Origin of the sequence: Pseudomonas mosselii (assembly GCF_003205295.1) — a bacterium.
Lineage (GTDB): Bacteria > Pseudomonadota > Gammaproteobacteria > Pseudomonadales > Pseudomonadaceae > Aquipseudomonas > Aquipseudomonas mosselii_B.
Window position 1 is genome coordinate 1 of sequence record NZ_QJRP01000018.1, and the last position, 96,875, is coordinate 96,875.

87 protein-coding genes and 6 tRNA genes are annotated in these 96,875 nt (G+C 63.1%); 21 read left to right on the plus strand and 72 right to left on the minus strand.

The features are described from left to right. Positions 1 to 872 precede the first annotated feature (872 nt). The 39 genes from flhB to flgB all read right to left on the minus strand — a co-directional run bounded on the left by flhB (position 873) and on the right by flgB (position 37,968). Positions 873 to 2,015: a flagellar biosynthesis protein FlhB gene (gene flhB / locus DMX06_RS17215; protein WP_110738567.1), complete on the minus strand. Its 1,143-nt coding sequence runs from the start codon at positions 2,013 to 2,015 to the stop codon at positions 873 to 875. A 2-nt stretch (positions 2,016 to 2,017) separates the two neighbouring features. Then, positions 2,018 to 2,794: a flagellar biosynthetic protein FliR gene (gene fliR / locus DMX06_RS17220; RefSeq protein ID WP_028692804.1), complete on the minus strand. Its 777-nt coding sequence runs from the start codon at positions 2,792 to 2,794 to the stop codon at positions 2,018 to 2,020. A gap of 7 nt (positions 2,795 to 2,801) precedes the next feature. Beyond that, positions 2,802 to 3,071 carry a flagellar biosynthesis protein FliQ gene (gene fliQ, locus DMX06_RS17225; protein ID WP_023630488.1) on the minus strand — a complete coding sequence of 90 codons (270 nt, stop codon included), beginning with the start codon at positions 3,069 to 3,071 and terminating at the stop codon, positions 2,802 to 2,804. Between the two features lie 21 nt (positions 3,072 to 3,092). Beyond that, positions 3,093 to 3,848 carry a flagellar type III secretion system pore protein FliP gene (gene fliP / locus DMX06_RS17230; RefSeq protein WP_028692803.1) on the minus strand — a complete coding sequence of 252 codons (756 nt, stop codon included), beginning with the start codon at positions 3,846 to 3,848 and terminating at the stop codon, positions 3,093 to 3,095. Next, on the minus strand, positions 3,848 to 4,285 hold the full coding sequence (fliO, locus tag DMX06_RS17235) for a flagellar biosynthetic protein FliO (RefSeq protein ID WP_110738626.1): 438 nt from the start codon (positions 4,283 to 4,285) through the stop codon (positions 3,848 to 3,850). Before fliO ends, fliP begins: the two co-directional genes overlap by 1 nt. A 12-nt stretch (positions 4,286 to 4,297) precedes the next feature. After that, entirely contained in the window at positions 4,298 to 4,762 is a 465-nt protein-coding gene (gene fliN / locus DMX06_RS17240) for a flagellar motor switch protein FliN (protein ID WP_110738627.1), read from the minus strand. A gap of 46 nt (positions 4,763 to 4,808) precedes the next feature. Then, the gene (gene fliM / locus DMX06_RS17245) at positions 4,809 to 5,777 is read right to left on the minus strand and encodes a flagellar motor switch protein FliM (RefSeq protein ID WP_110738568.1); all 969 of its coding nucleotides are present in this window, start codon (positions 5,775 to 5,777) and stop codon (positions 4,809 to 4,811) included. A gap of 10 nt (positions 5,778 to 5,787) precedes the next feature. Beyond that, a complete protein-coding gene (fliL, locus tag DMX06_RS17250; RefSeq protein WP_110738569.1) occupies positions 5,788 to 6,285 on the minus strand; it encodes a flagellar basal body-associated protein FliL in 498 nt (165 codons plus the stop codon). 145 nt (positions 6,286 to 6,430) lie between these two features. Then, entirely contained in the window at positions 6,431 to 7,774 is a 1,344-nt protein-coding gene (locus DMX06_RS17255; protein WP_110738570.1) for a flagellar hook-length control protein FliK, read from the minus strand. A 68-nt stretch (positions 7,775 to 7,842) separates the two neighbouring features. After that, on the minus strand, positions 7,843 to 8,190 hold the full coding sequence (locus DMX06_RS17260) for an Hpt domain-containing protein (protein ID WP_110738571.1): 348 nt from the start codon (positions 8,188 to 8,190) through the stop codon (positions 7,843 to 7,845). 51 nt (positions 8,191 to 8,241) lie between these two features. Further along, positions 8,242 to 9,933, minus strand: a complete 1,692-nt coding sequence (locus DMX06_RS17265; RefSeq protein WP_110738572.1) for a fused response regulator/phosphatase — start codon at positions 9,931 to 9,933, stop codon at positions 8,242 to 8,244. An 8-nt stretch (positions 9,934 to 9,941) separates the two neighbouring features. Then, positions 9,942 to 10,247, minus strand: a complete 306-nt coding sequence (locus DMX06_RS17270) for an STAS domain-containing protein (protein WP_050706670.1) — start codon at positions 10,245 to 10,247, stop codon at positions 9,942 to 9,944. A gap of 79 nt (positions 10,248 to 10,326) precedes the next feature. Continuing rightward, positions 10,327 to 10,779: a flagellar export protein FliJ gene (gene fliJ, locus DMX06_RS17275; protein ID WP_110605508.1), complete on the minus strand. Its 453-nt coding sequence runs from the start codon at positions 10,777 to 10,779 to the stop codon at positions 10,327 to 10,329. Between the two features lie 6 nt (positions 10,780 to 10,785). Beyond that, on the minus strand, positions 10,786 to 12,141 hold the full coding sequence (gene fliI, locus DMX06_RS17280; protein WP_110738573.1) for a flagellar protein export ATPase FliI: 1,356 nt from the start codon (positions 12,139 to 12,141) through the stop codon (positions 10,786 to 10,788). Then, on the minus strand, positions 12,131 to 12,904 hold the full coding sequence (gene fliH, locus DMX06_RS17285; RefSeq protein WP_110738574.1) for a flagellar assembly protein FliH: 774 nt from the start codon (positions 12,902 to 12,904) through the stop codon (positions 12,131 to 12,133). The genes fliI and fliH overlap by 11 nt, the downstream gene beginning before the upstream one ends. A 104-nt stretch (positions 12,905 to 13,008) precedes the next feature. After that, entirely contained in the window at positions 13,009 to 14,028 is a 1,020-nt protein-coding gene (gene fliG, locus DMX06_RS17290) for a flagellar motor switch protein FliG (RefSeq protein ID WP_028692791.1), read from the minus strand. Continuing rightward, a complete protein-coding gene (fliF, locus tag DMX06_RS17295) occupies positions 14,021 to 15,799 on the minus strand; it encodes a flagellar basal-body MS-ring/collar protein FliF (RefSeq protein WP_110738575.1) in 1,779 nt (592 codons plus the stop codon). The genes fliG and fliF overlap by 8 nt, the downstream gene beginning before the upstream one ends. Positions 15,800 to 15,814: 15 nt before the next feature. Next, positions 15,815 to 16,147, minus strand: coding sequence for a flagellar hook-basal body complex protein FliE (fliE, locus tag DMX06_RS17300; protein WP_028692789.1), 333 nt, complete (start codon positions 16,145 to 16,147; stop codon positions 15,815 to 15,817). A 107-nt stretch (positions 16,148 to 16,254) separates the two neighbouring features. Further along, on the minus strand, positions 16,255 to 17,631 hold the full coding sequence (locus tag DMX06_RS17305; protein WP_110738576.1) for a sigma-54-dependent transcriptional regulator: 1,377 nt from the start codon (positions 17,629 to 17,631) through the stop codon (positions 16,255 to 16,257). Beyond that, positions 17,628 to 18,845 carry a sensor histidine kinase gene (locus tag DMX06_RS17310; RefSeq protein ID WP_110738577.1) on the minus strand — a complete coding sequence of 406 codons (1,218 nt, stop codon included), beginning with the start codon at positions 18,843 to 18,845 and terminating at the stop codon, positions 17,628 to 17,630. Before DMX06_RS17310 ends, DMX06_RS17305 begins: the two co-directional genes overlap by 4 nt. 160 nt (positions 18,846 to 19,005) lie before the next feature. After that, a complete protein-coding gene (fleQ, locus tag DMX06_RS17315; RefSeq protein WP_110738578.1) occupies positions 19,006 to 20,481 on the minus strand; it encodes a transcriptional regulator FleQ in 1,476 nt (491 codons plus the stop codon). A gap of 166 nt (positions 20,482 to 20,647) precedes the next feature. Then, on the minus strand, positions 20,648 to 20,944 hold the full coding sequence (fliT, locus tag DMX06_RS17320) for a flagellar protein FliT (RefSeq protein WP_110738579.1): 297 nt from the start codon (positions 20,942 to 20,944) through the stop codon (positions 20,648 to 20,650). 19 nt (positions 20,945 to 20,963) lie between these two features. Further along, positions 20,964 to 21,365, minus strand: coding sequence for a flagellar export chaperone FliS (gene fliS / locus DMX06_RS17325; protein WP_028692784.1), 402 nt, complete (start codon positions 21,363 to 21,365; stop codon positions 20,964 to 20,966). Between the two features lie 128 nt (positions 21,366 to 21,493). Next, positions 21,494 to 22,882, minus strand: coding sequence for a flagellar filament capping protein FliD (gene fliD / locus DMX06_RS17330; RefSeq protein WP_110738580.1), 1,389 nt, complete (start codon positions 22,880 to 22,882; stop codon positions 21,494 to 21,496). Positions 22,883 to 22,965: 83 nt separating this feature from the next. Beyond that, the gene (locus tag DMX06_RS17335; protein ID WP_110738581.1) at positions 22,966 to 23,316 is read right to left on the minus strand and encodes a flagellar protein FlaG; all 351 of its coding nucleotides are present in this window, start codon (positions 23,314 to 23,316) and stop codon (positions 22,966 to 22,968) included. A gap of 75 nt (positions 23,317 to 23,391) precedes the next feature. Further along, positions 23,392 to 24,804: a flagellin N-terminal helical domain-containing protein gene (locus DMX06_RS17340; protein WP_110738582.1), complete on the minus strand. Its 1,413-nt coding sequence runs from the start codon at positions 24,802 to 24,804 to the stop codon at positions 23,392 to 23,394. A gap of 302 nt (positions 24,805 to 25,106) precedes the next feature. Next, a complete protein-coding gene (locus DMX06_RS17345) occupies positions 25,107 to 26,036 on the minus strand; it encodes a ketoacyl-ACP synthase III (RefSeq protein WP_110738583.1) in 930 nt (309 codons plus the stop codon). Positions 26,037 to 26,321: 285 nt separating this feature from the next. Then, a complete protein-coding gene (locus DMX06_RS17350) occupies positions 26,322 to 27,884 on the minus strand; it encodes a flagellar hook-associated protein 3 (RefSeq protein WP_110738584.1) in 1,563 nt (520 codons plus the stop codon). 12 nt (positions 27,885 to 27,896) lie between these two features. Then, positions 27,897 to 29,933, minus strand: a complete 2,037-nt coding sequence (flgK, locus tag DMX06_RS17355) for a flagellar hook-associated protein FlgK (RefSeq protein ID WP_110738585.1) — start codon at positions 29,931 to 29,933, stop codon at positions 27,897 to 27,899. Between the two features lie 10 nt (positions 29,934 to 29,943). Then, the gene (gene flgJ, locus DMX06_RS17360) at positions 29,944 to 31,140 is read right to left on the minus strand and encodes a flagellar assembly peptidoglycan hydrolase FlgJ (RefSeq protein ID WP_110738586.1); all 1,197 of its coding nucleotides are present in this window, start codon (positions 31,138 to 31,140) and stop codon (positions 29,944 to 29,946) included. A gap of 11 nt (positions 31,141 to 31,151) precedes the next feature. After that, complete coding sequence (locus DMX06_RS17365; protein WP_110738628.1) at positions 31,152 to 32,261, minus strand: flagellar basal body P-ring protein FlgI; 1,110 nt, start codon at positions 32,259 to 32,261, stop codon at positions 31,152 to 31,154. Between the two features lie 12 nt (positions 32,262 to 32,273). After that, the gene (gene flgH, locus DMX06_RS17370) at positions 32,274 to 32,969 is read right to left on the minus strand and encodes a flagellar basal body L-ring protein FlgH (protein ID WP_110738587.1); all 696 of its coding nucleotides are present in this window, start codon (positions 32,967 to 32,969) and stop codon (positions 32,274 to 32,276) included. A 79-nt stretch (positions 32,970 to 33,048) separates the two neighbouring features. Further along, positions 33,049 to 33,834 (minus strand): flagellar basal-body rod protein FlgG, encoded by a 786-nt coding sequence (gene flgG, locus DMX06_RS17375; RefSeq protein WP_110738588.1) that lies wholly within the window; start codon positions 33,832 to 33,834, stop codon positions 33,049 to 33,051. A 48-nt stretch (positions 33,835 to 33,882) separates the two neighbouring features. Then, positions 33,883 to 34,623: a flagellar basal-body rod protein FlgF gene (gene flgF / locus DMX06_RS17380; protein WP_110738589.1), complete on the minus strand. Its 741-nt coding sequence runs from the start codon at positions 34,621 to 34,623 to the stop codon at positions 33,883 to 33,885. Positions 34,624 to 34,785: 162 nt separating this feature from the next. Next, positions 34,786 to 34,980 (minus strand): hypothetical protein, encoded by a 195-nt coding sequence (locus DMX06_RS17385; RefSeq protein WP_110738590.1) that lies wholly within the window; start codon positions 34,978 to 34,980, stop codon positions 34,786 to 34,788. 69 nt (positions 34,981 to 35,049) lie between these two features. Next, the gene (gene flgE, locus DMX06_RS17390; protein WP_110738591.1) at positions 35,050 to 36,372 is read right to left on the minus strand and encodes a flagellar hook protein FlgE; all 1,323 of its coding nucleotides are present in this window, start codon (positions 36,370 to 36,372) and stop codon (positions 35,050 to 35,052) included. A 30-nt stretch (positions 36,373 to 36,402) separates the two neighbouring features. Continuing rightward, positions 36,403 to 37,101, minus strand: a complete 699-nt coding sequence (gene flgD / locus DMX06_RS17395; protein ID WP_110738592.1) for a flagellar hook assembly protein FlgD — start codon at positions 37,099 to 37,101, stop codon at positions 36,403 to 36,405. A gap of 13 nt (positions 37,102 to 37,114) precedes the next feature. Then, on the minus strand, positions 37,115 to 37,558 hold the full coding sequence (flgC, locus tag DMX06_RS17400) for a flagellar basal body rod protein FlgC (protein WP_023629792.1): 444 nt from the start codon (positions 37,556 to 37,558) through the stop codon (positions 37,115 to 37,117). Positions 37,559 to 37,560: 2 nt separating this feature from the next. Then, on the minus strand, positions 37,561 to 37,968 hold the full coding sequence (flgB, locus tag DMX06_RS17405; RefSeq protein ID WP_110738593.1) for a flagellar basal body rod protein FlgB: 408 nt from the start codon (positions 37,966 to 37,968) through the stop codon (positions 37,561 to 37,563). Between the two features lie 111 nt (positions 37,969 to 38,079). Between flgB and DMX06_RS26590 the strand changes: the two genes are divergently transcribed. Then, entirely contained in the window at positions 38,080 to 38,214 is a 135-nt protein-coding gene (locus DMX06_RS26590; RefSeq protein WP_258378877.1) for a hypothetical protein, read from the plus strand. A gap of 67 nt (positions 38,215 to 38,281) precedes the next feature. Here DMX06_RS26590 and cheR read toward each other — a convergent pair whose 3' ends face one another. Together cheR and DMX06_RS17415 are read right to left on the minus strand one after the other, a co-directional pair. Next, positions 38,282 to 39,109, minus strand: a complete 828-nt coding sequence (cheR, locus tag DMX06_RS17410) for a protein-glutamate O-methyltransferase CheR (protein ID WP_050706713.1) — start codon at positions 39,107 to 39,109, stop codon at positions 38,282 to 38,284. Positions 39,110 to 39,160: 51 nt separating this feature from the next. Continuing rightward, on the minus strand, positions 39,161 to 40,090 hold the full coding sequence (locus tag DMX06_RS17415) for a chemotaxis protein CheV (protein ID WP_050706714.1): 930 nt from the start codon (positions 40,088 to 40,090) through the stop codon (positions 39,161 to 39,163). 63 nt (positions 40,091 to 40,153) lie between these two features. On the opposite strand from DMX06_RS17415, the gene flgA reads away from it, so the two are divergent. The 4 genes from flgA to DMX06_RS17435 all read left to right on the plus strand — a co-directional run bounded on the left by flgA (position 40,154) and on the right by DMX06_RS17435 (position 42,753). Beyond that, entirely contained in the window at positions 40,154 to 40,903 is a 750-nt protein-coding gene (gene flgA / locus DMX06_RS17420; protein WP_110738629.1) for a flagellar basal body P-ring formation chaperone FlgA, read from the plus strand. A gap of 177 nt (positions 40,904 to 41,080) precedes the next feature. Then, positions 41,081 to 41,404, plus strand: a complete 324-nt coding sequence (gene flgM / locus DMX06_RS17425) for a flagellar biosynthesis anti-sigma factor FlgM (protein ID WP_110738594.1) — start codon at positions 41,081 to 41,083, stop codon at positions 41,402 to 41,404. 47 nt (positions 41,405 to 41,451) lie between these two features. Beyond that, entirely contained in the window at positions 41,452 to 41,919 is a 468-nt protein-coding gene (locus DMX06_RS17430) for a flagella synthesis protein FlgN (RefSeq protein WP_110738595.1), read from the plus strand. A gap of 90 nt (positions 41,920 to 42,009) precedes the next feature. Further along, on the plus strand, positions 42,010 to 42,753 hold the full coding sequence (locus DMX06_RS17435; RefSeq protein ID WP_110738596.1) for a flagellar brake protein: 744 nt from the start codon (positions 42,010 to 42,012) through the stop codon (positions 42,751 to 42,753). Positions 42,754 to 42,821: 68 nt separating this feature from the next. Here DMX06_RS17435 and DMX06_RS17440 read toward each other — a convergent pair whose 3' ends face one another. The 3 genes from DMX06_RS17440 to bkdR form a co-directional block, all read right to left on the minus strand. Further along, complete coding sequence (locus DMX06_RS17440; RefSeq protein ID WP_110738597.1) at positions 42,822 to 44,144, minus strand: MFS transporter; 1,323 nt, start codon at positions 44,142 to 44,144, stop codon at positions 42,822 to 42,824. Positions 44,145 to 44,275: 131 nt separating this feature from the next. Continuing rightward, the gene (locus DMX06_RS17445; protein ID WP_181427857.1) at positions 44,276 to 45,517 is read right to left on the minus strand and encodes a glutamine synthetase family protein; all 1,242 of its coding nucleotides are present in this window, start codon (positions 45,515 to 45,517) and stop codon (positions 44,276 to 44,278) included. A 204-nt stretch (positions 45,518 to 45,721) separates the two neighbouring features. Further along, positions 45,722 to 46,210, minus strand: coding sequence for a Bkd operon transcriptional regulator BkdR (gene bkdR / locus DMX06_RS17450; RefSeq protein ID WP_028691050.1), 489 nt, complete (start codon positions 46,208 to 46,210; stop codon positions 45,722 to 45,724). A 198-nt stretch (positions 46,211 to 46,408) separates the two neighbouring features. On the opposite strand from bkdR, the gene DMX06_RS17455 reads away from it, so the two are divergent. The 5 genes from DMX06_RS17455 to DMX06_RS17475 all read left to right on the plus strand — a co-directional run bounded on the left by DMX06_RS17455 (position 46,409) and on the right by DMX06_RS17475 (position 52,165). Continuing rightward, the gene (locus tag DMX06_RS17455) at positions 46,409 to 47,641 is read left to right on the plus strand and encodes a 3-methyl-2-oxobutanoate dehydrogenase (2-methylpropanoyl-transferring) subunit alpha (protein ID WP_110738599.1); all 1,233 of its coding nucleotides are present in this window, start codon (positions 46,409 to 46,411) and stop codon (positions 47,639 to 47,641) included. A gap of 1 nt (position 47,642) precedes the next feature. Continuing rightward, positions 47,643 to 48,701 carry an alpha-ketoacid dehydrogenase subunit beta gene (locus tag DMX06_RS17460; RefSeq protein ID WP_110738600.1) on the plus strand — a complete coding sequence of 353 codons (1,059 nt, stop codon included), beginning with the start codon at positions 47,643 to 47,645 and terminating at the stop codon, positions 48,699 to 48,701. After that, positions 48,702 to 49,970, plus strand: a complete 1,269-nt coding sequence (locus DMX06_RS17465) for a dihydrolipoamide acetyltransferase family protein (protein WP_110738601.1) — start codon at positions 48,702 to 48,704, stop codon at positions 49,968 to 49,970. Between the two features lie 2 nt (positions 49,971 to 49,972). After that, positions 49,973 to 51,352 carry a dihydrolipoyl dehydrogenase gene (gene lpdA / locus DMX06_RS17470; protein WP_110738602.1) on the plus strand — a complete coding sequence of 460 codons (1,380 nt, stop codon included), beginning with the start codon at positions 49,973 to 49,975 and terminating at the stop codon, positions 51,350 to 51,352. Between the two features lie 252 nt (positions 51,353 to 51,604). Further along, positions 51,605 to 52,165, plus strand: a complete 561-nt coding sequence (locus tag DMX06_RS17475; protein ID WP_110738603.1) for a hypothetical protein — start codon at positions 51,605 to 51,607, stop codon at positions 52,163 to 52,165. Positions 52,166 to 52,168: 3 nt separating this feature from the next. On the opposite strand, the gene DMX06_RS17480 is transcribed toward DMX06_RS17475, so the two are convergent. Continuing rightward, complete coding sequence (locus DMX06_RS17480; protein WP_110738604.1) at positions 52,169 to 53,560, minus strand: aminotransferase-like domain-containing protein; 1,392 nt, start codon at positions 53,558 to 53,560, stop codon at positions 52,169 to 52,171. 187 nt (positions 53,561 to 53,747) lie between these two features. On the opposite strand from DMX06_RS17480, the gene DMX06_RS17485 reads away from it, so the two are divergent. Continuing rightward, complete coding sequence (locus tag DMX06_RS17485; RefSeq protein WP_110738605.1) at positions 53,748 to 54,950, plus strand: benzoate/H(+) symporter BenE family transporter; 1,203 nt, start codon at positions 53,748 to 53,750, stop codon at positions 54,948 to 54,950. Positions 54,951 to 54,981: 31 nt separating this feature from the next. On the opposite strand, the gene DMX06_RS17490 is transcribed toward DMX06_RS17485, so the two are convergent. Together DMX06_RS17490 and phnN are read right to left on the minus strand one after the other, a co-directional pair. Further along, positions 54,982 to 55,058, minus strand: a tRNA-Arg gene (locus DMX06_RS17490). 74 nt (positions 55,059 to 55,132) lie between these two features. Further along, on the minus strand, positions 55,133 to 55,756 hold the full coding sequence (gene phnN, locus DMX06_RS17495; protein WP_110738606.1) for a phosphonate metabolism protein/1,5-bisphosphokinase (PRPP-forming) PhnN: 624 nt from the start codon (positions 55,754 to 55,756) through the stop codon (positions 55,133 to 55,135). A gap of 109 nt (positions 55,757 to 55,865) precedes the next feature. Between phnN and DMX06_RS26355 the strand changes: the two genes are divergently transcribed. After that, positions 55,866 to 56,015 carry a hypothetical protein gene (locus DMX06_RS26355; RefSeq protein ID WP_155952690.1) on the plus strand — a complete coding sequence of 50 codons (150 nt, stop codon included), beginning with the start codon at positions 55,866 to 55,868 and terminating at the stop codon, positions 56,013 to 56,015. An 87-nt stretch (positions 56,016 to 56,102) separates the two neighbouring features. Next, a complete protein-coding gene (locus DMX06_RS17505) occupies positions 56,103 to 56,429 on the plus strand; it encodes an Arc family DNA-binding protein (protein WP_003254499.1) in 327 nt (108 codons plus the stop codon). Positions 56,430 to 56,662: 233 nt separating this feature from the next. On the opposite strand, the gene mgtE is transcribed toward DMX06_RS17505, so the two are convergent. The 22 genes from mgtE to acs form a co-directional block, all read right to left on the minus strand. Further along, positions 56,663 to 58,105, minus strand: a complete 1,443-nt coding sequence (gene mgtE, locus DMX06_RS17510) for a magnesium transporter (protein WP_110738608.1) — start codon at positions 58,103 to 58,105, stop codon at positions 56,663 to 56,665. A gap of 399 nt (positions 58,106 to 58,504) precedes the next feature. After that, positions 58,505 to 58,581, minus strand: a tRNA-Arg gene (locus tag DMX06_RS17515). A 71-nt stretch (positions 58,582 to 58,652) separates the two neighbouring features. Next, a tRNA-Arg gene (locus DMX06_RS17520) sits at positions 58,653 to 58,729 on the minus strand. Between the two features lie 72 nt (positions 58,730 to 58,801). Then, a tRNA-Arg gene (locus DMX06_RS17525) sits at positions 58,802 to 58,878 on the minus strand. 70 nt (positions 58,879 to 58,948) lie between these two features. Beyond that, positions 58,949 to 59,025, minus strand: a tRNA-Arg gene (locus tag DMX06_RS17530). A gap of 48 nt (positions 59,026 to 59,073) precedes the next feature. After that, positions 59,074 to 59,164 (minus strand) — tRNA-Ser (locus DMX06_RS17535). A 72-nt stretch (positions 59,165 to 59,236) separates the two neighbouring features. Continuing rightward, positions 59,237 to 59,425: a carbon storage regulator CsrA gene (csrA, locus tag DMX06_RS17540; RefSeq protein ID WP_003254503.1), complete on the minus strand. Its 189-nt coding sequence runs from the start codon at positions 59,423 to 59,425 to the stop codon at positions 59,237 to 59,239. Between the two features lie 167 nt (positions 59,426 to 59,592). Beyond that, positions 59,593 to 60,828, minus strand: coding sequence for an aspartate kinase (locus tag DMX06_RS17545; RefSeq protein WP_028691060.1), 1,236 nt, complete (start codon positions 60,826 to 60,828; stop codon positions 59,593 to 59,595). An 83-nt stretch (positions 60,829 to 60,911) separates the two neighbouring features. Further along, entirely contained in the window at positions 60,912 to 63,536 is a 2,625-nt protein-coding gene (gene alaS / locus DMX06_RS17550; protein WP_146232214.1) for an alanine--tRNA ligase, read from the minus strand. A 421-nt stretch (positions 63,537 to 63,957) separates the two neighbouring features. Next, positions 63,958 to 64,965: a succinylglutamate desuccinylase gene (astE, locus tag DMX06_RS17555; RefSeq protein ID WP_110738610.1), complete on the minus strand. Its 1,008-nt coding sequence runs from the start codon at positions 64,963 to 64,965 to the stop codon at positions 63,958 to 63,960. A gap of 10 nt (positions 64,966 to 64,975) precedes the next feature. Further along, on the minus strand, positions 64,976 to 65,266 hold the full coding sequence (locus DMX06_RS17560) for a hypothetical protein (protein WP_011534960.1): 291 nt from the start codon (positions 65,264 to 65,266) through the stop codon (positions 64,976 to 64,978). Between the two features lie 15 nt (positions 65,267 to 65,281). Further along, the gene (gene astB, locus DMX06_RS17565; RefSeq protein ID WP_110738611.1) at positions 65,282 to 66,631 is read right to left on the minus strand and encodes an N-succinylarginine dihydrolase; all 1,350 of its coding nucleotides are present in this window, start codon (positions 66,629 to 66,631) and stop codon (positions 65,282 to 65,284) included. 23 nt (positions 66,632 to 66,654) lie between these two features. After that, positions 66,655 to 68,118, minus strand: coding sequence for a succinylglutamate-semialdehyde dehydrogenase (gene astD, locus DMX06_RS17570; RefSeq protein WP_110738612.1), 1,464 nt, complete (start codon positions 68,116 to 68,118; stop codon positions 66,655 to 66,657). Further along, the gene (gene astA, locus DMX06_RS17575) at positions 68,119 to 69,147 is read right to left on the minus strand and encodes an arginine N-succinyltransferase (RefSeq protein ID WP_110738613.1); all 1,029 of its coding nucleotides are present in this window, start codon (positions 69,145 to 69,147) and stop codon (positions 68,119 to 68,121) included. It lies immediately after the preceding gene. A 55-nt stretch (positions 69,148 to 69,202) separates the two neighbouring features. Then, positions 69,203 to 70,222, minus strand: a complete 1,020-nt coding sequence (gene aruF / locus DMX06_RS17580) for an arginine/ornithine succinyltransferase subunit alpha (protein ID WP_110738614.1) — start codon at positions 70,220 to 70,222, stop codon at positions 69,203 to 69,205. A 136-nt stretch (positions 70,223 to 70,358) separates the two neighbouring features. Next, positions 70,359 to 71,579, minus strand: a complete 1,221-nt coding sequence (locus DMX06_RS17585; protein WP_110738615.1) for an aspartate aminotransferase family protein — start codon at positions 71,577 to 71,579, stop codon at positions 70,359 to 70,361. A 340-nt stretch (positions 71,580 to 71,919) separates the two neighbouring features. Next, positions 71,920 to 72,900 (minus strand): transcriptional regulator ArgR, encoded by a 981-nt coding sequence (gene argR, locus DMX06_RS17595; RefSeq protein ID WP_110738616.1) that lies wholly within the window; start codon positions 72,898 to 72,900, stop codon positions 71,920 to 71,922. A 103-nt stretch (positions 72,901 to 73,003) separates the two neighbouring features. After that, positions 73,004 to 73,768 carry an ABC transporter ATP-binding protein gene (locus DMX06_RS17600; protein WP_023630946.1) on the minus strand — a complete coding sequence of 255 codons (765 nt, stop codon included), beginning with the start codon at positions 73,766 to 73,768 and terminating at the stop codon, positions 73,004 to 73,006. Between the two features lie 22 nt (positions 73,769 to 73,790). Beyond that, positions 73,791 to 74,489, minus strand: coding sequence for an ABC transporter permease (locus DMX06_RS17605; RefSeq protein ID WP_110738617.1), 699 nt, complete (start codon positions 74,487 to 74,489; stop codon positions 73,791 to 73,793). Continuing rightward, a complete protein-coding gene (locus DMX06_RS17610) occupies positions 74,486 to 75,175 on the minus strand; it encodes an ABC transporter permease (RefSeq protein WP_028691070.1) in 690 nt (229 codons plus the stop codon). Before DMX06_RS17610 ends, DMX06_RS17605 begins: the two co-directional genes overlap by 4 nt. A gap of 91 nt (positions 75,176 to 75,266) precedes the next feature. Then, positions 75,267 to 76,052 carry an ABC transporter substrate-binding protein gene (locus DMX06_RS17615; protein ID WP_050706738.1) on the minus strand — a complete coding sequence of 262 codons (786 nt, stop codon included), beginning with the start codon at positions 76,050 to 76,052 and terminating at the stop codon, positions 75,267 to 75,269. A 549-nt stretch (positions 76,053 to 76,601) separates the two neighbouring features. After that, positions 76,602 to 78,563, minus strand: a complete 1,962-nt coding sequence (gene acs / locus DMX06_RS17620; RefSeq protein WP_110738618.1) for an acetate--CoA ligase — start codon at positions 78,561 to 78,563, stop codon at positions 76,602 to 76,604. A 406-nt stretch (positions 78,564 to 78,969) separates the two neighbouring features. Here acs and DMX06_RS17625 point away from each other — a divergent pair, with 406 nt between their 5' ends. Continuing rightward, positions 78,970 to 79,224 carry a DUF2790 domain-containing protein gene (locus DMX06_RS17625; RefSeq protein WP_023630669.1) on the plus strand — a complete coding sequence of 85 codons (255 nt, stop codon included), beginning with the start codon at positions 78,970 to 78,972 and terminating at the stop codon, positions 79,222 to 79,224. A 72-nt stretch (positions 79,225 to 79,296) separates the two neighbouring features. Here the strand turns inward: DMX06_RS17625 and DMX06_RS17630 are convergent, their stop codons facing one another. Further along, a complete protein-coding gene (locus tag DMX06_RS17630) occupies positions 79,297 to 80,856 on the minus strand; it encodes a sigma-54-dependent transcriptional regulator (RefSeq protein ID WP_110738619.1) in 1,560 nt (519 codons plus the stop codon). 256 nt (positions 80,857 to 81,112) lie between these two features. On the opposite strand from DMX06_RS17630, the gene phhA reads away from it, so the two are divergent. The 6 genes from phhA to DMX06_RS17655 all read left to right on the plus strand — a co-directional run bounded on the left by phhA (position 81,113) and on the right by DMX06_RS17655 (position 90,873). Continuing rightward, positions 81,113 to 81,901, plus strand: coding sequence for a phenylalanine 4-monooxygenase (phhA, locus tag DMX06_RS17635; protein ID WP_110738620.1), 789 nt, complete (start codon positions 81,113 to 81,115; stop codon positions 81,899 to 81,901). A 38-nt stretch (positions 81,902 to 81,939) separates the two neighbouring features. Next, the gene (locus tag DMX06_RS17640) at positions 81,940 to 82,296 is read left to right on the plus strand and encodes a 4a-hydroxytetrahydrobiopterin dehydratase (protein WP_110738621.1); all 357 of its coding nucleotides are present in this window, start codon (positions 81,940 to 81,942) and stop codon (positions 82,294 to 82,296) included. Further along, positions 82,293 to 83,489 (plus strand): amino acid aminotransferase, encoded by a 1,197-nt coding sequence (locus DMX06_RS17645; protein WP_181427856.1) that lies wholly within the window; start codon positions 82,293 to 82,295, stop codon positions 83,487 to 83,489. Before DMX06_RS17640 ends, DMX06_RS17645 begins: the two co-directional genes overlap by 4 nt. Positions 83,490 to 83,855: 366 nt before the next feature. Beyond that, complete coding sequence (locus DMX06_RS26595) at positions 83,856 to 83,984, plus strand: hypothetical protein (RefSeq protein ID WP_258378878.1); 129 nt, start codon at positions 83,856 to 83,858, stop codon at positions 83,982 to 83,984. 156 nt (positions 83,985 to 84,140) lie between these two features. Then, positions 84,141 to 89,561: a deaminase domain-containing protein gene (locus DMX06_RS17650; RefSeq protein WP_110738623.1), complete on the plus strand. Its 5,421-nt coding sequence runs from the start codon at positions 84,141 to 84,143 to the stop codon at positions 89,559 to 89,561. Positions 89,562 to 89,682: 121 nt separating this feature from the next. Then, positions 89,683 to 90,873 carry an MFS transporter gene (locus tag DMX06_RS17655; protein ID WP_110738631.1) on the plus strand — a complete coding sequence of 397 codons (1,191 nt, stop codon included), beginning with the start codon at positions 89,683 to 89,685 and terminating at the stop codon, positions 90,871 to 90,873. Positions 90,874 to 90,921: 48 nt separating this feature from the next. Here the strand turns inward: DMX06_RS17655 and ydiJ are convergent, their stop codons facing one another. Next, positions 90,922 to 93,939 (minus strand): D-2-hydroxyglutarate dehydrogenase YdiJ, encoded by a 3,018-nt coding sequence (ydiJ, locus tag DMX06_RS17660; protein WP_110738624.1) that lies wholly within the window; start codon positions 93,937 to 93,939, stop codon positions 90,922 to 90,924. A gap of 161 nt (positions 93,940 to 94,100) precedes the next feature. Between ydiJ and DMX06_RS17665 the strand changes: the two genes are divergently transcribed. Beyond that, the gene (locus DMX06_RS17665; protein WP_110738625.1) at positions 94,101 to 94,982 is read left to right on the plus strand and encodes a LysR substrate-binding domain-containing protein; all 882 of its coding nucleotides are present in this window, start codon (positions 94,101 to 94,103) and stop codon (positions 94,980 to 94,982) included. A 72-nt stretch (positions 94,983 to 95,054) separates the two neighbouring features. Here DMX06_RS17665 and DMX06_RS17670 read toward each other — a convergent pair whose 3' ends face one another. Continuing rightward, the gene (locus tag DMX06_RS17670; RefSeq protein ID WP_062574784.1) at positions 95,055 to 96,473 is read right to left on the minus strand and encodes an amino acid permease; all 1,419 of its coding nucleotides are present in this window, start codon (positions 96,471 to 96,473) and stop codon (positions 95,055 to 95,057) included. Positions 96,474 to 96,875 lie beyond the last annotated feature (402 nt).

Here is a 96,875-nt window from a genome sequence, read left to right on the forward strand (position 1 = left end):
GGTTCGGGTTCGGGTTCGGGTTCGGGTTCGGGTTCGGGGATGATTGTTTTGGGTTTTTTATGCGCATTCATTGGCGATGGTGACGCATAGTCACCTTTCCGCCCTTACGGCGAGTCCCTTTTTGAAGGATCAAAAAGGAACCAAAAAATCCTCGCTCCATTCATCCGGCCCCTACGCTTCGCTCCGGGGTTCCCTCGCTCCGTTCTTGCTCCCGTGGGTACCGCGCTGTACGGCCCATCCTGGGCCGCAGCGCTCGACGGCCATCCATGGCCGTCGCCCCACTACGCAAGAACTCCGCTCGGCCTCCTGAAGTCGCAATTGGTGGCGCCTGGACTATCGCGCGCTTAGAAGCAAGAGCAAGAGCAAGAAATGCGAATTAAGTTGTTTGACAGTTAATTATGTATTGGCTGTTCCGGCCCTTTCGCGGGGCAAGCCCACTCCTACAGGGTTATATATAATGGCGACTATTGCGTGGGAGCGGGCTTGCCCCGCGATGCGATCGAAAGATTAATTAAGCTGCAACTAGCGACAGCTGCGCCAGCCCAGGCGCCGCCCGTAACTTCGCGACTTCAGGAGGCCGAACGGAGGTCTTGCGGAGGGAGGTGACGGGCATGGATGCCCGTCAAGCGCTGGGGCCCAGGATGGGCCCTACAGCGCGGTCCTCCCGGGAGCAAGGCCGGAGTGAGGGAACCCGGAGCGAAGCGGAGGGCCGGATGAATGGAGCGAGGATTTTTTGGTGACTTTTTGATCCTTCAAAAAGTTACCCGCCGTAAGGGCGGAAAGGTGAATAAGCGTCGACATCGCAAATGAATGCGCACACAACTTTCAAAACAAACAAACAAACAAACAAACAAACAAACAAACAAACAAACTTAACTATCCCGACGCAGATCCTCAGGAATAGGCAAATCCTTCTTCAACGGCTCCGGCGCCTTCCCCCTCCCAGCCCGATACTGCCGAATCTGGAACACATAGGCCAACACCTGCGCCACCGCCAGGTACAACCCCGCCGGAATCTCCTGCTCCATCTCGGTGGAGTAGTAGATCGCCCGCGCCAGGGCCGGCGACTCGAGTATCTGCACGTTATGCTCGACCCCGATCTCACGAATCTTCAAGGCAATGAAATCGGTGCCCTTGGCCACCAGCAACGGCGCCGTCCCACCCTTGTCCGGGTTGTACTGCAGAGCCACCGCGTAGTGGGTCGGGTTGGTGATGATCACATCCGCCTCCGGCACCGCCGCCATCATCCGCCGCTGCGACATCTCCCGCTGCAACTGCCGGATCCGCTGCTTGACCTCGGGCTTGCCTTCACTGTCCTTGTACTCGTCCTTGACCTCCTGCTTGGTCATCTTCATCTTCTTGTTCGTCTGGAACAGCTGGTACGGCACATCCAGCCCGGCAATCAGCAGCAACCCCGCCGCCATCCACAAGGTGCTCCAGCCCACCACCTGCACCGCATGGATGATCGCCTGCTCCAGCGGCTCGTTGGCAATGGCCAGCAGCGCCTCGCGGTCGCTGGCCAGCACCAGCAGCGCCACCAGCAAGATCATGATGAACTTCGCCATGGCCTTGAGCAGCTCGGTCAGCGCGTTCATCGAGAACATGCGCTTGATCCCCGACAATGGGTTCATCCGGCTGAACTTCGGCTGCAGCAAGCTCCCGGAGAACAGGAAGCCGCCCAGGGCAATAGGCGCAACGAAGGAAATCACGAACAACAGAATCAGGATCGGCTGCACCGACCAGATCGCCATCTTTCCCGAGGCCAGCAGGAACGCGCCCATGCTGCGCTCGTCGACGATCACTTCGCGCGTCAGGCTGAAGTTCATGCGCATCAGGGTCATCAGCGTTTCCGCCAGATAACCGCCGAACGCCAGCAAGCCACCAGCGCCCGCCAGGGTGACCGCGACCGTGTTCAGCTCCTTGGAACGGGCGACCTCACCTTTCTCCCGCGAGTCGCGTTTGCGCTTCTCGGTGGGTTCCTCTGTCTTGTCCTGACCGCTTTCGCTTTCTGCCATGCTCAGCGCGCCCGTGCCAGTTCACGCAGCCACTGCAGCGCTTCGCTGGCCAGTGCCTGGTAGTGTGGAAGGATGTCGGCCAAGCCGACCCAGAAGATCCCCATGCCCAGCACCAGGGTCAGCGGGAAACCGATGGAGAAGATGTTCAACTGCGGCGCGGCGCGGGTCATCACGCCGAAGGCGATGTTGACCACCAGCAGCGCAGCGATCGCCGGCAGGATCAACAGCAGCGCAGCACCCAGCACCCAGCTCAGGCGCCCGGCGATCTCCCAGAAATGGTTGACCACCAGGGCACTGCCCACCGGCAGCGTGGTGAAACTCTCGGTCAGCACCTCGAACACCACCAGATGCCCGTTCATCAGCAGGAACAACACACTCACCAGCATGGTCATGAACTGGCTGATCACCGCGACGTTGACGCCGTTGGCCGGATCGACCATGGAGGCGAAGGCCATGCCCATCTGCACGGCGACGATCTGCCCGGCGATGACGAAGGCCTGGAACAGCAACTGCAGGGAAAAGCCGAACAACGCGCCAACAATGACCTGTTCGGCGCACAGCAGCACACCGCGCACACTCAACGGATCGATCTCGGGCAGTGGCGGCAACCCCGGCACGATAACCACGGTGATTGCCACCGCGGCATACAGGCGCACCCGCGCTGGCAGCATCTTGGTGCCGAAGATCGGCATGGTCATCAGCACCGCCATCACCCTGAACAACGGCAGGATGAAGGTGGCGACCCAGGTGCCGATCTGCGTGTCGGTCAGCTCCAGCATGGCGGCCTCAACCGATCAGCTGCGGGATGCTGGTGTACAGGCCGATGAAGTACTCCATGAACTTCTGCACCAGCCAGGGCCCGGCGACAATCAGCGTGATCAGCATCACCAACAGACGCGGCAGGAAGCTCAGGGTCTGTTCGTTGATCTGCGTGGCGGCCTGGAACATCGCCACCACCAGGCCGATCAGCAGGCTCGGAACAACCAGCACGGCGACCATCAGGGTGGTCAGCCACAACGCATCACGGAACAGGTCGACAGCGACTTCAGGTGTCATGCAAGGCTCTCCTTGGCGGCGTCAGACGCCACCGAAACTGCCGGCCAGGGTGCCCATGATCAGCGCCCAGCCATCGACCAGCACGAACAGCATGATCTTGAACGGCAACGAAATGATCAGCGGCGACAGCATCATCATACCCATGGCCATCAGCACGCTGGCGACCACCATGTCGATGATCAGGAACGGGATGAAGATCATGAAGCCGATCTGGAACGCGGTCTTGAGCTCGGAGGTGACGAACGCAGGCACCAGGATCGTCAGCGGCACCTGGTCGGGCCCGGCGATGTCGGTGCGCTTGGACAGGCGCATGAACAGGTCGAGGTCGCTCTGCCGGGTCTGCGCCAGCATGAAGTCCTTCAACGGCCCCTGAGCTTTGTCGATGGCCTGCTGGGCGGTCATCTGCTCGGCCAGGTAGGGCTGCAGGGCGTCTTTGTTCACCCGGTCGAACACCGGCGCCATGATGAACATGGTCAGGAACAGCGCCATGCCGGTGAGCACCTGGTTCGACGGCGTCTGCTGCAGACCCAGGGCCTGGCGCAGGATCGAGAAGACGATGATGATGCGGGTGAAGCTGGTCATCAGGATGACGAACGCCGGAATGAAACTCAGCGCCGTCATGATCAGCAGGATCTGCAGGCTGACCGAGTATTCCTGCTGCCCGTCCGCCCCACTGGACAAGGTGATGGCGGGGATCGACAGCGGGTCTGCGGCCAGGGCCAACGGCGCGGCCAGCAGCAGCGCCAGGGTCAACAAAAAGCGCAGCGCGCCGCTCATCACGTCTTGTCCTTATGATCCTTGCCCATCAGCTCGAGCAGCCGCTGGGCGAATTCCGGCGTGGCCTGGCGTGCCGCGGCGGGCACCTCCATGGGCTCGGCCAGCACATGCAAGGCTTCGATGCTGCCAGGGCTGTGGCCGATCAGGATCTGCTCCTTGCCCACCTGCACCAGCAGCAACCGGTCGCGCGGTCCAATCGCCCGGCTGCCGACGATTTCGATCACCTGGGCACCGCGCTGGGCGTTGCCCTGCATGCGCCGCAACAGCCAGGCCAGGACGAAGATCAGCCCCACCACTACCAGCAGGCCGAAGACCATCTGTGCCAGCTGCGCGCCCAACCCGCCAGGCAACGGCGCGGCAGACGAGGCGTTGGGTTCGGCCGCGGCGATCACCACTTCACTGACCAGCAATGCACCGAGGGCGGTGAAGCCCCGCATCATGCGCTTCACTCAGCGCAGCTTCTTGATACGTTCGCTGGGGCTGATCACGTCGGTCAGGCGGATGCCGAACTTCTCGTTGACCACGACCACTTCGCCATGGGCGATCAGCGTGCCGTTGACCAGCACGTCCAGCGGCTCGCCCGCCAGGCGGTCCAGTTCGATCACCGAACCCTGGTTGAGCTGCAGCAGGTTGCGGATGCTGATCTCGGTGCTACCCACTTCCATGGAGATGCTCACCGGGATGTCCAGGATCACATCCAGGTTCGGGCCTTCGAGGCTGACATGTTCGTTGGGCTTTGGCGAGCTGGCGAATTCCTCCATCGGCAGGCGATCGCCACCGATGTGACCGGCGTCGCCACCGAGCAGGGCATCGATGTCAGCCTGCCCGGCATCACCGGTCTCTTCCAGGGCGGCAGCCCACTCATCGGCCAGGGCCTGTTCCTCGGGAGAGTTGATCTCGTTTTCGTTAGCCATGATTTCCTCGACAGGCATTCAATACGTTGGAGCGACCGGCACGCCGTCAGCGGCGTTCGATCGGGTCGATGATCTGCAGCGACAGGGTGCCCTTGTGCGAACCCAGCCGCGCCTTGAACGACGGCACGCCGTTGGCGCGCAGCACCAGGTGCTCGGGCAGTTCCACCGGAATCACGTCGCCCGGCTGCATGTGCAGGATGTCGCGCAGCTTCAGCTGGCGGCGGGCGACCGTGGCCGACACCGGCACATTGACGTCCAGCACGTCTTCGCGCAGGGCCTTGACCCAGCGCTCGTCCTGGTCGTCCAGGTCGGACTGGAAACCGGCATCGAGCATTTCACGCACCGGCTCGATCATCGAGTACGGCATGGTCACGTGCAGGTCGCCGCCACCGCCGTCGAGCTCGATGTGGAAGGTCGAGACCACCACCGCCTCGCTGGGGCCGACGATGTTGGCCATGGCCGGGTTGACCTCGGAGTTGATGTACTCGAAGTTGACCGGCATGATCGCTTGCCAGGCTTCCTTGAGGTCGACGAAGCACTGGTCCAGGACCATGCGCACCACGCGCAGCTCGGTCGGGGTGAACTCACGACCCTCGATCTTGGCGTGACGGCCGTCGCCACCGAAGAAGTTGTCCACCAGCTTGAACACCAGCTTGGCGTCGAGGATGAACAGCGCGGTGCCACGCAACGGCTTGATCTTGACCAGGTTGAGGCTGGTGGGCACGTACAGCGAGTGCACGTACTCGCCGAACTTCATCACCTGCACGCCGCCCACCGCCACGTCGGCGGAGCGACGCAGCAGGTTGAACATGCTGATGCGGGTATAACGGGCGAAACGCTCGTTGATCATTTCCAGGGTCGGCATGCGACCCCGCACGATACGGTCCTGACTGGTCAGGTCGTAGCTCTTGATGCTGCCGGGCTCACCAGAGCTCTCGGTTTGTACCAGCCCATCGTCCACCCCATGCAACAGGGCGTCGATCTCATCCTGGGACAGCAGGTCCTGCACGGCCATCTATGTGCTCCTACTGCAATACGAAATTGGTGAACAGCAGCTGGTCGACGACCGGCCTGCCGACTTCCTTCTGTGCCACTTCCTGCACCACCGCGGTGGCCTTCTGGCGCAGCATCTCCTGCCCGACCGGGCTGCTGGCGAGGGTGTCGAAGCCCTGGCCGGAGAACATCATCACCAGGTTGTTGCGGATCACCGGCATGTGCACCTTCAGCGCCTCAAGGTCGGCCTGGCTGCGCCCCTGCATGGTAATGCTCACCTGCATGTAGCGCTGGCGGCCGTTCTGGTTGAAGTTGACCACGAAAGCCGGTGCCAGGGGTTCGTAAATCGCCGCCGGCTTGACGTTGCTCTGCGCCGCATCGGGCGCCGGCGCCGACTCGCTCTTGTGCATGAAGAACCAGGTGGCACCCACCGACAGACCGACCGCCAGGAGCAGGGCCAGCACCAGCAGCAGGATCAACTTGAGTTTGCCTTTAGCGGCGGGGTCTTTCACTGCGTCACTCTTAGCCATGCCAATAATCCGTCGTCCATCGGGGTTTCAAAGAAGGATGACGTGGCTTGAGCAAGTGTTATGCCAGATTCGACCGAGTAGGAAGGTACCGACCCTGTCGCCGGACAAGCGCCACCTGGAGGTGGCCGGACAGGGCCGGCAAAAATCAGGCGTAGTAGTCGACCATGCTGTCGCCTACCACCACCTGATGTTCGGTGGCACGTGTGCCAGCGGCAGGCTCTACGCCCTCTGCGCCCGCCTCGGCGCGGCGCGCCGCCACGCCGGACAGGCTCGAGCCGCCCTGCTGCGCCTGCTGCTGTTGCTGGCCGCGGGACTGGTCGGCCACGCTGACGTCCGGCTGCGCCAGCCCCTGCTGGGCGAACAGCTCGCGCAGTCGGTAAACCTGGCTATCCAGCGCATCACGCACACCGGCATGGCCACTGACGAAGTGAATCTGGGCTGGCTGGTCCGCCGCGACATTGACGCGGATGTCCAGGCGCCCCAATTCAGCGGGTTCAAGCTGGATGTCAGCCGACTTGAGGTTCTGGCTCGACAGGTACATGACCCGGTTCACCAGACCTTCGGTCCAGGCGCCCTGGTTCATCGCCAACGGCTGCTGCAGCGGGTTCGGCGTCACCGGCACGGCATTGGCGGTCTTGGGCGTCGCCGCCTGCGTCAGGCTGGCCAAGCGGTCGGCGAAGTCATCGACCCGCGTGTCGCTGCTGGCACCCTTGATATCCTTGAGGCCATCGTCGATCAACCCGGCAAATGCCTTGTCGCCATGCTCGGCGTTCCCCGCCTCCTGCTCGGCCTTGCCGACCACGTTCGCCAAGGTATTGACGGCCGCGGCGGTCGGGTCGGCAGTTGCCTGGGTGCTTTCGGAGCGGGGACTGGCCGCATGGGCCGATGTGGTCCCCTTGGCCTGGGCGTCCTGCTCCAGCGCCAGACGCAAGGTCGGCATGTTGGCCAAGGGGTCCGCATCCGGATCGAACGCGGCATCCTTGGCAGGCTCCTCGACGACCGCAGCCGGCGGCAGCGCTGGCTGTGGCGCCTGCACCGCCGCCTGCAGCACCGGAGCGACCGCTTCGGCCTGGGCCTGGATCAACTGCGCGCCCGGCTGGGCATCGGTGACCTGGCCGGCCACCAGACTGGCGTCGAGAGACGCGCTGGTGTCGCCTTCGCTGGTTTCATCCGCTTCAGCAGCAGCCTTGCTGCCCGGGATGACTGGCAAATTCTTGCCGTCATCGGCAACCGCCGGCTTGCTGGCGTCGTCCGGCTTGCCGCCTGCGGCAGGCGCGGCCTGCTCCTTGGGCTTGGCCTGGTCGGCGCCCTTGGCGACCTTGTCGTCACGCGCCGGAACGCTGTCGCGCCCCTGCCTGGCCATGACCTGGTCGAAGCCGTTGCACTGGCTGGCCGGGGCTTGCAGCGGCTTGTCCGCCACACTGGCAGCCGGGCGCGACGTCTTGTTGACGAGGCCGGCTTGCAACAATGGATTGGATGCGACAGGCATTGAGAGGTCTCCGCGGCAGAACTGGTAAAGTGCGTCTGTGCGAAGAAAAGCAAAACTCGCGCCAGCTTTTACTCGGCGACAATCCGCTGCCGCTCGCCACGGTAGAAACGCTGGACCTCCAGGTACTCCTGATCAATGCGGTTGATCAGGTCTTCAATACCGTACAGAGGCTGTTGGCGGACCCGTTCCTCGAGCTGTCGGCACAGCTCGGCCAAGCCAACGGCCCCCATGTTGCTGCTGCTGCCCTTGAAGCTGTGCGCGGCCAGGCCGAGTTCGTCGGCGTCCTTGGCTTCGTGCAGTTGGTTCAGGCGCCGCTCGGAGTCTTCCAGGAAGGTTTCCAGCAACTGCAGGTAGCCATCTTCCATGACCTCCCGCAAGTCACTCAACACCTTCTGATCAATATGCATGTCCACCACTTGTTCACTCCCTGATCAAGCCTGAGTTAGGCCCGAGCCGCGCAAACCGGCTCACCATTGAAACTCCACGCGCGCCAGGCGACCACCCTCCAGCCACTGGGCATTTTCCGCCAGCCGCCGCACCAGGCTCACCCCGCGCCCGCTGAAACCCTGCCCATAAGGCCTGTCAAGCGGCAGGCGCGCCACATCGAAGCCCGCGCCGCTGTCACGGACCTCGATGGTCAGACGCCCGCCCGCGCCACGAGGTTCCACCCGCAGGGCAATACCGACGCTGCCGTGCACTTGCTGCCCCAGGCGCTCGGCGCGCTGCCGATAGTACTCGGCGAAGCCTTCGGCATCGCACTTGAGCGCCGAGTCCAACCCCAGCACGCCATGCTCCAGCGCATTGGCGTACAACTCGCTCAGCACACTGTGCAACTTACCGCTGCTAGGCCTGAGCCCATGGATTTCCTGCAACAGCTGTACCAGATAAGGCACCGGGTTGAAGCGCTCCAGGCTCTCGCCCCGCAACTCGAACTGCATCGACCAGTCCAGTGGACTGGAACGACCACTGTCGGAGTACACCACCGCCTGCGGTACTACATGCTCAGGCGGCAGCATGCGGATATCGCACAGGCTGATATCGTCACGAGACTGGCCACCAAAACCCGCCAGCGCCTGCATGAGCTCATCGAACAACACTGCCGGATCACGGTTGGCCGCCAGCACCTCGCGCAAGCGCTCCACACCGAACAGGCATTCCTGCGCATCACCTGTATCAACCACGCCGTCGGACAGCAGGAACAAGCGCTCCCCCACCGCAAGTGGCATCACCTCGGTGGTATCGTCGAACTGCTCGGGAGGCAGGATTCCAAGCGGAAGGTGGCGTGAAGGCAACACCTCCAGCACTTCGCCTTGTGCCGACAACCGGTAGCCATCCGGCATGCCACCGTTCCAGAGTTCCACCGTCCCCCGCTGGAAACTCAGATTGAGCAACAGCGCGCAACAGAACATGTCCACGGGCAGGATGCGCTTGAGCTTGGCATTCATCTCCCGCAGCGTCTCGACCAGCCCATAGCCCTTGGCAGTCATGCCATAGAACACTTCCGCCAATGGCATGGCGCCGACCGCGGCCGGCAAGCCATGGCCGGTGAAGTCCCCCAGCAGCACATGCATGTCGCCCGAAGGCGTAAACGCCGCCAGCAGCAGGTCGCCATTGAAGAGCGCATAGGGCGATTGCAGGTAACGGATGTTCGAGGCACTCAGGCAGCCGGAGTGGGCGACCTTGTCGAACACCGCCTTGGCCACCCGCTGCTCGTTGAGCAGGTGATGGTGATGGCGGGCGATCTGGTCGCGCTGCTCCAGCACCGTCGCCTGCAAGCGACGCAAGCGATCCATGGCGCGGATCTTCGCCGCCAGGATCACGGCGCTGTAGGGCTTGGCCATGAAATCGTCGCCCCCGGCCTCCAGGCAACGCACCAGCCCCTCCTCTTCATTGAGGGAGGTCAGGAAGATGATCGGCACCAGTGCCTCGCCGGCCAGCGCCTTGATTCGCCGCGCCGCCTCGAAGCCATCCATCACCGGCATCAGTGCATCGAGCAGCACCAACTGCGGCCGCCGCTCGGCGAACAGCGCCACCGCCTGCTTGCCATTCTCGGCAGTGACCACCTCATGTCCCTGGCGCCGGACGATCTGCGCCAGCAACAGTCTGTCTGCGGCGCCGTCCTCGGCCACCAGCACGGTCAACGACTGATCGGCGGACATGGCCACGCTCAACTGATATCGAACAGCTTTTCGAAATTGGAGATCGCCAGGATCTTGCGCACGTCAGGGCTGGCATGGACCACACGGATATCCGAGTCCTCACCACCGACATGGTCACGCAACAACAGCAACATGCCCAGCGCCGAGCTGTCGAGATACGTGGCCTCTTTCAGGTCTACCACCACGGAATCCGGACGCGGACGCTGATGCTCGTAGGCATCCCTGAATTCCTGGTGCTTGCCGAAATCGAAACGACCCTTGACCTTGATCGTCAGCTTTTTCCCATCCTGTGAAAAATCAGTTTCGACTGCCATGCGAGCGATTCCTTCGATGATGGCGAATGCGACTTCTGAAGGTTTAGCAGGCGCTGGCGGCAGGCGCCAGTCAGGTCGATCAGGGGTGGCTCTGGCGCGGCAGGCGCTGGGACAGCTCGTCGAGCAGCTTCTGCTCGCGCTTGTCCTCGGCTCGACGTGCTTCGTCCAGATAGCGCTGGACCAGCTTGCGCAGCCCTTCGACCCGGGCGTAGGCCTGCTGCCAGGTGTTGCGGGCGTTGTTCAGGTTGTTCTGGTGCCAGGCCATGCTCTGGCGCTGCTGGGTCATCGCCGTTTCCAGCTGCCCGAGGAAGCGCTGGTAGTTGACCAGCCAGTTCCCGTCGACGCCCTGGCTGCCGCGATTGATCCACTGCTGCTGATAGGCCTCGCGAAAGCTCTCGAGCTCGGCCTGCTTGGCCTGGGCATCGCTGAGCAGCTTCTGGAAATGCCCCAGGCGCTGGGCGGCCTTGCGCTCGGCCTCCTCGGCCATCTCCACCACCGGCACCAGGCGTGCCGCTCGGCTGGGCTGGGCCATGACCTATCAGCCCGCCGGCGGCGCGAACACCGCGGCCAGTTCTTCACGGCTCTGCGCCATGCCGACGCTCTCATCCAGGCGCTGGCGCAGGAAGTCCACCAGCTTGGGTTGCAGGGCGATGGCCAGGTCCGTTTCCGGATCGCCACCGGCCACATAGGCGCCGACACTGATCAGGTCGCGGCTCTGCGACAGGCGCGACCACAGCTGCTTGAACTTCTGCGCCTGGCGCAGGTGATCGGAGTCGACCACCTGGGGCATGACCCGGCTGATCGAGGCCTCGATGTCGATGGCCGGGTAGTGCCCTTCCTCGGCCAGACGCCGGGACAGCACGAAGTGGCCATCGAGCACGCCCCGCGCCGAGTCGGCGATCGGGTCCTGCTGGTCATCGCCTTCGGACAGTACGGTGTAGAACGCAGTGATCGAGCCACCGCCCGGCTCGCCGTTACCGGCCCGCTCCACAAGCTTGGGCAGCTTGGCGAACACCGAAGGCGGATAACCTCGGGTGGCGGGCGGCTCGCCGATGGCCAGGGCGATTTCGCGCTGGGCCTGGGCGAAACGGGTCAGCGAATCCATCAGCAGCAGGACATTCTTGCCCTTGTCGCGGAAATACTCGGCAATGCGCGTGCAGTACATCGCCGCGCGCAGACGCATCAAGGGCGCGTCGTCCGCCGGCGAGGCCACCACCACCGAGCGCTTGAGCCCCTCCTCGCCGAGGATGTGCTCGATGAACTCTTTCACCTCCCGGCCCCGCTCGCCGATCAGGCCGACCACGATGATCTCGGCCTCGGTGAAGCGGGTCATCATGCCCAGCAGCACCGATTTACCGACACCGGTACCGGCGAACAGGCCCAGGCGCTGGCCACGACCGACGGTGAGCAAGCCGTTGATGCTGCGGATCCCGACATCCAGCGGCTGGCTGATCGGATCACGGTTGAGCGGGTTGATGATCGGGCCGTCCATCGGCACCCAGTCCTCGGCCTTCATCCCGCCCTTGCCGTCCAACGCGCGACCGGCGCCGTCGAGCACCCGGCCAAGCATGCTCATGCCCATCGGCAGGCGACCGCTGTCGTCCAGCGGCACCACGCGGGCACCGGGAGCCAGGCCGACGATGCTGCCGACCGGCATCAGGAACACCTTGCTGCCGGCAAAGCCCATGACCTCGGCCTCCACCTGCACCGGGTGGTAGCTGTCGTCGTTGATCACCAGGCAACGGCTGCCCACCGCCGCGCGCAGACCCTCGGCTTCGAGGGTGAGGCCGACCATGCGCAGCAAGCGCCCTTCGACAATCGGCTGGTCGGGCAACTTCACCGCGTCGGCGTAGCCCTCCAGACGCTTGCCGAAGCTGGTGCGGTCAAGGCGCATCGGTTGCACCCGCCGGCACGTCCAGTTCGACGGAAATGTCCGGCGCGGCAGGATGCAGGGCCTGGTCGTGGGACTGGTCGAACAGTTGCGCCACGGCCTTCTCGATACGGGTTTCCATGGTCGCGTCGATACGACTGTGAGCGGTCTCGATCCGGCAGCCGCCCGGCAACAGCGACTCATCTTCGAGCAGTTTCCAGCTCTCCTCATGACGCTCGCGCAAGGCCTTGGCCAACTCGAAGTCCTGCGGGTTGAGGTGGATACGGATGTTGTCGGCGCCCATCGGCAGCAGTTTCAGCGCCTCACGAAGCACGTGGGTGATCTGGCTCGAATCACTGCGCAGCTCGCGACCGATGACCTGGCGGGTCATGCCGGCGACCAGTTGCACCAAGGCTTTCTCGATCTGCGTGTCCTGCTCGGCGATGGGCTCGAGCAGGTGGGCCATGATCTGTTCCAGGTTGGCCAGCTTGGCCGCCAGGGCCACTTCGGCCTCCTGGCGTACCTTCAGCTGGGTGCTGTGGAAGCCTTCGCGCTCACCGGTGGCGAAGCCTTCGTTGTAGGCTTCCTGGCGGATGGCCTCGAGTTCCTCGAGGGTCAGCGGCTGGACTTCCTCCAGCGGGACCTCTTCGACTTCTTCCTCGATGACTTCCGGCTCGGGCTCGGGTTGCGGCTCGGGCTCGGGATCGAAGCTGGGCAGCGCCCACACATCCACGCCCTCGAGGTCGCGGGCACGGATCAGGTCGCTGGGGTGTTCGGTGGTGGACATGCGGTGAGTTTCTCGAAAACCTTAACAGGTCCCTGTGGGAGCGGGCTTGCCCCGCGATGAGACAGACGCCATCGCGAGGCAGGTCGCCCCCACGCAGGGGCGGCTTAAATCATTTCCTCGGCGCCCTTGCCGCCCAGCACGATCTCGCCGGCCTCGGCCATGCGGCGGGCGATAGTGAGGATTTCCTTCTGCGCCGTCTCCACGTCGCTGACCCGCACCGGCCCCTTGGCCTCCAGGTCGTCGCGCAGCAGCTCCGACGCACGCTTGGACATGTTCTTGAAGATCTTGTCCTTGACCCGCTCGTCGGCGCCCTTGAGCGACACCACCAGCACGTCGGAGGACACCTCGCGCAGCAGCGCCTGGATGCCACGGTCGTCGACGTCGGCCAGGTTGTTGAAGACGAACATCAGGTCTTCGATCTGCTCCGACAGGTCGCTGTCGATCTCGCGGATCGCATCCATGAGCGCGCCTTCCACGGAACTGTCGAGGAAGTTCATGATATCGGCGGCACGCTTGATACCACCCAGGGTGGTGCGCGCGGCATTGGAGTTGCCGGAGAACTGCTTCTCGAGGATCTGGTTGAGTTCCTTGAGCGCCGCCGGCTGCACGGTGTTGAGCGACGACACGCGCAACACGATGTCCAGACGCACCTTGTGGTCGAAGTTGCTCAGCACCTCGCCGGCCTGGTCGGGGTCGAGGTAGGCCACCACGATGGCCTGGATCTGCGGGTGCTCGTAGCGGATGACGTCGGCCACGGCACGCGGCTCCATCCACTTGAGGCTGTCCAGGCCACTGGTGTTGCCGCCGAGCAGGATGCGGTCGATCAGGCCGTTGGCCTTGTCCTCGCCGAGGGCCTGGTTGAGCATCTTGCGGATGTAGCCGTCGGAACCGACACCCAGGCTGGTCTGGTCGCCGACGATCTCGACGAACTCGCTCATCACCTGCTCGACCTGCTCGCGATGGACGTTGCCCATCTGCGCCATGGCCACACCGACCCGCTGCACTTCCTTGGGCCCCATGTGGCGCAGGACCTGCGCGGCATCGGTCTCGCCGAGCGAGAGCAGGAGGATGGCCGCCTTGTCGACGCGGCTCAGCTTGGCGGTAATGGCTCGATTGTCACTCATCGGCGTTGATCCACTCTTTCACGACCTGGGCCACGCGGCCCGGGTCTTCGGCCACCAGGCCCTTGATTGCGTTGAGCTGTGCCTCGTAACCCTCGCTCGGGCTCGGCAACAGAATGCTTGTCGGGCCACCCAGGCTGACGCGGTCGTTGGCCAGTTCGCCATCCAGACCGATCATGCCGCCCAGTTCCATGTCGCTGTCCGTGGCAGCCTGCTTGCCGCCACCTGTGATGTTGTTGAGCACCGGACGCAGCACGCCGAACACCAGCACCAGGATGAACAGCACGCCCAGCACTTGCTTGACGATGTCCCAGAACCACGGCTGCGAGTAGAACGGAATGTCGACCAGCTCGTCGCCACGGTCAGCGGCGAACGGCACGTTGATCACGGTGACGCTGTCGCCACGGCTGGCATCGAAGCCCACCGCGTCCTGCACCAGGCGGGTGAAGCGCGCCAGGTCCTCCGCGCCCCACGGGGTGCGGGTGGCTTCGCCAGTGGCGGCGTCGAGCTTGACCTGGTCATCCACCACCACGGCCACCGACAGTCGGGTCAGGCGACCTTGCTGCTGACGGGTGTGGCTGATGGAACGGTCGAGCTCGAAGTTCTTGGTACTCTGCTGACGCTTGTCGCTCGGGTACGGCGCGAGCATCGGCTGGCCGGTGGCCGGGTCCATGATCTGCTGGCCGTTGGCGTCCACCAGCGGCTGGCCGGGCTGGATGGCACCGGCCGGCGTGGCGGTGGCCTTGGCGTTTTCGGGCGCGGAGGCGCCGGCCGGCGGCTGGTTGCTCAGGGCCCCCGGCACACCTTGCGGCCCCTGGCTGCTGGCACGCTGTTCGTTGACCGACTGCTCGCTGCGCAGCGCAGGCTGGTCAGGGTTGAACTGCTCGGAGGTGGACTCGACAGCGCTGAAGTCGACATCGGTCGACACTTCGGCCTTGTAGCGGTCGTTGCCCAGCACCGGCTGCAGGATATTGTGCACACGCTGGGTGAGCATGCCTTCCATGCGCCGGCTGTAGTCGAACTGCTTGCCCGCCATGGTCAGGGCGGTGTCCTGCAGCTGATCGGAAAGCAGATTGCCCTTCTGGTCGACCACGGTCACCTGGGACTTGTCCAGCTCCGGAACGCTGGTGGCCACGAGGTTGACGATGGCCATGACCTGGCCGGCTTCCAGGCTGCGACCCGGGTACAGTTCAACCAGTACCGAGGCGCTGGGCTTGCGCTCGTCGCGCACGAACACCGAGCTTTTCGGGATCGCCAGGTGCACGCGGGCGGCCTTGACGTTGTTCAGGCTCGACACGGTGCGCGCCAGCTCGCCTTCCAGTCCACGGCGATAGCGGGTGGCTTCCATGAACTGGCTGGTACCCAGGCCCTGCTCCTTGTCGAGCAGCTCGAAGCCAACGTTGCCATCGCTTGGCGCCACGCCGGCGGCGGCCAGTTTCAGGCGCGCACGGGAGAGGTCGTCGGCCTTGACCAGCAGGGCGCCGGAGTTCGGCTCAACCTTATAGGGAATATCGGCTGAGGCCAGCGCGTCCACCACCTGCTTGGTGTCCATGCCCGCCAGGCTGCCATACAGCGGCCGGTAGTCCGGCTGCTGCGACCAGAGCACCACGGCGAAACCGATGGCCACGCTGGCGGCCAGCCCGACCAGCAGGCCGACCTGACGCAGCATGGGCATCTGCGAGATGTTTTCCAGGAACGCCATGCCGAACAGCGGCGGCTTGGCCGCTGGCGGGCCACTTTTGGCGGGGGCGTTATCGACGACTGCTTCGGCCATGACTCACTCTCGCCCTTATACCGGCATCTGCATGATGTCCTGGTACGCCTGTACCAGCTTGTTGCGCACCTGGGTCAGGGCCTGGAACGATACCGAAGCCTTCTGCGAGGCGATCATCACATCGGTCAGGTCGACACCGCTCTTGCCGATCTCGAAAGCGTTGGCCAGCTGGGAGGAAGCCTGTTGCGTTTCATGCACCTTGCCAATGGCCTGGCCGAGCATGTCGGCGAAGCTGCTCTGGCCGGGCGCCAGCTCAGGCGCGGCGGCAACCTTGGGCTGGGACATGGCTTCGGCCTGCATGGCGCGCATGTCCAACATCAGACGATTGAATTCAACACCTTGGGTCATGGACTTCTCTCTCCGGCTGCCGCACTTTTTTTGACACTCGTGCAGCGAATGGGTTGGAACTAGCAAGAGGAGTGCCAGCCAACCCGAAAATCATTCAAAACGACGTATCAACCGAACAGGCTAGCCTCGACATCCAGGCCCGCGTCACGCATCTGTGCCAGCTTGTAGCGCAAGGTGCGCGGACTGATGCCCAGACGTTCGGCAGCCTCCTTGCGGCGCCCGCGTTCGGCACGCAGGGTGTCGATGATCATCTGGAACTCGTGACGACGCATGTCGTCGCCCAGCCCTCCAGCCTCGACAGCCGGCTCAATCGATAATGGCTCAATAGTGGCCACCTTTGGCACCGACAATGGAATGGCGCCAGCCAGACAGAAATCCGCCGCCTCGATCACGCCACCTTGCTGCAGGATCAGCGCGCGCTGTATCGCGTTGTCCAGCTCGCGCACGTTACCCGGCCAGGCGTAGGCCTGCAGGCACGTCCGCGCCTCGGCGGACAAGCGCACCTGGGCATGGCGCATCTTTTGCGCATGGCGCGCCAGCAGACGCTCGGCCAGCGGCACGATATCGGCGGGACGCTCGCGCAGCGCCCGCCAGGCCATGGGGAATACCGAAAGGCGGTAGTACAGGTCCTCACGGAAGCGTCCGGCCGCCACCTCGCCCGCCAGGTCGCGGTTGGTCGTGGCGAGAATGCGAATATCCAGGGCGATGGGCTTGCGCCCGCCGACGCGCTCGACCTCGCGCTCCTGCAGCACGCGCAGCAGCTTGGCCTGCAAGCCCAGCGGCATCTCGGAAATCTCGTCGAGCAGCAGGGTGCCGCCATCGGCCTGTTCAAACTTGCCGGCCTGGGCGGCGATCGCGCCCGTGAAAGCTCCTTTCTCGTGACCGAACAGGGTCGCCTCGAGCATGTTGTCCGGGATCGCCGCGCAGTTGATCGCCACGAACGGCTGGTCCACGCGCCGCGACTGCTGGTGGATATAGCGCGCCAGCACCTCCTTGCCGGTCCCCGACTCGCCGGAGATCAGCACGGTGGAATCGCTTTGCGCGACCCGAACCGCCAACTCCAGCAACTGCCGACTGGCCGGCTCGCAGGCCACCGGCCCCTCCTCGTCCGACGCTGCGCCGGCACCGACGGCATGCCGCGCCACCAGGCTGAGCAGCGCCTTGGGTTCGAAGGGCTTGACCAGATAGTCGACAGCCCCTTGACGCATGGCCTCGACGGCGCGCTCAACCGCCGCATGGGCGGTCATCAACAGCACCGGGAGCTGCGGGTGATTGCGGCGCAGCTGCGCCAACAACTGGTGCCCATCCATGCCCGGCATGTTCACATCGCTGACCACCAGGCTGAACGACTCCTCAGCCACCGCCAGCAAGGCATCCTCGGCACTGCCGACGGCACGATGGCAGAACCCGCCGATTTCCAGGGTATCGACCAGCGCCTGGCGCAGGACCCGATCATCCTCCACCAGCAGAACCTTGACGCTCATTGACCTGCCTCCAGCCGGCTGTCGATCAGCGGCAACACCACGGTGACACAAGTGCCACGCCCAGGCTTGGAGCGCAGGCCCAGCGTGCCGCGATGCGCCCGCACCACGGCCTGAACCACGGCAAGCCCCAGGCCGGTGCCGGTGGCCTTGGTGGTCAGGAACGGCTCGCCGAGACGCGCCAGCAGTTGCGCATCGATGCCGCTGCCGGCATCGCTCACGCAGATGCGCAGGCTGTCGTCGCGACGGGAAAGGTGGACCTTGATCCGTGCCGGCTCATGACTGGCCTGTAGGGCATTCTCAATCAGATTGAGCAGCGCGCCGACCAGGGTGTCGCGATTGCACAGCAACTCCCCCAGATGACTGTCGCACTGCCAGCGCACCGCATGCCCCTGGACATGGGCATGGGCCGCCTGCTGCAACGCCTGGAACAGCGCTTTCGGGCTGATGCGGTCGTTGAGCGGCAGCTCGCCTCGGGCAAACACCAGCATGTCGCGCACCTGGTGCTCCAGCTCGTGCAGGCGCTCCTTGAGGTTGCCGGCAAAACGCTGACGGGTCTCCTCCGCCAGCACCTGCTGGGGATCGGCCAGGTGACTGGCATACAGCATCGCCGCCGAGAGCGGCGTACGGATCTGGTGGGCCAGGGACGCGACCATGCGCCCCAGGGACGACAGGCGCTCGTGGCGCGCCAGCTGGTCTTGCAGGCGCCGGGTTTCGGTCAGGTCATTGAGCAGCACCAGCTGGCCGGGCTCGGCATCGAGGGAACGCGTGGCAATGGACAGGCGACGCCCGTCACGCAGCGAGACCTCGTGACCGTCATCCTCACGCGGCGCGAAACTGCGGGCGATCACATGACGCCAGAGCACGCCGACCAGCGGCTCGCCGAGCAACTCACAAGCCGCCGGATTGGCCTCGCGCACATAACCCTCGCCATCGATCACGATCACCCCGCCCGGCAGCAGGTCCAGCAGGTTCTGCAGACGGTTCGCCAGGCGCTCCTTTTCATCCAGCTCGGCCATGCGCTGGGCGCTGACCACCGCCAGTTCGCCCTTGAGCTCGCTGACCCGCGCCTCGAGCATGTTGTAGGACTGGCTGAGCTGGCTGGAAACCTGATCGAACAGGGCGAACGCCTGCTCGAGACCCTGCCGGCTTTCCTGCTCGAGCGGGATGTGTCCTCGCGGATCGGAGGAATGGGAACGGTGGGCGGCCTGGGGCATCGTGCTCTCTCGCATGGCTGACCGTCATAAAAACGGTATGTTGCCTGCGGTGTAGCAATAGCCGTGCCGGAGATGGGGACAATGGGCTGCGGGCCTGTTGATCGAGCGCAATGGCCGGGGCTGTCGAACACCCCGGCCATTACGCCACGACCCGGCAGGATCAGTCGTCCGCCTGTTCCTCGCCACCCTGGCGGCTCATGCCGTACTTGCGCATCTTCTCCACCAGGGTGGTGCGACGGATGCGCAGGCGCTCGGCGGCCCGGGCGACGATGCCATTGGCATCATCCAGCGCCTGCTGGATCAGCCCCTGCTCCAGGCTGCCGAGGTAGTCCTTCAGGTCCAGCCCCTCGGGCGGCAGCATGGCATGGCCGGCGAAGTTCGGCGCATGCCCGTTGATCGCCACGCGCTCCTCAAGATCGGAACGCAGGCTGTCGACCAGTTGCTCGTCTTCGTCATCCACATAGCGGAACTTCTTAGGCAGCTCCGCCACGCCGATCACCCCGTACGGGTGCATGATCGCCATGCGCTCCACCAGGTTGGCCAGTTCACGGACGTTGCCCGGCCAGCCATGACGGCACAGCGACATGATCGATGCAGAGTTGAAGCGGATCGAGCCACGCTTCTCGTGCTCCATGCGCGAGATCAGCTCGTTCATCAGCAGCGGGATGTCTTCCACCCGCTCACGCAATGGCGCCATCTCGATGGGGAACACATTGAGCCGGTAGTACAGGTCCTCACGGAAGGTCCCGTCCTCGATCATGGTCTCGAGGTTCTTGTGCGTCGCGGCGATGATGCGCACGTCGATGCTCTGGGTCTTGTTGCTGCCGACCCGCTCGAAAGTACGCTCCTGCAGCACGCGCAGCAGCTTGACCTGCATCGGCAGCGGCATGTCGCCGATCTCGTCGAGGAACAGCGTGCCGCCGTTGGCCAGCTCGAAACGCCCGGCACGACTGGTGATCGCCCCGGTGAAGGCGCCCTTCTCGTGACCGAACAGTTCGCTCTCGAGCAGCTCCGCCGGAATCGCCCCGCAGTTGACCGGCACGAATGGTGCCTCGCGGCGCTTGGAGTGGTAGTGCAGGTTGCGCGCCACCACTTCCTTGCCGGTGCCGGACTCGCCGAGGATCAGCACGCTGGCATCGGTGTCGGCGACCTGCTGCATCATCTGCCGCACATGCTGGATGGCACGGCTGGTGCCCACCAGGCTGCGGAACAGGTTGGGCTCGCGCTGGCGACCACGCTCGCGGGCCTGGTCATACATCTCGCGGTAGACCTGGGCACGGTGCAGGGAGTCGAGCAACTGGCTGTAGCTCGGCGGCATCTCGAGATTCGAGAGCACGCGACGACGCAGGTCCTCGGGGAACTCCGCGGAAGAAATTTCACCCAAAAGCAGAACCGGAAGGAACTCATCCCACCCGACCACTGTCTTAAGGAGCCCCAGCACGCTGGCCGGAGCATTTACGGTCCCGATCAGGACGCACAGCACTTCGCGACTGGAAGACAAACCCTCGACCACCTGCTGCCAGTCGCCACTGGAACAGGAGAGGTTATCTTCGCCGAGAAAATTCAGGACCACCGCCAGATCGCGGCGGCGTTCGCTGTCGTCATCGATCAGGAGAATCTTGGTTTCACGCCACATGCAATAGCAACTTCCCTAGTCATATCGGCGCCCGGAGGGCGTGCACGACATCATTCCGACTGAATGGTCAGTGTTCGGACGTCTGAATTTCGAAAACAGCCACTAGTAAAGTCAAAAAGGCCTGCACAGTCAAATTTATGGCGCCTTTTGCTCAGTCCGGTGCATCTTAACTGAACAAATGGTAAACCTTCGACGCATTCTTTGCTTGATTGATCTGGGTCATTTCATCGGCGATGGCCTGGCGTTCACCGATGGTCGCGTCGAGCAACTCGCGGTAGACCTGCAGCAACCCTTCCAGGCGCTCCTTGACCAAGTCTTCGTCCAGCGTCGGCGCGCCGAGCATGTCGTCGATGCAAGTGCGGCAGCTCTCGTCGAGCCTGCCGATGGCATCCCAGTCCTTGGCACTCAGGGCGCTCAGCAGAGCGTCGCGGGTCTCGTCGAATCGTTGCAGTTCGCTGCTCACCTTGCTCTCCCTGCCCGGCTCAGCCGGCTTGTTGCGCTTCGGCGATCGCGTCCCAGCCGCTCTTGACGGTGATCAGCAATTGCGCCACCTCGTCGATGATTGCCGGATCGTTGTCGATATTGGCCTGCATCAAGCGATTGGTCATGTAGGCGTAGAGGCTCGACAGCTGCTCGATGTAGGCAGGGTCCGCGCTCTTCTGCGCATCCAGGCCGTCGTTCAGGCCGATGATGATGTCGATGGCCTTGCCCAGCATCAGGCCTTTTTCGGCGATGTCGCCGCGGGCCAGCGCACCTTTGGCCTGGGCCATGCGATCGAGCCCACCCTCCATCAGCATCTGCACCAGGCGATGGGGCGTTGCTTCGGAAATCTGGGCATGGGAATTGACCTTCTGGTACTGCCGAAGGGCTCTCATGGGATTCATCTTGCGACCTCGTAGCGGGCAAAAACGACTGGTTTCATAGTCCCTGTATCGGGTCGGCGGCAGAAAACTTTACCTGCCGCCGAGGTGAAGCCGGACATCATGCCCGGACTTCACGGGACGATCACGGATTATTTGTCGCTCTTGGCGTTGTTCAGCGCGTTGAGCGTGCCCAGCACGTTGTTCTGCTGCTGGCGCAACTGGGAGACCAGGGTATCCATGCTGTTGTACTTGTCCTGCAGGCTAACGCGCAGGGCTTCCATGCGCGTATCCAGGGTATCCTGCTCGGTCTTGAGCTTGGTCAGGCTCTCGCTCAGCGCCTTGGAGCGCTCGGCCAGGGTGCCGGTGGATGCCTTGGCATACGGTTCGGTCGCGGTCTGCAGGCGTGCCAGCAGGCCATTCTTGCCATTGAAGATGCTGGTCAGGTCGGCGGCGTTGGTGGCCGCGGCCTTGTCCCACTTCTTTTCGTCCAGGCTGAGCGTGCCGCCATCCTGGGACGTGGTGACGCCAAAGGCGGCGAGCGACTTCATCGTGCCGTTGCCGGAAAGCGCGTTCATTTCTTCGCGGATCGATGACATCAGCGCGCGCATGGACGCGTCGCCGGTGAGCGCTGCGGGCGTCACAGTGCCGTCGGCGTTCTTCGTCACCCTGGTCTCGGCGTTTACCGCCTTGAGCAGCGCGTTGTAGGTGTCGATGAAGCCTTTGAGGCCCGACTTCAACGCGGTGGAGCTGGTGGTCAGCGACAGCGTGGTCTTGACAAAGAGGTCGCTATCCTTTTCCTTGGCGGAAACACCCACCAGCTTGATATTCAACCCGCTGATCGCATCGCTGATATCGTTGCTCTTGGACTCCATGGAGATACCATCGAGCACGTACTTGGCATTCTTGGGCTGCTCTACAACCGTGTACCCGGTATCGATGCCCGAATTCCCCGACAGGGTGATATCGGAACCCACACCCATCTTGTTGGACGTGATCACCAGACGCGAACCCGAGGCATCGGTCAGAACGTTGGCACTCAGGCCGGCCGTGCCGAACTGACTGTTGATCGCCTCGCGCACCTGCTGCAGCGTGGCGCCCGGCGGGATACTGACGTCGTGGTCCTTGCCATTCTGGGTAATGGTCAGCTTGGTGCTGGTAGTACCGGGATTGACCACGCTATTCGCACCGCCGGCATACACCTTGGTGGACACTTTGGACGCAGACGCCAACTGCTCTACCTGCAGGTTGAACGAGCCAGTGGCCGCACCAGCACTCGCGGTGATGGTCGCAACCTTCTCATCCGAGGACTTCAACGCCAGACCACCGAAGCTGTTGTCGTTGGTCATGCTGGTCAGTGCACCACGGAAGGCATCCAGGGCCGCCTGGATCTTGCCGATTGAGGACAATGTGGTGGTTGCCTTCAGTGTCTGGGTATTGATCTGTGCCTGTTTCGGCGCCTTCTGCGCGTCCACCAGGGACTTCACAATCGCCTGGGTATCGATGCCCGATCCGATACCGCTGATTGTTGAACCTGCCATCATTGCTCTCCTTGTTCGGTAGCTGCCGGGTCCTTGACGACTACACGCCGCAAATGACCGACAGCAACAAAAATCATGCCAGCTTACGCCTTGCCGTCAAACAGCAGGCTGCCGGCTTCGCTGAGGCTTTGTGCCAGCTTCAGCGCCGTTTCCGACGGGAGTTGGCGGATCACATCACCGGATTCGGTGGCGATCACCTTGACCACGACCCGGCCGGTGGAATCATCGATTGAAAAATCCAGCTTGCGCTGGCTCGATTGGACGAAATCACGGATTTCGCCAACCGCTTTCTCCAGGTCCTCGCGGGTGTGCGGCTTATCATCGACGGCCGCGGCTTCCGGCACCTTGACAGGCACCAGTGGGTCCTTGGCAGTCGCCACTGCCTGAGGCAGCACCGAAGGATACACCTGGTTCAGCTTGACACTCATGTCCATGCTTCGAACTCCTCATGTCAAAAAAGCGAAAGGGCACGTAAACGCGCCCTTCCACCTCTTACTCAGGCGCCTGAATTACTGGAGCAGTTTCAGGACCGAGGATGGCAGCTGGTTAGCCTGCGACAGGATCGCGGTCGAAGCCTGCTGCAGGGTCTGCTGCTTGGTCAGCTCTGCAGTTTCCGAAGCGAAGTCCACGTCCTGCACGGTCGAACGGGCAGCGGTGGAGTTCTTCTGGATGTTCTGCAGGTTGTCAACGGTGGTGGTCAGACGGTTCTGGGTAGCACCCAGGCCCGAACGGACGCTGTCGATCGAACCGATGGCCTTGTCGATAACGGCCAGGGCGTTCTGAGCCTTGGTGGCGTCGGTGACGTCGGTTTGCGAGATGGCGGTCTTGGCGGAGGTAACGGTCGCAGCACCGAACAGATCAGTAGCGCCGCCCAGCGAGAAGCCCTTGGCCGAGTCCAGGGAGATCTGGCCGGTGACCACCATGGCAGCACCACCCAGAGCAGCACCAGCAGCGAAGTTGCCGGAGCCGTCTTTGGCGGCGATCGAGATGTTCGCCTGGGCGTTGGTGTCAGCAGCCGAGAAGTTGATGTTCTCGCCAGTGTCCGACTTGATGCTCAGGGTTTGTTTGGCTTCGTCGTAGTTGACGCTGATGCCCAGTTTGGCGGCGTTGGATTTCAGCTGGTCAGCCAGGCCCTTCTGGTCGGTCACACCAACGAAGTCAACAGTACCGCTGGAACCGACAGACAGCTTGAAGTTGGATGGAGTGGCAGCGAGAACGTCCAGCTTGACTTCAGTGCTGGCAGCTGCGGTCAGACCACCGATCGAACCGTTCAGGTTGCTGGCGATTTGCTTGGCGGAAGCGCCAGCAGCGTAGGCGACAGTGGCGGTCTGGCCGTTACCGGTAACGGACAGGCTGCCAGCGGCAACGCCGGTTGCGCTTGGTGCGATCGCGGTGCTCTTGACCTGCTGGGAACCGATGTTGCTGGCAGCAACGTTTTCCAGGGTCAGGTTGATGGTTTCGTTCGCGTTGGCGCCGACCTGGATGGCCTTGGTGCCGTAGGAGCCGTCCAGCAGCTTCTGGCCACCGAAGGTGGTGGTTTCCGAGATACGGTTCAGTTCGGCGGTCAGAGCCTGGTATTCGTCGTTGTTCGACTTACGGTCGTCAGGGCTCAGGGAGCCAGTGGCCGAGGACAGAGCCAGGGTACGCATTTTTTGCAGGATGTCGGTCGAAGCCTGCATTGCGCCTTCGGCGGTCTGGGCGATCGAGATACCGTCGTTGGCGTTCTTAACTGCCTGGCCCAGGCCGTTGATCTGGCTGGTCAGACGGTTGGCGATCTGCAGGCCGGCAGCGTCGTCTTTGGCGCTGTTGATGCGCAGGCCGGAAGACAGGCGCTGCATCGAAGTGGTCTGGGCAGTGCTGGCCTTGTTCAGGTTAACCTGAGTAGTAACCGAAGCAATGTTGGTGTTTACAGTTAAAGCCATGACGAAATCCTCGTTGGATGGGTACTGCGGCTTCCGGCCCTGGCATCCGCCGGGTATGGCCTAGAGAACCTTCGTAATGGTTATCGTCGTCTGCGTGGGTTGCTTGAGGGCATTTGCGAAAAAAAAATGCCATCACCCCGCCACCCCCATGAAATCAGGGGGTTATTGATTTGGCGGTTGCCGATCAGGGGCTGCTTTGCAGCCCATCGCGGGACAAGCCCGCTCCTACAGGGGCGATCTTCCAGGCATAAAAAAACGCCTGGCGGGACACGCCAGGCGTTTCTCTCTGAGATCGTCGAGACTCAGGCGCGATAGAGAATCGCCGAGCCCCACGACAGGCCCACGCCAAAGCCGCTGATGGCCACGCGCTTCCAGCTGCTGTCGAACATGTGTTTCTGCAGCAGCAGCGGCACGCTGGAGGACACGGTATTGCCGGTCTCGAGCATGTCCTTGACGAACTTCTCCGGATGCTGCTCTTCGAAGCGTCGTGCCACGGCATCAACGATCGCCGCGCTGCCCTGATGGATGCAGAACGCATCGATGTCCGAGGACTGCAGGCCACTGGCCGCCAGCAGCTCATGCAGGTGCGCCGGCACCTTGACCAGGGCGAAGTTGAACACCTGGCGGCCATTCATGAAGAAGGTGCCATCGTTGACCTTGAGGTGCTCGGCACCCGAACCGTCGGTGCCGAAGCGCGCCTCGCCCAGTTGCCAGACGGCGTTCTCGCCCATCCAGGTGGCCGTGGCGGCGTCACCGAACAGCATGGTGGTGTTGCGGTCTTCCGGATCGACGATCTTCGAGTACGGGTCGGCGGTGATCAGCAGGCCGTTTTTCAGCCCCGCCGCCTGCATGAAGCCCTTGATGGCGTAAAGGCCATAGACATACCCGGAGCAACCCAGCGACACGTCGAAGGCCGCCACGCGGGTCGACAGGCCCAGCTTGTTCTGGACGATCGCCGCCGTGTGCGGCAGGCCCTCTTCGTCACCGTTCTGGGTGACCACGATTAGCACATCGATCGACTGCGGATCAAGCTCTGGGTTGTTGGCGAACAGCGCCCGTGCAGCCTCCACGCACAGGTCAGACGTCTCCTGCTCCTCGGCCTTGCGCGGCAGGAAGGAGGCGCCGATCTTGCCGAACATGAACTCTTCGTCCTTGCCGAACTTCGCACCCTGGACGTAGTTGTCCAGGCCAGCGGTGGGCACGTAACTCGCGATGCTTTTGATGCCAATCATTCTGGCTTCCCAATGAAAACAGCCAAAGACCGCCACTCGATGAATTGAGGGCGCCAACTACCGGGTCGAGGGCAATGCGCCCCGGGCAGGCCGACACCAGGCTTGCCCTTTGCGCACCGGTAACAAAATGCTGCAGCAACTGCCGCATAGAATACAGGGAAGATGCACGATTTGACTCATTAGTCACAGTCAATTATCGCCAAACCCCTGCCACCACCGCGCGCCAGATACGAAAAAGCCCCGGCAGCATGACGCTGACCGGGGCTTTCCTGACGCGGATCGCGATCAGAGCTTGTTGAACAGGCTCAGTTGCGAAATACGCGAGAAGGCCAGTTGCGAAGCTTCGAGCATGGCCTGCTGCAGGGTCAGCATGATCGAGGCATCGGCCATGTCGGTATTGCCGATGGCATCCTGGGTGACCTTGTTGGCCGTGGTCAGGCTGGTGTTTTCCTGGCGCTGGATATCGAGCGAGTTGCCACGGGCACCGATCGAACCACGAGTGATATCGACCTGCTCGCGGGCACTGGCCAGGTTGGCCACCGCCGAGGCTACGGCGTTCTTGATGGCGGTATTGTTGCCCGCGCCACCTGGCGGCGCATCCAGCGCCGCACGAAGCTGGCTGATGGTTTCCAGCACGCTCTGGTTCTGGTGATTGTTGGCATTTACCGCGAACTGGTCACCCGCCTGCGGCGCACCGGACACCTGGTAGGTGACGCCGGCCACCGTCAGCGACGGCGCGGTGAAGGTACCGCTGGCAACGGGTTTGCTGTCCGCAGTCAAAGGCTGGGCATAGAACTCGTAGGTGTTGGCACCGGTGAACTTGATCACCGCCCCATCACTCGGGAAGGTGCTGCTGTAAGCGGCCGGGTCGGTCACAGCGCCGCTGGTGACCTGTGCACTGGACGGGTTGCCGGCACCACGCACGGTCGTCAGCGAATCGGGACGGGCCTGCACGCTGAACTCGCGGCCGGCGAAGACGGTATTGGCATCATCGCCTTCTTTCAGCGAGGCGGTGACCTCGAACTCGACGCCGCGCAGCGAGATGCGATTGCCGCCCTCGGCCTTGCTATCGAAGGTGCCATTGGTGGGCGTCTCGGCGGTGACGTCATTGCCCAGGGCATCGGTCACCTTGTACTGGGTGGCGCTGGTGAAGGTGATCTTGTACGGCTGGCCAGCGGTGAAGCTGCTGTTGTAGGTATTGTTCGAGGTCAGCAGACCCGGCGAGAGCGCGACCTTGCCGTCATCGACCGGCGGCGTCACCAGGGTGGACTGGGTACGACTCTTGTTCTTGGCCGAATCGAAGATGCTGAAGCCGGTGTCGTTGGTCGCCAGGCTCAGGGTGTCGGACACCTGCAGGCTCAACTGGGTCTGGTCGCCCTGGTAGCTGTAGGTGCCATCGGCATTGCGCACATAGGGCGGCGACGAGGTCTTGGTGCCACCGAACATGTAGTCGCCGTTGGCATCGCGCGAATTGAGCAGGCCGAAGATGTTGGCCTCGATCTCCTTGAGCTCGCTGCTGATGGAGACACGGTCGGCATCGGTCACGCCAGCGCCACCGGCACGCAGGGCCAGCTCGCTGGCACGCTGCATGGCATCGTTGATGGTGCTCAGCACGCTCTCTTCTTGCAGCAGAGAGTTGTTCACCGTGGTCATGTTGCCGTCGTACTGCTTGAGCAGCGCCTGCTGCTGTTGCAGCAGGAGCAGGCGCGCGGCGCCAACCGGATCGTCGGCGGCGGTCTGGATGCGCACGCCGCTGTCGATCTGCGTCTTGCTCTTCATCAGGTCGGCGAAGTTCTTGGTGTAGCTACTGGCGCTCGACTCATAGAACTGAGCGGTGGAAATACGCACGATGGCTACTCCTTACAATGCGTTGATCAGGATGCTGAAGGTTTCCTGCGCCGCCTTGATGATCTGCGACGACGCGGTGTAGTAGTGCTGGAACTTGATCAGGTTGGCCGCCTCATCGTCCAGGTTGACACCGGAAACCCCGTTGCGGCTTTCCTTGGCCGCATCGAGCACGGCCTTGGTCGCAACGGTATCGATTTTGCCCTGGTTGGCCTTGGCACCGACCCGCTCGACCAACGATGCGTAGGCCGAGGTGAAGCTGGAGCCACCGCCGGAGGTCACGCCGACGGTGGATTTGGTCTGCAGCCCCAGCAGCGCCTGGGCGTTGCGGTTGTCGGACTTGCCGTCGGCATTGAAACGGAACTCGAAGCGGTCACCTGCCGCCGGGCTGCCGCCGATCGTGGTCTCCATGCTGAACGTGCGCGGATTGCCACTGCCATCAAGGATCGGGTTACCTGCAGCGTCACGCATGGGCACGTTGATCGCCAGCTTGTTGTCCTGCCCCGGGACAATGGTTCCGCTACCGATGAGCCCACCCTTGGCATCGAACAATTTGTAGCCCTGAGTGCCACCGCTGGCCGCCCCGAACTCGACCCGTACCGGCATCGAATTCTTGATCGAGCTCTGAATCAGCGCGGTATCGGCCCCACCATAGATATCCAGTTTGCCCAGGGTTGGCTGGGTAATGGTGCCAGAGCCGGTGTTGTCGCCGACCACAATGCCATTGATCGGCCCAGCGAAGGCGAGCTTGTTGGCATCGGTAAGAACGGTATTGATGGAGCCTGCCGCCGAACGGGTCGGGCTCACCTTGAAGCTGTCCCCGGCGGTCAGACCGCCCCCGTTCAGTTTCAGGGTGAAGCCGTCGATCACTGGCGGCGGCGTGGTGGTCAGGTCGAAGCTGCCCATATCGGTGCCATCGGAACGACGCACGCTGTATTGGTTGGCGCTGGTGAACTTGACTTCGTAGTCGTAAGTGGTGAGCGCACCGCTGTTGGCGATGGTCACATCCAGGTTACCCGAACCCGCACTGTTGCCCGAGGCCGCCAAACTGCGCTGACTGATCGCCATGGCACTGTTGATGCTGGAGAACAGCGCGCTACCGAACTGCCCGTTGGCGTCCAGGCCTTGTCCCAGCTGACTGTTGATGCTGTCGGCCACCACCAGGGCGACACGCCCCAGCTCGTTCATCGACGGATTGAGCACGTCGTTACGGTAGCGCAGCAAGCCACCGATCTGTCCGCCGGTGACCACCGAGGTGACATCCGAGGAGAAGTTCGGGTAGTTGATCTGCAGGCTGTACTGGCTCTTGTCGGTGGTGCTCGGCACGGCGCTCAGGGTGTTGGCGCGGCCACCGGTGACCAGCGACTGGCCGTTGCCCAGGTACACGTCATAGTTGCCGTCACGCTCCTGCACGGTGACGCCGACCAGCTCGTTGAGCTGGCGCACCGCTTCGCTGCGGGCATCGAGCAGGTTGTTCGGCGATGCACCGGAGGCCGACAGCTGGGTGATCTGCTTGTTGAGGTCGGCGATGCTCGACGTCAGCTGGTTGACCTGGCCCGACAGCGTATCCAGCTGGCTGTTGATGCTACCGTTCTGCTGGTTCATCTGGCTGGAGATGGCATTGAAACGATTGCTCAGGGTCTGCGCCTGAGTCAGCAGCAACTGGCGCGAGGCAACATCGCTGGGCTTGGCCGAGGCGGTCTGCAGGGCCGAGAAGAACGCGGTCAGCACCGAGCTGATACCGGTGTCGCTTTCAGCCAGCAGCTTGTCGATGCCGGTGATCTGATCCTGGAACGCCGCCGCATCTGTGTTCAGCGAGGTAGCCGTCTGCAGCTGGTTGTCCAGATAGGCGTTGTAGATGCGACGTACATCCGACAACGTGGTCCCGGTGCCGACAAAGCCCGAACCGATATTGTGCGACGCCCCCGTGGTCTGGATGGTCTGCTGGCGCGAGTAACCCGAGACCGCCGCGTTGGCGATGTTGTTACCGGTGATGGACAGCGCCGTCTGGCTGGCATTCAGGCCGGAAAGCCCGATCGAGATCAGAGACATGCTTCAATCCTTATAGATTCGTGTTAGTGCCGGCCATGGCGTATTCCTGGGTTGGCCGCAGCTGCCGGGCAATGCTGATGATCTTGCGGGCGTAGTCCGGATCGGTCGCGTAGCCAGCCTTCTGCAGCTCTCTTGCAAACTGTTCCGGGTTATCGGCGGCACCGACGGCATCTTTATAGCGGTTATTGTTCTGCAACAGGCTGACCAGGTCGTGGAAGCTGTCCTGGTACGAATCGTAGGAACGGAACGCCGCCGTCTCCTTGACGAACTGACCGCCACGGAACTCGCTGGTGATCGCCCGCGCCTCACCACCCTGCCAGTTGCCGGTGGCCTTGATGCCGAACAAGTTGTGGCTGCTGCTGCCGTCGGGATTGCGCATGACCGACTTGCCCCAACCGGTCTCCAGCGCGGCCTGGGCCACCAGATAGCGCGGGTCGATACCGATGCGCTTGGCTGCCTGTTCGGCCATCGGCAGCATGGTGGAGACGAACGCATCGCTGTCGCTGAACGCCTTGCTCGGCGCCAGCGGCGGCTGGGCCACGGCCCGACCGAGAATGCGCATGCCTTCGCGCGGCGCGGCGAAAGTCTGTGCCGGCTGCCAATCGCCCCGGGCGACACCAGCGAGCGAGGGGCCGCTGCGGCTGGGCAAGGCCGTGTCGTTGCCCGCAGCGCCGACACCGGTGGCGGTCGGCACGATACCGGCCAGCAAACGGTCGGTCAGCTTGCCCGGCAAGGCCAGGCGCCGCGAATTGAGGGCCGCGACGTCGTTGCGCCCCGCAGCGGGCTGCTCGCCGTGCGCGGGCGCGGTCACGCGACTGCCCCAGAGCACCGGTGCGGCGCCATCGGTGCGCGGGAACGGGCTGGAGTTCACGCTGTGCTTCTGCTTGCTCAACTGACGCACCAGCACATCCTGCAGACCGATACCACCACCCTGGCGGGACATGCTCACCGCCAGTTGCTGGTCGTACATGTCACGGTACTGCTTGACCGTGTCGCTGTTCATCGGGCTGTCTTCGTCGGCCATGACATCGGTGGCCTTGCGCGACGCCTTGAGCATCTCGCTGACGAACAGCGACTCGAATTCCTGGGCCACCTTGCGGATGTTGCCCTCGCTGTCACGATCACCAGCTTTGAGCGAACTCAACCGATTGAGGTCGGTGAAGGCGCCGCTGTCGGACGCGCCGGAGATCAGGCTTTTCGGATTCATCCCAACCGTCCTCAGATCACGATCAGGTCGGCTTGCAATGCGCCGGCCTGCTTCAGGGCTTCGAGGATCGCCATCAGGTCGCTCGGCGCCGCGCCGACCTGGTTCACCGCGCGGACGATTTCATCCAGCGTGGTGCCCGGGCCGAACTTGAACATCGGCTTGGCTTCCTGCTCGGCATTGACCCGCGAGCGCGGCACCACGGCGGTCTGGCCGTTGGAGAACGGCCCCGGCTGGCTGACGATCGGGTCTTCGGTGATGGTCACGGTCAGGCTGCCGTGGGTCACCGCCGCTGGCGAGACCTTGACGTTCTGACCGATGACGATGGTACCGGTACGCGAGTTGATGATGACCTTGGCCACGGCCTGGCCCGGATCGATTTCCAGGTTTTCGAGGATGGACAGGTAGTCCACGCGCTGGCTCGGGTCCATCGGCGCGGTGACCCGCACCGAGCCGCCATCGACGGCCTGGGCCACGCCCGGGCCGAGCAGTTCGTTGACCTTGTCGACGATGCGCTTGGCGGTGGTGAAGTCCGGACGGTTGAGGTTCAGGGTCAGGCTGTTGCCTTGATTGAAGCCACTCGGTACCGCACGCTCGACCGACGCACCGCCAGGAATACGACCGGCCGACGGGACGTTGACGGTGATCTTCGAGCCATCACGACCTTCAGCGTCAAAACCACCGACCACCAGGTTGCCCTGGGCGATGGCATAGACGTTGCCGTCGATACCCTTGAGCGGCGTCATCAACAGGCTGCCGCCGCGCAAGCTCTTGGAGTTGCCGATCGACGACACGGTGATGTCGATTACCTGGCCCGGCTTGGCGAAGGCCGGCAGGTCGGCATGCACCGATACCGCTGCGACGTTCTTCAGCTGCACGTTGCCGGAACCGGCCGGCACCTTGATACCGAACTGCGACAGCATGTTGTTGAAGGTCTGCAGGGTGAACGGGGTCTGGGTGGTCTGGTCACCGGTACCGTTCAGGCCCACCACCAGGCCGTAACCGATCAGTTGGTTGGTGCGCACGCCGGAAATGCTGGCGATATCCTTCAAGCGCTCGGCGTGAGCACCGAAGGCACAGGTCAGAAGCAGTGTCGCGGCAATCAACCGCCTAGCATTGAACATGGTCATCCGTACTCAGAAAGGCCAGAGCGGGCTGATGAAGAAGCGATCCAGCCAACCGGGCTGGCTGGCATCGGCGAACGAGCCGGTGCCCGAATAGGTGATGCGCGCATCGGCCACGCGGGTGGACGGCACGGTGTTGTCGGTGGCGATGTCGTCAGCGCGCACCAGGCCGGCGATACGTACCAGCTCTTCGCCGGTGTTCAGGGTCATCCACTTCTCGCCGCGCACGGCGATGATGCCGTTGGGCAGCACCTCGGCCACGGTGACGGTGATCGAGCCGGTCAGGGTGTTGCCCTGGGTGGCCTTGCTGTCGCCCTTGGTGGAGCGGTCGCCGCTGTAGCCGGCCTCGAGGGAAAGGTCACCGCCGCCCAACGGGTTGTTGGTGTTCGGCACGGTGCCGAACAGCGAGGTCAGACCGATGTCGGCCTTGCTGTTCTTCTGGATCTGGGAACCTGCGTTCTTGCTCGCCGAGGTGCGCTCGTTGAGGGTGATGGTGATGATGTCACCAACCCGGAACGCCTTGCGATCGGTATACAGGCCCTGTTCGAAACCGGCCTGGTAGATCGAACCGTTGTTGGCCGCTGCCGGCAACGGGGTGCGCGGCAGGACCGGCGCATAGTACGGATCGTTGGGCTTGGGCGTCGGCGCGACGCAACCGGCCAACGACACCGCCCCCCCCAGGGCGAAAACGGACAACAGACGTTTCATGACTCTTACCTCTAGGCGAAACAGGCGCTGCAACAGCGAGCGGATGGTCAGCGGCCCGCACCCGGCGGGCCGCCAGGGCTTACAGCTGCTGGGTGACGAACGACAGCATCTTGTCGGCGGCGGAGATGACCTTGGAGTTCATCTCGTAGGCGCGCTGGGTGGTGATCATGTTCACCAGCTCTTCGACGGTGCTGACGTTGGACGCCTCCAGCATCTGCTGCTCGGTGGTGCCGAAGCCGTTCAGGCCCGGCGTGCCAACCTGCGGCGCACCGCTGGCGGCGGTCTCGAAGAACAGGTTGCCGCCAATGGCCTGCAAACCGGCCGGGTTGATGAAGTCGGCGGTCTGGATGTTGCCGATGACCTGAGCGGCCGGGTTGCCCGCGGTGGTGATCGACACGGTGCCGTCCTTGCCAACGGTGAAGGTCTGCGCGTCCGGCGGCACGACGATCGCCGGCTCCAGGGCAAAACCGTTGGCGGTGACGATCTGGCCGTCGGAGTTCAGGTGGAAGGTGCCATCACGGGTGTACGACACGGTGCCGTCAGGCTGCAGGATCTGGAAGAAACCGCGACCGTTGACCGCCATGTCCAGCGGGTTCTCGGTGGTCTGCAGGCTGCCGGCGGTGAAGCTTTTCTGGGTGCCGACGATGCGCACACCGGTACCGACCTGCAGGCCCGAAGGCAGCTCGCTGTCCTGGGTGGACTGCGCGCCAGGCTGACGCTTGATCTGGTAGAGCAGGTCCTGGAATTCGGCGCGATCACGCTTGAAGCCGGTGGTCGACACGTTGGCCAGGTTGTTGGAGATGACCGCGAGGTTGGTGTCCTGGGCGGACAGGCCGGTTTTAGCGACCCAAAGAGCCGGAAGCATTTAGTGTTCTCCTCGTGCGCCTGTTTTACGGCACCCGTTCAAATGTAATTAGCCGATTTGCAAAACCCGAGCCATGGCTTCATCGCCTTCCTTGGCCGCGTTCATCATCTTGACGTGCAGTTCGAACTGGCGGGACAGCGCCAGCACCGAGGTCATTTCCTCGACGGCGTTGACGTTGCTCGACTCCAGGAAACCAGACACCACCCGCACGTTGACATCGGCGTCGGCTGGCTGGCCGCTGGTAGTGCGGATCATGCCGTCCAACCCCTTGGTGAGCCCCTTGATGTCCGGATTGACCAGCTTGATCCGGTCGACTTCGGCCATCACCCGCGGATCCTCGCCCATGGCGCGGATGCTGATGGTGCCGTCGTCGCCGACCTCGACCTTCTGCTCCGGCGGAATGGCGATGGGGCCGCCATTGCCGATCACCGGCATGCCGTTGCCGGCGCGCAGCACGCCCAGGGCGTCGATGTTAAGGCTGCCGGTGCGCACGTAGGCTTCGCTGCCGTCCGGCGCCTGCACGGCGATGAAACCCTTGCCGGCCACCGCCACATCCAGTTCGCGACCGGTCTCGACCAGGGCCCCTTCGCTGAAGTCGGTGGCCGGGCGCTCGGTCATGGCAAAGGCGCGCGCCGGAAAGCTGTCGCCAAACACCGGCATCGAACGCGCCTGCTCCAGGTCGCGCTGGAAGCCGTTGGTGGAAACGTTCGCCAGGTTGTTGGCATGGGCCTTCTGCGCCAGCGCGTTCTGGCTGGCGCCGGTCATGGCCACATAAAGCATCTTGTCCACAGCATCTCCTCTACGCGAACCTTGCCGCGTTATCGTTGGCAAGGGCAAAGCAAATATCGAACCAAGCTGACGCAACCCCTTGAATACGGGGCATGCAGGGCCACACCAAGGCCACGAGCGTCAGTTTGTCGGCGAATGTTTGCCGCAGGCGGCAACACCCCGTCAGTTGTTCCGGCACGCGCCATTGCTGTAGGGCCCGGAATGACGCTTCCAGCCCTCGCCTGGATCGGTGGCCGAGCACATGTAGCGTCCGGTCGCCAGGCTTTGCCACTGATACCAGGGCGCCGGCGCGGCACGCAGCGAGAGCGCGACCAACAGTGCGCTCGTCACCGCCACAAGTAGCGACAGCCTCTTCATGGCATCACCCTCCGTTGTGCCAGACGTGAAAAAGCCCCCGCAAGCAGGGGCTTTCTCACGCCACGATCATCAGGTCATCTGAATGATGGTCTGCATGATGGTGCTTTCGGTGGAAATGGTCTTGGCGTTGGCCTGGTAGTTGCTCTGCGCCTTGATCAGGTTGACCAACTCGGAGGTCAGGTCGACGTTGGAGTCTTCCAGGGAGCTGCCGGCGATACGCCCCAGGGTACCGGAGTCCGGCTCGCCGATGATCGGCACACCCGAAGCGTAGGATTCTTTCCAGGCGGTACCGCCGACAGGCGTCAGCCCCTGCAGGTTGGCGAAGTTGGCGATCACCACCTGGCCGATCACCTTGTCCTGGCCATTGTTGAAGTTGGCGAACAGGTTGCCGCTCTGGTCGACGGTCAGGCCGGTGAGCTCACCCGTGGCGTAGCCGTCCTGATCCTTGGCGGTGGTAGCCGACTTGTTGTTGTACTGGGTGGTAGCCAGCATATCCAGGGCAACGCCGCCGGGATTGGCGGTCGCGCCATTGGCAATCCAGGTGCCTGCCGCATTTTTTTCGGCGGGAACCCAGCTGGCGAAACTGAAGGTCTTGTCGGCATTGATGGTCAAACCACCCGTAACCGTACCCGCCGTCATTGCCGCGGTATCCAGGCTGCCATCGGGCTTGAACGGCAAGGTATTTTTCAAAGGCGTGGGCGAGCCCGGAGTGGCCGGATTGCGACCATCAATGGTGGTGTACATGGACCAGGTGTTGGTACCTGGCTCCTTGACGAAGTACTGGTTCATCTGGTGTTCATTACCCTGACTGTCGTAGACCGGGGTATTGAAGGTGTAGTTGTAACTATCAACGGTAGCCGGGTCGAATGGACTCACCTTCGGCTCGACAGCACTGGAGTTCAGGTTGACGGTTTCAGAAATACGGCTGGTCGGTTTCGGCGAAAGATTGGAGGAATCGATCTTGAGATTGGTCAGCACTCCCTGGATCACCTTGCCGTTGCCATCCACCGCATAACCTTGCAGGTTGGCGCCACCAGCGTTGACGATGTAGCCTTCCTTGTCGCTGTAGAAGGCGCCGGCACGGGTATAGATTCGCGAGCCGTTGTCGTTGAGGGCAAAGAAGCCGTTGCCGTCGATGGCCATGTCCAACGCCTGGCCAGTGCCATTGATGTTACCCGGGTTGAACATCTGCGAGACCGCCATGGTCTTCACACCGCTGCCCACCTGGGTCTTGCCGCCGGCGGTGCCGCGAATGGACTGCGAGTACTGGTCGCCGAACTCGGCACGCGAGGCCTTGAAACCGTGGGTGGCGACGTTGGCAATGTTGTTGCCGGTGACGTTCAGAGCCTTGTTCGCCGCAGAGAGACCGCTAAGGCCGATATTGAAAGACATTTACTCGCTCCTTGTGCCGATGCTGCGGCGTTAGATTCCGATGGTGGTTACTTTGGAGATGCCGACTTTGCCGATACCGGCCAGGTCGAGCATCATCTCGCTGCCGTTCTGGAAGCTGACACTGTTGACCTTGGCCGGCAGCAGCGTGGCCAGCGTCTTGGATTTGCCGTCGACCGTGCCCTCGGCACTGAAGGTGTAGGTGCCCGGATCGACCTTCTCGCCCTTCTCGTTGGTGCCATCCCAGATAAAGTCGGCGGTACCGGCCTTCTGCGCGCCCAGGTCGATGGTCTTGACCACATTGCCATCCTTGTCCTTGATGGTGACCTTGCCCTCGGTGATGTTCGACGGCACCACAACCTGGCCGTTGAAGCTCTTGGTGGTGTCGACCACCGACTTGTCTGTCGACACGATCACCGAGCGACCAACCAGCGAGGTGGCCTGCAAGGCCTGGGACGAACCGACGCCGGTGAGGATGCCGTCGACCGACTCCTTCAGCGACTGGATGCCCTCGAGGCTGCTGAACTGGGCCAGCTGCGCGACGAACTCGCCATTGTCCTGGGGATCGAGCGGGTTCTGGTTCTTCATCTGCGTCACCAGCAATTGCAGGAACGCATCCTTGCCCAGCGCACTGCCGGCCTGGCCGGTGCTGCCGCTGTTCTTGTTGGCAGGCTTCTGCAGCGATTCCAGATAACCGCTGCCGACCTTGGTATCGGTATTGGTGGTAGTCATTCAGGCCCCCTGCTTACTGACCCAGGGTCAGCACTTTCTGCATCATGTTCTTGGCGGTGTTCATCAGCTCGGCGTTGGTCTGGAACGCGCGGCTGGCGGAGATCATGTCGGCCATCTCCTCGACCACGTTGACGTTCGGGTAGTAGACGTAGCCGTCCTTGTTCGCCGCCGGATGGTTCGGCTCGTAGCGCGCTTCGAGGTTGCTCTGGTCCTCGATGATGCCCTTGACCTGGACGCCCTGCCCCGCCTCGCCCTGATCCTCGAATAGCGACTGGCCCGCACCGCCCTGGGCCTGCTGGAAGGTGGTGGCGAAAACCGGGTGGCGGGCGCGGTAGGTCTGGTCGATGCTCGAGGATACCGTCTCGGCGTTGGCGATGTTCGAAGCGACGGTGTTCAGGCGCGTGTTCTGCGCGCTCATGCCGCTACCGGCGATGTTGAAGACACTGGCAAGGGACATGGTCACTCTCCACGCAGGGCCGATACCAGCCCTTTGAATTTGCTGTTGAGCAGGGTGAAGCTGGCCTGGAAGCCAACGGCGTTTTCGGTGTAGTTCGATTGCTCGATCTGCGCGTCCACGGTGTTCTGGTCGATCGACGGCTGCATCGGCGTGCGGTACTGCAACGTGTCGTCCATCATCGCCAGGCCTTCGGCCTCGATGTGGCGATTGTTGGTACGGTCCAGCGCGATGCGGCCGCTCTGCTGCTTGTCGGCCTCGGCGGCGAGCACCGACGAGAAGTCCATGTCGCGCGCCTTGTAGTTGGGCGTGTCGGCGTTGGCGATGTTGTTGGCCAGCACCTCGGCACGCTGGGCGCGAAAGCCCAACGCCTTTTCGTGGATGCCGAGCGCCTTGTCGAAGCTGATGCTCATATCGGGGAAACCTTCGGAGGTTGACCAGAGTTTCGTTGGCTTAGGCTTTAGCAAGGGCTGTGCCAACCATCAAAACCCTCGTAAATAGGGGGCCAGCCGATCAAATGGTTGATGAAGCTGCCAGAAAAGCGGCAAGACGCTTCCGCTTCGAGCGCATCAAGCGGCAATTGCCAGGCGGCAAAAGCGGCAAAACAAAAAATTGACGTCAAGGACGATACCCGCACCGACCGGCAACCACAGGCCTAGGGATCACGCCCTGGCAGGAACAAAAAAAAGGCCGGTGTCGCAGGACACCGGCCTTTTTCGCTTGGCCTTACTTGGCCTGGTAGATGATCCCCGGACTGCACTGGACCATCTGATAGTGGTCCGGCAACCCGTTGAGCGCCTCGGACGCGCCGAGGAACAGGTAGCCACCAGGCTTGAGGGTGCCGTGAATGCGCATGAGGATGTCCTTCTTGACCTGGGCCGAGAAGTAGATCAGCACGTTGCGGCAGAACACAATGTCGAACTTGCCCAGCGGCGCGTAGCTGTCAAGCAGGTTGTACGAGCGGAACTCGACACGGCTGCGGATCGGCGACTTGATCGCCCAGCGCCCCGGCCCCTTGGGGTCGAAGTAGCGCTGCAGGCGCTCCTGTGACAGGCCACGGGCAATGGCCAGGCTGTCGTACTCGCCAGTCTTGCAGTTGTTGAGCATGGCGCCGGACAGGTCGGTGGCGACGATCTGCGCGCCCATCTTCAACTGGCCGAGGTTGGTGCGCTCGAACTCGTCGATCGACATCGAGATCGAGTACGGCTCCTGCCCCGACGAACAGGCCGCCGACCAGATGCGCAGGCGCTGCCCCGGGTTGTTCTTGATGAACTCCGGAATCACCTTGCTCTTGAGCACCTCGAACGGGTAGGTGTCACGAAACCACAGCGTCTCGTTGGTGGTCATGGCATCGACCACCTGCTCGCGCAGGCCACTGCGTGGCTGGGTCTGGATGCGCTGCACCAGTTCGCCCAACGACTTGATGCCCTGTTGCTCCATCAGCTTGTTGAGACGGCTGGAGACCAGGTACTGCTTATTCTCGCCCAGCAGGATGCCACAGGCTTTCTCCAGGAAGACCCGGAACTGTTCGAAATCCAAATTACCCGTAGACAATGCTGCCGCCTCTTCTTAAATCGCTAGCGCCGGGGACGGGCCCCGGCCGTTTCAATGACTCGCCTTGATCCGATCGACCACGCGCTGGGCGAGATCATCCGGCCTGAACTTGGCCAGGAAGTCATCGGCACCGACCTTCTTGACCATCGCCTGGTTGAATACCCCGGACAACGAAGTATGCAGGCAGATGTGCAGCTTTTGCATGCGTGGATCGCTGCGGATCTCCGCCGTGAGGGTATAGCCGTCCATTTCCGGCATTTCAATATCCGAGATCATCATGAGGAACTCCTCCTCCGGACGCTTGCCCTCGTCCACCAGCTTGCGCAGGTAATCCAGGGCCTGGCGGCCGTCGTTGAGCGCAACCACCTCGACCCCCACGGTCTGCAGGCAACGGCTGACCTGCTTGCGCGCCACCGATGAATCATCGACCGTCAGCACCCGCAGCATCACCGCCTTGTCCTGCACCTCGGCATCGATCACCCCATCGGACACCGACTCGGACGACGGCGCCACCTCGGCCAGCACCTTCTCCACATCGATGATCTCGACCATGCGATTGTCGACCCGGGTCACGGCGGTCAGGTAGTGATCGCGGCCGGTGCCCTTGGGTGGCGGGTGGATCTCTTCCCAGTTCATGTTGACGATGCGCTCGACCGAATGCACCAGGAAACCCTGGGTCTTGGTGTTGTACTCGGTAATGATCACGAAGCTGTTGCGCGTTTCTTCCTTCAGCTGCGGAAGGCCAGTGGCCATCGACAGGTCCAGGATCGGGATGGTCGCCCCCCGAATGTTGGCCACGCCGCGCACCACCGGATGTGATCTGGGCAGCAGCGTCAGGTCCGGGCACTGCAGCACCTCCCGTACCTTGAACACATTGATGCCGTAGAGCTGATCGCCATTGAGGCGAAACAACAGCAGCTCCAGGCGATTCTGCCCCACCAGTTGCGTGCGCTGGTTGACCGAATCCATCACTCCAGCCATGCCAGACTCCTTCAACGATTGCCTATGTACCGAATCGGCACGGGCTTTGCTTTTTTGAACGCCATGTACACGAAAACGACAAATTTCCGACGACTGACGCGCCTGTTGACCGGCTCACTGGCCGCCCTGTGCCTGCTGGCACCCGGCATTCGTACGCTGGCGGACTCTTTTACCTTGCCTGAACAGCTTATCGGTGTCACTCAGGGGTTTCTTGAGTTCACCGTAGAGGATTATCTGGCGACGACCCAAACCCCGGGCCGCTACGAAATCCAGGTCAACACCCTGGACCCGCGCCTGCGCATGCCCCAGTGCAGCCAGCAGCTGGATGCCTCGCTGGAAAGTTCGACGCCGCTCGGGCGGGTCACGGTACGGGTACGCTGCGACAGTGCCGCGCCCTGGACGGTGTTCGTCCCGGCACAGGTCCGCCTGCTGCGCGACGTGGTGGTCATGACGCGCCCCCTCAAGCGCGAAAGCGTGGTGACTGAGGGCGATGTGGCCATGCGTGAACGCGATGTCGGCAACCTCGGTCCAGGCTACCTGACCCAGCTCGACCAGGCTGTGGGCATGAAGCTGCTGCGCCCCACCGTGCTCGACCAGGTACTGACGCAACAGCACCTGGAACAAGCCGAGGTCATACGCAAGGGCGACCATGTGGTGATCATCGCCCGCAGTGGCAGCCTGAGCGTGCGCATGCCGGGCGAGGCATTGGACAAGGGTGGCCTGCAGACGCAGATCCGCGTGCGCAACCTGAACTCCAAGCGCGTGGTCAAGGCGCGGGTCACAGGCCCGGGCCAGGTCGAGGTGGCCATGTAGGAACACCCCGTGTCGGGATAATGACAGAACGCTGGCGATGTGGAACCGCGCCCCCTAAACTGTGTCACAGATCGGGTTGCGCACGTGTGCTGAGAGGCCGTGATGCATTCACGCCTAAAGTTTTGCTCAGACAGGCCGAAAACCAGGCATGCGTCCTAATTCCCAGGGGTTCTGAACATGGTCATCGACTTCAGTCGTCTCAACAACTCTCCGTCCGTCACGGGCGGCGTTCGCGGCAATGCCGCGCCAGGCAACGCCGAAAAAGCCGAAAAAGCCGGCGAAGCCAGTGAAGCGCCAAAGCGCGCCAATGCCAGCGGAGAAGCGGTACACCTGAGCCCAGAGGCCCAGCAATTGCAGAAGATCAGCGACAAGCTGCGCGATCAGCCGACCGTCAACAGTGCCCGCGTGGCCGAGTTGAAGCAGGCTATCGCAGACGGCAGCTACAAGGTCGATGTCGACCGGGTCGCCAGCAAACTGCTTGATTTCGAAGCCCAGCGCTGACCTTCAGGCGCGCTGACTTCAAGGACGCAACACGCCAAGAGTTAGCCATGCACGACACTACCCTGCTGCAACTGATTGAAAACGACATCGCGCCGACGCAGGAACTGCTCGAGCTTCTCCAGAACGAAGCGATAGCCCTGCACGGTCGGGACATGATGGCCCTGGAACAGATCCTGGCCCGCAAACAGTCGTTGATCATCTTGCTCGAGCAGCAGGGCAAGCGGCGCAGCCAGCTGCTCCTCGAGCTCGGCCTGAGCGCCGACCGCGAAGGTGCCCAGGCGCTGGCCGCACAGTCGAGCAATGGCGAGGCCATCATGAGCCGACTCGATGCGCTGGGCGAGCTGATGGATGCCTGCCGGCAGGTCAACGAGACCAATGGCCGGATCATCCAGGTGCAGCAGCAAACCACGGCGAACCAGATCAGAATCCTTCAGGGTGGCGATTCTCCGTCGCTCTACGACAGCCGTGGCGGCACCTCGCCAATGGCCAAGCCCCGCGCAATCAGCCAAGTGTGATTAGTTCTATCTTATTTGTATCAAGACACGGAACATACTGGCAAAATGCCGTTACTTGCGTGTGCCGTTTTGCCTGGAGATTGATAACCCGTGTTCAATGAATCCGATGCTCCCCAGCCACCAAAGGTGCTGACCACCCCTTTGGAGATCACGGCCAACTTGCGCCAGCTGCTGGATAGCCACGACCCGCTGATCATCAGCTTCCACGAGCGCAGCCAGCGGTTCCAGAGCTATGTGGTGCATGTCGACCGGGACAAAGGCTTCCTGGCACTGGATGAAATGATCCCTCGCGATGGCGAGAAGTACATCGAGAACGGCGAAGCGTTCCGCGTCGAAGGCTTCCATGACGGCGTACGCATCGCCTGGGAGTCCAGCACACCGCTGACCGTCACCGAGATCGATGGTCACCGCTGCTACCGTGGCCCGCTGCCCGAGGAAGTGACCTATCACCAGCGCCGCAACGCCTTCCGCGCCGCGCTGAAACTGTCGCAACTGGTCGACATCACCCTCGACGGCGCCCACCTCAAGGGCAACGGCGCCCTGCGCGGCAAACTGCTGGACATCTCCGCCACAGGCTGCAAGCTGCGTTTCGACGGCAACGTCGAGGACCGCCTGCAACTGGGCCAGGTCTACGAGCGCTTCAAGGCCGGCAACCCACTGGGTCTGACCGATACCCTGGTCGAACTGCGCCATCTGCACTTCGAGGAACGCATCAACACCACCTTCGCCGGGGTGCGCTTCCACAACCTCAACGGCCAGGCACAACGCAAGATCGAGAGTTTCGTCTACCAGCTGCAACGCGAGGCGCGGCGGTTCGACAAAGACGACTATTGAACGTCGCCAGGACATGAAAAACGCCACCCCATGGGTGGCGTTTTTCATTCAGGGCCAACACCAACAGGCTAGGATTTGCTCACCTCGCCTTCCCGCTGCGCACCGACATCCTCTTCCGTATCCTCCGCCGCCACCGGTGCCTGCATCACCTCCTGCACGGTCTGCTCGTCCACACGAGGGTCAAGGGCCGCCGACAAGGGCGAACCCGCCGCCGGCATGGCCACGTGCCCCAGCGGCGCATCCTGGACCTGATGCAACCCGGTGACCGCCTTGGGCCGAATGCGCCAGACCAGCACCAAGGCGAAGAACACGAAGAAGGCATACAGCATCTGCGCGCCCAGCAGCTTCATCAGCACCCCGGCCACCAGCGGCCCGATGCAGGCGCCCACGCCATAGGTGACCAGCAGCATGGCGGTCAACGAGACCCGCCGCTCGCTTTCCACATGGTCGTTGGAGAACGCCACCGCCAGCGGATACAGGCAGAACTGCAACAGCGAGATGACGAAACCGATGCCGAACAACAGCGCCAACGGCACGCCTGGCAGGATCGCCAGCGGCGCCGAGGCCAGCGCCAGGCCGATCGCCACGCTACGGATCAACACAGCGCGATCATAGCGGTCGGACAACCAGCCCAGCGGCCACTGCACCAGCAGGCCGGCGAAAATGCAGCTGCCCATGAACAGGCCGATCTGCTCGGTGGATAGCCCCTGGCTGGACGCGTACAGCGGCGCAAGGCCATAGAACGAACCGACGATCAGGCCCGAACCGAGCACCGTGGACAACGATTGCGGCACGCGCTTGATGAAGAACTTCGGCTCCATCGGCGCCGGCCGCAACGGCGCGGGGTGGATGCGCCGGGTCATGGCCACCGGCACCAGGCACAGGGCAAAGCACATCGCAACCAGCATCAGCAACTCAGGCCCCAGCTGTGGATGCACCACCAGGATCAACTGGCCAAGCACCAGCCCAAGATACGAGGCAATCATGTAGCCGCTGAACACTGCACCACGATGCTTGGCATCGGCCTGCTCGTTGAGCCAGCTCTCGATGACCATGTACTGGCACATCATCCCCAGGCCGACGATCATCCGCAGTCCGATCCAGGCCGGCAGCCAGCTGGTGAGCCCGTGCCCGAGCACCGCCGCACCGACGATACCGGCACAGGTGGCGTAGGCACGGATATGCCCGACCCGGCCGATCAGCCGGTGCCCGACCTTGCCGCCGACCGCCAGGCCGAAATAGTTGGCCGCCATCAGCGCACCGATCCAAAGGCTGTCGACATGGTCGGCGGCCAGGCGCAGGGCCAGGTAGGTACTGAGCAGACCCGAACCGATCAGCATCATCAGGGCGGCGAAGTACAACGACTGAAACGGCTTCCAGATATTTCGCATACGTCCCGTCAAGCTCCTTGATCTGGTGGCGCGGGGTTGCTGCCAAGCATAAAAGCAAATCTACCGCCGCGCAGGTCCCCGACGGCTAAATTCGGCCGCCGGAGACGCATCCAGTAGCGGTCGTGTCGCGCTCAGGCTTGCACAGCCAACACGCGGCGCTCCCAGGGCGTGATCTCATCGAAGAAATCGCTCAGCTCCAAGGTCTTGGTGGCGATGTAGCCTTCGATGAACTCCCTGCCGAACAGTTCCCGTGCCAGGTCGCTGCGCTTGAGGCGCTCCAGCGCGGCATGCAGCGTACAGGGCAGGCTCAGGTGCTCGGGCACCTCGAACTCGCCCTGGATCGCCGGCGTCGGCGCAAGCTGCCGCTCGATGCCATGCAAGCCGGCGGCGAGACTCGCGGCGATGGCCAGGTAAGGGTTGGCGTCGGCGCCCGGCAGGCGGTTCTCCACCCGCCGCGCCGCAGGCGAGCTGGCCGGGATGCGCAAGCCCGCGGCGCGGTTGTCCTCGGACCAGCAGGCATTGTTCGGCGACGCGTAGGGGTGGCACAGGCGCTGGTAGGAATTGACGTTCGGCGCGAACAGCACGGTGAAGTCGGCCAGGCAGGCCTGCAGCCCACCGATGAAATGGTGGAAGGTGTCGGTCGCCCTGCCCTGCTCGTCGCTGAACACGTTGCGCCCGCTGGCGCTGTCGACCAGGCTCTGGTGGATATGCATGGAGCTGCCAGGGGTGTGCGCCAGCGGCTTGGCCATGCACACCACGGTCAGGCCATGCTTGAGCGCGACCTCCTTGAGCAGGTGCTTGAACAGGAAGGTCTGGTCGGCCAGCAGCAAGGGATCGCCGTGCAGCAGGTTGATCTCGAACTGGCTGACGCCCATCTCATGCATGAAGGTGTCGCGCGGCAGGCCCAGCGCCGCCATGCAACGGTATACCTCGTTGAAGAATGGGCGCAGGCCGTTGTTGGAGCTGACACTGAAAGCCGAGTGGCCCATTTCCCGACGTCCGTCCTTGCCCAGCGGCGGCTGGAACGGCTGGGTCGGGTCGGCATTGGCGGCAAAGACGAAGAACTCCAGTTCCGTCGCCACCACTGGCGCCAGCCCGCGCTCGGCATAGCGGGCGATCACCGCCTTGAGCTGGCCACGACTGGACAGCCCCGAGGGCGTGCCATCGAGTTCCACCGCATCGCAGATGGCCAGCGCCCGAGGCTCGTCGCTCCAGGGCAAGCGGTGGATCTGCGAAGGCTCGGCCACCAACGCCAGGTCGCCGTCGTCACTGCCGTAGTACTTGGCCGCCGGATAACCGCCCATGATGCACTGCAGCAGGACGCCACGGGCCATCTGCAGGCGACGGCCTTCGAGAAAGCCCTCGGCGGTCATCACCTTGCCACGGGGCACGCCATTGAGGTCGGGGGTGACGCACTCGATTTCAACGATGCCCTTGAGGAACGCTGCCTGGTTGCGCGGGCCTTCGGTCGTCATGACGCTGTCCTTCTTGTTGTGTTCGCATGCCGGGAATGGCGACGCACACAACATAGGCCCGGGGTGTTTAAAATATCAAGCACCCCAGGCGCCGCACCCGGATCATTGCTCGCGCAGCGTCATGCCATTGGCCGGCAACGGCAGCGCGGTCTTGTAGCGCACCTGTTTCAAGGCAAAGCTGGAGCGAATGTTCGCCACCCCGGGCAAGCGCGTGAGGTAATCGAGGAAGCGTTCCAGCGCCTGGATACTCGGCAGCAGCACCCGCAGCAGGTAGTCCGGATCCCCGGTCATCAGGTAGCACTCCATGACCTCCGGCCGTTCGGCGATCTCCTCCTCGAAGCGGTGCAGCGATTGCTCCACCTGCTTTTCCAGGCTGACGTGGATGAACACATTCACATCCAGCCCCAGCGCCTCGGGCGACAGCAGCGTGACCTGCTGACGGATCACCCCCAGCTCCTCCATGGCCTTGACCCGGTTGAAGCACGGGGTGGGCGACAGGTTGACCGAGCGCGCCAGCTCCGCGTTGGTGATGCGGGCGTTTTCCTGCAGGCTGTTGAGGATGCCGATATCCGTTCGATCCAGTTTACGCATGAGAGAAATTGACCTGGTTTTTGTGTTTGTACGGAATGTTTATCTGCGCCGCCGGACAAAGGCAATGAACTTGAGAGAAAAATTCTCCTGCCGTCCCCCTATGATGTAAAAAGACGCTGACCTGCCAGTCACGAGCCGGCAGTCAGCGGCGGCCGCTTCAAAGCTCACAAAAACAACATTCGAGCGAGCGTAAAAAGCATGAACGAGTACGCCCCCCTGCGTCTGCATGTGCCCGAGCCTACAGGCCGGCCAGGCTGCCAGACCGATTTCTCCTACCTGCGCCTGAACGACGCGGGTCAAGTCCGTAAACCCCCTATCGATGTAGAGCCTGCCGACACGGCGGACCTCTCCTACAGCCTCGTGCGCGTGCTCAACGAGCACGGCGACGCCGTCGGCCCCTGGGCCGAGGGCATCGAGCCGCAGGTGCTGCGCCAGGGCATGCACGCCATGCTCAAGACGCGCATCTTCGACAGCCGCATGGTGGTCGCCCAGCGCCAGAAGAAGATGTCCTTCTACATGCAGAGCCTGGGCGAGGAAGCCATCGGCAGCGGCCAGGCCCTGGCCCTGAACCGCAGCGACATGTGCTTCCCCACCTACCGCCAGCAGAGCATCCTGATGGCCCGCGAGGTGTCGCTGGTGGACATGATCTGCCAGTTGCTGTCCAACACCCGTGACCCGCTCAAGGGCCGCCAGCTGCCGATCATGTACTCGGTGCGCGAAGCCGGCTTCTTCACCATCAGCGGCAACCTGGCCACCCAGTTCGTCCAGGCGGTCGGCTGGGCCATGGCCTCGGCGATCAAGGGCGATACCAAGATCGCCTCGGCGTGGATCGGCGACGGCGCCACCGCCGAGTCCGACTTCCACACCGCCCTGACCTTCGCCCACGTCTACCGCGCCCCGGTAATCCTCAACGTGGTCAACAACCAGTGGGCGATCTCGACCTTCCAGGCCATCGCCGGTGGCGAATCGACCACCTTCGCCGGTCGTGGCGTGGGTTGCGGCATCGCTTCGCTGCGGGTCGACGGCAACGACTTCATCGCTGTCTACGCCGCCTCGCGTTGGGCCGCCGAACGCGCCCGCCGCGGCCTGGGGCCGACGCTGATCGAATGGGTCACCTACCGTGCCGGCCCGCACTCGACCTCGGACGACCCGTCCAAGTACCGCCCGGCCGACGACTGGAGCCACTTCCCGCTGGGCGACCCGATCGCCCGCCTCAAGCAGCACCTGATCAAGCTCGGCCACTGGTCCGAGGAAGAGCACCAGGCGGTCACCGCGGAGCTCGAGGCCGAGGTGATCAAGGCGCAGAAGGACGCCGAGCAGTTCGGCACCCTGAGCAATGGCCATATCCCCAGCGCCGCCTCGATGTTCGAGGACGTGTACAAGGAAATGCCCGACCACCTGCGCCGTCAGCGCCAGGAACTGGGGGTCTGAGATGAACGATCACAACAACAGCATCCATCTGGAAAACGCCATGTCCACCACCACCATGACCATGATCCAGGCCCTGCGCTCGGCCATGGATGTCATGCTCGAGCGCGATGACAACGTGGTGGTCTACGGCCAGGACGTTGGCTACTTCGGCGGCGTGTTCCGCTGCACCGAAGGCCTGCAGACCAAGTACGGCAAGTCCCGCGTGTTCGACGCGCCGATCTCCGAGAGCGGTATCGTCGGCACCGCCGTGGGCATGGGCGCCTACGGCCTGCGTCCGGTGGTCGAGATCCAGTTCGCCGACTACTTCTACCCCGCCTCCGACCAGATCGTCTCGGAGATGGCCCGCCTGCGCTATCGCTCGGCCGGCGAGTTCATCTCGCCGCTGACCCTGCGCATGCCTTGCGGCGGCGGCATCTACGGCGGCCAGACCCATAGCCAGAGCCCCGAGGCGATGTTTACCCAGGTCTGCGGCCTGCGCACCGTGATGCCGTCGAACCCGTACGACGCCAAGGGGCTGCTGATCGCCTCGATCGAATGCGACGACCCGGTGATCTTCCTCGAGCCCAAGCGCCTGTACAACGGCCCGTTCGACGGCCACCACGACCGTCCCGTGACGCCGTGGTCCAAGCACCCACACAGCGCCGTGCCGGACGGCTACTACAGCGTGCCACTGGACAAGGCGGCAATCACCCGCCCGGGCAACGACGTCACCGTACTGACCTACGGCACCACCGTGTATGTCTCACAGGTGGCCGCCGAGGAAAGTGGCGTCGACGCCGAGGTCATCGACCTGCGCAGCCTCTGGCCGCTGGACCTGGAAACCATCGTCGCGTCGGTGAAGAAGACCGGCCGCTGCGTGATCGTGCACGAGGCCACCCGCACCTGCGGCTTCGGCGCCGAACTGGTGTCGCTGGTCCAGGAGCACTGCTTCCATCACCTCGAGGCGCCCATCGAGCGCGTCACCGGTTGGGACACCCCCTACCCCCACGCACAGGAATGGGCCTACTTCCCCGGCCCTTCGCGGGTAGGCGCGGCATTGAAACGGGTCATGGAGGTCTGAATGGGCACGCACGTCATCAAGATGCCGGACATTGGCGAAGGCATCGCGCAGGTCGAGTTGGTGGAATGGTTCGTCAAGGTCGGCGATGTGATCGCCGAGGACCAGGTGGTGGCTGATGTCATGACCGACAAGGCCACCGTGGAAATCCCCTCGCCGGTCAGCGGCAAGGTGCTGGCGCTGGGCGGCCAGCCCGGCGAAGTGATGGCGGTCGGCAGCGAGCTGATCCGCATCGAAGTCGAAGGCAGCGGCAACCATGTCGACACGCCCCAGGCCAAGCCGGCCGAGCCGGAACCCGCGCCGGTCAAGGCCGTGCCTCAACCCGAGCCACGCATCGAGGCACAACCCCAGGCTGCTGCGGCCCATGCCGCCGCGCCTATCGTGCCGCGCGAAGCCCACGACAAGCCACTGGCTTCCCCTGCTGTGCGCAAGCGCGCCCTGGACGCCGGGATCGAGCTGCGCTACGTGCATGGCAGCGGCCCGGCTGGGCGCATCCTGCACGAAGACCTCGACGCCTTCATCAGCAAACCGCAGACCAGTGCCGGCCAGGCACCGGGCGGCTATGGCAAGCGCACCGACAGCGAGCAGGTGCCGGTGATCGGCCTGCGCCGCAAGATCGCCCAGCGCATGCAGGACGCCAAGCGTCGCGTCGCCCACTTCAGCTACGTCGAGGAGATCGACGTCACTGCTCTGGAAGCCCTGCGCCAGCAGCTCAACGCCAAGTACGGCGACAGCCGCGGCAAGCTCACCCTGCTGCCGTTCCTGGTACGCGCCATGGTCGTCGCCCTGCGCGACTTCCCGCAGATCAACGCCACCTACGACGATGAGGCCCAGGTCATCACCCGCCACGGCGCGGTGCATGTCGGCATCGCCACCCAGGGCGACAACGGCCTGATGGTGCCGGTACTGCGCCACGCCGAGGCCGGCAACCTGTGGAGCAACGCCGGCGAAATCGCCCGCGTGGCCCACGCCGCGCGCAACAACAAGGCCACCCGCGAAGAGCTGACCGGCTCGACCATCACCCTGACCAGCCTCGGCGCGCTGGGCGGCATCGTCAGCACCCCGGTGGTCAACACCCCGGAAGTGGCGATCGTCGGCGTCAACCGCATGGTCGAACGGCCGGTGGTGATCGACGGCCAGATCGTCGTGCGCAAGATGATGAACCTGTCCAGTTCGTTCGACCATCGCGTGGTCGACGGCATGGATGCCGCCCTATTTATCCAGGCCGTGCGCGGCCTGCTGGAACAGCCTGCCTGCCTGTTCGTGGAGTGATCATGCAAGAGCTCATCAACACCACCCTGCTGATCATCGGCGGCGGCCCCGGCGGCTACGTGGCCGCCATCCGCGCCGGGCAACTGGGTATCCCCACCGTACTGGTCGAAGGCCAGGCGCTGGGCGGAACCTGCCTGAACATCGGCTGCATTCCCTCGAAGGCGCTGATCCACGTGGCCGAACAGTTCCACCAGGCCAGCCGCTACACCGAGCCTTCGCCGCTGGGCATCAGCGTGGCCTCGCCGCGCCTGGACATCACCCACAGTGTCGAGTGGAAGGACGGCATCGTCGACCGCCTCACCAGCGGTGTCGCCGCCCTGCTGAAAAAGCACGGTGTGAAGGTGATCCATGGCTGGGCGAAGATCCTCGACGGCAAGAGCGTCGAGGTCGACGGCCAGCGCATCCAGTGCGAGCACCTGCTGCTGGCCACCGGTTCGAACAGCGTCGAACTGCCGATGCTGCCGATCGGCGGGCCGATCATCTCGTCCACCGAGGCCCTGGCGCCCAAGGCGCTGCCCCAGCACCTGGTGGTGGTCGGCGGCGGCTACATCGGCCTGGAACTGGGTATCGCCTACCGCAAGCTCGGCGCCAAGGTCAGCGTGGTGGAAGCCCGCGACCGCATCCTGCCGACCTACGACGCGGAACTCACAGCGCCAGTGGCGGACTCGATCAAGAAGCTCGGCATCGCGTTGTACCTGGGGCACAGCGTCGAGGGATACACGGACGGCTGCCTGCTGGCCAGCGATGGCCAGGGCGGGCAACTGCGGCTCGAGGCCGACCAGGTGCTGGTGGCCGTGGGCCGTCGCCCACGCATCAAAGGCTTCGGCCTGGAAAGCCTGGACCTGAAGATGAACGGCGCGGCCATCGCCATTGATGAGCGCTGCCAGACCAGCATGCGCAATGTCTGGGCGATTGGCGACGTGGCCGGCGAGCCGATGCTGGCGCACCGGGCCATGGCCCAGGGCGAAATGGTCGCCGAGATCATCGCCGGCAAGAACCGACGCTTCGAGCCCAGCGCGATCGCCGCGGTGTGCTTCACCGACCCAGAGGTGGTGGTGGTCGGCCAGACCCCGGAACAGGCCGGGCAGCAGGGAGTGGACTGCATCGTCGCGCAGTTCCCCTTCGCCGCCAACGGCCGGGCCATGAGCCTGGAATCAAAAACTGGCTTCGTGCGCGTGGTGGCACGCCGCGACAATCACCTGATCCTCGGCTGGCAGGCCGTGGGCGTGGCGGTGTCGGAACTGTCCACCGCCTTCGCCCAGTCGCTGGAGATGGGCGCATGCCTGGAAGATATCGCCGGCACCATCCATGCCCACCCGACACTGGGCGAGGCGGTGCAGGAAGCAGCGCTGCGCGCCCTGGGCCACGCCCTGCACATCTGACCTGACACTGAAGCGGCAATAGCCGATTTGACCCGCTGCGCCCCTGTCGCCGCGGGTCTTTTTTTCATTCGGCGACAGCGCCATCACTTGCAGCGTGTTTGCCGCAAGCGGCAATTCTCTTCCCTCGCCGGGCAAGCCCATTCCGGACGACAGACAGTTGAAACAGTCCTGACAGCCTGTTTTGCCCTATACATTGCTGGCACAGCTTTTGCCCGGTTTGTCGCGATCTCAAGATCCATTCACGGAGGAAACATGCTTATCACAGCGAACGGCCTGGGTTTGCAGGCCTTGCAACAGCAGCAGCGCAGCGGTAACGAACAGTCTGCGGCGCAGCCGTTCCCGTTCCAGCTGGTCTCGGCCAGCGGCAAAGCTTCGGCGCAGCAGAACAGTCAGGGCAGCACCTCGCAACAACACGCCGAAGACAACCGCAAGGAAGCCTTCTCCAAGCTCATGGTCATGCTGCAGAACCCCGACACGGCGAAGCATGGTCAGAGCAGCGTGGGCAAGCAGGAAGCATCCGGCGCCTTGCAGGAGTTCCGCGACTACATGAGCAAGTCACCGGCGGAAAAGATCAGGGAAAAGCTGCTCGCCGAGCTTGGCCTGACCGAAGAGGAGTACGACGCACTGCCGCCCGAACGGAAAATGATGATCGACCAACAGATCGCCCAACGCCTGCAAGAGGAGGCCGAGATGAAGACCCAGGCCAAGCTCGTGCAACAGGCACAGAGCGAGCAGGCCGCCAGCCAGGCACATGGCGACCTGAACTCGGCGGATGTCCGGGACATCGAAAAACGTTACACCACCAAGCTCTGACGCTCAGTAGAAGCGCTTCGGATCCCCTGACTCGAGCAAGCTGGCCAGCTGGGTCAGGGCGAAGCGCAGCTCCTCCCGGCTGGTCGGCGACATCAGCACGACCCGCACGCCACGCGGATCACCCGTGCGTTCCACCTGGAACTGACTGGCGCTCATCACCACCACGCCATTGGCCCGCGCCAGCAGGGCGAACTCGTCACTGCGCCATGGCTCGGGCAGGTTGAGCCAGAGGTGATAGCTGTGCGGTTGGCTTTGCAGCGATGCCTCGGTGAAGACTTCACGGGCGATGGCCTGACGTGCCGCCGCCTCGGCGCGGTGCATGCGGATCAACTGGCTGTCCAACCCTTCGCCGATCACATGGCTGGCCAATTGCGCGGTCAATGGCGAAGGCATCCACACCGTGCTGCGCACCATGGCGGTCAGGCGCGACAGCAGCTTCGGCGGGCTGTACAGGTAGCCGATGCGCAGCGCCGGCATGACCGACTTGGACAGGCTGGTGAGGTAGATCGAACGCTCCGGGGCGAAGGTCGCCAGCGGCCGGGTCTGCGGGTCGGTGGCAAGGAAGCCGTAGATGTCATCGTCCAGCAGCAGGAAGTCGAACTCCTCCGCCAGCGCCGCGATCTGGGCGCGCCGCTCATTGGACATGATTGCCGTGGTCGGGTTCTGGCAGGTCGCCACGCACACCAGCATGGCGGGTCGCTCGCGCTGGCAGATCTCGCGCAAGGCCTCGGGGATGATGCCCTGTTCGTCCATCGGCACGCCACGCAGACGGCGGCCCAGGCCATGGGCCACGGAAATGATGCCCGGATAGCACAGCGACTCGCACAGTATCAGGTCACCCGCCCCGGTCAGGGCGCTGATCGCCACCATCAGCCCATGCTGGGCACCGCTGGTGATGACCACCTGCTGCCACTGCGCACCCGGTAGCCACTGGCGCAACCATTGCGCGCCCGCCTCGCGATGTACCGGATGACCACCGTCGGGGGCGTAGTCCAGCACCTGCTCCAGCCGTGAGGTATTGGCCAGCTCGGTCAAGGCGTTGCGCAACCAGTACTGCAGGGTTTCGCCGTAGGGTTTGATGATCGACAGGTCGAGCGCTTCGCTGCGCACAGCGGGTGCTACGCGGGTAGCGACAGGGGCCTCGCCGGTGTCGGCGATCCGGTCAAGGACGTAGGTGCCACGCCCCACCTCGCCATGGGTCAGGCCTCGCCGCGACGCCTCGGTGTAGGCGCGGCTGATGGTACCTGGCGTGACCTCCAGCGCCTGCGCCAGTTCGCGCAGCGTCGGCAAGCGCTCGCCACGCCGCAACGCGCCGCTGGCGATGTCATGCGCCAGCGCATCGGCGATGGACAGGTAGACAGGCTGATTGCTTTCGCTGATCCGTGGGACCCACATGAGACGGCTACCGGGCTGGAAATGTTTGAAATTTGAACACACAGGCTGACTTGAGTCGATCCTTCGAGCGATTCAAGTTGTAAGCGGCGCCCGCGTGAGAACGGCCCCACTTGAATTCAGGCATCGTTACCGTATAGATTCAATTTGAATCAACTCAATCGAATCAATCAACTCACCTGGACTCGCCATGGACAACCTCAGAAAGGATTTTTCCCTCTGCGCCTTGGTCGCCGGCCTGATCGCCGTGATCATCTCCTATGCAGGCCCCTTGATCATCGTGTTCCAGGCTGCCGATCAGGCAGGCCTGGACAACGCAGCGACCGCCTCTTGGATCTGGGCCATCTCCATCGGCAGCGGCCTGACCGGCCTGCTGCTGAGCTGGAAACTGCGGGTGCCGGTGATCACCGCCTGGTCCACGCCCGGCGCGGCACTGCTAGTATCGATGCTACCGAGCGTGTCACTGGCCCAGGCGGTGGGCGCCTACATCGTCGCCTCGCTGCTGATTGCCGTGATCGCCCTGAGCGGCGCCTTCGACAAGCTTATGAACCGCCTGCCCAAGGCCATTGCCGCAGCGATGCTGGCCGGCATCCTGTTCCGCTTTGGCGCCGAGCTGTTCAGCTCGATCCACCTGCAGCCGGTGTTGGTGCTATCGATGCTGGCGAGCTACCTGCTGTTCAAGCGCCTGTCGCCGCGCTACGCGATTCTTTCGGTGCTGATCGTCGGTTGCGGCCTCGCCGCCGGCCTGGGCCAGCTCGACACCCAGGCCCTGGTGCTGGAAATGACCATCCCGACGTGGACCAGCCCGCAGTGGAGCTGGCAGGCCATCGTCAACATCGGCCTGCCCCTGGCCCTGGTATCACTTACCGGCCAGTCGGTGCCCGGCATAGCCGTGCTGCGCACCTCCGGCTACCAGGTGCCGGCACGCCCGATCGTATCGGTCACCGCCCTGGGTTCGCTGCTGCTGGCGCCATTCGGCTGCCACGGCGTCAACCTGGCGGCGATCACCGCCGCCATCTGCACTGGCCGCGAGGCCCACGAGAACCCGGACAAACGCTATATCGCCGGCATGGCCTGCGGCGCCTTCTACCTGCTGATGGGCAGCTTCGGCGCGACCCTGGCCTCGGTGTTCGCCGCCCTGCCGAGGGAACTGATCGCCGCCCTTGCCGGGCTGGCGCTGTTCGGCGCCATCGCCAACGGCCTGGCGGGTGCCATGGGTGACGAGAAACAGCGGGAGCCGGCGCTGATCACCTTCCTGGTCACCGCATCGGGGATGAGCCTGCTCGGCCTTGGCGCCGCGTTCTGGGGATTGATCTTCGGGTTGGCGGCACATTTCGCCCTGAGCTATAGCCGCGCAGTACGACAGCCACAGGCAAGTGCTCAGACACGTTGATCGAAGACAAGGGAGCTGAGGGAAGCAGAAATGGCGTCCCAGGGCAGGTTCGAACTGCCAACCTTCCCCTTAGGAGGGGGATGCTCTATCCAATTGAGCTACTGAGACACAGAAGCCGACAACAGACGCTGTGCGGCGGGGACGGCGAGCATGTTAACCAGCGTGTGAGCATTTGTCATGTATCAATCGGGCAATTTGCACGTCGGCTTTTTCCCCGCCGCGTCGACGATCACGCCTTCGCTGCGCAAGTGCGCGAGCAACGCCTCGACCGCACTGGCAAGTGATCCGGAGTTGTCCACGACGTGCACGCCCGGATCATAGGCCTGCAACCTGAAGTTGCGGGCCAGGCGCTGCTCGATCTCCTCGGTGCTCTCCCTCCCCCTGGCCAGCAGACGCTGGCGCAGCGCCTGCTGTGAAACGGTCAGCCCCACGGCCACCAGGTCGGGATAGCGCTGCCGGGCATTGGCCAGGTAGGCACGCGAACCATTGACCAGTACCGACCGACCCGCAGCGAGCCATGCGTCCAGCTGAACAGGAATGCCATAGCTCAAGCCGTTAGCCTGCCAGTCCAAGGCAAAGGCCCCCGCCTCGCGCATAGCCTCGAAGCGCTCGACGCTCACCCCGAGGGCAGCTTCGCCCTTGGCCTCGGCTGAGCGCGTGATAACCCGCCGGGCGACTTCGACACCTAGGGTGAACAATCGCTCACGCGCCGCATCGATCAGGGAATCTTTTCCCGAACCCGACGGTCCCATGAGGAATACAAGGCGCCCCCTTGAGGTTGCCCCACCGCTTGCGTCATATTGCATAGCCACTATGCTCAATGTATGGGAAACCAGCGCATTCCAGGATTTTCCCCAGGCCTTTACCGTCTTTTACCAGATTTTGACGGCATTTGTCTGACGCCGGTGCAATTCGATGAATGTGAAACTTTTCAAACCAGTGCTCATTTCTGATAATTGGTACTGGCAAAAAGCCTTTATCGAGATCACTATTTGTCACAGAATTGACGCCAAGGAAACGGCGACCATGAGGCAAGATGAAGAACCAAAATCACATCACGGTTGAACATTTTGTCGTCGCCGCGGTCGTACTTCCACCGTGCGGCCAATTTGCGAACCGCTCCCCCTGAACCAGAACAACCGGTCAATTTATATGCGCCCAATGAAACAGGCTATCTATTCGAGCCGCACCGCTGACAAGTTTGTCGTCCGCCTGCCAGACGGGATGCGTGAGCGCATTGCCGAGGTAGCGCGCAACCACCACCGCAGCATGAACTCCGAGATCATCGCCCGCCTGGAGCAGAGCCTTATCCAGGAAGGCGCCCTGGGTGATGAACTGAGCATGCGCCTGGACAGCCCAGAGCTCAGCCTCCACGAACGTGAACTGCTGCAGCGCTTCCGCCAACTGTCCCACCGCCAGCAGAATGCCCTGGTCGCCCTCATCGCTCACGATGTGGAAATGGCCGCCGACGCGTCCTGATCCAGGCAAGCGACAACCGCACACAAAAAAGCCAGCGCAAGCTGGCTTTTTTGCATCTGGTGATTACGGTGGGGTACCGCACGCCCCCTGTAGGAGCGGCCTTGTGTCGCGATAGGGCCGCATCGCGGCCCCAGGATTTCAGCATTGATGCAAAGATCGCCGGGGCCGCTTTGCGGCCCTATCGCGACACAAGGCCGCTCCTACAGGGGTTGCGCATAGCCTGAACCCAACGCTTACAGCAGGAACAGCGTAGCCAGCCCAAGGAAGATAAAGAAACCGCCACTGTCGGTGACCGCCGTAATCATCACACTCGACCCCATCGCCGGATCACGCCCCAGGCGCGTCAACGTCATCGGGATCAGCACGCCCATCAAGGCGGCCAGCAACAGGTTCAGGGTCATCGCCGCTGTCATCACCAGGCCCAGCGACCAGCTGCCATAGAGCCAGAACGCCACGACGCCGATCACGCCACCCCAGATCAGGCCATTGAGCAGCGACACCGCCAGCTCCTTGCGCATCAGGCGACTGGTATTGCCCGGCGACACCTGGTCGAGGGCCATGGCACGCACGATCATGGTGATGGTCTGGTTACCCGAGTTGCCGCCGATACCCGCCACGATCGGCATCAGTGCCGCCAGCGCCACCAGCTTCTCGATGGAACCCTCGAACAGGCCGATCACCCGGGAGGCAACAAATGCGGTGATCAGGTTGATGGCCAGCCACGCCCAACGGTTGCGCAGCGAGCGCCAGACCGAGGCGAATATGTCCTCCTCCTCGCGCAGACCGGCCATGTTGAGCACTTCGCTCTCGCTCTCTTCACGAATCAGGTCGACCATTTCATCGATGGTCAGACGGCCGATCAGGCGCTCGTTCTTGTCCACCACCGGGGCGGAAACCAGGTCGTAGCGCTCGAAGGCCTGGGCGGCGTCGTAGGCATCTTCCTCGGGGTGGAAGGTCACCGGGTCATTGGCCATGACCTCCGCGACTTTCTTGTCCGGGTCATTGACCAGCAACCGCTTGATCGGCAGCACGCCCTTGAGAATGCCATCGTAATCGACGACGAACAGCTTGTCGGTATGCCCTGGCAGCTCCTTGAGCCGGCGCAGGTAGCGCAATACCACCTCGAGGCTGACGTCTTCGCGGATGGTGACCATCTCGAAGTCCATCAGCGCACCGACCTGCTCTTCGTCATAGCTCAGGGCCGAGCGCACACGCTCGCGCTGCTGGGCATCGAGGGTTTCCATGAGCTCGTGCACGACGTCGCGAGGCAGCTCCGGCGCCAGGTCGGCAAGTTCGTCGGCGTCCATTTCCTTCGCGGCGGCCAGCAACTCGTGATCGTCCATGTCGGCGATCAGGGTCTGGCGCACGGCATCGGAGACTTCGAGCAGGATGTCGCCGTCGCGATCCGAGCGCACCAGCTGCCAGACCGTCAGGCGGTCGTCCAGCGGCAAGGCTTCGAGGATATAGGCGATGTCGGCGGGGTGCAGGTCGTCGAGCTTGCGCTGCAGTTCGACTAGGTTCTGGCGGTGGACAAGGTTTTCCACCAGGTCATGGTGGTGACCTTCCTGACGGTGCGTCAGGTCCTCGACCACCCGCTGGCGCTGCAGCAGTTCGATCACCTGGGCCAGGCGATCCTGCAGGCTGTCTTGGGCTTTCTTTACTTCGATTTCGGTCATAGGCGAACTCCACTCCCAGCAGCGGAGCACGCCGGGAGAATCAATCGGTCAGATCAGGCTGTATGAAGCGTGTTGGCGAGTAACTACTGGGTAAGTCCATGGTGGGATTCCACAAGCCCCGGCGGGGCTGACGGGCGCAATCATACACTGTGCAAGCTGTCGGATCGCTTAAATTTTTGGCCAGAACAATCGTTTGCGCGCTAAAGCTGTGACAACGCTCGAAGCCATCAGTGCGACGGTCGCTCTGGCGTGAAAAGCACATTCGTCTTGTGCTGGTTCGATTTGCTGCGCCTGGCCCCTTTCGGGAACACCTACAGAACAGCGTAGATGGACATCCGTGACAATTCAGCGCGCCAGAAAAACAAAAAGCCCGCTCTAATGAGCGGGCTTCTTGATGTGTGGCGGACTCAGCAGGATTCGAACCTGCGACCGCTCGGTTCGTAGCCGAGTACTCTATCCAGCTGAGCTATGAGTCCGTGGTGGTAGTTTTAGGCCAGATTACCACTGGCTTGTTGAAGTGCCTTTGCAAGCAAAACCACTTCAAAAGTGGCGGACTCAGCAGGATTCGAACCTGCGACCGCTCGGTTCGTAGCCGAGTACTCTATCCAGCTGAGCTATGAGTCCGTGGTTGGTAGTTTTAGGCCAGATTACCACTGGCTTGTTGAAGTGCCTTTGCAAGCAAAACCACTTCAAAAGTGGCGGACTCAGCAGGATTCGAACCTGCGACCGCTCGGTTCGTAGCCGAGTACTCTATCCAGCTGAGCTATGAGTCCGTGGGGTAGTTTTAGACCAGATTACCACTGGTGAATTGAAGCAGCCTTGCAGGCAAAGCCACTTCAAAAGTGGCGGACTCAGGAGGATTCGAACCTCCGACCGCTCGGTTCGTAGCCGAGTACTCTATCCAGCTGAGCTATGAGTCCGTGTCTTGCTGTGCCATTCGGATCGCACTAAGCGCTCCAGGCAAATAATGGCGGTGAAGGGGGGATTCGAACCCCCGATACCCTTATGAGGTATACTCCCTTAGCAGGGGAGCGCCTTCGGCCACTCGGCCACCTCACCGCAACACGAGGCGAATATTAAACACACCCTTCCTCGTTTGCAACCCTTTTTTTGAAAAAAACTTCAAAAAAATTAAAGGCTTGGCTCCTCGTCCTTCTCTTTCTTGATCCGCAAGTAGATTTCCTCGCGGTGAACAGCCACTTCCTTGGGCGCGCTAACGCCAATACGCACCTGGTTGCCTTTGACACCCAGGACCGTCACGGTGATCTCACCGTCACCAATGATCAGGCTCTCGGCGCACCGACGAGTCAGAATCAGCATAGTTTTCTCCTCACATGAATCTTCAGGGACAACAGTCTTTGAAAAGCAGGGCCTTGCCGGGGACGACGGCACTGCCCGGATCGACCACCATGGCTGCCTGGACAGGGACAGCCGCAGCGGCCAGAAACGCGAAGGGCGCGGCAAGCCGCGCCCCTCCAGGCAGCGTGTCACTCACCCTGTCGGGCGGGAGCGTCGAGTTCGAACGCGGTGTGCAGCGCGCGTACGGCCAGCTCCAGGTACTTCTCTTCGATCACTACCGAGACCTTGATCTCGGAGGTGGAGATCATCTGGATGTTGATGCTCTCCTTGGCCAGGGCCTCGAACATGCGGCTGGCAACGCCCGCGTGGGAGCGCATGCCGACGCCGACGATCGACACCTTGGCGATCTTGGTGTCGCCGATCACTTCACGCGCGCCGATTTCGCGGGCGGTGTTCTCCAGCACGCTCAGCGCCTTCTCGTACTCGTTGCGGTGCACGGTGAAGGTGAAGTCGGTGGTGTTATCGTGCGAGACGTTCTGCACGATCATGTCGACTTCGATGTTGGCGGCGCTGATCGGGCCGAGGATCTTGAAGGCGACGCCTGGGGTATCCGGGACGCCACGAATGGTCAGCTTGGCCTCATCACGGTTGAAGGCGATACCGGAAATGATCGGCTGTTCCATGGATTCCTCTTCATCAATGGTAATGAGGGTACCCGGACCCTCCTTGAAGCTGTGCAGCACGCGCAGCGGGACGTTGTACTTGCCGGCGAACTCCACCGAGCGGATCTGCAGCACCTTGGAGCCGAGGCTGGCCATTTCCAGCATCTCCTCGAAGGTGATCTTCTCCAGGCGCTGGGCCTGGGGCACCACACGCGGGTCGGTGGTGTAGACGCCATCGACATCAGTGTAGATCTGGCACTCGTCGGCCTTCAGCGCCGCCGCCAGGGCCACGCCGGTGGTGTCGGAGCCGCCACGGCCAAGGGTGGTGATGTTGCCGTGCTCGTCGACGCCCTGGAAACCGGCGACCACCACGACACGGCCGGCCTTGAGGTCGGCGCGGATCTTCTGGTCGTCGATCTGCAGGATGCGCGCCTTGTTGTGCGCGCTGTCGGTGAGGATGCGCACCTGATTGCCGGTGTAGGACACCGCCGGCACGCCGCGCTTCATCAGGGCCATGGACAACAGGGCGATGGTGACCTGCTCGCCGGTCGAGACGATCACGTCCAGCTCGCGGGGTTCGGGCTTGTCGGTGATCTGCTTCGCCAGGTCGATCAAGCGATTGGTTTCCCCGCTCATCGCCGACAGCACAACCACCAGGTCGGTGCCTTGCTCGCGGAATTTCTTGACCTTGTCGGCAACCTGCTCGATCCGCTCGATGGAACCGACAGAGGTGCCGCCAAATTTCTGTACGATCAACGCCATTTCAAAGGTGCCTCAGCCCTCAAGGGCCCCAAAAAACAATCCAACATGGCGGGGACGCCGACTAGACCGGCGCCCCCTCCATCTCAAAGTCCCTGCTCGGCGAACGGCACGGCCAGGGCCAGCGCCTGGTCCAGCGCGGCGACGTCGACGCCACCGCCCTGGGCCATGTCAGGACGACCACCGCCCTTGCCTCCGACCGCCGCAGCAGCTTGTTTCATCAGGTCGCCAGCCTTGAGTTGGCTGGAGAGGTCCTTGGTCACGCCAGCCACCAGCACGACCTTGCCCTCATGCTCGCTGCCCAGCAGGATCACTGCGTGGCCGAGCTTGTTCTTCAGTTGATCGACGAGCGCCAGCAGCGCCTTGCCGTCCTGCCCATCCAGGCGGGCGGCGAGGACCTTGGCGCCCTTGACCTCAACGGCCGCGTTGGAGAGATCATCCCCGGCGGCGCTGGCGGCCTTGGCCTGCAGCTGCTCGAGCTGCTTTTCCAGCTGGCGGTTGCGCTCGAGCACAGCCGACAGCTTGTCGATCAGGTTGTCGCGATTGCCCTTGACCAGTTGCGCGGCTTCCTTGACCTGCTCTTCGGCAGTGTTCAGGTAGGCCAGCGCGGCGGCGCCGGTGATCGCTTCGATACGGCGCACGCCAGAGGCCACGCCGCCTTCGCTGATGATCTTGAACAGGCTGATGTCGCCGGTGCGCTTGGCGTGGATGCCACCGCACAGCTCGACGGAGAAGTCACCGCCCATGCTCAGCACGCGCACGGTGTCGCCGTACTTCTCACCGAACAGCGCCATGGCACCCTTGGCCTTGGCGGTCTCGATGTCGGTCAGCTCGGTCTGTACCTCGGTGTTGCGACGCACTTCGCGGTTGACGATGTCTTCCAGGGCCTTGATCTGTTCTGGCTTGACCGCCTCGAAGTGGCTGAAGTCGAAACGCAGGCGCTGGCTGTCGACCAGCGAGCCCTTCTGCTGCACATGCTCGCCCAGCACCTGGCGCAGGGCTTCGTGCAGCAGGTGGGTGGCGGAGTGGTTCAGCGAGGTGGCGTGCTGCACCTCGGCATCGACGCGGGCATCAACCGTGGCGCCGACGGTCAGCGCGCCGCTGGCGACCACGCCGTGGTGCAGGAAGGCACCGCCGGTCTTGGTGGTGTCGCGCACGTCGAAGCGCACGGCGCCGGCCTGCAGGTAGCCGCTGTCACCGACCTGGCCACCGGACTCGGCGTAGAACGGGGTGCGGTCGAGGACCACGACGCCCTCCTCGCCTTCAGCCAGTTGTTCGACGGCCTGGCCGTCCTTGTACAGGGCGATGACCTTGCCCTGACCTTCGGTGGCGTCATAGCCGAGGAAGTCGGTGGCGGTGTCGACCTTGACCAGGCTGTTGTAGTCCATGCCGAAGGCGCTGGCGGAACGGGCACGCTCGCGCTGGGCCTCCATCTCGCGCTCGAAGCCGGCTTCATCGATGGTCAGCTCGCGCTCGCGGGCGATGTCGGCGGTCAGGTCCATGGGGAAGCCGTAGGTGTCGTACAGCTTGAACACCACGTCGCCCGGCACGACCTGGCCCTGCAGTTGGGCCAGGTCCTGCTCGAGGATGCGCAGGCCCTGCTCGAGGGTCTTGGCGAACTGCTCTTCCTCGGTCTTGAGCACGCGCTCGATGTGCGCCTGCTGGCTCTTGAGCTCGGGGAAGGCTTCGCCCATCTCGGCCACCAGCGCGGCGACGATCTTGTGGAAGAAGCTGCCCTTGGCGCCCAGTTTGTTGCCGTGGCGGCAGGCGCGACGAATGATGCGGCGCAGCACGTAGCCGCGGCCTTCGTTGGACGGCAGCACGCCATCGGCGATCAGGAAGCCGCAGGAGCGGATGTGGTCGGCGACCACTTTCAGCGACGGCTGGTCGTCATTGGCGCAACCGATGGCTTTGGCGGCAGCGGCCAGCAGGCTCTGGAACAGGTCGATCTCGTAGTTCGAGTGCACGTGCTGCATCACCGCACTGATGCGCTCCAGGCCCATGCCGGTGTCCACCGACGGCGCCGGCAGCGGGTGCAGGACGCCATCGGCGGTGCGGTTGAACTGCATGAAGACGTTGTTCCAGATCTCGATGTAGCGGTCGCCGTCTTCTTCCGGCGAGCCGGGTGGGCCGCCCCAGATGTCGGCGCCGTGGTCGTAGAAGATCTCGGTGCACGGGCCACACGGGCCGGTGTCGCCCATGGTCCAGAAGTTGTCGGAGGCGTACGGGGCGCCCTTGTTGTCACCGATGCGCACCATGCGCTCGGCCGGCACACCGACTTCCTTGGTCCAGATGTCGTAGGCTTCGTCGTCGCTGGCGTAGACGGTGACCCACAGTTTTTCCTTCGACAGGTTCAGCCACTTGTCCGAAGTCAGGAAGGTCCAGGCGAAGGTGATGGCATCGCGCTTGAAATAGTCGCCGAAGCTGAAGTTGCCCAGCATCTCGAAGAAGGTGTGGTGACGGGCGGTGTAGCCGACGTTTTCCAGGTCGTTGTGCTTGCCACCGGCGCGTACGCACTTCTGGCTGCTCACGGCGCGGGTATAGGCGCGCTTTTCCTGGCCGAGGAAGCAGTCCTTGAACTGGTTCATGCCGGCGTTGGTGAACAGCAGGGTCGGGTCATTGCCCGGGATCAGGGAGCTGGAGGCAACGCGAGTATGTCCCTGCTCTTCGAAGAAGCGGAGGAAGGCTTCACGGATTTCTGCGCTTTTCATAGGTTCTTCCACGGAAACGGCGGCCACACGTCGAATCGACGAAACGACGGCAAAGGGCCGCATTATATCGGTCCTGCAGTCTCGGTGCAGTGTGTTTATGCGATAGAAACCGTCGATTGGACGGTTTGTCGGACTACGGCAATTGAAAACGGCATGACCGCGATGCTAAAGCCAGCGTTTCGCTACTGGCAAGCCAATTACGGTCTCGGGGCGGGGAAAATTAACAGGTTGGTGAATTAAAAGAATTTCATCACCGAAGGGATCCAAAACAGGACGAAGCAAAGCTCGACTGTAGGAGCGGCCTTGTGTCGCGAAAGGGCTGCGTAGCAGCCCCGGGATTTCAATGTTGAGCAAAGATCGCCGGGGTCGCTTTGCGACCCTTTCGCGACACAAGGCCGCTCCTACAGGGATCGCGCAAGGCTTAAGCCAGCCGCTGGCCCGAGTCAGGCACAATGAGGATGCCGGCACGCAGCCCGTTCTTCACCTTGGGGTTGGGGAAGATGATCCGCGCGCCCTCCTCCTCCACCACCCAGCGCGTCTCGGCCAGGTCCTCGGCCAGCAGGTAGCCCTTGCTCAGCTCGGAGAAGTTCTCGATATCTGCCGGCAGGTGCAGGTGGAAGCTGTCGCTGTGCTTGATGATCTCGCGGGCGACGCTGAACAGCTTGAGGCCATCCAGGGACTGTTCGGTTTGCGGCTCGGTATCCTCGATGAGCTGGATCAGGCGCTCCTCGAGCCGGTCGAGGTTGACCTCTTCGTTCTGCCCGAACGGGCGGGCCTTGCCGAGCTCCAGGGTGAAGGCCTCGGCGTCGAGCTGCTCGTAGGTGAACGCGCTGAAGGTGATCGACGACTTGCTCTGCAGCAGGACCGCTTCCATTCCGGCCGCAGCCAGACGGGCCAGCTCGCGACGGGAATGCCGGCGACCTTCCTTGTAGGGATACAACGCGAACTGCTCGATCTTGGAACCGCGAATGGCGGTATGCAGGTCGTAATGCAGGCGGGTGCGCTCGGGCTTGCTGAAGAACACCCGAGCGAATTGTTCGAGCTCGGCGGCGCGCAGCGCCTCGAAGCCACTGGAAAGTTCGTGACGGCCATTGAACAGGCGGTTGATGTCCTGCTCGATGAAGCGCTCGCCCTTGCGGATCGCCGCCGGGTTGCCGAACAAGAACAGCACCCGCGCACGCGGCTTGATCTTGCCGTTTGCAACACCGTGCAGCAGCCTCTCAAGCAGCTCGATCGGCGCCGTCTCGTTGCCATGGATACCGGCCGACAACATCAGGTCGAGCCCGCAATCCTCACCTTCGGGAGGGCGCACTTCCAGTGCGCCCTCCCCCAGCCAGCGCAAACGCACGCCCCGGGTGGTCACTTGGGTCTTCTCGGCCGGTTCGTGATCGGTCAGGGTCAGCTCAAGCAGTTTGCCGAGGGCGAGCATAGGCGCTTCCTTAGTGGTGGTGGCCGCAGTCCGGGCCGTGGACGTGGTCGTCGTCACCGGCAACGTCGGCCGGTTCCATTTCCAGTTGCAGACTGACCAGGTTGGTGGCCATCGGGCGCAGCAGCAGGTTGGCGTACTCGGTGTCGTCTTCCTCGACATCGACGCCGATCAGCAACTGGCCGCGGCCGTCCTGCTGGATCCACACTTCCTTGCCTTGCCAGACCACGGCAAAACGGGTGCACGAGGTTTCCAGCTGGGTGCCGTCTTCATCTTCCAGGATCAGGCGCAGGGCGTCGGACATTGCAATTTCTCTCTATCAAGGTTGGCGTTGGAACGGATACACCGAGCCCAGCTTGAGGATCTGGGTCAGTTCATCCAGGGCCGTGCGGCATTCCACGAGCAGCTGCGGGTCGGCCAGGTCCGCTTCGCCGAGGCGATCGCGGTAATGCTTGTCGACCCACTGCACCAGGGTGTCGTACAGCGAGGCGGTCATGATAACGCCTGGATTGACCGCCGCCAGTTCGTTTTCCTTCAACGCCACACGCAGGCGCAGGCAAGCCGGGCCGCCACCGTTCTGCATGCTCTGCTTGAGGTCGAACACCTTGACCTCCTTGACCGGGCCGCCCTGGCTGGTCAGCTGGCTCAGATAAGCCCAGACGCGCTCGTTGTTGCGGCACTCCTCCGGCACCACCAGCAGCATCGAACCGTCCTCGCGGCTGAGCAGCTGGCTGTTGAACAGGTAGGAACGCACCGCGTCCTCCACCGTCACCGCCGCGCGCGGCACGCAGATACCCTGGAAGTTGCCGCCCTTGCTGGCCAGTTTAGCCTGCAGCTGCCCGAGCACGGTGTCGGTCTCGAGGAACGCGTCCTCGTGGTAGAACAGCACCTCGCCGTTGCCCACCGAAATCACGTCGTTATGGAACACGCCCTGATCGATCACCGCCGGATTCTGTTGAGCGTAGACCACGCCTTCATCGCTCAGCCCATGCAGGCGAGCGACGGCCTGGGAGGCTTCCAGGGTCTGTCGCGCCGGATACTTCTGCGGCGCGGGGTAGCGGCTGTCGAAAGCGCTGCGCCCATAGACGAAGAACTCGACACCGGCCTCGCCGTAGGCGCGGCAGAAGCGGGTGTGGTTGGCCGCGCCCTCGTCACCGAACTGGGCTACCGCCGGCAGCGCCTCATGGTGGGCGAAGACCTTGTCATCGCTGAACATGGCGCCCAGCACGCGGCTGGTGGTCGGGTGCTCGATGCTGCGGTGGTACTTGCAGTTGAGGTTGGCGGCGGTGAAGTGCACACGGCCATCGGCGGTGTCGGCGCTGGGGCTGACGGTGGCGGCGTTGGCCACCCACATGCTCGAGGCCGAGCAACTGGCGACCAGCAGCGGCATGGCGTCTTTGGCCGCACGCTGGATCACTTCGGCATCGCTGCCGGTGAAGCCCAGGCGACGCAGCGCGGCCACATCCGGGCGCTCCTGCGGGGCCAGCACGCCCTGCTTGAAGCCCATTTCCATCAGCGCCTTCATCTTCGCCAGGCCCTGGCGCGCCGCCTCGCGCGGGTTGGAACCCTGCTGGCTGTTGCTCTGCGAGGCCACGTTGCCGTAGGACAGGCCGCCGTAGTTGTGGGTCGGCCCCACCAGGCCATCAAAATTCACTTCAAAGGATTTCATCGGCAAGGCTCCGAGACCTGTTGTTATAGGGTGACGCCCGGCGTCAGGGTCGCCGGCAGTGCAAGGCTCGCGGTCTCCAGCGAAGCCACGGGATAGGCGCAGTAGTCCGCCGCGTAGTAGGCGCTGGCGCGGTGGTTGCCGCTGGCGCCGACGCCCCCGAACGGCGCGCTGCTGGCGGCGCCGGTCAACTGCTTGTTCCAGTTGACGATGCCGGCGCGGCTGCGCAGCCAGAAGTGCTGGTAGCGGGCGTTGGAGTCCGACAGCAGGCCGGCGGCCAGGCCGTACTGGGTATTGTTGGCCTCCTCGATCGCCGCGTCGAAGTCGGCGTAGCGGATCACCTGCAGCAGCGGGCCGAAAAACTCTTCGTCCGGGCGCTCGGTCACGGCGCTGACATCGATGATGCCCGGGGTGAGCAAGGCAGCGTCGGCCTGCGGCTGGGTCATCTCCAGCAGCGCCACGGCGCCCTTGCCGAGCAGTTCGGCCTGGGCCGCCAGCAGTGCGCGGGCTGCCTGCAGCGAAATCACCGACCCCATGAACGGCGCAGGTTGCTGATCGAAGGCACCGACACTGATGCTGCGGCTCACCTCGACCAGGCGCTGGATCAGCGCGTCACCCCAGGCGCCCAGGGGTACCAGCAGTCGGCGGGCGCAGGTGCAGCGCTGGCCGGCGGAGATAAACGCCGACTGGATGATGGTGTACACCGCAGCGTCCAGGTCCTTGACCTCATCGACAACCAGCGGGTTATTGCCACCCATTTCCAGGGCGAGGATCTTGTCCGGGCGGCCGGCGAACTGCTGGTGCAGCAGGTTGCCTGTGCGGCTGGAGCCGGTGAAGAACAAACCGTCGATACCCGGATTGGCGGCCAGCGCCACGCCGGTTTCGCGAGCGCCCTGGACCAGGTTGAGCACACCGGCCGGCAAGCCGGCCTCGATCCAACACTGTACCGTCAGCTCGGCGACCTTGGGGGTCAGCTCGCTGGGCTTGAACACCACGCAGTTGCCGGCCAGCAGCGCCGGAACGATGTGGCCGTTGGGCAGGTGGCCGGGGAAGTTGTACGGGCCGAACACCGCCACCACGCCATGGGGCTTGTGCCGCAGCACGGCGGTGGCGTCGGCCAGCGGGCCGCTCTTCTCGCCGGTGCGCTCGCGGTAGCTCTGCACCGAGATGGCGACCTTGTTGACCATGCTGGTCACTTCGGTGGCCGACTCCCACAGGGGCTTGCCCGTTTCTTCACCGATGCAGCGCGACAGCGCCTCGGCCTTGGCCTTGAGTTTCTCGGCGAAGGCCTCCAGCACGCTGATACGCGCCTCCAGGCTCAGCGATGCCCAGGCCGGGAACGCCTGGCGGGCGGCCTGCACGGCGGCTTCGACCTGGGCGGCGTCGGCGCCCTGCCCTTGCCAGATCACCGCCTGGGTGACGGGGTTGAGCGACTGCAGGGCTTCACCCTGGCCGGCCAGCCAGTGGCCTGCGATGTAATGCGTGGTCATTTACTGGGCCTCCCGACCGGCGGACAGCGGCACCGCGCGGACATTGTCGCCGGCGCCCAGGCGCAGGCGCTTGGCGGTCTGCGGATCGACCACCAGGGTACCTGCCGCCAGGCGCGCCGGTGCGGCCGTGATGCGACAGTCTTCGCGCTTGCGGTTGTGAATGATGTAAGGGGTGGCGTCGTCACCCGGGGTGCCGACGGCCAGTACCAGGTTCTCGCTGTCACGCACGGCGCGGATCTTCGAGGTCTCGCACTCGATCGCGGGACCGGCGTCGAAGATGTCGACGTAGCCCTGGTAGTTGAAGCCTTCGCGCTTGAGCATGGCCAGCGCCGGCTCCGTGTCGGTGTGCACGCGGCCGATGACGTTGCGCGCCGCTTCCGAGAGGAAGCAGGTGTACAGCGGGAACTTGGGCATCAGCTCGGCGATGAACGACTTGTTGCCCACGCCGGTGAGGTAGTCGGCCTGGCTGAACTCCATCTTGAAGAAGTGCCGGCCCAGGCTTTCCCAGAAAGGCGAACGGCCTGCCTCGTCCGACATGCCGCGCATCTCGGCGATGATCTTGTTGCCGAACAGCTGCGGGAACTCGGCGATGAACAGCATCCGCGCCTTGGACAGCAGACGGCCATTGAGGCCGCTGCGGTAGTCGCTGCGCAGGAACAGCGAACACAGCTCGGAGTTGCCTGTCAGGTCGTTGGCCAGGAACAGCGTGGGGATCTCGCGGTAGATGTTCAGCTCCTGAGAGGCGCTGACGGTCAGTCCGACCCGGTAGTTGTACCAGGGCTCGCGCAGGCCGACGGCACCGGCGATGGCGCTGATGCCGACCACCAGGCCTTCGTCGTTCTCCAGCACGAACAGGTAGTCGGTGTCGCCACGCTCGGCTTCGCCGCGAAAGCTCTTTTCGGCCCAACCGACGCGCTGGCCGAGGCGCTCCTCGTTGGCGGGCAGCGTGGTCAGCCCGGTGGTGCCGGTGCTGCGGGCCAATTCGATCAGCGCGGGTAAATCGCTGCTGCGTACAGGACGAACGATCATGCTATCTCCTTGTGCGGCGGTCTGTGCCTGCCGCGAAACTCTCTGTTCCGGCGGTTCAGACCGCGACCAGGCGCACGCTGGCGCCTTCGCCGACACCCAGGGCCTCGGCGGCTTCGCCGCTCAGGCTGACCGGCTTGCCCGGCACCCAGTCCAGCTCCAGCAGCACGGCGCGGTAATCCTGCAGCTGGCCGTTGCACACCAGGTACGGACGGCCGCCCTTGATCGGCGTCTGGTCGAGCTTGACTGGCACCACCCGGCTCTGGGCGATGGAGCGGATGCCCGAGGCGCGGGCGTGCAGGGTCGGGCCGCCGTCGAAGATGTCGATGTAGTGCTCGGTCTCGAAGCCTTCGCGCATGAGTATGTCGAAGGTGATCTGCGCCCGCGGGTGCACCTGGCCCATGGCCTCCTGCGCCTCGTCGGCCAGCAGCGGCACGTAGATCGGGTAGTGCGGCATCAGTTCGGCGAGGAAGGTGCGGCTCTTCAGGCCGCACAGGCGCTCGGCGTCGGCGTAGTTGAGGTCGAAGAAGTTGCGGCCGATGGCGTCCCAGAACGGCGACTCGCCCTGCTCGTCGCTGTAACCGACGATCTCGGTCACTACCGACTCGGCGAAGCGCTCGGGGTGCGCGGCCATGAACAGCAGACGCCCGCGGGAGTTGAGCTCGGCGAAGGCGCTGCTCACCAGTTCCGGCACCACGTAGAAGCTGGTCAGCAAGCTGTTGCCGGTGAGGTCGTGGCACAGTGACAGGACGTGAATCTTGTTGTGGATCTTCAGCTCGCGGGAGGCGTGCACGAAGGTCTCGTTGCGGAAACTGTAGAACGGCTCGGAGTAGCCGGCCGAGGCGACGATGGCCGAGCAGCCGACCAGCTTGCCGGTGGCGCTGTCCTCGAGCACGAAGAAGTAGCTCTCCTCGCCATTGAAGCTGACCTCGGCGGCGAAGGAGGTTTCCGAGGCGGCGATCTTGTCGCCCAGGCGGCCGGCGTCATCCGGCAGCGAGGTGACACCAATGGGGCTGTCGGCAGCCATACGCTGCACTTCGTTCAGATCAGCCATTTGCGCGGGGCGCATCACCAGCATGGTGTCACTCCTTTCGGGAAAGCGTGCCGATCACATCGGCACGAAAAAACGGCGGGCACGCGCCACCACCTGCAAGCAGGTGCCCGCACTGGAATTCAGGTATCGCCGGCCCCGTTTCGGGGCCGGCGAAGGGCGATCAGCCCTTGGTCAGTTTTGCCACGGCACGTTCGAAACGATCCAGGCCTTCGTCGATGTCGGCATCCTCGACCACCAGGCTCGGGGCGAAGCGCACCACGTCAGGACCTGCCTGCAGGACCATCACGCCTTCTTTCTCGGCGGCATTGAGGATGTCCTTGGCCTTGCCTTTCCAGGCCTCGCTCAGCACGCAGCCGATCAGCAGGCCGACGCCGCGCACCTGGGTGAACAGGCCGGTTTGCTGGCCGATCTTCTCCAGGCGGGTCTTGAAGCGCTCATGCTTGGCCTTGATACCCGCCAGGGTTTCAGGCGTGTTGATCACATCCAGCACCGCACAGGCGACGGCGCAGCCCAATGGGTTGCCACCGTAGGTGGTGCCGTGGGTGCCGACCGCCAGGTGTTTGGCGATATCACTGGTGGTCAGCATGGCGCCGATCGGGAAACCGCCGCCCAGGCTCTTGGCGCTGGTCAGGATGTCCGGGGTGACGCCATAGTGCTGGTAGGCGTACAGCGAGCCGGTACGGCCGACGCCGGTCTGCACTTCGTCGAAGATCAGCAGGGCGTTGTGCTCGTCGCACAGCTTGCGCGCGCCTTCCAGGTAGGCCTTGTCGGCCGGGACCACGCCGCTCTCGCCCTGGATCGGCTCGATGACCACGGCGCAGGTCTTGTCGGAAATCTGTGCCTTCAGCGCTTCCAGGTCGTTGTACGGCACATGGCTGATACCGGTGATCTTCGGCCCGAAGCCGTCGGAGTACTTGGGCTGGCCACCGACGCTGACGGTGAACAGGGTGCGACCGTGGAAGCTGTTCACGGTGGCAATGATCTCGTGCTTCTCCGGGCCGAAGCGGTCGTGGGCGACGCGACGGGCCAGCTTGAAGGCGGCCTCGTTGGACTCGGCGCCGGAGTTGCAGAAGAACGCGCGCTCGGCAAAGGTCGCGTCCACCAGTTTGTGCGCCAGGCGCAGGGCCGGCTCGTTGGTGAACACGTTGGAGACGTGCCAGAGGGTGTTGGCCTGCTCGGTGAGCGCCTTGACCAGCGCCGGGTGGCAGTGGCCCAGGGCGTTAACCGCGATGCCGCCGGCGAAGTCGATCAACTCGCGACCGGTCTGGTCCCAGACTCGGGAACCCTCGCCTCGTACAGGAATGAAGGCCGCCGGGGAGTAGTTGGGAACCATGACCTGGTCGAAATCGGCACGTTGCACCGGGGCTTGCTCAACGGACATCTGAGTCTCCTGAAGAGGAACGCTGGCCAGGAAGTGGCGAGCGATGAGGGGATTGTAAGGACTGATCGGCGCCTGTCCTTGCTGCCAGGCGACAACTTGTTACAGCGCCAAACCGTGTTTTCACGCGGTTTTCGGCAATGCGACAAACAGTGTCGCAATCGCGCAGTGTAACGGGAGATAGGAATCGGGTGAACGACCGTTCACATATGAAAAGAGGTTGCCTGCACCGGCCTCTTCGCGGGTAAACCCGCTCCCACAGGATGGCACCGTACCTGAAAACAGCAGATTGCCTGTGGGAGCGGGTTTACCCGCGAAGAGGCCGGCACAGACAATAGAGAAATCAGCCCCGCTCGGCCGGCGCCGAACTCAGCTCGAACGGGCTGCTGCTGCGCCGCTGGTTACGGTCTTCACGCGGTGTGGCGCCAAAGAAATTGCGGTACGCACTGGAGAAATGCGGCCCCGAGGAGAAACCGCAGGACAATCCGATCTGGATGATCGACTTGCTGGTCTGCATCAGCATCTGCCGTGCCTTGTTCAGGCGCAGTTCCAGGTAATACTGACTGGGCACGCGATTGAGGTACTGCTTGAAGATCCGCTCCAGCTGGCGACGGGACACGCACACATGCTGGGCGATCTCGTCGGTGGTCAGCGGCTCCTCGATATTGGCCTCCATCAGCAGCACCGCCTGGGTGAGCTTGGGGTGGCTGGAGCCCAGGCGATTCTGCAACGGAATGCGCTGGCGCTCACCCCCTTCACGGATACGCTCGACCACCAGCTCTTCCGACACCGCGCCCGCCAGCTCCGCGCCATGATCGCGCGCCAGCACCGCCAGCAGCAGGTCGGTCACCGCCATGCCGCCGCAGGCGGTCAGGCGATCACGGTCCCAGTCGAACAGGTGGCTGGTGGCGATCACCTTGGGGTAGCGCTCGGCAAAATCGTCCTGCCAACGCCAGTGCACCGCAGCGCGGTAGCCATCGAGCAGGCCCAGCGCCGCCAGCGGGTACACGCCGGCGGACAGGCCACCGATCATGCAGCCGCTGCGCGCCAGCTGCTTGAGCGCGGCGGACAACGACGATCCAATGGCCGCCGGCGGCTCGTCGGCCAGCAGGAACAGCTTGTGGCAACCCTCAAGACGACCGTTCCAGGCCTCGCCCGGCAGGCGCCAGGCACCCTCCTGCACGGCTTCGGCCTGCAGGTAGGCCAGCTCGTAGACCACATCCGGATGCACCCGCTGGGCCACCTGCAGCACCTCGTCGGCCAACGCCAGGGTCAGCGGCTTGGTGCTTGGCCAGATAAGAAATCCGATTCGCTGGGTGGTCATAGGGCGTGGTCCGAAACCTGGAAGGAAGGGTTCGCGCTTGTGGCGCCAGGGCATGCCGCGCGGATGGCGCAGCATGCCCCATTATGGTGCAAATGTGCAGCGATTACTTGAGGCTGCCGGAAAGGAACTGCTTGAGGCGCTCGGACTGCGGATTGACCAGCACCTCGCGCGGACAGCCGCGCTCCTCCACCAGCCCCTTGTGCAGGAACACCAGCTGGTTGGACACCTCGCGGGCAAAGCCCATCTCGTGGGTGACCACAACCATGGTGCGGCCCTCCTGGGCCAGCGACTGCATGACCTTGAGCACATCGCCCACCAGCTCCGGATCGAGCGCTGAGGTCGGCTCGTCGAACAGCATCACCTCAGGCTCCATGGCCAGGGCGCGGGCGATGGCCACGCGCTGCTGCTCGCCGCCGGACATGTGGCCGGGGAAGGCATCCTTGCGATGGGACACGCCGACCTTGGCCAGGTAGTGCTCGGCCTTCTCCAGCGCTTCCTTCTTGTTCACGCCCAGCACATGCACCGGCGCCTCGATGACGTTTTCAAGCGCGGTCATGTGCGACCACAAGTTGAAATGCTGGAACACCATCGACAGGCGCGAACGCATGCGCTGCAGCTGTTTCGGGTCGGCGGCCTTGAGCGCGCCGTCCTTGCCGGCCACCAGCTTGAGCTCTTCGTTGTTGAGCAGGATCTTGCCCGCGTGCGGCTGCTCCAACAGGTTGATGCAGCGCAGGAAGGTCGATTTGCCCGAGCCGCTGGAACCGATGATGCTGATCACGTCGCCTGCCTTGGCTTCGAGGGAGACGCCCTTGAGCACCTCATGGCTGCCGTAGCGCTTGTGCAGGTCTTGGATTTGGAGTTTGTACATGCTGTCGGATCTCACAGAGCGGTCAGTGCTTGCGCGGCGCCAGGTAGCCGAGCCAGCGGCGTTCGGCCATCTTGAACAGGCGCACGAGGATGAAGGTCAGGCACAGGTAGAACACGCCCGCCGTGATGTAGGCCTCGAAAGGCAGGTAGTACTGGGCGTTGACCGTGCGCGCGGCACCGGTGATGTCGATCAGGGTGACGATCGACGCCAGGCTGGTGGTCTGCAGCATCATGATCACTTCGTTGCTGTACTGCGGCAGTGCCCGGCGCAGCGCCGACGGCAGGAGGATGCGGCGGTACATCTTCATGCGCGACATGCCGATGGCCTTGGCCGCCTCGATTTCGCCATGGGGCGTGGCCTTGAGGCTGCCGGCGATGATCTCGGCGGTGTAGGCGCTGGTGTTGACGGCAAAGGCCAGGCAGGCGCAGAAGGTCGCGCTGGACAGCCACGGCCACAGGAAGCTCTCGCGCACTGCCTCGAACTGGGCCAGACCGTAGTAGATCAGGAACAGCTGCACCAACATCGGCGTGCCGCGGATCACGTAGGTGTACAGCCAGGCGCTCATGTTCACCAGCGGCTGCTTGGAGACGCGCATCAGGCCCAGCGGAACGGCCGCCAACAGGCCGAACAGCAGCGACAGCGCCAGCAGCTTGAGGGTGGTCAGCAGGCCGCCCAGGTACAGCGGCATGGCCTCCCAGATGACGTTGTAGTCGAAGATCATAGTTCAGCCGCCTTGACGCCCACCGAGTAGCGCTTCTCGAGATACTTCAGCGCCAGCAGCGAGACACTGGTCAGCACCAGGTACAACGCCGCCACCGCGAGGAAGAAGGTGAAGGGTTCGCGGGTGGCGTCCGCCGCCTGCTTGGCCTTGAACATCATGTCCTGCAGGCCGACCACCGAAATCAGCGCGGTCGCCTTGGTCAGCACCAGCCAGTTGTTGGTGAAGCCCGGGATCGCCAGGCGGATCATCTGCGGCACCATGATCCGGAAGAACACCTGGACACCGCTCATGCCATAGGCTGCGCCCGCTTCGGCCTGGCCCTTGGGAATACCCAGGAAGGCGCCGCGGAAGGTTTCCGACAGGTAGGCACCGAAAATGAAGCCCAGGGTGCCGATGCCGGCGACCAGCGGGTTCAGGTCGATGTAGTCGTCATAGCCGAGCAGCGGCGCCACCCGGTTGATGATGTCCTGGCCGCCGTAGAAGATCAGCAGGATCAACACCAGATCAGGGATGCCACGGATCACCGTGGAGTACAGATCCCCCAGCCAGGCCAGCCAGCGCACCGGCGACAAGCGCAGCGCCACGCCGATCAGGCCGAGGACAATGGCCAGGGCCATCGACGACAGGGCGAGCTGCAGCGTCAGCCACGCCCCGTCGAGGATGACTGCCCCATAGCCTTTCAACATGATTCGAATTCCTCAGGGCTTGGGAATGAAAAATGGTGCAAACCTCAGAGATTCTGCTGTTTGCACCATTGCACAGGTGAAACTCGATGGCTTACTTCGAGTCTGGACCGTAGATGTCGAAGTTGAAGTACTTCTTCTCGATCTCTTTGTATTTGCCGTTGGCACGGATCGCGTCGATGGCGGCGTTGATGCGCTCGGCGTTGGCGGTGTCGCCCTTGCGCACGGCAATGCCGACGCCGTCACCGAAGTACTTGGTGTCGGTGAAGGCCGGGCCTACGAAGGCGAAGCCCTTGCCGGCGTCGGTCTTCAGGAAACCGTCTTCGAGCAGGGTGGCGTCGGCCACGGTACCGTCAAGGCGACCAGCGGCGACGTCCAGGTAGATTTCGTTCTGGGTGCCATAAGGCACGACGGTGGCGCCTTGCGGGGCCAGGACTTCCTTGGCGAAGCGGTCATGGATCGAACCGCGCTGCACGCCGATCTTCTTGCCCTTGAGCTCGGCCAGGCTGTCGCTGACGGCAGTGCCTTCCTTCATGACCAGGCGCGCCGGGGTCAGGTAGTAGCGCTTGGTGAAGTCGACCGACTTCTTGCGATCATCAGTGATCGACATGGACGACAGGATGGCGTCGATCTTGCGCACCTTCAGTGCCGGGATCAGGCCGTCGAACTCCTGCTCGACCCAGGTGCACTTGGCTTTCATCTGTTCGCACAGGGCGTTGCCGATGTCGTAGTCGAAGCCGGCGAGGCTGCCATCAGGCTGCTTGAAGGCGAAGGGTGGGTAGGCGGCCTCGATACCGATCTTCAACGGCTTCTCATCGGCCTGCGATACCAGGGAAAACACGGAAAGCGCCAGGGCGCCAAGCAGTGCGAGCTTCTTCATCAGGTAACTCCATCGGTACGGGGCAATACAAGGCAGTTGTAACGGCTGCCCGATATGCGAATGGGTACAGCGCGAGCCGCGCAGGTTTCGACCAAGGTCGCAGACCACGAGCGAGTGAGTGGCATTCTAGCGACAGCCCGGTGGTCGATATTTCTTCAAAGCGACAACTAATTACAGAAGCGCCAGGAACCGCGGCGGGCGATATTGACAGCTCCTGCGAGATATGCAAGAGCAAAAGAGAAATAACCTATACCCAAAGCAATAAGCGGGCCCATTATTGGCAAAGCCTTGTATTCCGGCAAGCGCAGCGTGCGACCCCACACAAAATGCTCGCAGCAATGCACTCAAATGGCACATGAATGTTTCCACAAACCCCGCATTTGGGCGAAATCGGTGACAGCCAGGGTTACCGATGAATGTCGGAGTAACAGTCTGCATCAGTAAAGCAAAAACCCCGCCGGGTGTGGGCGGGGCTTTTACTGATGGCCTGATCGCGGGGCAAGCCCGCTCCCACGACCTTCAGGAGCCGACTTGCCGCGATGCTTCGACTCAGGCGGTGGCCAGGCTCATCGCCTTGTGGGTGTCGATCAGGTGCTGCACCACCCCTGGATCGGCCAAGGTGGAAATATCACCCAGCGCGTCGTACTCGCCAGTGGCAATCTTGCGCAGGATGCGGCGCATGATCTTGCCCGAGCGGGTCTTCGGCAGCCCCGGCGCCCACTGGATCACATCCGGCGAAGCAATCGGGCCGATCTCCTTGCGCACCCAGTTCTTCAGCTCCAGGCGCAGCTGCTCGTTCGACTCCTCGCCGGCATTGAGGGTGACATAGACGTAGATGCCCTGCCCCTTGATGTCGTGCGGCACGCCCACCACCGCCGCCTCGGCGACCTTCGGATGCGCCACCATCGCACTCTCGATCTCGGCGGTACCCATGCGATGCCCGGAGACGTTGAGCACATCATCGACGCGGCCGGTGATCCAGTAGTAGCCGTCTTCATCGCGGCGGGCACCGTCACCGGTGAAGTACATGCCACGGAAGGTCTTGAAGTAGGTGTCGACGAAACGGTCGTGGTCGCCATACAGCGAACGCGACTGGCCCGGCCAGGAGTCGAGGATCACCAGGTTGCCCTCGGCGGCACCTTCGATCAGGTTGCCCAGGTTGTCCACCAGCGCTGGCACCACGCCGAAGAATGGACGGGTCGCCGAGCCCGGCTTCAGCGCGGTGGCGCCCGGCAGCGGGCTGATCAGCACACCGCCAGTTTCGGTCTGCCACCAGGTATCGACGATCGGGCAACGCTCTTTGCCGACGGTCTTGTAGTACCAGTTCCAGGCCTCGGGGTTGATCGGCTCGCCCACCGACCCCAGCAGGCGCAGGCTGGAGCCATCGGCACCAGCCACCGCCGCCTCGCCTTCGGCCATCATGGCGCGGATGGCGGTTGGCGCGGTGTAGAGGATGTTGACCTTGTGCTTGTCGACGATCTTCGACACCCGGGTGATGTCCGGGTAGTTCGGCACGCCTTCGAACAGCAGCGTGGTGGCGCCGTTGGCCAGCGGGCCGTAGACGATGTAGCTGTGGCCGGTGACCCAGCCCACGTCGGCAGTGCACCAGTAGACCTCGCCCGGACGGTAGTCGAACACGCGCTCGTGGGTCAGCGCGGCATACACCAGGTAACCGCCGGTGGTGTGCAGCACGCCCTTGGGCTTGCCGGTGGAGCCGGAGGTATAGAGGATGAACAACGCCTCCTCGGCGCCCATCTCTTTCGGCGCGCAGTGGCTGGAGGCAACCTTCATCAGGTCTTCGTACCAGATGTCGCGATGCTGGTGCCAGGCGATGTCGCCACCGGTGCGCTTGCACACGATGATCTTCTGCACGCTGCTGGTTTCAGGGTTGGTCAGGGCCAGGTCGACATTGGCCTTGAGCGGGGTGCGACGACCACCGCGCAGGCCTTCGTCGGCGGTGATCACCACTTTCGACTTGCAGTCGATGATGCGCCCGGCCAGCGCTTCCGGCGAGAAGCCGCCGAACACCACCGAGTGGATCGCGCCGATGCGGGCACAGGCCAGCATGGCGACCACGGCCTCGGGGATCATCGGCATGTAGATGGTCACCACGTCGCCGCGGTGCACGTCCTGGCCCCGCAGGGCGTTGGCGAACTTGCAGACCTGTTCGTGGAGCTCGCGGTAGGTGATGTTGCGGTGCTCGGAAGGGTCGTCGCCCTCCCAGATGATCGCCAGCTGGTCGCCGCGCTCTTCGAGGTGGCGGTCCAGGCAGTTGTAGGAAACGTTCAGAGTGCCGTCGGCGAACCACTTGATGTCGACATGGTGGTCGTCGAACGAGGTCTGCTTGACCTTGGTGAAAGGCTTGATCCAGTCCAGACGCTGGGCCTGCTCGCGCCAGAAGCCGTCCGGGTTGATCACCGATTGCTGGTACATGGCCTTGTAGGTGGCCTCGTCGGTCAGGGTACTGGCCGCAACCTCGGGACGAACGGGATACAGTGGAGCCGCACTCATCTGTGTTACCTCGGTGTAATAGTTGTTTTTGTATGGAACCGTTTGTAACTGTACCAGAGCGGCCAAGACCATTCGACGTTGGTAGTAACGCGACGGGCCGTCGACTCACCGATCAGGCGCGACCGCTCTAGTACATGGCATGCAGCCATCGCCGAGAGGAAAAGACAGGGTTTCGACGGGGATTGTTACAGATTCTGTCAAAAGACTTTATCAAAACCCCCTCTGTTTCAGCCGTGAGCGCCTCCCTAAAATTCATCTCGCCAGCAACGGCAACGCGATTAACTTGGTAACAGCCCCCACGAAGGCAACGTTAATCCGTACCTCATCCCAATAGTTGAAACTTGCTGTACTCGCGGCGCCATAAGCGCCGCGTGCCCCCTCACGACCTTAGACAGGTAACTTGAAAATGAAAGCTTTACTGGTATTGGTACTTGGCGGTTTTTGCGGCGCGGCATTGGCCGGCGAAGCAAAAGATGTCGAGCAGATTCCGGTTGAACAGTACAGTTATTCGCAGCACCTGGACATCGCCCGCGTCATCTCCATGAGCGAAGTGCCGAACGTCTGCGAAGTGGTGCCAGCCCGCATGACCTACGAGGACTCCCAGGGCCAGAAGCACATTCTCGAATACCGCGTGATGGGGAACGGTTGTTCCAACGGCTGAGGCCATAGGTTTATCGCGGGACAAGCCCGCTCCCACAGGGTTAAGTGTAACTTTCAAGGTAATTAGCCACACTCACTCCCCCGACTTGCTCAACGAATAATCCCGCAACTTGTTGGCAATGGTCGTATGGGAAACACCCAATCTTTTCCCCAGCGCCCGGCTACTTGTAAATTCACTCATCAAACTTTCCAATACCGCCTTTTCAAACCGCCCGACAATCTGCGAAAGATCACCATCCAGGGAAAACTCGCCCAATGGCTGGCGTGCGCCATAATCCGGCAAACGAATATGTTCGCTCTTCACCACCCCGCCCTCGCACAACGATACCGCCTGAAACAGCACGTTCTCCAGCTGGCGCACGTTGCCCGGCCAATGATATTGAGCAAGCTTGTCCATCGCCGCCGGCGCCAGGCGCGGCATCGGGCAGCCGATCTGCCGGCTGGCCTGGTCAAGGAAGTGCTGCACCAGCCCCTCCAGGCCATCCATGCACTCGCGCAGCGGCGGGATATGCAGCGAAAGCACATTGAGGCGATGGTAGAGGTCCTGGCGGAACTCGCCCCGGGAGCACAACTCGGACAGATCGACCTGGGTCGCGCAAATCACCCGCACATCCAGGTACACCTCCTCGTCACTGCCGACCCGGCGGAAACAGCCATCCTGCAGGAAGCGCAGCAGCTTGACCTGCAAGCGCGGGCTCATCTCCCCGACGCCATCGAGGAACAGCGTGCCACCGGCGGTAAGCTCCAGCAGCCCCAGCTTGCCTTCGGCCCGCGCGCCTTCGAACGCCCCCGGGCCATAGCCGAACAGCTCAGTCTCGGCCATCGACTCTGGCAGGCCGGCGCAGTTGAGCGCCATCAACGGCGCCTGGCCACGAGGGCTGGCCAGGTGGCAGGCGCGCGCCAGCAATTCCTTGCCGGTGCCAGTCTCGCCCTCGATCAGCAGCGGCGCATCCAGCGGCGCCATGCGCCGCGCCTCGCGCACCACCGCGGCCATCACCCGCGAGCTCTGGAAAATGCTGTCGAAGCCACGCAGCTCCTGCTTGCGCACGTTGTAGATGCGCTCGCCGATGCGATCGGCGCGATGCAAGGTGATCACCGCGCCCGCCAGGGCCTCGCTGTCGTCATGCTCAGATTGCAACGGCGCGATATCGGCGAGGAACACATCGCCCTTGACCTTGATGCGCAGGCCGTTGATCCGCGACTTGTTGGCGCGGATCAGCTCCGGCAGGTCGAAGTCCTCGACATAGCGCGACAACGGAATGCCCGGCACCTCGTCCACCCGCACCCCGAGCAACTGCGCCGCGCCACGGTTGGCGGCAACGATGCTGCCGCCCATGTCGATCGACAGCACCGGGAAGTCCAGCGCGCCCAACAACGCGTTCAGCTCCATGTGCCGGCGCTCGCTGGGCATCAGGCCGACGCGCTTGACGCCAAACACCCCGGCGATCGACTCGAACTTCGGCCGCAGGGCCTGGAACTGCAGGTTGATCAGGTTCGGGCAGTGCAGGTAGATGGCGTTGCCATGATCGCCGCCCACCTCGCCGCGCAGCACGTTGATGCCGTACTCCACCAACAGGTTGAGGATGTCCCGCAGGATGCCGATGCGGTTCTGGCAGTGCACTTTGATACGCATGAAAGCTCTCGAAGCGGCCAAGATTTTTACTCGGCACGCGGAAAAGTCGTAAAGATAAGCTGACAGATTCACCCTTCTGCCCAGCTCGATGCCCGTGATTTTCCGGCACAAGGGCATTTTTGTAAAATTATCGTTACGAATTCAGGACCAGCGGATAGCCACGAGCGGCTTCAACCCCGGTGCAAAGCCGCGTTTGTAGGGATATTCCTAAGGTATGTCCTGTACATAACAAGAACGCCCTCACCAGGAGAGCCACATGAAACAGACGCAATACGTGGCACGCGAGCCCGATGCGCATGGTTTTATCGACTACCCGCAGCAAGAGCATGCGGTGTGGAACACCCTGATCACTCGCCAACTGAAAGTGATCGAAGGCCGGGCATGCCAGGAATACCTGGACGGCATCGAGCAGCTCAAGCTACCCCATGACCGCATCCCCCAGCTCGGCGAAGTCAACAAGGTGCTGGGCGCCACCACAGGCTGGCAGGTCGCCCGCGTACCGGCGCTGATCCCCTTCCAGACCTTCTTCGAACTGCTGGCCAGCAAGCGCTTCCCGGTCGCCACCTTCATCCGCACCCCGGAAGAGCTGGACTACCTGCAGGAACCCGACATCTTCCACGAGATCTTCGGCCACTGCCCGCTGCTGACCAACCCCTTCTTTGCCGAGTTCACCCACACCTACGGCAAGTTGGGCCTGGCGGCGACCAAGGAACAGCGTGTGTACCTGGCGCGCCTGTACTGGATGACCATCGAGTTCGGCCTGATGGAGACCGCGCAGGGTCGCAAGATCTATGGCGGCGGCATCCTCTCCTCGCCGAAGGAGACCGTCTACAGCCTGTCCGGCGAGCCCGAGCACCAGGCCTTCGACCCGATCGAAGCCATGCGCACGCCGTACCGCATCGATATCCTGCAGCCCCTGTACTTCGTCCTGCCGAACATGAAGCGCCTGTTCGACCTGGCCCACGAAGACATCATGGCCATGGTCCACCAGGCCATGCAGCTGGGCCTGCACGCACCGAAGTTTCCACCCAAGGTCGCCGCCTGAGCGCCCCTGTCGATAACAACTCAAACCGGAAAACACCCATGAATGCCTTGAACCAAGCCCACTGCGAAGCCTGCCGCGCCGATGCGCCGAAAGTCACCGACGACGAACTGGCGGTACTGATCCGCGAGATCCCGGACTGGAACATCGAAGTCCGCGACGGCCACATGGAGCTCGAGCGCGTATTCCTGTTCAAGAACTTCAAGCACGCCCTGGCCTTCACCAACGCCGTTGGCGAAATCGCCGAAGCCGAAGGCCATCACCCGGGTCTGCTGACCGAGTGGGGCAAGGTCACCGTGACTTGGTGGAGCCACTCGATCAAGGGCCTGCACCGCAACGACTTCATCATGTGCGCGCGCACCGACGAGGTCGCCAAAACCGCCGAAGGGCGCAAGTGATGCACTTCGCGGCCATCGGACGGGTCCCTGGCGACCCGATCCTGGGGCTGATGGAGGCCTACGCCCGCGACGAGAATCCGGCCAAGTTCGACCTGGGGGTCGGCGTGTTCAAGGACGCCCAGGGCCTGACGCCGATTCCCGCAGCGGTCAAGCAGGCCGAGCAGCGCCTGGTCGAACGCCAGACCACCAAAAGCTACATCGGTGGCCATGGTGACGCGGCGTTCGGGCGCCTGATCAGCGAACTGGTGCTGGGCAGCGAATCGCCGTTGCTGGCCAGCCAGCGCGCCGGCGCTACCCAGACGCCAGGCGGAACCGGCGCCCTGCGTCTGACGGCGGAGTTCATCGCCCATTGCCTGCCAGGGCGTGGCATCTGGCTGAGCGACCCGACCTGGCCGATCCACGAGACGATCTTCGCCGGCGCCGGGCTCAAGGTGTCCCACTATCCCTACGTGGGCAAGGACAACCGCCTGAACGTCGACGGCATGCTCGCCGCACTGGAACAGGCACCGGAAGGTGATGTGGTGCTGCTGCACGCCTGCTGCCACAACCCGACTGGGTTCGATCTGAACCAGGACGAGTGGCGCGCAGTGCTCGACATCGTCAAGCGACGCAACCTGCTGGCGCTGATCGATTTTGCCTACCAGGGCTTCGGTGACGGCCTGGAGGAAGACGCCTGGGCGGTGCGCCTGTTTGCCGCCGAGTTGCCGGAACTGTTGGTCACCAGCTCCTGCTCGAAGAACTTCGGTCTGTACCGCGATCGCACCGGCGCCCTGCTGGTATGCAGCCACGATGCCGAGAAACTGCAGGATGTACGCAGCCAGCTGGCGTTCATTGCGCGCAACCTGTGGTCAACGCCACCGGACCATGGCGCGGCGGTGGTTGCCGAGATCCTCGGTGATCCGGCACTCAAGGCGTTGTGGGTCGAAGAAGTGAACGCCATGCGCCAGCGCATCGCCGAGCTTCGCGAAGGCCTGGTGCAGGCACTGGCCCCCCACGGCCTGGCCGAGCGCTTCGCGCACATCGCCGCGCAACGCGGGATGTTCTCCTACACCGGGCTGAACCCCGAGCAAGTGCGCCTGCTGCGTGAGCGGCACAGCGTGTACATGGTCGGTACCGGCCGGGCGAATATCGCCGGGGCGGATGCACGACGCCTGGAGCAATTGGCGACGGCCATCGCCGACGCCTGTCGCTGATATCGCAGTACCTGTGGGAGCGGCTTTAGCCGCGAAGCAAGCGACGCGGTGGATGGCACCGGCTTCGCCGGTGTTCGCGGGTAAACCCGCTCCCACAGGATACGCGCCGCTTCGACATCAAGCGCTGTAACTGTGGGGGAGCGCAGCCTGCGATGAATCGAACGCAGGCAGTACAAGACTGTTGCTCCCACAGTGTTTCCGGCGCCCGAACACAGTCGGCGGTGCGCTGATCGCCCGCTAAAACCGACCAGCGCCAGGCAAAAATCTCAAACTGTCACCCAGACTGCTGTATCCTGCCCCAGCTTTTCGAAGCCACACATGCGCCCTGGCGCCGCCTTTTCACTCACACTTGCGAGGAACGACGAGATGCATGAAATCCCGAATCTTCCCTTCCCAAGCCTGAACCCCGAAGAGCAATCCGTTGCCGCCCACGCCGAACCGACGCCCGCCGTCGACCAGGACGTCGAGGATCAATCCAGCGCCGACCAGGAATAATCGCGCACCCCACCCGACTGTGTGAAAACGGCTGACCTGCGGGATCACCCCGTCATCGCGTTTTCACACCGTCAAGCGCCCTCAGGGTGCGATAACCCCATACCGCCCAGCCCCAATCTGAATCAACAGACTGATACCTCCCACCTAGGAGGCCACATGTCTTTTGATTCCCCTCTCACGCCCGCTACCACCTCACACAACGGGCCCTCCACCGATCAGCACCTTGCCAGCTCCACACTGTCCCAAAACCAGATAGCAACCAACGGCAGCGCATCAGCACCTGACCACAACGCCATCAGTGCGCAACTTACCCCATCACGACTGCTGGAAAGAATCCGAGCGCATGTGACAACCAGCCCCTCGACGGATGAGGACCTGGAAAACAACATCCTGTCACCGACCCCCGCACTTTTCGCCGACAACCTGGACATCCCCCTGGGTGCCCCACTCGAGGCGTACGACCCTATCAGGGCAGTTCACCTCACCCTCAACTACCTGCTGGACGGCAACACGCGATTCCCTGAAGACCCACGCTTCATCTTTGTGAACCTGATGGATTTATTCGGCGACACGAAAACCTACGCATTGGTTGCCGCAGTCCTGGGCGTCGAGGCAGACACCCTGACACCCCGCCAGATCCACGATTTTTTTGCTCGTATCGCCTGGGTCAATGAAGCCTCGATCAAAACGCCGGCCGCAAGAAAGCAACTCGATGAATTGCTGTTTGGCGAAAAGCCATTGAGTGCCGAAGCCGCTCGGCTTGGCAAGGATGAGTTCTGCGAACTGGGCGAACTGCTGACCGGGGTGCCCGAGGCCTTGCAGATATGGATGTTGCAGTTCAAGCGCGGCGAGCGCCGAGACACCGCCAGCGATTGGCTTGCGCATTGTCCGGCTGAAAATCTGCTGAAAGGCCTGACAGCACACGAATTGAATCCAGCCCAAACGGCCTTGACGGCCTTGACCATTACACTCAAGGAAGTGTTGCCCACCCAAATTGGGTATGAAGACAACGCACTGATACTTTCGCGAAACTTGCATCTGACCCAGCCGCTGATGAACCTTCGTGTCAGGGTACTTCCTGCTGCATCGCAGGTTCCGGCCTGGGCGGATGAAGATCCTTCTCGCGATGACAGCCCACCTGTTGAATGGAGCAATGCCCAGACTCAGGACCTGGGAGCCCGCCTGCTCCGAAAAGTGGTACTGCATGCACTGGACGCAAGTACTGAAGCCTGGGTGCCGCTGACCCTCGACATTGCCCAACGCGCCCAAGGCATGCAGGCTTTTTCTTTTGCGAACAAACTGAAGCAGGTGCACCCGACATTGAGTGCGACAGATTGCCTGCGCCTGGCTTCGTTGCTATTGCCACCAACGTCTGCAGCGGCAGGTCCATCCCCGCTCACCCCCTTGCCTGACAGCCGAGCCCTGGTTGAAACGCTCCCCGCCTTCAGCGACTGGTGCACGCACACCCTCATTGATGACCTGTTCACGAACGCGGGCTGTGAACTGCTCTGCGAGCTCAAGCAGGGCGAACGCCACTTGCTATTGCCAGCTTCGCAAACCTGGCAATTGATGATGCGATCATCACAGTTTGCAGACGTTTTCCGACCTCTGCTCGCTCTGGCAGGCTGGTATGGCGCCTCTCCTGCCGAGCCCGCATCACCGCGTGCGACACAGGCACTGGCGAGCCGGGCAATCGTCGATCACTTCCTGGGACCTCGTACACCGACAGATCGATCGGTGGCCGAGGACTTTCACGATCACTGGGTCACCGAGCACAGCCATCTGGATCTGCGTGCGAAAGTAAACGACAACATTCGTGCTCGCATTCCCGATATATCCCCGGCAGCATTGAGCCTGCTTGAATACTTGCTGCTCAGGGAGCTGGCACCTGAGCTGCTGATCAGCGACACACCCGACTGGCTCTATTATGGCCGCTCCTTGCAAAGCCTCGCCCTGATGCACGGCGCCAGATTGCTTGAAGCCCTGTTGCCTGGAGCCAGCTGCAAGACGGCCTACGATAAAGTCGTCACCCTGGCGAGCGACCTGAGCAGCCTCAAAGAGGAACATGCACAGCGACTCTGGAGCAACACCCTGATCTTGCCAGCGTTGCGCTATGCCAAAGCCCACGGCGCCCTACCAGGCTTCACGGGCAACGACATCAGGCAGGCCACCCTGCAACAGATCAAACTCGCAGTGCAGTTCGTCACTACCGAGCAGCAGGCGCTTGCGCGAGATGCACAAGAAATCGCCAAGACGCCTCCGGACCGAAAGACCTTGGCAGAACAGCAATTGGCTGCGGCGGGCGTCGGCACGCAATACTGGGATAAGTCCATTGCCTGCCCAGAGACCTGGAAGTACCTGAGTAGCCTGGGACTGGCCAAATCGAGCGGCTACAACTGGCATCACACCATAGCCACGCCAGGTTTCTCAGGTGACGTTGGCGCGCCAAGCCAAAAACCGGTCATCGAAAATCTCACACAACTGCTCATGACGGGGGACATCTATCGCGATGGAGAACCCACGGTGCCAAAGCTGTATGACCAGGCCTTCGAAGCCTTCAAGATCGACTGGGGGGCCGCCCACGCACGGTTGATCAAGCGGCTGTTCATGGAGTTACCGCAAGCCTTGCGCACTCAACTCCATACATCCACATGCGAAGTGAGCCTGGTGTCCTTTAACGGTGACACCGGCACCCAAGGCCTGTTCATTCGCTGCCAACCCGGCGACCACCGTGACGACTTCGATAGCCATGCAGTCGGCTGGGAGCACTATTTCGAACTCTGCCCCGGCGCAGGCGCACTGCGCCCTTGCAACCAGCACTTCAAGTACGACATTCCCTCCAATGTCATCCCCAACAACCCGATAGTTCAGGAAATGGTCAAGGCAGCGAACAGAGACTTCAAACGCAAGAGCCGTTTGATCCCGCAGACCCGCATGGACAGTGACGCCTATCTCAATGGCACCCCGTCACGCTCGGCCCATCAGTTGCAAACGCCACGCAATGGCACGCTGATTCCAACCTCGCAATGGGTGTACGCCAACCAGGCGAGCGAAGATGACTTCTTCCAGACCCTGGCCTGTACGGCAACCACCCACTTGTACGCGTCCACCCTTGCGAAATTCAAGGCCGACCACACACACACCACCCCATGGGAAGAACTGGTCAACCTGGAAAAACAGATTGACGATTTCCTTGCCCGTACACTCCTGCCGTTCTATGGCTGCATTACCGACCTGGTCAAGGGCAATCACTCCGCCGGCGTAATCATAGGCTGTGTGATGGATGCCATCGGCGCCCTGATACCGGCAGGCAAGTTCATCGCTTCGAGCCTCATGCTGATTCGCGATGCCGCCAACCTTACACTGCGTGCGGCTTGCGAAGTCATGAGCGGCGCCGTCAGCGACCTGCTCGGCCACTTGGCACAACAAAGTCCAGCACTCATCTACCGCGACATTGACCGCAGTATCCGCTGGCTCTGCGTCACATCCTGGAAAAAACTGGCACAACCTGCGCTGCGCTGGCTGCACGACCTGCGCGGCGCCGCGCAACTGCTGCACATGACCGAAGAAGGCACCTACGCCATTACCCGGGAAGCGTTGAGCGAGTCTGGGTATGCTTTCGAGCAAGGTGAGCTGGCACAGGTCGGCAATAGCGAAAACACACTGGTGCGTAATCTGGGCACCGCCGATGAGTCCAACTTCAAACTGCTCGACCCCCACGACAACCTGCCCTATGGGCCGCGACTCATCACCGAAGCAACTGCGCAGGCACCCAAGCTCATTCCCCTGAAACGCCTGGGATCAATCAGCCCTGGCCACTACCCTTCCCGAATCGCCGGCATCTTGGGCGAGGACGAGACGCTGGGCCTGGCCATCGACGACACCTGTAGTTTGCGGGTCCGCGCCAAGGGTGACGGGCACTACGACATCCACATCGATGATCACCACTATCATCTCGACGCCAGCGCTCACACCCCCTCCCTGAATGAGCTGTCAAACACGCCTGTCAGCACGCTGGACGAGATCACCCCCCAGGAGATGCTCTGCCGTCTGAAGCGTGACCTGGAGGAATCCAGCTGCAGCCCCTTCACCAAGCTGGTCAGCCTGCCGGCCGAACGCCTTCGCGCCAGCCAGCCCAACCCACTCACTCGTGGCCAGGAAATCAGCCAGGCATTCGAAGCCAGGGAGTACCACCTGGAGCGGCGCGGCACCGTCACCGGCGAGCAGGTTCCCGCCCGGTCGTTCGACCTGCTGGTGCACGAAGGTAAATTCTGCAAATGGGACCACGCTCCGATTAAAGGAACGACCCCCATGAAGTTCACCAAGGACAAGCAACTACTGGCACTGAGCGCGGACGAACGGATCCTCCTGGGGTTGCCCGAGAAGCCCACCTACCAGCCGCAGATCACCGGGCGCATGTCCAGCGAGCGGCACTTCGGCTTACTGCCCGATACCAGCGCCACGCAAGCCAAGACCATCAACCCCCATGTACCAGTCGTAGCGCTGGAGCAGATCTGCGAACAGGTGGCGGACAAGCGCGTGTTGCGCGGAATCAAAATCGAATGGAACGAGGAACAACAGATCTATGTAGAGGTGGACAATGGAAGGTTCTATAAAACCCGGCAAGGCCCGGGCCAGCTAACCTTTACCCCGGTGACCGACGCCGAAGAAGTCAACGAGTACCTGCGCCTTTCCAACCAGTACCGCTTCGTGGCCGAACGGCCCAATGCCGCCATAGACCGACACAATATCGCCAAGCTGCTCTTTGCCACTCTCGTGGAAAAGGGCGAGCCAGGGCTGCAGGCCTGGCTTGCAAGCGCGCCCGCCAACAAGTACTACGAGACCTATGCGCGCTGGTGTGTCGACAATAATGAACGCAATGAAATGCTGCATTATGCCGAGAACATCCTCTCGGGGGAGCGTCCGCAGACCAGCCTGGTAGAGGAAACCAGAAGCCTGATTCCCGACTGGAAGCTCATCGGCCAACGCAACCTCGCCGAGAAACGTTGCACGGTCCAGGTCCTGACCGAACTACTCCCGATCCAAGGCAAGGAAGCCAGCTGGGTGCCGCTGACCACCGTCAACATTGACCAGCAGGATGTCGCCAATATGATCTCGGCGCAGATGCACAACAGCAACCTGGCGTTTGCCTCGGTGCTCACCAAGGATGGACGGAAATTCGTGTACTACGCATTGGCGGGTGGTGAGCGGGCAAAGAATCTGTACCTCAAACCCTATCGACAGGGAGTACCCACCCGGCAGATTGGCGACACCACCTATGTCGATGCCAGGGCCTTGATGAGTAACCGAGCCCCCGACCCAGACATCACCAGCCTACCGGTCATCAGGCATTCGGGCAGGGTGTCGATCCGCCCATTTGATCGTTACCTTGACTCCGAACGGCTGATCGCAACCATTCTCAAGGAACAGCACCCGAGCAACAGCATTTACTCCATTCACATGTTTACCCGAATGGACACCTGTCGATCCTGCGGGGGGGTGGTGCTGCCTCAACTGACCCTCAACTACACCGATGCCGACTTCTGGGTAACCTACCTGGAAGAATACCGCCACTGATCCTCCTGACGGCAAGGTGAAGACATCTGCCCGACGCGCCATCTCGGTTCACGCTTCACCCACAGCCTGGATCGAGATGGTTATGATGGCGCAACACTCGCTTTACCCAGACCGGCCCCGCATGCCCGAACACACACTATCGCCACTTGCGATCACCCTTCAGGTGGTCTCGATCGTCCTTTTCACCTTCATCGGCTATTTGAACATCGGCATTGCGCTCGCGGTGCTGCCCGGCTACGTGCACAACGACCTGGGCTTCAGCGCCGTGGTCGCGGGCCTGGTGATCAGCGTGCAGTACCTGGCAACCCTACTCAGCCGCCCCACCGCCAGCCGCATCATCGACAACCTCGGCAGCAAGAAGGCGGTCATGTACGGCCTGTTCGGCTGCAGCCTGAGCGGCGTGTTCATGCTGGCCTGCAGCTTCCTCACCCATCTGCCCTGGCTGAGCCTGACCTGCCTGTTCATCGGCCGCCTGGTGCTGGGCAGCGCCGAGAGCCTGGTGGGCTCGGGCTCGATCGGCTGGGGCATCGGCCAGGTCGGCTCGGAGAATACCGCCAAGGTGATCTCCTGGAACGGCATTGCCAGCTATGGCGCATTGGCCACCGGCGCGCCACTCGGGGTACTGATGGTCAAACAGTTCGGACTGTGGAGCATGGGCGCAAGCATCATCCTGCTGGGCATCATCGGCCTGCTGCTGGCTTGGCCCAAGCGCGCCGCGCCGATAGTCGCCGGCGTGCGCCTGCCGTTCCTGCGAGTGCTGGGCAAGGTGTTCCCCCATGGCTCGGGGCTGGCCCTGGGCTCGATCGGCTTTGGCACCATCGCCACCTTCATCACGCTGTACTACGCCAGTCGCGACTGGCCCAACGCCGCGCTGACCCTGAGCCTGTTCGGCGCCAGCTTCATCTGCGCGCGCCTGCTGTTCGGCAACCTGATCAACCGCATCGGCGGCTTGCGCGTGGCGATCGCCTGTCTGTCGGTGGAGACCCTGGGGTTGCTGATGCTGTGGCTGGCAGCCAGCGCCGAGATGGCGCTGGCCGGCGCGGCGTTGAGCGGGTTCGGATTCTCGCTGGTGTTTCCGGCATTGGGGGTGGAAGCCATGAAGCAGGTGTCAGCAGCCAACCGCGGCGCGGCGGTGGGGGCCTACTCGCTGTTCATCGACCTGTCGCTGGGGGTCACCGGGCCGCTGGTGGGCGCCGTGGCGGCGGGGTTCGGATTCGCCTCGATGTTCCTGTTTGCGGCAGCGGCAGCGGGGTGCGGGTTGGTGTTGAACCTTTACCTGTATCGCCAGGCACAGCGTTTGCGCAAATCCTGAAGGCATCGCGGGGCGCCGATGCGCCTTGCCCCGCGATTGCCGTCATGGTCAACGCTGCGCGTACTGCAACACCACCTCCAGCGGATGACGCAACTGCTTCTCGGTCATGCGCTTGACCTGGCTGCGGCACGAGTAGCCGGTCGCCAATGCCTCGCCCTGCTTGTCCAGCTTGGTCGCCCAGGACTGCTCGAAGATGGTTTTCGAGGCTTCCTGGTTACGCGCCTCATGCCCATAGGTACCAGACATGCCGCAGCAGCCGGTGGCCTCGGTGACCAGCTTCAGTCCCAGGCGGGCGAACACCTGCTCCCACTGACGGGTACTGGCCGGCACGTTGGTCTTCTCGGTGCAGTGGGCCATCAGGCGGAAGCTGTCGGCCTTGACCGGCACCTGCTCGGGCAGCACGCTCATCAGCCACTCCTGGGGCAGCAGTACCGACGGGCACTCCACGCCATCGACCTTCTGGTACTCCTGGCGGTAAACCAGGGTCATCGCCGGGTCCAGCCCCACCAACGGCACGCCGCAGTCGGCCAGGGCCTTGAGCTGGGTGGCGTTGCGGATTGCTGCCTTGGCGAAGGCACCGAGGAAACCCTGCACATGCAACGGCTTGCCGTTGGCGCTGTAGGGCGCGAGGAACACCCTGTGCCCCAGGCGATGGGCCAGTTCGATGAACGAGGCCAGCAGTGGCGTCTCGAAATAGCGGGTGAAGGCATCCTGCACCAACACGATGCTGCGATCGCGCTGGGCCGGGGTCAGCTCGCGCAGGGCCGGAACGCTCGCGACCTGGACGCGGCAACGGGTCAGGGTGGCCTGGAAGTTGAAACGGCTGATCAGCGGGCTGTCGACCATGCCGACCTTGTCCGCCAACAAGCTGCTCACCCACTTCGAGCCCATCACCGCGTTGTACAGGCCCGGCGCATGGGCCAGGTACGGGATGGTGAACTCCAGCGATCCGATCAGGTAATCACGCAGCGGACGTTGGTAGCGACCGTGGTACAGCTCGAGGAAGCGCGAGCGAAAGTCCGGCACATTGACCTTGATCGGGCACTGCCCTGCGCAGGACTTGCACGCCAGGCAGCCGGCCATGGCGTCGTATACCTCGTGGGAGAAGTCCACCTGCCCCTGCTGGTGCGCACGGCTGTTGCGCAGTCGCGCCGGCAGCCCCTTGAACCAGGACACCTTGCGCTGGGCGGCGGCGAGCACATCAATGTTTGCCTCACCCTGCAGGCGCAACCATTCGCGGATCAGCGAAGCGCGCCCCTTGGGTGAGTGCTGACGTTCGCGGGTGGCCTTCCACGACGGGCACATGGCATCGTTGGGATCGTAGTTGTAGCAAGCGCCGTTGCCGTTGCAGTGCACGGCGCTGCCGAAACTTTGCCAGACGCGTTCGTCGATACTGCGGTCAAGGTCTGCGCGCAGGGTCACGCCATCCACCGGGGTCAGACCTTCAGCGCTGTCCGGCGGGGTGCAGATCTTGCCCGGGTTGAGCTGATTGTATGGATCGAAGGCGCCCTTGAGACGCTGCAGCGCCGGGTACAGCTCGCCGAAGTATTCCGGCACGTATTCAGAGCGCAGGCCTTTGCCATGTTCACCCCAGAGCAGGCCGCCATAGCGCTGGGTCAGCGCCGCCACGGCATCGGAGATCGGCTTGACCAACGCGGCCTGGGCCGGATCCTTCATGTCCAGCGCCGGGCGCACGTGCAGCACGCCGGCATCGACATGGCCGAACATGCCGTAGGCCAGGCCGTAACCGTCAAGCAGCGCACGGAATTCCGCGATGTAGTCCGCCAACTGCTCCGGCGGCACGGCGGTGTCCTCGACGAACGGCTGTGGCCGTACCTCGCCCTCAACGTTGCCCAGCAGCCCCACTGAACGCTTGCGCATGGTGTAGACCCTGGTGACCGCCTCGGCGCCCTCCGCCAGGGTATGCCCGAGGCGTTCGACGCTGGTGTCGCGCTGCAGGTGATCGACGAACGCCTCGACCCGGGCATTGACCTCGGCCGGTTCGTCGCCGCAGAACTCCACCAGGTTGATGCCCAGCGTCGGGCGCTCGGCGTCGGCCGGGAAGTACTCGGCGACGCTGTGCCAGACGATGTCCTTCATCGCCAGCATCAGTACCTTGGAGTCGACGGTCTCGATCGACAGCGGCTTGTGTGCCATCAGCGCATTGGCGTCGCGCAGGGCGTCCATGAAGCTGGTGTAGCGTACGTTGACCAGCACCGCGTACTTCGGGATCGGCAGCACGTTGAGCTTGGCCTCGACCACATAGCCCAGCGAGCCTTCGGCGCCGCACAGCACGCTGTTGAGGTTGAAGCGGCCCTGCTCGTCGCGCAGGTGCGCCAGGTCGTAGCCGGTCAGGCAGCGGTTGAGCTTGGGGAAGGTGCTTTCGATCAGCCCGGCCTGGGTTTGCTGGATCTCGCGGGCCATGCGGTACACCTCGCCGACCCGGCCGGGCGCGGCGCAGGCCTGCTCCAGCGCCGCATCATCGATCGGCAGGCTGTGCAAGCGCTCGCCGCCGAGCAGCACGCTGTGCAGCTCTAGCACGTGGTCACGGGTCTTGCCATAGGTGCAACTGCCCTGGCCGCTGGCGTCTGTGTTGATCATGCCGCCGACGGTGGCGCGGTTGGAGGTGGAGAGCTCCGGCGCAAAGAACAGCCCGTGAGGCTTGAGCGCGGCGTTGAGCTGGTCCTTGACCACGCCCGCCTGGACCCGCACCCAGCGCTCCTCGACGTTGACTTCGAGAATGCTGTTCATGTGCCGCGACAGGTCGACGACGATGCCATCGGTCAGCGACTGGCCGTTGGTACCGGTACCGCCGCCACGCGGGGTCAGCTTGATGTCGCGAAAGCGTGGCTCGGCCATGAGCGTGGCAACCCGCGCCACATCGTCGGCATCCCGCGGGAACACCGCCGCCTGGGGCAGGCGCTGGTAGATAGAGTTGTCGGTGGCCAGCACGGTGCGGGTGCCGTAGTCGGCACTGATCTGGCCACGGAAGCCGCTGTTCTTCAGGGCTTCGAGAAATTCAGGGTAGTGGGCGGCGGGCGCACGGGGCGGCAGCTGGGCGATCATCGAAGGATGGCCTCTATTCGATATTGGCTAATTCACGAGATGTTGTGTTTCCTGCGACTACGGTATGAATGATCTATACCGCATGACGAATACGCCCATGTTCCTGTAGTTTCGCGCCAGGGGCAAACGGATATTCCTGCCGCTATCGATGAGCTTTATGAATGAATTACCGCCACCTCACCCCTTCGATGTCGCTCTTGCTGGCTTTCGAGGCCGCCGCGCGGCATGAAAGCTACACCCGCGCCGCCGCCGAACTGTCATTGACCCAGAGCGCGGTGAGCCGCCAGGTGCAGGCACTGGAGCAACAGCTGGGACTCACACTGTTTCGCCGCGAGGGGCGCCAGGTACAACTGACCGATGTCGGCCGCCTGTACCAGCGCGAACTCAGCGAGGCCCTGGGGCGTATCCGCAGTGCCACGCTGCAGGCCCTGGCCTATCAGTCCGGTGTCGGCACCCTGCGCCTGGCAACGCTGCCGACCTTTGGCTCGAAATGGTTGCTGCCGCGCCTGCATGCCTTCTACGGCGCCCACCCCGGCATGCTGGTGCACATTCATTCACGTATCGAAGCCATAAACTTCGACACCAGCGAAATCGACGCGGCCATTGGCGTTGCCAGCCTTGACCTGCCCGGGCTGATCTGCCATCGCCTGCATGCCGAGGAACTGGTGGTGATCCTGCCGCCCGAAGCCAATGCGGATGGCCAATGGAGCCCGCAAAGGATCAGCGAGGAAGTACTGCTCAATGTCGCCAATAACCCCCATGCCTGGGGCGAGTGGTTTTCCCACCATGCCCTGCCCCACCGGGCGATGCGCCTTGGGCCAAGTTTCGAGCTGACTTCGCATCTGATTCAGGCGGTTCGGGCAGGCATAGGCATTGGCCTGGTGCCCAGGATCCTGGTGCAGGAGGAACTGGCCAGCGGCGAACTGTTCAGCCCGGGCACACCGTTTGCCAGTCAGCGCAGCTACTACCTGATCTATCCGCCCAGGAACGAGGCATTGCCATCGTTGCGAGCGTTTCGTGGCTGGTTGCTCGAACAGATCTGAGGCCGGCACAGGCAACAAAAAACCCGATGCCGGTTACTCGGCATCGGGTTTTTTGTTGGTGCGCATCAGCGCTTATTTGGCGATGCTGCCAGCAGCGCCATTGGCCTGGGAGCCACGCTTGCTCTTCAGTTGGTAGGCCACATACATCACCACCAGCCACACCGGCATCGCGTACACCGACACCTGGATGCCCGGAATCTGCAGCATGATGCCCAGGATCAGCACCACGAACGCCAGGACCAGGTAGTTGCCGTACGGGTACCACAGCGCCTTGAACAGCGGCTTCTGGCCGGTGCGGTCGAGGTGCTGACGGAACTTCAGGTGCGAGTAGCTGATCATCGCCCAGTTGATCACCAGGGTCGCCACCACCAGCGACATCAGCAGCTCCAGGGCATTCTGCGGCATCAGGTAGTTGAGCAACACCGCGATCAGGGTCACGGCTGCCGAGACCAGGATCGAACGTACCGGTACGCCGCGGCGGTCGACCTTGGCCAGCGCCGCCGGCGCATCACCTTGCTCGGCCATGCCCAGCAGCATGCGGGCGTTGCAGTAGGTGCCGCTGTTGTACACCGACAGCGCCGCGGTCAGGACCACGAAGTTCAGTAGGTGCGCGGCCACGTCGCTACCCAGCAGCGAGAAGACCTGGACAAACGGGCTGCTGCCGTAGCTGCCGCCGGAAGCGTCGATGCTGGCTACCAGGCTGTCCCACGGGGTCAGCGACAGCAGCACCACCAGGGCGCCCACATAGAAGATCAGGATGCGGTAGATGACCTGGTTGATCGCCTTGGGGATCACGGTCTTCGGCTTGTCGGCCTCGGCCGCGGTGAAGCCGAGCATTTCCAGGCCACCGAAGGAGAACATGATGAAGGCCAGGGCCATGACCAGGCCGCTGACGCCATGCGGGAAGAAGCCGCCATGGGCCCACAGGTTGGTCACCGACGCTTCCGGGCCGCCACTGCCGCTGGTCAGCAGGTAGGCGCCCAGGCCGATCATGCCGACGATGGCGGCGACCTTGATGATCGCGAACCAGAACTCGGCCTCGCCGAAGAACTTCACATTCATCAGGTTGATGGCATTGATCAGCAGGAAGAACGCCGCCGCAGTGACCCAGGTCGGGATCTCCGGCCACCAGTAATGGACGTACTTGCCCACCGCCGACAGCTCCGACATGCCCACCAGGATGTACAGCACCCAGCAGTTCCAGCCCGACAGGAAGCCGGCGAAACCGCCCCAGTACTTGTGTGCGAAATGGCTGAAGGAGCCGGCCACCGGCTCTTCGACGATCATCTCGCCGAGCTGGCGCATGATCATGAAGGCGATGAAGCCGCAGATCGCGTAGCCGAGGATCATCGACGGACCGGCGGACTTCATCACGCCGGCCGAGCCCAGGAACAACCCGGTGCCGATGGCGCCGCCCAGGGCGATCAATTGGATATGGCGGTTTTTCAAGCCACGCTTGAGTTCGCCGGACTGTGAGTTATGTCCACTCATGAACGAAGTCACCTGCTTGTTTTTATCTGTGACGGAATCGGACCCACCGCACTCGTGGCGCAGCGGAATGGGCAAGGTGGTTACCTTGGATACTTGTGACGGGAAGTCGCTCGTGGCATTGGTAGCCAGGGGCGGATCAACCGGGTGTCAGCAAGCGTGCGCGGTACGCAAGGGAGTCACAGGTAAAACGCGGCGCATTGTATACCCCTGCAAACGCGCAGGCGTCAACGCGTTGCATCGTTTCCTGTGGAAAAAACGCAGCGGTCCCGGGGTGAAGGCCTGAAAAGGCGGAGTGATCGGCGTGCATGGCGCCTCCATTTTGTTGTTTTAAGTGCCTGGCGATCCTGCCTGGCTCTGCACACGGCAATGGCGCTATCTCAGCGCTTGGACGGGGGTTTGGGA

Excerpts from the sequence above, each read along its gene's own strand:
- flgM (WP_110738594.1), top strand. The coding sequence starts at position 41,081 with ATGGTCATCGACTTCAGTCGTCTCAACAACTCTCCGTCCGTCACGGGC.
- DMX06_RS17340 (WP_110738582.1), bottom strand. The coding sequence starts at position 24,804 with ATGGCTTTAACTGTAAACACCAACATTGCTTCGGTTACTACTCAGGTT.
- DMX06_RS17625 (WP_023630669.1), top strand. The coding sequence starts at position 78,970 with ATGAAAGCTTTACTGGTATTGGTACTTGGCGGTTTTTGCGGCGCGGCA.
- DMX06_RS17455 (WP_110738599.1), top strand. The coding sequence starts at position 46,409 with ATGAACGAGTACGCCCCCCTGCGTCTGCATGTGCCCGAGCCTACAGGC.
- DMX06_RS26355 (WP_155952690.1), top strand. The coding sequence starts at position 55,866 with ATGAATGTGAAACTTTTCAAACCAGTGCTCATTTCTGATAATTGGTAC.
- DMX06_RS17600 (WP_023630946.1), bottom strand. The coding sequence starts at position 73,768 with ATGTACAAACTCCAAATCCAAGACCTGCACAAGCGCTACGGCAGCCAT.
- DMX06_RS17415 (WP_050706714.1), bottom strand. The coding sequence starts at position 40,090 with ATGGCTGGAGTGATGGATTCGGTCAACCAGCGCACGCAACTGGTGGGG.
- phnN (WP_110738606.1), bottom strand. The coding sequence starts at position 55,756 with ATGCAATATGACGCAAGCGGTGGGGCAACCTCAAGGGGGCGCCTTGTA.
- DMX06_RS17480 (WP_110738604.1), bottom strand. The coding sequence starts at position 53,560 with ATGTGGGTCCCACGGATCAGCGAAAGCAATCAGCCTGTCTACCTGTCC.
- DMX06_RS17465 (WP_110738601.1), top strand. The coding sequence starts at position 48,702 with ATGGGCACGCACGTCATCAAGATGCCGGACATTGGCGAAGGCATCGCG.
- DMX06_RS17475 (WP_110738603.1), top strand. The coding sequence starts at position 51,605 with ATGCTTATCACAGCGAACGGCCTGGGTTTGCAGGCCTTGCAACAGCAG.
- DMX06_RS17545 (WP_028691060.1), bottom strand. The coding sequence starts at position 60,828 with ATGGCGTTGATCGTACAGAAATTTGGCGGCACCTCTGTCGGTTCCATC.
- fliE (WP_028692789.1), bottom strand. The coding sequence starts at position 16,147 with ATGACCCAAGGTGTTGAATTCAATCGTCTGATGTTGGACATGCGCGCC.
- fliO (WP_110738626.1), bottom strand. The coding sequence starts at position 4,285 with ATGCGGGGCTTCACCGCCCTCGGTGCATTGCTGGTCAGTGAAGTGGTG.
- DMX06_RS17665 (WP_110738625.1), top strand. The coding sequence starts at position 94,101 with ATGAATTACCGCCACCTCACCCCTTCGATGTCGCTCTTGCTGGCTTTC.
- DMX06_RS17605 (WP_110738617.1), bottom strand. The coding sequence starts at position 74,489 with ATGATCTTCGACTACAACGTCATCTGGGAGGCCATGCCGCTGTACCTG.
- DMX06_RS17345 (WP_110738583.1), bottom strand. The coding sequence starts at position 26,036 with ATGATTGGCATCAAAAGCATCGCGAGTTACGTGCCCACCGCTGGCCTG.
- csrA (WP_003254503.1), bottom strand. The coding sequence starts at position 59,425 with ATGCTGATTCTGACTCGTCGGTGCGCCGAGAGCCTGATCATTGGTGAC.
- astA (WP_110738613.1), bottom strand. The coding sequence starts at position 69,147 with ATGATCGTTCGTCCTGTACGCAGCAGCGATTTACCCGCGCTGATCGAA.
- DMX06_RS17445 (WP_181427857.1), bottom strand. The coding sequence starts at position 45,517 with ATGACCGCCGAGGGCTTTCTCGAAGGCCGTCGCCTGCAGATGGCCCGT.
- fliS (WP_028692784.1), bottom strand. The coding sequence starts at position 21,365 with ATGAATCCCATGAGAGCCCTTCGGCAGTACCAGAAGGTCAATTCCCAT.
- fleQ (WP_110738578.1), bottom strand. The coding sequence starts at position 20,481 with ATGTGGCGTGAAACCAAGATTCTCCTGATCGATGACGACAGCGAACGC.
- DMX06_RS17270 (WP_050706670.1), bottom strand. The coding sequence starts at position 10,247 with ATGGCAGTCGAAACTGATTTTTCACAGGATGGGAAAAAGCTGACGATC.
- DMX06_RS17655 (WP_110738631.1), top strand. The coding sequence starts at position 89,683 with ATGCCCGAACACACACTATCGCCACTTGCGATCACCCTTCAGGTGGTC.
- astB (WP_110738611.1), bottom strand. The coding sequence starts at position 66,631 with ATGAAATCCTTTGAAGTGAATTTTGATGGCCTGGTGGGGCCGACCCAC.
- astE (WP_110738610.1), bottom strand. The coding sequence starts at position 64,965 with ATGCTCGCCCTCGGCAAACTGCTTGAGCTGACCCTGACCGATCACGAA.
- flgA (WP_110738629.1), top strand. The coding sequence starts at position 40,154 with ATGTACACGAAAACGACAAATTTCCGACGACTGACGCGCCTGTTGACC.
- argR (WP_110738616.1), bottom strand. The coding sequence starts at position 72,900 with ATGACCACCCAGCGAATCGGATTTCTTATCTGGCCAAGCACCAAGCCG.
- bkdR (WP_028691050.1), bottom strand. The coding sequence starts at position 46,210 with ATGCGTAAACTGGATCGAACGGATATCGGCATCCTCAACAGCCTGCAG.
- flgK (WP_110738585.1), bottom strand. The coding sequence starts at position 29,933 with ATGTCTCTGATCTCGATCGGGCTTTCCGGCCTGAATGCCAGCCAGACG.
- DMX06_RS17505 (WP_003254499.1), top strand. The coding sequence starts at position 56,103 with ATGCGCCCAATGAAACAGGCTATCTATTCGAGCCGCACCGCTGACAAG.
- DMX06_RS17255 (WP_110738570.1), bottom strand. The coding sequence starts at position 7,774 with ATGCCTGTCGCATCCAATCCATTGTTGCAAGCCGGCCTCGTCAACAAG.
- DMX06_RS26590 (WP_258378877.1), top strand. The coding sequence starts at position 38,080 with ATGAAGCTGCCAGAAAAGCGGCAAGACGCTTCCGCTTCGAGCGCATCA.
- fliJ (WP_110605508.1), bottom strand. The coding sequence starts at position 10,779 with ATGGCCCAGCCCAGCCGAGCGGCACGCCTGGTGCCGGTGGTGGAGATG.
- ydiJ (WP_110738624.1), bottom strand. The coding sequence starts at position 93,939 with ATGATCGCCCAGCTGCCGCCCCGTGCGCCCGCCGCCCACTACCCTGAA.
- fliF (WP_110738575.1), bottom strand. The coding sequence starts at position 15,799 with ATGGCCGAAGCAGTCGTCGATAACGCCCCCGCCAAAAGTGGCCCGCCA.
- DMX06_RS17560 (WP_011534960.1), bottom strand. The coding sequence starts at position 65,266 with ATGTCCGACGCCCTGCGCCTGATCCTGGAAGATGAAGACGGCACCCAG.
- DMX06_RS26595 (WP_258378878.1), top strand. The coding sequence starts at position 83,856 with ATGCATGAAATCCCGAATCTTCCCTTCCCAAGCCTGAACCCCGAAGAG.
- fliM (WP_110738568.1), bottom strand. The coding sequence starts at position 5,777 with ATGGCCGTGCAGGACCTGCTGTCCCAGGATGAGATCGACGCCCTGTTG.
- DMX06_RS17335 (WP_110738581.1), bottom strand. The coding sequence starts at position 23,316 with ATGGACATGAGTGTCAAGCTGAACCAGGTGTATCCTTCGGTGCTGCCT.
- fliN (WP_110738627.1), bottom strand. The coding sequence starts at position 4,762 with ATGGCTAACGAAAACGAGATCAACTCTCCCGAGGAACAGGCCCTGGCC.
- DMX06_RS17265 (WP_110738572.1), bottom strand. The coding sequence starts at position 9,933 with ATGTCCGCCGATCAGTCGTTGACCGTGCTGGTGGCCGAGGACGGCGCC.
- fliL (WP_110738569.1), bottom strand. The coding sequence starts at position 6,285 with ATGGCTAAGAGTGACGCAGTGAAAGACCCCGCCGCTAAAGGCAAACTC.
- fliQ (WP_023630488.1), bottom strand. The coding sequence starts at position 3,071 with ATGACACCTGAAGTCGCTGTCGACCTGTTCCGTGATGCGTTGTGGCTG.
- phhA (WP_110738620.1), top strand. The coding sequence starts at position 81,113 with ATGAAACAGACGCAATACGTGGCACGCGAGCCCGATGCGCATGGTTTT.
- DMX06_RS17430 (WP_110738595.1), top strand. The coding sequence starts at position 41,452 with ATGCACGACACTACCCTGCTGCAACTGATTGAAAACGACATCGCGCCG.
- mgtE (WP_110738608.1), bottom strand. The coding sequence starts at position 58,105 with ATGACCGAAATCGAAGTAAAGAAAGCCCAAGACAGCCTGCAGGATCGC.
- fliI (WP_110738573.1), bottom strand. The coding sequence starts at position 12,141 with ATGCGCCTTGACCGCACCAGCTTCGGCAAGCGTCTGGAGGGCTACGCC.
- DMX06_RS17460 (WP_110738600.1), top strand. The coding sequence starts at position 47,643 with ATGAACGATCACAACAACAGCATCCATCTGGAAAACGCCATGTCCACC.
- fliH (WP_110738574.1), bottom strand. The coding sequence starts at position 12,904 with ATGTCCACCACCGAACACCCCAGCGACCTGATCCGTGCCCGCGACCTC.
- flgH (WP_110738587.1), bottom strand. The coding sequence starts at position 32,969 with ATGAAACGTCTGTTGTCCGTTTTCGCCCTGGGGGGGGCGGTGTCGTTG.
- DMX06_RS17385 (WP_110738590.1), bottom strand. The coding sequence starts at position 34,980 with ATGAAGAGGCTGTCGCTACTTGTGGCGGTGACGAGCGCACTGTTGGTC.
- flgB (WP_110738593.1), bottom strand. The coding sequence starts at position 37,968 with ATGAGCATCAGCTTCGACAAGGCGCTCGGCATCCACGAAAAGGCGTTG.
- DMX06_RS17640 (WP_110738621.1), top strand. The coding sequence starts at position 81,940 with ATGAATGCCTTGAACCAAGCCCACTGCGAAGCCTGCCGCGCCGATGCG.
- fliD (WP_110738580.1), bottom strand. The coding sequence starts at position 22,882 with ATGGCAGGTTCAACAATCAGCGGTATCGGATCGGGCATCGATACCCAG.
- lpdA (WP_110738602.1), top strand. The coding sequence starts at position 49,973 with ATGCAAGAGCTCATCAACACCACCCTGCTGATCATCGGCGGCGGCCCC.
- DMX06_RS17615 (WP_050706738.1), bottom strand. The coding sequence starts at position 76,052 with ATGAAGAAGCTCGCACTGCTTGGCGCCCTGGCGCTTTCCGTGTTTTCC.
- flhB (WP_110738567.1), bottom strand. The coding sequence starts at position 2,015 with ATGGCAGAAAGCGAAAGCGGTCAGGACAAGACAGAGGAACCCACCGAG.
- DMX06_RS17610 (WP_028691070.1), bottom strand. The coding sequence starts at position 75,175 with ATGTTGAAAGGCTATGGGGCAGTCATCCTCGACGGGGCGTGGCTGACG.
- alaS (WP_146232214.1), bottom strand. The coding sequence starts at position 63,536 with ATGAAAAGCGCAGAAATCCGTGAAGCCTTCCTCCGCTTCTTCGAAGAG.
- fliG (WP_028692791.1), bottom strand. The coding sequence starts at position 14,028 with ATGAGTGACAATCGAGCCATTACCGCCAAGCTGAGCCGCGTCGACAAG.
- flgE (WP_110738591.1), bottom strand. The coding sequence starts at position 36,372 with ATGTCTTTCAATATCGGCCTTAGCGGTCTCTCTGCGGCGAACAAGGCT.
- flgJ (WP_110738586.1), bottom strand. The coding sequence starts at position 31,140 with ATGAATCCGAAAAGCCTGATCTCCGGCGCGTCCGACAGCGGCGCCTTC.
- fliR (WP_028692804.1), bottom strand. The coding sequence starts at position 2,794 with ATGCTGGAGCTGACCGACACGCAGATCGGCACCTGGGTCGCCACCTTC.
- DMX06_RS17305 (WP_110738576.1), bottom strand. The coding sequence starts at position 17,631 with ATGAGCGTCAAGGTTCTGCTGGTGGAGGATGATCGGGTCCTGCGCCAG.
- DMX06_RS17440 (WP_110738597.1), bottom strand. The coding sequence starts at position 44,144 with ATGCGAAATATCTGGAAGCCGTTTCAGTCGTTGTACTTCGCCGCCCTG.
- DMX06_RS17585 (WP_110738615.1), bottom strand. The coding sequence starts at position 71,579 with ATGTCCGTTGAGCAAGCCCCGGTGCAACGTGCCGATTTCGACCAGGTC.
- flgC (WP_023629792.1), bottom strand. The coding sequence starts at position 37,558 with ATGTCCCTTGCCAGTGTCTTCAACATCGCCGGTAGCGGCATGAGCGCG.
- acs (WP_110738618.1), bottom strand. The coding sequence starts at position 78,563 with ATGAGTGCGGCTCCACTGTATCCCGTTCGTCCCGAGGTTGCGGCCAGT.
- flgD (WP_110738592.1), bottom strand. The coding sequence starts at position 37,101 with ATGACTACCACCAATACCGATACCAAGGTCGGCAGCGGTTATCTGGAA.
- aruF (WP_110738614.1), bottom strand. The coding sequence starts at position 70,222 with ATGCTGGTGATGCGCCCCGCGCAAATGGCTGATCTGAACGAAGTGCAG.
- flgG (WP_110738588.1), bottom strand. The coding sequence starts at position 33,834 with ATGCTTCCGGCTCTTTGGGTCGCTAAAACCGGCCTGTCCGCCCAGGAC.
- DMX06_RS17365 (WP_110738628.1), bottom strand. The coding sequence starts at position 32,261 with ATGTTCAATGCTAGGCGGTTGATTGCCGCGACACTGCTTCTGACCTGT.
- DMX06_RS17310 (WP_110738577.1), bottom strand. The coding sequence starts at position 18,845 with ATGCCCCAGGCCGCCCACCGTTCCCATTCCTCCGATCCGCGAGGACAC.
- fliP (WP_028692803.1), bottom strand. The coding sequence starts at position 3,848 with ATGAGCGGCGCGCTGCGCTTTTTGTTGACCCTGGCGCTGCTGCTGGCC.
- DMX06_RS17650 (WP_110738623.1), top strand. The coding sequence starts at position 84,141 with ATGTCTTTTGATTCCCCTCTCACGCCCGCTACCACCTCACACAACGGG.
- DMX06_RS17670 (WP_062574784.1), bottom strand. The coding sequence starts at position 96,473 with ATGAGTGGACATAACTCACAGTCCGGCGAACTCAAGCGTGGCTTGAAA.
- DMX06_RS17630 (WP_110738619.1), bottom strand. The coding sequence starts at position 80,856 with ATGCGTATCAAAGTGCACTGCCAGAACCGCATCGGCATCCTGCGGGAC.
- DMX06_RS17485 (WP_110738605.1), top strand. The coding sequence starts at position 53,748 with ATGGACAACCTCAGAAAGGATTTTTCCCTCTGCGCCTTGGTCGCCGGC.
- astD (WP_110738612.1), bottom strand. The coding sequence starts at position 68,118 with ATGACCACGCATTACATCGCAGGCCACTGGCTGGCCGGCCAGGGTGAA.